Annotated in this window: 99 protein-coding genes and 1 pseudogene (2 of these 100 cut by a window edge); 40 read left to right on the top strand and 60 right to left on the bottom strand. The window is 64.4% G+C overall.

The window, feature by feature from the left end:
• The 3 genes from AC1C2N_RS03420 to AC1C2N_RS03410 all read right to left on the bottom strand — a co-directional run.
• Positions 1–262 carry the beginning of a sensor histidine kinase gene (locus tag AC1C2N_RS03420; protein ID WP_108390421.1) on the bottom strand. The gene continues 1,232 nt to the left of window position 1, outside the view, so the window shows 262 of its 1,494 coding nt (coding positions 1–262); the start codon lies at positions 260–262; the stop codon falls past the left edge of the window.
• A 110-nt stretch (positions 263–372) separates the two neighbouring features.
• A complete protein-coding gene (locus AC1C2N_RS03415; RefSeq protein WP_495432884.1) occupies positions 373–1,620 on the bottom strand; it encodes a CpaE/TadZ family protein in 1,248 nt (415 codons plus the stop codon).
• A gap of 5 nt (positions 1,621–1,625) precedes the next feature.
• Positions 1,626–2,252 (bottom strand): SAF domain-containing protein, encoded by a 627-nt coding sequence (locus AC1C2N_RS03410; RefSeq protein WP_495432883.1) that lies wholly within the window; start codon positions 2,250–2,252, stop codon positions 1,626–1,628.
• 128 nt (positions 2,253–2,380) lie between these two features.
• On the opposite strand from AC1C2N_RS03410, the gene AC1C2N_RS03405 reads away from it, so the two are divergent.
• A complete protein-coding gene (locus tag AC1C2N_RS03405; RefSeq protein WP_483405616.1) occupies positions 2,381–2,674 on the top strand; it encodes a helix-turn-helix domain-containing protein in 294 nt (97 codons plus the stop codon).
• An 11-nt stretch (positions 2,675–2,685) separates the two neighbouring features.
• On the opposite strand, the gene AC1C2N_RS03400 is transcribed toward AC1C2N_RS03405, so the two are convergent.
• Positions 2,686–3,294 (bottom strand): hypothetical protein, encoded by a 609-nt coding sequence (locus AC1C2N_RS03400; protein WP_483405615.1) that lies wholly within the window; start codon positions 3,292–3,294, stop codon positions 2,686–2,688.
• A 268-nt stretch (positions 3,295–3,562) separates the two neighbouring features.
• Here AC1C2N_RS03400 and AC1C2N_RS03395 point away from each other — a divergent pair, with 268 nt between their 5' ends.
• Entirely contained in the window at positions 3,563–4,120 is a 558-nt protein-coding gene (locus tag AC1C2N_RS03395) for an Rv3235 family protein (RefSeq protein WP_495432881.1), read from the top strand.
• Positions 4,121–4,244: 124 nt separating this feature from the next.
• On the opposite strand, the gene secA is transcribed toward AC1C2N_RS03395, so the two are convergent.
• From secA to mtrA, 6 genes are all read right to left on the bottom strand, one after another.
• Complete coding sequence (gene secA, locus AC1C2N_RS03390) at positions 4,245–7,052, bottom strand: preprotein translocase subunit SecA (protein WP_495432880.1); 2,808 nt, start codon at positions 7,050–7,052, stop codon at positions 4,245–4,247.
• Positions 7,053–7,264: 212 nt separating this feature from the next.
• Positions 7,265–7,930 (bottom strand): ribosome hibernation-promoting factor, HPF/YfiA family, encoded by a 666-nt coding sequence (gene hpf / locus AC1C2N_RS03385; protein ID WP_483405612.1) that lies wholly within the window; start codon positions 7,928–7,930, stop codon positions 7,265–7,267.
• Positions 7,931–8,000: 70 nt separating this feature from the next.
• On the bottom strand, positions 8,001–8,771 hold the full coding sequence (locus tag AC1C2N_RS03380) for a ComF family protein (RefSeq protein ID WP_495432879.1): 771 nt from the start codon (positions 8,769–8,771) through the stop codon (positions 8,001–8,003).
• A gap of 87 nt (positions 8,772–8,858) precedes the next feature.
• Positions 8,859–10,565, bottom strand: a complete 1,707-nt coding sequence (locus tag AC1C2N_RS03375; protein WP_495432878.1) for an LpqB family beta-propeller domain-containing protein — start codon at positions 10,563–10,565, stop codon at positions 8,859–8,861.
• Positions 10,562–12,268, bottom strand: a complete 1,707-nt coding sequence (gene mtrB, locus AC1C2N_RS03370) for an MtrAB system histidine kinase MtrB (protein ID WP_495432877.1) — start codon at positions 12,266–12,268, stop codon at positions 10,562–10,564. Before mtrB ends, AC1C2N_RS03375 begins: the two co-directional genes overlap by 4 nt.
• A gap of 8 nt (positions 12,269–12,276) precedes the next feature.
• A complete protein-coding gene (gene mtrA, locus AC1C2N_RS03365) occupies positions 12,277–12,963 on the bottom strand; it encodes an MtrAB system response regulator MtrA (RefSeq protein WP_483405608.1) in 687 nt (228 codons plus the stop codon).
• 254 nt (positions 12,964–13,217) lie between these two features.
• Here mtrA and AC1C2N_RS03360 point away from each other — a divergent pair, with 254 nt between their 5' ends.
• From AC1C2N_RS03360 to AC1C2N_RS03340, 5 genes are all read left to right on the top strand, one after another.
• Complete coding sequence (locus AC1C2N_RS03360) at positions 13,218–14,558, top strand: DUF7847 domain-containing protein (RefSeq protein ID WP_495432876.1); 1,341 nt, start codon at positions 13,218–13,220, stop codon at positions 14,556–14,558.
• The gene (locus AC1C2N_RS03355) at positions 14,549–15,253 is read left to right on the top strand and encodes a DUF4129 domain-containing protein (RefSeq protein ID WP_495432875.1); all 705 of its coding nucleotides are present in this window, start codon (positions 14,549–14,551) and stop codon (positions 15,251–15,253) included. Before AC1C2N_RS03360 ends, AC1C2N_RS03355 begins: the two co-directional genes overlap by 10 nt.
• Positions 15,250–16,494, top strand: coding sequence for a DUF4350 domain-containing protein (locus tag AC1C2N_RS03350; protein WP_495432873.1), 1,245 nt, complete (start codon positions 15,250–15,252; stop codon positions 16,492–16,494). Before AC1C2N_RS03355 ends, AC1C2N_RS03350 begins: the two co-directional genes overlap by 4 nt.
• 68 nt (positions 16,495–16,562) lie before the next feature.
• Positions 16,563–17,648: an AAA family ATPase gene (locus AC1C2N_RS03345; RefSeq protein ID WP_495432872.1), complete on the top strand. Its 1,086-nt coding sequence runs from the start codon at positions 16,563–16,565 to the stop codon at positions 17,646–17,648.
• Positions 17,649–18,956: a DUF58 domain-containing protein gene (locus tag AC1C2N_RS03340; RefSeq protein WP_495432871.1), complete on the top strand. Its 1,308-nt coding sequence runs from the start codon at positions 17,649–17,651 to the stop codon at positions 18,954–18,956.
• Here AC1C2N_RS03340 and AC1C2N_RS03335 read toward each other — a convergent pair.
• Positions 18,934–19,551: a TetR/AcrR family transcriptional regulator gene (locus tag AC1C2N_RS03335; protein ID WP_495432870.1), complete on the bottom strand. Its 618-nt coding sequence runs from the start codon at positions 19,549–19,551 to the stop codon at positions 18,934–18,936. The two genes, AC1C2N_RS03340 and AC1C2N_RS03335, sit on opposite strands and share 23 nt — an antisense overlap.
• Before the next feature lie 34 nt (positions 19,552–19,585).
• On the opposite strand from AC1C2N_RS03335, the gene AC1C2N_RS03330 reads away from it, so the two are divergent.
• Positions 19,586–20,665 (top strand): DMT family transporter, encoded by a 1,080-nt coding sequence (locus AC1C2N_RS03330; protein ID WP_495432869.1) that lies wholly within the window; start codon positions 19,586–19,588, stop codon positions 20,663–20,665.
• On the opposite strand, the gene AC1C2N_RS03325 is transcribed toward AC1C2N_RS03330, so the two are convergent.
• Both AC1C2N_RS03325 and AC1C2N_RS03320 read right to left on the bottom strand, forming a co-directional pair.
• Positions 20,662–21,111, bottom strand: a complete 450-nt coding sequence (locus AC1C2N_RS03325; RefSeq protein ID WP_495432868.1) for a hypothetical protein — start codon at positions 21,109–21,111, stop codon at positions 20,662–20,664. The genes AC1C2N_RS03330 and AC1C2N_RS03325 overlap by 4 nt on opposite strands.
• Positions 21,112–21,276: 165 nt before the next feature.
• Positions 21,277–22,272, bottom strand: a complete 996-nt coding sequence (locus AC1C2N_RS03320) for a stage II sporulation protein M (RefSeq protein WP_495432867.1) — start codon at positions 22,270–22,272, stop codon at positions 21,277–21,279.
• Positions 22,273–22,289: 17 nt separating this feature from the next.
• Between AC1C2N_RS03320 and AC1C2N_RS03315 the strand changes: the two genes are divergently transcribed.
• Positions 22,290–23,141, top strand: coding sequence for an RDD family protein (locus AC1C2N_RS03315; RefSeq protein ID WP_495432866.1), 852 nt, complete (start codon positions 22,290–22,292; stop codon positions 23,139–23,141).
• 478 nt (positions 23,142–23,619) lie between these two features.
• On the opposite strand, the gene ahcY is transcribed toward AC1C2N_RS03315, so the two are convergent.
• Positions 23,620–25,110 carry an adenosylhomocysteinase gene (ahcY, locus tag AC1C2N_RS03310; protein ID WP_495432865.1) on the bottom strand — a complete coding sequence of 497 codons (1,491 nt, stop codon included), beginning with the start codon at positions 25,108–25,110 and terminating at the stop codon, positions 23,620–23,622.
• 41 nt (positions 25,111–25,151) lie between these two features.
• Positions 25,152–25,361: a DUF3499 family protein gene (locus AC1C2N_RS03305; RefSeq protein ID WP_495432864.1), complete on the bottom strand. Its 210-nt coding sequence runs from the start codon at positions 25,359–25,361 to the stop codon at positions 25,152–25,154.
• Positions 25,362–25,434: 73 nt separating this feature from the next.
• On the opposite strand from AC1C2N_RS03305, the gene AC1C2N_RS03300 reads away from it, so the two are divergent.
• Positions 25,435–25,875, top strand: a complete 441-nt coding sequence (locus AC1C2N_RS03300) for a metallopeptidase family protein (RefSeq protein WP_483405595.1) — start codon at positions 25,435–25,437, stop codon at positions 25,873–25,875.
• A 50-nt stretch (positions 25,876–25,925) separates the two neighbouring features.
• Here the strand turns inward: AC1C2N_RS03300 and AC1C2N_RS03295 are convergent, their stop codons facing one another.
• The 5 genes from AC1C2N_RS03295 to AC1C2N_RS03275 all read right to left on the bottom strand — a co-directional run bounded on the left by AC1C2N_RS03295 (position 25,926) and on the right by AC1C2N_RS03275 (position 32,489).
• Positions 25,926–27,347 (bottom strand): DUF5719 family protein, encoded by a 1,422-nt coding sequence (locus AC1C2N_RS03295; protein ID WP_495432863.1) that lies wholly within the window; start codon positions 27,345–27,347, stop codon positions 25,926–25,928.
• Positions 27,337–30,537 (bottom strand): glycosyltransferase family 2 protein, encoded by a 3,201-nt coding sequence (locus tag AC1C2N_RS03290; protein WP_495432862.1) that lies wholly within the window; start codon positions 30,535–30,537, stop codon positions 27,337–27,339. Before AC1C2N_RS03290 ends, AC1C2N_RS03295 begins: the two co-directional genes overlap by 11 nt.
• A gap of 226 nt (positions 30,538–30,763) precedes the next feature.
• Complete coding sequence (locus AC1C2N_RS03285) at positions 30,764–31,081, bottom strand: WhiB family transcriptional regulator (RefSeq protein ID WP_483405592.1); 318 nt, start codon at positions 31,079–31,081, stop codon at positions 30,764–30,766.
• A 238-nt stretch (positions 31,082–31,319) separates the two neighbouring features.
• Entirely contained in the window at positions 31,320–32,279 is a 960-nt protein-coding gene (gene galE, locus AC1C2N_RS03280; protein ID WP_495432861.1) for a UDP-glucose 4-epimerase GalE, read from the bottom strand.
• Between the two features lie 69 nt (positions 32,280–32,348).
• A complete protein-coding gene (locus AC1C2N_RS03275) occupies positions 32,349–32,489 on the bottom strand; it encodes a hypothetical protein (protein WP_483405590.1) in 141 nt (46 codons plus the stop codon).
• An 85-nt stretch (positions 32,490–32,574) separates the two neighbouring features.
• On the opposite strand from AC1C2N_RS03275, the gene AC1C2N_RS03270 reads away from it, so the two are divergent.
• Positions 32,575–33,549 (top strand): GlxA family transcriptional regulator, encoded by a 975-nt coding sequence (locus AC1C2N_RS03270; RefSeq protein WP_495432860.1) that lies wholly within the window; start codon positions 32,575–32,577, stop codon positions 33,547–33,549.
• A gap of 2 nt (positions 33,550–33,551) precedes the next feature.
• On the opposite strand, the gene manA is transcribed toward AC1C2N_RS03270, so the two are convergent.
• Positions 33,552–34,775, bottom strand: coding sequence for a mannose-6-phosphate isomerase, class I (manA, locus tag AC1C2N_RS03265; protein WP_495432859.1), 1,224 nt, complete (start codon positions 34,773–34,775; stop codon positions 33,552–33,554).
• 234 nt (positions 34,776–35,009) lie between these two features.
• Here manA and AC1C2N_RS03260 point away from each other — a divergent pair, with 234 nt between their 5' ends.
• The gene (locus AC1C2N_RS03260; RefSeq protein ID WP_495432858.1) at positions 35,010–36,188 is read left to right on the top strand and encodes an acyl-CoA dehydrogenase family protein; all 1,179 of its coding nucleotides are present in this window, start codon (positions 35,010–35,012) and stop codon (positions 36,186–36,188) included.
• 71 nt (positions 36,189–36,259) lie between these two features.
• Positions 36,260–37,615, top strand: a pseudogene (locus AC1C2N_RS03255) (glycosyltransferase); the annotation flags it as partial.
• Between the two features lie 55 nt (positions 37,616–37,670).
• On the opposite strand, the gene AC1C2N_RS03250 reads toward AC1C2N_RS03255, so the two are convergent.
• On the bottom strand, positions 37,671–38,813 hold the full coding sequence (locus AC1C2N_RS03250; protein WP_495432856.1) for an acyltransferase family protein: 1,143 nt from the start codon (positions 38,811–38,813) through the stop codon (positions 37,671–37,673).
• 69 nt (positions 38,814–38,882) lie between these two features.
• Positions 38,883–40,991 (bottom strand): glycoside hydrolase family 43 protein, encoded by a 2,109-nt coding sequence (locus AC1C2N_RS03245; protein WP_495432855.1) that lies wholly within the window; start codon positions 40,989–40,991, stop codon positions 38,883–38,885.
• 192 nt (positions 40,992–41,183) lie between these two features.
• Here AC1C2N_RS03245 and AC1C2N_RS03240 point away from each other — a divergent pair, with 192 nt between their 5' ends.
• From AC1C2N_RS03240 to AC1C2N_RS03230, 3 genes are all read left to right on the top strand, one after another.
• Positions 41,184–42,734, top strand: a complete 1,551-nt coding sequence (locus AC1C2N_RS03240; RefSeq protein WP_483405584.1) for a glycosyltransferase — start codon at positions 41,184–41,186, stop codon at positions 42,732–42,734.
• Positions 42,735–42,818: 84 nt separating this feature from the next.
• Positions 42,819–44,192 carry an O-antigen ligase family protein gene (locus tag AC1C2N_RS03235; protein ID WP_495432854.1) on the top strand — a complete coding sequence of 458 codons (1,374 nt, stop codon included), beginning with the start codon at positions 42,819–42,821 and terminating at the stop codon, positions 44,190–44,192.
• On the top strand, positions 44,189–45,499 hold the full coding sequence (locus tag AC1C2N_RS03230; RefSeq protein WP_495432853.1) for an O-antigen ligase family protein: 1,311 nt from the start codon (positions 44,189–44,191) through the stop codon (positions 45,497–45,499). Before AC1C2N_RS03235 ends, AC1C2N_RS03230 begins: the two co-directional genes overlap by 4 nt.
• A 42-nt stretch (positions 45,500–45,541) precedes the next feature.
• Here the strand turns inward: AC1C2N_RS03230 and AC1C2N_RS03225 are convergent, their stop codons facing one another.
• The 4 genes from AC1C2N_RS03225 to AC1C2N_RS03210 all read right to left on the bottom strand — a co-directional run bounded on the left by AC1C2N_RS03225 (position 45,542) and on the right by AC1C2N_RS03210 (position 49,723).
• On the bottom strand, positions 45,542–46,537 hold the full coding sequence (locus tag AC1C2N_RS03225) for a glycosyltransferase family 2 protein (protein ID WP_495432851.1): 996 nt from the start codon (positions 46,535–46,537) through the stop codon (positions 45,542–45,544).
• 10 nt (positions 46,538–46,547) lie between these two features.
• Positions 46,548–47,507 (bottom strand): GDP-mannose 4,6-dehydratase, encoded by a 960-nt coding sequence (locus AC1C2N_RS03220; protein WP_483405895.1) that lies wholly within the window; start codon positions 47,505–47,507, stop codon positions 46,548–46,550.
• Positions 47,508–47,546: 39 nt separating this feature from the next.
• Entirely contained in the window at positions 47,547–48,530 is a 984-nt protein-coding gene (locus AC1C2N_RS03215) for a GDP-mannose 4,6-dehydratase (protein WP_483405580.1), read from the bottom strand.
• Positions 48,531–48,598: 68 nt separating this feature from the next.
• Positions 48,599–49,723: a glycosyltransferase family 4 protein gene (locus tag AC1C2N_RS03210; RefSeq protein ID WP_483405579.1), complete on the bottom strand. Its 1,125-nt coding sequence runs from the start codon at positions 49,721–49,723 to the stop codon at positions 48,599–48,601.
• 176 nt (positions 49,724–49,899) lie between these two features.
• On the opposite strand from AC1C2N_RS03210, the gene AC1C2N_RS03205 reads away from it, so the two are divergent.
• Both AC1C2N_RS03205 and AC1C2N_RS03200 read left to right on the top strand, forming a co-directional pair.
• Positions 49,900–50,643, top strand: a complete 744-nt coding sequence (locus AC1C2N_RS03205; protein WP_483405578.1) for a glycosyltransferase family 2 protein — start codon at positions 49,900–49,902, stop codon at positions 50,641–50,643.
• Positions 50,640–51,008: a DUF2304 domain-containing protein gene (locus tag AC1C2N_RS03200; protein WP_483405577.1), complete on the top strand. Its 369-nt coding sequence runs from the start codon at positions 50,640–50,642 to the stop codon at positions 51,006–51,008. Before AC1C2N_RS03205 ends, AC1C2N_RS03200 begins: the two co-directional genes overlap by 4 nt.
• Here AC1C2N_RS03200 and AC1C2N_RS03195 read toward each other — a convergent pair.
• Positions 50,935–52,251: a polysaccharide biosynthesis protein gene (locus AC1C2N_RS03195; protein ID WP_483405576.1), complete on the bottom strand. Its 1,317-nt coding sequence runs from the start codon at positions 52,249–52,251 to the stop codon at positions 50,935–50,937. The genes AC1C2N_RS03200 and AC1C2N_RS03195 overlap by 74 nt on opposite strands.
• Positions 52,252–52,546: 295 nt before the next feature.
• On the opposite strand from AC1C2N_RS03195, the gene AC1C2N_RS03190 reads away from it, so the two are divergent.
• Both AC1C2N_RS03190 and AC1C2N_RS03185 read left to right on the top strand, forming a co-directional pair.
• The gene (locus AC1C2N_RS03190) at positions 52,547–53,461 is read left to right on the top strand and encodes a glycosyltransferase family 2 protein (protein ID WP_483405575.1); all 915 of its coding nucleotides are present in this window, start codon (positions 52,547–52,549) and stop codon (positions 53,459–53,461) included.
• Positions 53,462–53,696: 235 nt separating this feature from the next.
• Positions 53,697–55,295, top strand: a complete 1,599-nt coding sequence (locus AC1C2N_RS03185; protein WP_483405574.1) for a DUF2142 domain-containing protein — start codon at positions 53,697–53,699, stop codon at positions 55,293–55,295.
• Between the two features lie 320 nt (positions 55,296–55,615).
• Here the strand turns inward: AC1C2N_RS03185 and AC1C2N_RS03180 are convergent, their stop codons facing one another.
• Entirely contained in the window at positions 55,616–58,003 is a 2,388-nt protein-coding gene (locus tag AC1C2N_RS03180) for a hypothetical protein (RefSeq protein WP_495432849.1), read from the bottom strand.
• Positions 58,004–58,116: 113 nt separating this feature from the next.
• Positions 58,117–60,573: a glycosyltransferase gene (locus AC1C2N_RS03175; RefSeq protein ID WP_495432848.1), complete on the bottom strand. Its 2,457-nt coding sequence runs from the start codon at positions 60,571–60,573 to the stop codon at positions 58,117–58,119.
• A 167-nt stretch (positions 60,574–60,740) separates the two neighbouring features.
• Here AC1C2N_RS03175 and AC1C2N_RS03170 point away from each other — a divergent pair, with 167 nt between their 5' ends.
• The 3 genes from AC1C2N_RS03170 to AC1C2N_RS03160 are packed head-to-tail and all read left to right on the top strand — an operon-like array spanning position 60,741 to position 63,784.
• Positions 60,741–61,682, top strand: coding sequence for an ABC transporter permease (locus AC1C2N_RS03170; protein WP_495432846.1), 942 nt, complete (start codon positions 60,741–60,743; stop codon positions 61,680–61,682).
• Between the two features lie 3 nt (positions 61,683–61,685).
• Positions 61,686–62,897 carry an ABC transporter ATP-binding protein gene (locus tag AC1C2N_RS03165; protein ID WP_483405570.1) on the top strand — a complete coding sequence of 404 codons (1,212 nt, stop codon included), beginning with the start codon at positions 61,686–61,688 and terminating at the stop codon, positions 62,895–62,897.
• Positions 62,898–62,926: 29 nt separating this feature from the next.
• Positions 62,927–63,784, top strand: a complete 858-nt coding sequence (locus tag AC1C2N_RS03160) for a glycosyltransferase family 2 protein (protein ID WP_495432845.1) — start codon at positions 62,927–62,929, stop codon at positions 63,782–63,784.
• Positions 63,785–63,813: 29 nt separating this feature from the next.
• Here AC1C2N_RS03160 and AC1C2N_RS03155 read toward each other — a convergent pair whose 3' ends face one another.
• Positions 63,814–65,466, bottom strand: a complete 1,653-nt coding sequence (locus AC1C2N_RS03155) for a glycosyltransferase family 2 protein (RefSeq protein WP_483405568.1) — start codon at positions 65,464–65,466, stop codon at positions 63,814–63,816.
• Between the two features lie 208 nt (positions 65,467–65,674).
• On the opposite strand from AC1C2N_RS03155, the gene AC1C2N_RS03150 reads away from it, so the two are divergent.
• Positions 65,675–67,078 carry a glycosyltransferase family protein gene (locus AC1C2N_RS03150; protein ID WP_495432844.1) on the top strand — a complete coding sequence of 468 codons (1,404 nt, stop codon included), beginning with the start codon at positions 65,675–65,677 and terminating at the stop codon, positions 67,076–67,078.
• Here AC1C2N_RS03150 and AC1C2N_RS03145 read toward each other — a convergent pair.
• From AC1C2N_RS03145 to AC1C2N_RS03130, 4 genes are all read right to left on the bottom strand, one after another.
• Positions 67,067–68,989: a glycosyltransferase family 4 protein gene (locus tag AC1C2N_RS03145; RefSeq protein WP_495432843.1), complete on the bottom strand. Its 1,923-nt coding sequence runs from the start codon at positions 68,987–68,989 to the stop codon at positions 67,067–67,069. The genes AC1C2N_RS03150 and AC1C2N_RS03145 overlap by 12 nt on opposite strands.
• Positions 68,990–69,068: 79 nt before the next feature.
• Entirely contained in the window at positions 69,069–69,932 is an 864-nt protein-coding gene (rfbA, locus tag AC1C2N_RS03140; protein WP_483405565.1) for a glucose-1-phosphate thymidylyltransferase RfbA, read from the bottom strand.
• A 57-nt stretch (positions 69,933–69,989) separates the two neighbouring features.
• Positions 69,990–70,946 (bottom strand): class I SAM-dependent methyltransferase, encoded by a 957-nt coding sequence (locus AC1C2N_RS03135; RefSeq protein ID WP_483405564.1) that lies wholly within the window; start codon positions 70,944–70,946, stop codon positions 69,990–69,992.
• Positions 70,947–71,005: 59 nt separating this feature from the next.
• Positions 71,006–71,614: a dTDP-4-dehydrorhamnose 3,5-epimerase family protein gene (locus AC1C2N_RS03130; protein ID WP_483405563.1), complete on the bottom strand. Its 609-nt coding sequence runs from the start codon at positions 71,612–71,614 to the stop codon at positions 71,006–71,008.
• Between the two features lie 89 nt (positions 71,615–71,703).
• On the opposite strand from AC1C2N_RS03130, the gene rfbD reads away from it, so the two are divergent.
• Together rfbD and AC1C2N_RS03120 are read left to right on the top strand one after the other, a co-directional pair.
• The gene (gene rfbD / locus AC1C2N_RS03125; RefSeq protein ID WP_495432842.1) at positions 71,704–72,567 is read left to right on the top strand and encodes a dTDP-4-dehydrorhamnose reductase; all 864 of its coding nucleotides are present in this window, start codon (positions 71,704–71,706) and stop codon (positions 72,565–72,567) included.
• A gap of 9 nt (positions 72,568–72,576) precedes the next feature.
• Complete coding sequence (locus AC1C2N_RS03120; protein WP_495432841.1) at positions 72,577–73,713, top strand: glycosyltransferase family 4 protein; 1,137 nt, start codon at positions 72,577–72,579, stop codon at positions 73,711–73,713.
• A gap of 26 nt (positions 73,714–73,739) precedes the next feature.
• Here the strand turns inward: AC1C2N_RS03120 and AC1C2N_RS03115 are convergent, their stop codons facing one another.
• The 4 genes from AC1C2N_RS03115 to AC1C2N_RS03100 all read right to left on the bottom strand — a co-directional run bounded on the left by AC1C2N_RS03115 (position 73,740) and on the right by AC1C2N_RS03100 (position 77,661).
• Positions 73,740–74,465 carry a hypothetical protein gene (locus AC1C2N_RS03115; RefSeq protein WP_483405560.1) on the bottom strand — a complete coding sequence of 242 codons (726 nt, stop codon included), beginning with the start codon at positions 74,463–74,465 and terminating at the stop codon, positions 73,740–73,742.
• 174 nt (positions 74,466–74,639) lie between these two features.
• On the bottom strand, positions 74,640–76,004 hold the full coding sequence (locus AC1C2N_RS03110) for an LCP family protein (protein WP_495432840.1): 1,365 nt from the start codon (positions 76,002–76,004) through the stop codon (positions 74,640–74,642).
• Entirely contained in the window at positions 76,001–76,510 is a 510-nt protein-coding gene (gene purE, locus AC1C2N_RS03105) for a 5-(carboxyamino)imidazole ribonucleotide mutase (RefSeq protein ID WP_483405558.1), read from the bottom strand. The genes AC1C2N_RS03110 and purE overlap by 4 nt, the downstream gene beginning before the upstream one ends.
• Positions 76,511–76,527: 17 nt before the next feature.
• Positions 76,528–77,661: a 5-(carboxyamino)imidazole ribonucleotide synthase gene (locus AC1C2N_RS03100; RefSeq protein ID WP_483405557.1), complete on the bottom strand. Its 1,134-nt coding sequence runs from the start codon at positions 77,659–77,661 to the stop codon at positions 76,528–76,530.
• Positions 77,662–77,812: 151 nt separating this feature from the next.
• On the opposite strand from AC1C2N_RS03100, the gene AC1C2N_RS03095 reads away from it, so the two are divergent.
• Positions 77,813–78,337 (top strand): GtrA family protein, encoded by a 525-nt coding sequence (locus AC1C2N_RS03095; protein ID WP_483405556.1) that lies wholly within the window; start codon positions 77,813–77,815, stop codon positions 78,335–78,337.
• Here the strand turns inward: AC1C2N_RS03095 and AC1C2N_RS03090 are convergent.
• Positions 78,298–78,849: a PH domain-containing protein gene (locus AC1C2N_RS03090; RefSeq protein ID WP_483405555.1), complete on the bottom strand. Its 552-nt coding sequence runs from the start codon at positions 78,847–78,849 to the stop codon at positions 78,298–78,300. The two genes, AC1C2N_RS03095 and AC1C2N_RS03090, sit on opposite strands and share 40 nt — an antisense overlap.
• Positions 78,850–78,935: 86 nt before the next feature.
• Positions 78,936–79,754 carry a biotin--[acetyl-CoA-carboxylase] ligase gene (locus tag AC1C2N_RS03085; RefSeq protein ID WP_495432838.1) on the bottom strand — a complete coding sequence of 273 codons (819 nt, stop codon included), beginning with the start codon at positions 79,752–79,754 and terminating at the stop codon, positions 78,936–78,938.
• 145 nt (positions 79,755–79,899) lie between these two features.
• On the opposite strand from AC1C2N_RS03085, the gene AC1C2N_RS03080 reads away from it, so the two are divergent.
• Positions 79,900–81,471 (top strand): acyl-CoA carboxylase subunit beta, encoded by a 1,572-nt coding sequence (locus AC1C2N_RS03080; protein ID WP_483405894.1) that lies wholly within the window; start codon positions 79,900–79,902, stop codon positions 81,469–81,471.
• The gene (locus AC1C2N_RS03075; RefSeq protein ID WP_483405553.1) at positions 81,468–81,749 is read left to right on the top strand and encodes an acyl-CoA carboxylase subunit epsilon; all 282 of its coding nucleotides are present in this window, start codon (positions 81,468–81,470) and stop codon (positions 81,747–81,749) included. Before AC1C2N_RS03080 ends, AC1C2N_RS03075 begins: the two co-directional genes overlap by 4 nt.
• A gap of 283 nt (positions 81,750–82,032) precedes the next feature.
• Here the strand turns inward: AC1C2N_RS03075 and AC1C2N_RS03070 are convergent, their stop codons facing one another.
• Genes AC1C2N_RS03070 through AC1C2N_RS03055 form a run of 4 tightly spaced genes read right to left on the bottom strand, consistent with a single transcriptional unit; the run spans position 82,033 to position 86,323 of the window.
• On the bottom strand, positions 82,033–83,046 hold the full coding sequence (locus AC1C2N_RS03070) for a DUF8320 family protein (RefSeq protein WP_483405552.1): 1,014 nt from the start codon (positions 83,044–83,046) through the stop codon (positions 82,033–82,035).
• Positions 83,043–84,368, bottom strand: coding sequence for a sensor histidine kinase (locus AC1C2N_RS03065; protein ID WP_495432837.1), 1,326 nt, complete (start codon positions 84,366–84,368; stop codon positions 83,043–83,045). The genes AC1C2N_RS03070 and AC1C2N_RS03065 overlap by 4 nt, the downstream gene beginning before the upstream one ends.
• Positions 84,358–85,005, bottom strand: a complete 648-nt coding sequence (locus tag AC1C2N_RS03060; RefSeq protein ID WP_483405550.1) for a response regulator transcription factor — start codon at positions 85,003–85,005, stop codon at positions 84,358–84,360. The genes AC1C2N_RS03065 and AC1C2N_RS03060 overlap by 11 nt, the downstream gene beginning before the upstream one ends.
• A 46-nt stretch (positions 85,006–85,051) precedes the next feature.
• Positions 85,052–86,323 carry a class I SAM-dependent RNA methyltransferase gene (locus AC1C2N_RS03055; RefSeq protein ID WP_495432835.1) on the bottom strand — a complete coding sequence of 424 codons (1,272 nt, stop codon included), beginning with the start codon at positions 86,321–86,323 and terminating at the stop codon, positions 85,052–85,054.
• A gap of 77 nt (positions 86,324–86,400) precedes the next feature.
• Here AC1C2N_RS03055 and AC1C2N_RS03050 point away from each other — a divergent pair, with 77 nt between their 5' ends.
• Positions 86,401–87,039, top strand: a complete 639-nt coding sequence (locus tag AC1C2N_RS03050; RefSeq protein WP_495433074.1) for a Maf family protein — start codon at positions 86,401–86,403, stop codon at positions 87,037–87,039.
• Between the two features lie 133 nt (positions 87,040–87,172).
• Positions 87,173–88,939, top strand: coding sequence for an acetyl/propionyl/methylcrotonyl-CoA carboxylase subunit alpha (locus AC1C2N_RS03045; RefSeq protein ID WP_495432834.1), 1,767 nt, complete (start codon positions 87,173–87,175; stop codon positions 88,937–88,939).
• A 110-nt stretch (positions 88,940–89,049) separates the two neighbouring features.
• Here the strand turns inward: AC1C2N_RS03045 and AC1C2N_RS03040 are convergent, their stop codons facing one another.
• A complete protein-coding gene (locus AC1C2N_RS03040) occupies positions 89,050–90,486 on the bottom strand; it encodes an NAD(P)H-quinone dehydrogenase (protein WP_483405547.1) in 1,437 nt (478 codons plus the stop codon).
• Positions 90,487–90,642: 156 nt separating this feature from the next.
• Here AC1C2N_RS03040 and AC1C2N_RS03035 point away from each other — a divergent pair, with 156 nt between their 5' ends.
• A complete protein-coding gene (locus AC1C2N_RS03035; protein ID WP_483405546.1) occupies positions 90,643–91,473 on the top strand; it encodes a purine-nucleoside phosphorylase in 831 nt (276 codons plus the stop codon).
• On the top strand, positions 91,473–93,182 hold the full coding sequence (locus tag AC1C2N_RS03030) for a phospho-sugar mutase (protein WP_483405545.1): 1,710 nt from the start codon (positions 91,473–91,475) through the stop codon (positions 93,180–93,182). The genes AC1C2N_RS03035 and AC1C2N_RS03030 overlap by 1 nt, the downstream gene beginning before the upstream one ends.
• A gap of 26 nt (positions 93,183–93,208) precedes the next feature.
• Here the strand turns inward: AC1C2N_RS03030 and AC1C2N_RS03025 are convergent, their stop codons facing one another.
• The 3 genes from AC1C2N_RS03025 to AC1C2N_RS03015 form a co-directional block, all read right to left on the bottom strand.
• Positions 93,209–93,481, bottom strand: coding sequence for a PTS sugar transporter subunit IIB (locus tag AC1C2N_RS03025; protein ID WP_483405544.1), 273 nt, complete (start codon positions 93,479–93,481; stop codon positions 93,209–93,211).
• Positions 93,478–93,936: a PTS sugar transporter subunit IIA gene (locus tag AC1C2N_RS03020; protein ID WP_495432833.1), complete on the bottom strand. Its 459-nt coding sequence runs from the start codon at positions 93,934–93,936 to the stop codon at positions 93,478–93,480. Before AC1C2N_RS03020 ends, AC1C2N_RS03025 begins: the two co-directional genes overlap by 4 nt.
• A 108-nt stretch (positions 93,937–94,044) precedes the next feature.
• A complete protein-coding gene (locus tag AC1C2N_RS03015) occupies positions 94,045–95,166 on the bottom strand; it encodes an adenosine deaminase (protein ID WP_483405542.1) in 1,122 nt (373 codons plus the stop codon).
• Positions 95,167–95,262: 96 nt separating this feature from the next.
• Between AC1C2N_RS03015 and uriH the strand changes: the two genes are divergently transcribed.
• Positions 95,263–96,207 carry a uridine-preferring nucleoside hydrolase UriH gene (gene uriH, locus AC1C2N_RS03010; RefSeq protein ID WP_483405541.1) on the top strand — a complete coding sequence of 315 codons (945 nt, stop codon included), beginning with the start codon at positions 95,263–95,265 and terminating at the stop codon, positions 96,205–96,207.
• 94 nt (positions 96,208–96,301) lie between these two features.
• Positions 96,302–97,078 (top strand): HAD-IIB family hydrolase, encoded by a 777-nt coding sequence (locus AC1C2N_RS03005; protein WP_483405540.1) that lies wholly within the window; start codon positions 96,302–96,304, stop codon positions 97,076–97,078.
• A gap of 33 nt (positions 97,079–97,111) precedes the next feature.
• Here AC1C2N_RS03005 and AC1C2N_RS03000 read toward each other — a convergent pair whose 3' ends face one another.
• From AC1C2N_RS03000 to AC1C2N_RS02975, 6 genes are all read right to left on the bottom strand, one after another.
• Positions 97,112–98,413: a thymidine phosphorylase gene (locus tag AC1C2N_RS03000; protein ID WP_495432830.1), complete on the bottom strand. Its 1,302-nt coding sequence runs from the start codon at positions 98,411–98,413 to the stop codon at positions 97,112–97,114.
• Entirely contained in the window at positions 98,406–98,825 is a 420-nt protein-coding gene (locus AC1C2N_RS02995) for a cytidine deaminase (protein WP_483405538.1), read from the bottom strand. Before AC1C2N_RS02995 ends, AC1C2N_RS03000 begins: the two co-directional genes overlap by 8 nt.
• A gap of 2 nt (positions 98,826–98,827) precedes the next feature.
• Positions 98,828–100,108: an ABC transporter permease gene (locus AC1C2N_RS02990; RefSeq protein WP_483405537.1), complete on the bottom strand. Its 1,281-nt coding sequence runs from the start codon at positions 100,106–100,108 to the stop codon at positions 98,828–98,830.
• The gene (locus AC1C2N_RS02985; protein WP_495432828.1) at positions 100,105–101,376 is read right to left on the bottom strand and encodes an ABC transporter permease; all 1,272 of its coding nucleotides are present in this window, start codon (positions 101,374–101,376) and stop codon (positions 100,105–100,107) included. Before AC1C2N_RS02985 ends, AC1C2N_RS02990 begins: the two co-directional genes overlap by 4 nt.
• Complete coding sequence (locus tag AC1C2N_RS02980; protein ID WP_483405535.1) at positions 101,373–102,887, bottom strand: ABC transporter ATP-binding protein; 1,515 nt, start codon at positions 102,885–102,887, stop codon at positions 101,373–101,375. Before AC1C2N_RS02980 ends, AC1C2N_RS02985 begins: the two co-directional genes overlap by 4 nt.
• 81 nt (positions 102,888–102,968) lie before the next feature.
• Positions 102,969–104,054: a BMP family lipoprotein gene (locus AC1C2N_RS02975; protein ID WP_495432826.1), complete on the bottom strand. Its 1,086-nt coding sequence runs from the start codon at positions 104,052–104,054 to the stop codon at positions 102,969–102,971.
• A gap of 273 nt (positions 104,055–104,327) precedes the next feature.
• On the opposite strand from AC1C2N_RS02975, the gene AC1C2N_RS02970 reads away from it, so the two are divergent.
• Positions 104,328–105,272, top strand: coding sequence for a 5'-3' exonuclease (locus AC1C2N_RS02970; RefSeq protein ID WP_495432825.1), 945 nt, complete (start codon positions 104,328–104,330; stop codon positions 105,270–105,272).
• On the opposite strand, the gene AC1C2N_RS02965 is transcribed toward AC1C2N_RS02970, so the two are convergent.
• Positions 105,269–106,384 carry a mannose-1-phosphate guanylyltransferase gene (locus AC1C2N_RS02965; RefSeq protein ID WP_483405532.1) on the bottom strand — a complete coding sequence of 372 codons (1,116 nt, stop codon included), beginning with the start codon at positions 106,382–106,384 and terminating at the stop codon, positions 105,269–105,271. The two genes, AC1C2N_RS02970 and AC1C2N_RS02965, sit on opposite strands and share 4 nt — an antisense overlap.
• 276 nt (positions 106,385–106,660) lie before the next feature.
• On the opposite strand from AC1C2N_RS02965, the gene sdhC reads away from it, so the two are divergent.
• The 4 genes from sdhC to AC1C2N_RS02945 are packed head-to-tail and all read left to right on the top strand — an operon-like array spanning position 106,661 to position 110,050.
• On the top strand, positions 106,661–106,993 hold the full coding sequence (gene sdhC / locus AC1C2N_RS02960) for a succinate dehydrogenase, cytochrome b556 subunit (RefSeq protein WP_483405892.1): 333 nt from the start codon (positions 106,661–106,663) through the stop codon (positions 106,991–106,993).
• A gap of 15 nt (positions 106,994–107,008) precedes the next feature.
• Positions 107,009–107,455 carry a succinate dehydrogenase hydrophobic membrane anchor subunit gene (locus AC1C2N_RS02955; RefSeq protein WP_483405531.1) on the top strand — a complete coding sequence of 149 codons (447 nt, stop codon included), beginning with the start codon at positions 107,009–107,011 and terminating at the stop codon, positions 107,453–107,455.
• A 28-nt stretch (positions 107,456–107,483) separates the two neighbouring features.
• Positions 107,484–109,286, top strand: a complete 1,803-nt coding sequence (gene sdhA, locus AC1C2N_RS02950) for a succinate dehydrogenase flavoprotein subunit (RefSeq protein WP_483405530.1) — start codon at positions 107,484–107,486, stop codon at positions 109,284–109,286.
• 2 nt (positions 109,287–109,288) lie between these two features.
• A complete protein-coding gene (locus AC1C2N_RS02945; RefSeq protein ID WP_483405529.1) occupies positions 109,289–110,050 on the top strand; it encodes a succinate dehydrogenase iron-sulfur subunit in 762 nt (253 codons plus the stop codon).
• Positions 110,051–110,138: 88 nt separating this feature from the next.
• On the opposite strand, the gene AC1C2N_RS02940 is transcribed toward AC1C2N_RS02945, so the two are convergent.
• The 4 genes in view from AC1C2N_RS02940 to AC1C2N_RS02925 are tightly spaced (at most 52 nt apart) and all read right to left on the bottom strand, a layout consistent with a single transcriptional unit that may run on beyond the window.
• Complete coding sequence (locus AC1C2N_RS02940; protein WP_495432824.1) at positions 110,139–110,546, bottom strand: hypothetical protein; 408 nt, start codon at positions 110,544–110,546, stop codon at positions 110,139–110,141.
• A 52-nt stretch (positions 110,547–110,598) separates the two neighbouring features.
• Positions 110,599–112,233, bottom strand: a complete 1,635-nt coding sequence (gene ptsP / locus AC1C2N_RS02935) for a phosphoenolpyruvate--protein phosphotransferase (RefSeq protein ID WP_495432822.1) — start codon at positions 112,231–112,233, stop codon at positions 110,599–110,601.
• Positions 112,234–112,282: 49 nt separating this feature from the next.
• A complete protein-coding gene (locus AC1C2N_RS02930; RefSeq protein ID WP_495432821.1) occupies positions 112,283–114,574 on the bottom strand; it encodes a transglutaminase TgpA family protein in 2,292 nt (763 codons plus the stop codon).
• Positions 114,571–115,343: the 3' portion of a DUF58 domain-containing protein gene (locus AC1C2N_RS02925; protein ID WP_495432819.1), read on the bottom strand. 628 nt of this gene lie beyond the right edge of the window; the window shows 773 of its 1,401 coding nt (coding positions 629–1,401); the start codon falls outside the window, past its right edge; the stop codon is at positions 114,571–114,573. Before AC1C2N_RS02925 ends, AC1C2N_RS02930 begins: the two co-directional genes overlap by 4 nt.

Raw genomic sequence — 115,343 nt, 5'->3', positions numbered from 1 at the left:
CGAACGCATCGCTCACCTGTGCTCGCCACTGCGCCTTGATCGGCTGTCCGACGAAGTCACGGTAAAACAGGGTTGCAGCGCTCGACGGCCGGTAGTGAGAGACCGAGATGAACCCGCCGTCCCGGTCAGGGACCCACAGCACGATATCGGCGAAGGCCAGGTCCGCGAGCAGCTGAGCATCGCCGACGAGCATGTGCAGCCAATCGACATCGGCTTCGGTGGAGCGCCCCTGGGCGAGTACGAGGTCACTGAGCGTTGACATTCGTCCAGTCTATGGGTGCTGCTGACCGGTACGAGCCCGTGCCGGATGCCGTCACGCCAGCCCCAGCGGCCGCCAGCGTTGGCCGGTGTCACCCGTGCGTCGAACCCCAATCAGGCCTGGCTCACATGACCGATGCGCTGACGGGAGCGCTCGCGCCGACGGGACCGGCGCGTGACGGCTTCTTCCGGCGGCGGCAGGATGCGGCTGGCAGTGAACCGGCGCAGCGCCGCGAGCGCCGACGACCTCGGACTCGCGTCGTGAAGCGCCCTGCCTGCCAGCAGCGCGGCATCCGTCCCCTTCTCGTCGTGTGGGATGAGCACCGGGTCGCCGATACCGCCGAACCGCTGCAGCGTTGCTTTGACCTGCCCTGACGGGTTCAGGCCAACCGATCCGCTTCGCACCTTATTGATGACCGTCGTCACAGGGATGCCGACCGCTCGCTCGAGCAGGTCACCGTGCGCACGAAGGTACCGCTGGAGCCCGATCGGATCGGCCGCACCGATGGCGATGATCTCGTCCGCCGCGTCGATACAGGTGAGCGTCGCTGCGTTGCGCCGCGGCGCGAAGAGGTCCGTTGAGATCTCCTCGTCGTTCTCCAGACTGAAGCCGGTGTCGACGACGACGTAGTCGGCCCACTCCCGACAGGCATCGAGGGTTCGCCTGACCCGCTCCGCGCTGAGTTCGGGCCAGCGATAGGCGCGAGTGATCCCCGTGAGCACGCGAAGCGATCCGCCGCCGACCGGGTAGGTCTGGCTGATCCGCTCCAGCTCGGCCACGCTGAGACCGTCCTTGCCCGCGAGGCGGCACGCTGCCGCGAAGCCCGGCGACTCGTCGAGAAGACCGAGCGCTGGAGCGATGGACGCCGCGTGCGTGTCGGCGTCGATCAGCACGACAGACCTGCCGGCCGCAGCGAGTTCGGTGGCGAGGGTTATGGCAACAGTTGTGCGCCCAGGGGCGCCAGCGGGACCCCAGACCACGAGAACGCGGCCGGGTTCCTGGGTGCGAGCCGCCGGCCGATCGACAAGCCCGCCACGCACCAGGGTGTCGATCTCGTCGAGAGGTGCGTCGCTCGCCACCACCTCGAGCAGCTTCAGCGCCCTGGCATTACGAACGTCCCGTTCGGATGCCGTCACGGCAACGACCCGGACGCCGTGCGCGTCGCACCACGCCAGCACCCTTGAGGTGAGCCGGTCTGGCGCCGCAGAGATGAGGAGAACGGTTGCCGTCGCCCCATCGAGCACCGACACCGGGTCGGCGTGCTCTCCAACCCGGACGTCGACCCTGTGCCCGCTCTCGAGAAGCGCGGGGAGTACCCGGTCTTCGGTGTCACCGTCGAGGGCAACGGCGAGAGCAACCACCGCCGTCACCTCCCCGTCGCAGGGACAACCGAGATGGCATCGCCTCCAGCGACGGCGGCGAGGACCGCTGCGACTTTGCCCTTCGGCACGAGGACCTCGACGTCCTGTCCCCCTGCCACGACGAGTCCCTGCTGTTCGACCACCCTGACAACCGCTGCTCCCGCAACGAGAACGACGGGCGGAGCGAAGGTTCCGTCATCCTCGACCTGTGCGGTCCACACGTCGACGAGCGAACCGGCCTCCACGGACTCCGGGAGAATCGACGTCGAACCGACGACCAGTGCGCTCACCCCGACGCTGGCGTCGGTTCCCACCGCGGACTGCGGCACGAGCTCCCCCTTGAGCACGGTCCTGACCACGGTAAGTCCTTCCTCCGGGATGCTTCCGGCTGTGACGTATCTGGCGTCTGCGTCTCCGAGGCGCACGTTCTGGACGGTGAGGTCGCCGGCCCGGATCACGTCGCCGACGCTCAGCGTCGTGCGTGCGACGTAGACGCCCGTGGATCGCTCAGCCGACGTGACGACAAACCAGACACCAACGATCGAGCTGACGATCAGCACGATCCCAACGGCGAATCGCGGGTCCAAACCCGCCCGGATTCGCCGGGAAACCGACGGAATGGACGCGTCCATGGGCCCTCCTGTCTCCCTGCGGTCGCAGGGGCGGCCCTGCGGACCTCCATGCTGCCAACTTTCACGATGACGCGAGAAAGTTATCCACAAGAGGGCACCCCGGTGATCGGCAGCCTCATAATCGACGTATGGATACGGTCTCGTCAGACTCCGTAGGCCGCTTCCTCACGGTTGCCGACGCCGCGGACATCCTCAATATCTCGACAGCAGAGGTGACAGAGCTGATCCGAACCGCTGAGTTGCCCGCCATCAGCATCGGCGCGCCCGGAAGATGGCGCATCGAACACCGGGTGCTCGAGGCCTACATCGCGGGCAAGTACGAGGAAGCCAGGCGCATGAGCCTGTGGCAGGAGTCCGACATCGCGAGCCTCCCCGAGATTGCACGCGGGACGATCATCAAGCCGAACCACGACGAGGGCTGACAGGGACTGGGTCACAGGCGAACGTACGCGACCATGTCGAACGGGATCAGTCGCTGGTGCGCCACGTTCCGCTCCCTGCGTGGCGCTCCCGGTTCGTGCACGGCAAGATCGAAGTGGTCTCTGCCTACCCTGTCGATGGTGCCGGAATGACAGGCATCAACGCCGCTTGCGCAGTGGACCTCGACAAAGGACCGCCGTCGGCAGAGGTCGCGCAACGCGAAGGCGAGGCCGATTCGATCCGTGAGCCGCGGCGCACCGTCCGTCACCTCCGGAACATCAAGACTCCGCGAGACGGATGCCTTTGGCACGATCACACCGGCGATCGCTCCGACGGGAACCAGAACGGCACTGGCTGGCGCTCCCTGCCCGGCCAGGTCTGCGGAGAACCAATCCCTGCCGAACGACTGCGGAATCAGAACGAGGACTTCGCCGGTAATGAGTTCGATCGACAGCGGTTCACGCTCCCGGCCGTCGTGACCGCTGAACGTCGAGAGTCGTTCCCTCAGCGTCAGCCGGCCAAGCCGGTGCCGGTACTCCTCAGCGCGGAGGTCACCCTCGTCCGAGTGAAGCTCCTGCTCGAGCTGACTCTCGAGATCATCGAAAAGGCTGTCCCAGCGCATTCTGGAAGGGTACACATTCCGCGATCCGGAACGTGAGTTATCCACAGATTCGGCCGCCGGGGTTTACATCGATGGTTCGAACCTGCGAAAGTACCGTCTCGAAGCCTCACCCTGCTCGGGACGTTCCGGGCAACTGCTGACGCAGGTCTCGCGTGGACCCGAACACACGTCCTGTCACCGCTGCCGCCTTGCCCCGTGGCGTCATCGCCGGTCCGTCGCCGGTCATCGTGCCCCATCAAGCACCGACAGTCACTCTACGGAGCCACGCATGAGCATTCCGTTCTCAGGCGAGCCAGTTCCACCGTCGCGGAAACCACAGGGGCCTCCCCGGCAGAATGCACCGGGCGATCCCGTCCCCGCCCATGATCAGCGGCAGCGTTCCACCGACCCGCCCGGCCCTGCGGGGCCGCACGGTGCACGCGGGTCTGGCGGGGACCACTTCGACACCGATCGCTTCTTCGGCAGACAGAAGACCCCGACCGAGCTGCTCCCGCCGCCGGAACCGCTTCTGGAGAACCTGACGCGATGCGTCATGGAGGTACTGCGAGGAGCACGTGACATCGATCAACTCGCTCGCTGGATCAGCGAGGATGTCTACAAACACCTCCTCAAACGGCAACTGATTTCGGCGAGGGCACGGCAGATCAAGGGGACACCAGCCACGCGGCCCGTCCTGGTCATCGGCAGGATCACGACCAGCTCGCCGGCAGACGGCGTGATCGAGGCTGTGGTGATGGTCTACGAGAAGCCACGAGCGCGGGCGGTCGCCATTCGGCTCGAGGGTGTCGACAAGCGATGGCGCGCCACCTCCATCGGCATTCTCTAGGCGGACACCCGGGCAGCCGCGGCGGTGGAACGACGACTGCCGTTACGACTCCTGCGGTTACGACACAAGCCCCGACACCAAAAGGGCCGGGGCTTGTGTTGCACTGCTTGCGTGTGCCGCGCTGTTACTTCTTCTTACCCTGGGCGCGGCGGTCGGCTCGGTTGCCTCCGACGGGTGGAGTGACCTGGCCCCTCTGACCGAAAGCTCCACGCTCGGCCGTTGCGACCGGTGCTGCGGCCTCCGGCTGCGCTGACCGCGCGGCTGTCGCCTGCCTGGCGCGCGCCGTTGCCGCTTTCTCTACCTGGCCTTTTTGGTTGCGAACCTCGACGTCACCGGTCTCGGTCGCGGCGGAGTAGCTGAGGTTCTCGTCCTCATCGTCCGGCCGGGTGAGCCCCTTGGCCTCGACGGAGGTGACTTCCTCGCTCGCACCCTTGGTGACTTCGACCTCGAGGTTGAACAGGTAACCGACGCTCTCTTCGCGAATCTGTCCCATCATCTGCTGGAACATGCTGAAGCCTTCGCGCTGGTACTCGACCAGCGGGTCACGCTGTGCCATCGCCCGCAGGCCGATGCCGTCCTTGAGGTAATCCATCTCGTACAGGTGATCGCGCCAGCGACGGTCGATGACCTGGAGCACAACGCGCCGCTCGAGTTCGCGCATAGCCGGTGACCCGAGCTGTTCCTCACGCCGTGCGTAGGCGAGCTTGGCATCCGACAGGATCTCGCGACGCATGAACTCGCGGTTGATCTTGCCCTTCTGCCCGGCCTCAGCGATAACCTCATCGATGGTCAGGCTGATCGGGTACAGGGTCTTGAGGTCGACCCACAGTGCGTCGAAGTCCCAGTCGTCTCCGTTGCCCTCGCCGACGTGCACATCGAGTACCTCGGTGATGACGTCTTCGAGGAACTTCTGGGTGCGCTCGTGCAGGTCGTCGCCCTCGAGGATGTGGCGGCGGTCAGCGTAGATCGCCTCGCGCTGACGGTTGAGGACATCGTCGTACTTGAGCACGTTCTTGCGGATCTCGGCGTTGCGGGCCTCGACCTGTGACTGTGCGCTCCGGATCGCCCGGCTGACGACCTTGGACTCGATGGCCATGTCATCGGGAACCCCGCCGCGGCCCATGAGGGCTTCAGCGGCGCCGGAGTTGAACAGGCGCATCAGGTCATCGGTGAGTGACAGGTAGAACCTGCTCTCGCCCGGGTCTCCCTGGCGGCCCGACCGGCCCCTGAGCTGGTTGTCGATGCGGCGGGATTCGTGACGCTCGGTGCCGAGCACATAGAGTCCGCCGGCTTCGATGACCTTGTCGGCTTCCTCCTGGACCTTCTGCTTGACGGCGGTGAACACGTCGTCCCAGGCTGCCTCGTACTCCTCGGGAGTCTCGCTCGGGCTGAGGCCCTTCTGGTTCATCTCCTGGACAGCCAGGAACTCAGCGTTTCCGCCGAGCATGATGTCTGTTCCACGACCGGCCATGTTCGTTGCGACGGTCACCGAGCCGAGCCGGCCAGCCTGGGCGACGATGGCGGCCTCTCGCGCGTGGTTCTTCGCGTTGAGAACCTCGTGCCTGATGCCCTTCTTCGCGAGCAGGCGGGAGAGGTATTCGCTCTTCTCGACGCTGGTCGTTCCGACGAGGACGGGCTGGCCCTTCTCGTGGCGCTCGGCAATGTCTTCTACGACCTGCGCGAACTTCGTCTCCTCGTTCTTGTACACGAGGTCCGGCTGGTCGATTCGCCGCATGGGCTTGTTCGGCGGAATCGGAACGACGCCCAGCTTGTAGGTCGAGACGAACTCAGCGGCCTCGGTCTCGGCGGTACCGGTCATGCCGGAGAGCTTCGAGTACAGGCGGAAGTAGTTCTGCAGTGTGACCGTGGCGAGGGTCTGGTTCTCGGCCTTGACCTGAACGCCCTCTTTCGCCTCGATCGCCTGGTGGATTCCCTCGTTGTAACGACGGCCCATGAGAATACGGCCGGTGTGCTCATCGACGATCATGACCTCGCCGTTCATGACGACGTAGTCCTTGTCTTTTTTGAACAGCGCGTTCGCCTTAAGCGAGTTGTTGAGGAAGGAAATCAGCGGCGTGTTCGCGGACTCGTAGAGGTTGTCGATGCCGAGGTAGTCCTCGACCTTTTCGATACCTGGTTCGAGCACACCGACGGTGCGCTTCTTCTCGTCGACCTCGTAGTCTTCACCCTCGACGAGGATCTTCGCGAGGCGGGCGAACTCATTGAACCAGCGGTTTGCCTCGCCTGACGACGGGCCGGAGATGATGAGCGGCGTCCGCGCCTCGTCGATGAGGATCGAGTCCACCTCGTCGACGATGGCAAAGTAGTGGCCACGCTGTACGAGGTCTTTGGACTGCCACGCCATGTTGTCGCGGAGGTAGTCGAACCCGAACTCGTTGTTGGTCCCGTAGGTCACGTCGCAGAGATACTGCTCGCGCCGCTCAGCCGGGGTCTGTCCGGCGACGATGACACCGGTGGTCATGCCGAGGGCACGGAACACCCGGCCCATAAGCTCAGACTGGTAGGTCGCCAGGTAGTCGTTCACCGTGACGATGTGAACACCCTTGCCCGCAATCGCGTTGAGGTACGCGGGGAGCGTGGCGACGAGCGTCTTGCCCTCACCGGTCTTCATCTCGGCGATGTTGCCGAGGTGAAGAGCCGCTCCACCCATGATCTGCACGTCGAAGTGCCTCAGCCCGATGGTGCGCTTTCCCGCCTCGCGTACGGCAGCAAATGCTTCAGGAAGCAGGTCGTCGAGGGTCTCGCCCTTCTCGAACCGGGCGCGGAGCTCGGCTGTTTCATTGCGAAGTTCCTCATCGGTGAGGTCCGCGAAGTTCGGCTCGAGCGAGTTAACAGCTTTGGTCAGGTTTTCGAGCTTCTTGAGGATCCGGCCCTCGCCAACGCGAAGAACCCTCTCTAGTACTGAGGCCACGAATTGCACTCCACTTTTATCTAGGGCACGCGAGTATCGCGCCACCGTGCCGTGTGCACGGTAATCAACGTCAGTCGACAACGCTACCCATGTTAGCGTCCAGTCCGGTGAGAGCGCCCTGATAAAGGCGGCGAAAACACCCGGAACTCACGAGCGGGTGCCGGATCGCTCCGACACCCGCTCGCAACGTGCCTCACGGCATCCGTTGCGGGTTACGCCCGCTTCTTCGACTCCGCCGCTTCGTCATCGAGACCGATGACACCGTAGTCCCAGCCCTTGCGCCGGTAGACCACGCTCGGCCTGTCGTTTTTCGCGTCGACGAACAGGAAGAACGGATGCCCGACCAGCTCCATCCTGTCGACCGCCTCGTCGACGGTCATAAATTCTGCGGGGAACACCTTCTCGCGAATCACAACCGGCGAGTACTCCTCCTCGGATTCGCTGTCGCTGTCATCCACCGTCGTCAGCACTCCTGTCGCGACCCGGTCGATCACGTCAGGGTCAGCGGGCTGGAGGTCGATGCCGCTGAAGCCCTCAGCGCTCGCGGTCGACAACGACGTTCGCCGTTTTCCCCGCAGCACTTTCTTGCGGTCCTTCGCCCTGCGTACCTGCTCGAGCAACTTTCCCATCGCCAGATCAAAGGCAACGTACTTGTCTGAGCCCGACGCCTCAGCCCGGATGAGCGGGCCTGGACCGATGAGCATCAGCTCGACCCGGTCGTCTCCGGGCTTGCCACTCTTATCATGATGGCGGCTGACCTTGACCTCGAATGCGAGGGCACGGTCTGACAGGTGGGCCACTTTCTCTGATTTTTCCTCGACGTAATCGCGGAAGCGATCAGTGAGTCCCAGGCCTTGTCCGACAATGTTAATTTCCACGTCAACCTCCCAGATCTGCGCGAACCGCCGCATATTCATGGGCGGTCCTTTCGCGCCTTTAGACCCCACGCTAGTCCGCGCCGGATGAGAAGTCACTCGGCAAACTGTGTGGTTGGCGCGTTGCTATGATGCGCAGTGGCGTTGCCGCGATGACCACGGCACCGACAGTCCGTGCCCCGGCGGAGTCGAGTGCCCTGCGTGCTTCCCTGAGCGTCGCACCCGTCGTGACCACGTCGTCGACAACGAGGAAACTCCCTCCGGCGACACGCTCCGAGGCCCGAAGCGACCCCACAAGATTGCGTTCTCGACCCGCTCGACCAAGGCCAACCTGGTCGGCAGGCTGCCGGACCAGCCTGAACGGATGCTCCGCCGCGAGTCCTCCCTTTCTGAGCACCCTGTCGACCGGCCGGTATCCCCTTCGTCTGTAGGCCGCCCTGCTCGACGGGAGAGCGGCGAGCCTCAGGTCGGTGACAGTTCCGGCGTGGCGCGGAAGCTCGGCGAGCGCCAGGTCGAACGCCGTCCTGAGGATCCGGGCGAGCGCCGCGGCGACATCGGTTCGCTGGTCATTCTTGAGCGCGAGGATGGCGCGCCTCACGGCACCGTCGTATTCGGCGCCAGCCCACACCGGGAACGCATCCCCGATGTCACGCACCGCCGGGGGCTCGCCGACGCTCGCAACACACCCGGCGCAGAGCGCGACGTCCGGTTCACCGCAGCCGACGCACGCAACCGGAAGGAGAAGTCCCATCGCCTCGAGGAACGCCGAGCGCACACCTGCCGCCACGACCCCCGAGTCCGAGTCCGGGTTGGAGTCCGGCTCCGGGTGCCCGCTGTGATTCATCCGCCGAGCATGTCCCGGCCCGCGACTGACGGACAGGGTGGCAACGGAGCGGTGGAGAGTTCGCGCGTTCCCCCGAGCTGGTGAGGACTAGTCCGGGCTGCCGAGCTGGGTGGCCAGGAAGAACACACCCTTCGACGTCGTCTGCCATACGGAGGTTCGCAGCACCTCGACACTTCCGGTCGACGAGAGTGCACGGAGTTGCCTGACCGTGTTGCCACCGACGATCTGCACCGCGTCATCAACCATGGCGAGTGCTCCCGATTCGCCACCGATCACCTGGGTCACGACCTCTCCCCGTCCGTCGGACGCTCCGACGAGCGAGGCGACGGTGACGTCGTCGACCCAGGTCGCCGACAGCCCGACGCCGGCGCCGGCCGCGAACCCGAGAGGTTCACCGAGGCTGACCGGTGTGCCGTCCGCGGCGCGGGTGATCCCGGCCACAAGCAGCCGGGGCTGGCCCACCGTGTGCACAAGCGCGAGTACCCGTGTTCCGTCGCGTGACACCTGAATCGACTGGATGCTCGAGGCATCAGGCCAGCTGGACGCAACCGGCGATTGGGAACCGTCCGCCCTGAGCGCAAGCAACGCTCCCGGCTCGTTCTCGGGAACCGACCACAGGAACCCGAACCTGTCGAGTGACGGCGCGATCAGGTCCGCTCGTGCGTCGACCCTGAGCCCGGCTTCCTGTGATTGGCGCACCGCATAGACGCCGCCCGGCGTGAGCACTGCGGCGAGCGAATAGTTCTGGTTCACGACGGCCGCTGTTGCCCCGAGCGCTTCGATCTGCGGGCTGAGGCCAGGAATCCGCTCCACGGTTCCGCCCCCGAGAAACCCAAAACCGTCCTCGGTCAACGCGAGCGCCCGGGGGTCGACGCGGGTCCCAGCGAGGGTCAGCGCCGGAATGTTCTGCACGTTGCCGTTGACGGCGATACTCACCGAGGTGATGGTGGACACGCCAGAGAGGCTCGCAGACAGCTGGGCCTGCATCCGCTGCAGCGTGACCTCATCCGCGTCGAATGCTTCACTGGTGAGGTCGACCTGTGCCACGTCGTTGACGACCGGAACCGCCTTGCTGGTCAGCTTGATCCCTTCAGGGAAGGCGGAGCTCACCGCACCGCTCAACCACTCGCTCGGGCCGGCGATAAGAGCGGCGACGATCTGGGTACCGGTCGACGCCCGCGACGGGAACCAGCGCAGGTCAGGCACGAGGTGCGTCCAGGTCGGGTCGAAGAAGCTGAGCGAATACGGGTTGAACACCTCGCTGAACTTCTGCTCGTCGAGCACGACGCCGTCCGGCGCTGAATTGATCCGCCACTGGCCGTTGATCTGAACCAGTGAGTACACGCTGCTCGTGGTCTCCGGATCTGTGAACTCGGTGAACTCTCCCGCGGCGTCAACGGATGCCACAGGCTCGAGCGTCACCAGCATGTTCAGTTCATCGACGGGGGCGAAGACGCGCTGGTTGGCCAGGTCCACCAGGACGCTCGCATCCGGGTTCCACTCGGACCGGATCGACGGTGAGAGGTATTCGCGCGCCGTGGCGTAGTCGTCCCGTGGGCTGGAGGCAGCGTCGATGAAGCCGCTGACGATCTGCTCCTGGGTCGCGTCCTTCTCCGGTCCGACAGCGAGAAACTCGACCTCTGGATCTCCGTCGGCTGGCACCACCTGGCCGATTTGCGGAGCGCCTGACTGAGGGATGCCGGCGCAGCCGGAGAGCAGGACGGCGAGGGAGAGCGCCAGGCCGGCCGCGATCCTCGATGTCAGCCGCCTCGTTGCCAGCCGCCTCGGGGTCATGACCGCTCCCCTGACACCGTGCCGTCGGCATCCGTCGGTGACAGTTTATTCACGGGAACAGGACCTTCGGCGTCGTCGGGCGGGAGTGGGAGGGGCGAGACGGTGAAGCTGCCACCACTGACCCTCGGCAAGGTCAGGCGGAAACAGGAGCCGTGGCCGACCCGCGACCACAGGTCAAGGGTACCTCCGTGGAGCTGAGCGTCCTCGAGGGCGATGGCGAGGCCGAGGCCCGTTCCGCCGATCGTCCGCTTTCGGGAGGGGTCAGCGCGCCAGAACCGGTCAAAGACCCGCTCGGCATCCGCCTCGGTCATTCCGAGCCCGTAGTCACGCACCGTGAGCGCGACGGCTCGCTCGTTGCTGTCGACAGTGACGATAATCGGACGTCCCTCACCGTGCTCGATCGCATTACCGAGCAGGTTGCGGACGATCCTCCTGATGCGCCGCGGGTCCATTTCCACGGGCGAGTACCCGCCGGGAGCGACGAGCCGGATCTCTGATCCTTTTTGCTCGGCGAGCGCGGCGACACCCTCGATGGAATCTTCCGCGAGATGCACGAGGCTCGATGGTTCGATCTCCAGCTGAACAGAGCCGGCGTCATACCTCGAGATCTCCAGCAGGTCGGCCAGAAGAATCTCGAACCGCTGGGTCTGCGTGTGCAGCAACTCGGTGGTGCGCGCCATGGCGGGAGGGAAGGTCTCGCGCTGGTCGTACAGCACATCGCCAGCGAGGCGGATCGTGGTCAGCGGCGTTCGAAGTTCGTGCGAGACGTCGGAGACGAATCGCTGCTGCACCTGCGACAGGTCAGCGAGTTCCTTGATCTGAAGCTGGAGGCTGTCCGCCATGGCGTTGAACGACTGGGCGAGCGTGGCGAGTTCGTCCTCGCCCCTCTCCGGAATGCGCACCTCGAGCTCTCCAGCGGCGAGCTGCTGGCTGGTTTCGGCGGCAACCCGGATCGGGTTGGCCACGAGCCGAACAACCACCCAGACCACAGAGCCGAGCAGCAGCAACTGCGCGAGTCCACCGATGATCAGGGTGCGCTGGACAAACAGCAGCGTCTCCTCAGTGTCGCTGAGGTTATACCCGATATAGATTTCGTACCTGCTGCCCTCCGGCAGTGTGATCTCGGTGCCAACGACGATGCCAGGTGCTGTCCCGCCGTTGGACGTCGGAAGCGACACGGATTGCCACCACTGTTCGTCGGGGTTCTTCTGGACGCTCGCCCTGAGCGCGTCGCTGATCACCCCGGTCAGCTGCGGGCTCTCGAAATCCTGTGGGGCCGCCGCGCTCGCCGGCTGGCCGGGTGCCCGGTAACCGGCGATGAGCGTCGAACTCGAGGTCCTGGCAATCTCGGTGCGGGCAGCGCTCATCAGCTCCTGGATCCCGGCACGGTCCTGCTCGCTCGACGAATCGAGGAGGTTCTGGGCCGACGTCGTGGCGCGGAAAGAGTCCTGCTGCACCTGATCGACCCTGGAGGAGAAGAGGTCGTTGCCGATGGACAGCGACATGTACACGCTCGAGATCAGCACGGCCGCGAGCGAGAGACCGAGCGTCACAACGACGGTGCGGAACTGGAGCGAACGCCGCCACGATCTGGCCGCTCTCGACGGCCACGTTCTCCAGTTGGCGAACCTGGCCCCGGCGACACCGGTGTTCGCCCCCGAATGACCCTGGCCCTGCTCGTCAGTTTCCCGGCTGAACACCATAGGGCGCTCTAGAGCGGGACGCCGGAACCGGCACGATAGCCGACACCGCGAACAGTCATGACGATGCGTGGGTTATCCGGATCAAACTCGACCTTCGCCCTGAGCCTCTGAACGTGCACGTTCACGAGCCGGGTGTCAGCCTTGTAGTGGTATCCCCACACCTGCTCGAGAAGCATCTCGCGTGTGAAGACCTGTTGCGGTTTGGATGCCAGCGTCAGCAGCAGGTCGAACTCGAGGGGGGTGAGGTTGATGGGCACGTCACCACGTCGCACTTCGTGGCCGGCCACGTCGACGACGAGGTCACCGATCTGCAGGGTGTCCTGCGCCTGCTGGGGCGTCGGCCTCAGGCGGGTGCGAATCCGGGCGACGAGTTCTTTGGGGTTGAACGGCTTCACCATGTAGTCGTCTGCACCGGACTCCAGTCCCTTGACCACATCGGCGGTGTCGGTCTTGGCCGTCAGCATGATGATCGGCACGCCGGATTCGGAACGGATGCGGGTACAGACTTCGATGCCGTCGATACCGGGAAGCATGAGGTCAAGAAGCACGAGGTCCGGCTTGACCTCGTGGAAAGCGTCAACGGCGCCGCTGCCATCGGCGCAGAAGTGCGGCTCAAACCCTTCGGTTCGCAGCACAATGCCGATCATCTCGGCCAGCGCTGTGTCGTCGTCGACAACCAGGATCCGTGCGTTCATACGCCTCGTTCTCGTTTCTTCGGCTGACGCGGGGGGACGACAGCCATGGGTACTCGAACAGATTACTGGCTCCAGCCGGGGACTTTGCGTATTGCACCGATTTCGCCCGACCGGAGTAAGGTTCGCGGGGCGCGGATCAGATGTGCCACGATGAGCACGGCATGTTTTCGCGACGGAGGGGCCGCTGAATGACACACGACCAGAATTGGCAGGCACCGGGCCAGCCGGAGGAGCCACCACGCTACGGTGAGCGCGTGTCGCCCCCTCCTTCCGTGCAGCAGCCGTCGCCGCCATCCGGCCAGCCGCAACAGCCGCAACAGCCGCAACAGCCTGCCGCCCCGAACGACTACGACCCCAGTGTTCACGGCTCGAACGGGTACGGCCAGGGCAACCAGTACGGTCAGAACACCTACGGCCAGAACCCCTCCGGCCAGGGCCAGTACGGTCAAAACCCGTACCCATATGGACAGGCTCCATCCCAGCCTGGGTATGGCCAGAATCCGTACGGCGCACCGCAGTTCTCACAGCCGGGGTGGACCCCTCCCCCCAAACCGGGGCTGATTCCCCTGCGCCCGCTCGGGTTCGGCACTCTGCTCTCCGCTCCGTTCCTCGCCCTCAAGCGAAACCCGAAGGCGACGTTCGGCAGCGCGCTCCTCGTGCAGGCCGTCACCGTCATCATCAGCCTTCTCGTCATCGGCGTGATCACGTTCTTCTTCATCTCGCGCATCACCGCTGCGGCCCCGGAGGATGAGGATGCCGTCGCGGCCGGCGGGATCGCCGGCATCATTGTCGGTTCACTCGTCCCGTTCCTGATCACCCTCGTTGGAACAGTGTTCCTGCAGGGCGTTATTGTCACCGAGGTTGCGCGCGCGACCCTCGGTGAGAAGCTCACCCTCAAGGCTGTGTGGAAGGCAACCTGGCCCCGCCTTGGCAGCCTGCTGCTCTGGGTCCTCGTCGCCACCGGTGCCGTCCTGGCCGTGGTCGCTGTCATCGTCGGCATCGTCTGGCTCCTGGTCGTCCTCGGCGGCGGGTTCGTCGCGGCCGGCATCATCCTCGCGATCCTCGCCGCTATCGCCCTCGTCGTGGTCGGCGTGTGGGTAAGCATCAAGCTGTCGATAGTGCCGAGCATTATCGTGCTCGAACGGGCGACGATGGTCGCCGCGATCCGCCGGTCCTGGCGCCTCACCGACGGCTACTTCTGGCGCACCCTCGGCGTGCAGTACCTCATCGCCTTCATCGTCGGCACTGTGTCGCAGATCGTCATCAGCCCGATCAGCTTCCTCTACATCATGGCTGTCTCGGCGATCGACCCGACCGGAACGTCGGCGGAGAGCTGGATCGGTCCGGTCGTGCTCTACGTGATCATGATCGTGCTCTCACTCCTGATCGGCTCGATCACCTCCGTCGTGTCGTCCGCAGCGATCGCCCTCATCTATGTCGACCTTCGGATGCGTAAGGAGGGACTCGATCTCGAGCTCATCCGGTTCGTCGAGGCGCGGCAGACGGGCGACCACACGGTCGAAGACCCCTACCTCGTCCGAGCAAACCCTCCCCAGACGCAGGCAGGGACCGGTCCGGGATCGCCGTGGGCCTAGGCGGGCTCGCGGTAGCCGGCGGCCGGTTCACCGGAATCACGCATCCGACGGCGGATGTGCCCGTCGATCCGTCAGCGCCCGAGGCACGGGACTGGCTCATCGAGGAGTTGAGCAAACCCGAGTACGCTGCGGCGCAACCCAGCCTCTTCGACAGGCTCTCCCAGGAGTTCTTCGACTGGCTCGGGCGCCTGTTCCAGCCCGGTGAGGCAGTACCGACCGACTGGATACCGGTTGCCATCGTCGCGGCCGTCATACTCGCAATCGCTGTCGCCCTGCTGGTCTGGGGCGTCCCGCGACTCAACCGCAGAAGCACAGCGGTGAGCGGCCTGTTCGGTGATGATGACACCCGGTCCGCCGACGAGCTGCGGGTGGCGTCGGACCGGTCAGCGGCGGCCGGCGACTGGACCGCCGCCATCCGGGACCGGTTCAGGGCCATCGCCAGGAGCCTCACCGAGCGCACCGTTGTCTTCGTCTCACCCGGCACAACCGCGCACGACTTCGCCGAGCGCGCCGCCGACGCCTTTCCTGACGCGCGCCTCCGGCTCGCCGACGCCGCACGGACATTTGACGGCGTCCGTTACCTCGGCGCGGAGGGCACCGCGGAGCAGTATCGCCAACTTGCCGCGCTCGATGATGAACTCGACGCGCGCACGCCAGCCCGGCTTGAGGCCGTCAGCGAGGAGAGCTCCGCGTGACGGCCAACGACCTCAAGGAGCGCACAGCGCACGCCGCGGCATCCGACGTCGCCGGAAATCAGGTGACGACGCCCCTCGCTCGCACCGTCCTCAGGCGCGCGGTGTTCTGGATCGGTGTCGCCCTGGTCTCCGCCGTCGTCGTCGTTGCCACCCTCATGCTCACGCGGGGCGGCACATCGAGCGGAATCGAACTCGACCCGGCGAACCCGGCGCCGACCGGGGCGAAGGCCACCGCCGAGGTCCTGCGGAGCCAGGGCGTCGATGTGCTGCTGCCGGAGTCCTTCAGTGAAGCGATGGTGGAGGCCGACCAGGCCCGAACCACCCTCGCCGTCTTCGACCCGTCCGGCTACCTCTCCGACGCGAGGCTGTCCGAGCTCGTCAGCGCCGCGGATTCGGTGGTGATCCTCGGACCCACCTTCACCCAGCTCCAGTCGCTCGCGCCCGGCGTGTTCGCCGCAGGCAGGAGCGAAGAGTCGGTCGCCTTGACGGCGGACTGCGACCTGCCTGCCGCCGAACGCGCCGGGAGCATCAGCGCCGGCGCCACCTTCCGGATCACCGGCGATACGGATGCCGTGGGCTGCTTCCCCGCGGACACCGATGGTTCCGGTGTGGTGCAGCTGCCGACCGCGAACGGCACGCTCACCCTGGTGGGACCGGTCGACCTGCTCAGCAACGACCGGGTGATCGAGAACGGCAACGCCGCCCTCGCCCTCGGGTTGCTCGGCGAGACCGAGCGACTCGTCTGGTACCTGCCGACGATTGCCGATGTCGAAGCATCCGGCCCGCCCAATGTCGCCGAACTGACCCCGATCTGGCTCGTGCCGACCACGTCTCTCCTCGCGATCACCGCGCTGGTCGCCATGTTCTGGCGCGGGCGCCGGTTCGGTCCGCTCGTCGCCGAGGACCTCCCCGTGACGGTGCCCGCCGGCGAAACACTCGAGGGCAGGGCACGGCTCTACCAGCGCGTGTCGGCGCGAACTCGCGCGATCGATGCGCTTCGGATGGGCGCAACCGCACGACTCGGCGGGGCCCTCGGCCTCTCCAGGCACGCGACGGTGTACGAGGTGGCGGATGCCGCTGCGGCTCTGCTCTCGCGTCCTCGCGACCAGGTCCGCGGCATCCTCGTCGACACCGTGCCGAATTCGGAGCGCGACGTTATCGCGATTTCCGACGCTCTTGCCGAACTCGAGCGGGCAACGGCAGCCGCCGTGACCGCGCGACCACCCGCCCGCCCGTCGTAACGTGGAGGCGGCGATCGTGCCACAGCCGTTCCGACAGATCCCCACTCGCAACCGGAAGCAGAACTCAGATGTCACAGCAGCAGCCAGTCGAGGGCAACCAGTACCCGCAGCAGCCCCTCATCGAGCACCCGAGTGCGGCGGTTCCACCGAACCCGTATCCCCTCGCAGGTGACGGCACGCCGACACACGGCGAGCCCGCGCGGGTCGCTGAAGTCAGGGAGAAACTCGTCCAGGTGCGGCGCGAGGTCGCCAAGAGCGTTGTCGGGCAGGAGGCGGCGGTCACCGGTCTCATCATCGCGCTGCTGGCGAAGGGCCATGTTCTGCTCGAGGGTGTTCCCGGTGTCGCGAAAACGCTGCTTGTTCGCACACTGAGCTCGGCGCTCGATCTCGACACGAAGCGCGTGCAGTTCACCCCGGACCTGATGCCGGGTGACGTCACTGGGTCCCTGATCTACGACGCGAAGAGCGGCGAGTTCGAGTTCCGGCGCGGCCCCGTCTTCACGAACATCCTCCTCGCCGACGAGATCAACAGGACTCCCCCGAAAACCCAGTCATCGCTGCTCGAGTCGATGGAGGAGCGCCAGGTGAGCGCGGACGGGGTCACCCTGCCGCTCCCCACCCCGTTCATGGTCGCGGCGACCATGAACCCGATCGAGTACGAGGGCACGTACACGCTGCCGGAGGCCCAGCTCGACCGGTTCCTGCTCAAGCTCGTGCTCGACATTCCCGAACGTGAACTCGAGGTCGAGGTGCTTCGGCGCCACGCCGCGGGCTTCAACCCGCGCGACCTCTCCGCTGCCGGCGTCACCGCCGTGCTCGATGCCGATGACCTCGCCGACGCCCAGCGTGCCGCTGCGGCCACCGGGGTGTCTGCTGACGTGCTCGGCTACGTCGTCGACCTCGCACGGGCGACCCGGCAGAGTCCGAGCGTGCGCATGGGCGTCAGTCCCCGTGGAACAACGGCGCTGCTCGCTGCAGCGAAGGCGTGGGCCTGGCTCAGCGGTTACCCCTCGGTCACCCCCGACCACGTGCAGGCCATGGTGCTTCCGGTCTGGCGGCACCGGCTCCAGCTCCGGCCGGAGGCGGAGCTCGAGGGTGTCGCATCCGACGCCATCCTCCGGTCGATTCTCACGCAGGTGCAGGTCCCGATCTAAATGACCATCTCGGGGAGGTTCGTCGCGCTCGTCGCACTCGGCGTTGTTCCGGTGATCGTGCTTGGCTCGATCACCGGCGAACCGGGCGTCGTGCTCGGGCTGTGGCTGGTGTTCTGCGTGCTCGCGGCCGTCCTCGATCTCGTGCTCGCGGCATCCCCCCGCCTGGTCTCGACCTCGAGGTCCCTGCCCTCACGCACCCGGCTGGGAGAGAGCGTCACGAGCGAGCTCTACCTCACCAACCGGGGTCGGCGCACGCTCCGGGCGACGGTGCGGGATGCCTGGCAGCCGTCGGCGGGAGCGCCGACGAACCGCACGCGGGTCACCATTCCCCCGGGCGAACGCCGGGTCATCACGGTGCAACTCACTCCGTCACGTCGCGGCGAACGGCGGGTCGAGCAGGTCACCGTGCGTTCGCGGGGCCCCCTCGGGCTGGCGGCCCGCCAGGCGACACTCGCCTCGCCCGGCCGGATTCGCGTGCTCCCGCCGTTCCACGCCCGCAAGCACCTGCCATCCCGGCTCGCGCGACTGCGTGAACTCGACGGCGCGACGAGCGTGATGGTTCGCGGCCAGGGAACCGAGTTCGACTCGCTGCGCGAGTACGTCCGCGGCGACGACGTGCGCTCGATCGACTGGCGCGCAACGGCACGACGGCGCGACGTCGTGGTGCGTACGTGGCGACCCGAACGGGACAGGCGCGTGGTGATCGTGCTCGACACCGGCAGGACCTCGGCGGTGCGGGTGGCCGACGAGCCGCGGATCGACACCGCATTCGAAGCCTCACTGCTGCTCGCCGCACTCGCTACCCGGGCGGGTGACCGGGTGGACTTCGTGGCGTACGACAGGCGCGTCAGGGGACGGGTACAGGGGGCGACCGGGGCTGACCTCCTGTCGAAGCTCGTCGACACCATGGCGGGGATCGATCCTGAGCTGCTCGAAATGGACTGGAAGGCGGTGCCAGGCCAGGTGCGCAACATCACCACCCAGCGCTCCCTCGTCGTTCTCCTGACCTCGATCGACGCGCCGGGGGCGTCGACGGGGCTGCTCTCGGTACTCCCCCAGTTGACGGCCCGCCATACGGTCGTTGTGGCATCCGTCACCGATCCCTTTGCACTCGAAGCGAGCCAAACCAGGGGCAATCGCGACGAGATCTACCTGGCGGGTGCAGCCGAGCGGGCTCTACTCGACGTGGCGCGCGTGTCCGCCGCCGTTCGTCAGCTCGGCGCTGAGGTGGTGACGGCCTCGCCCGAGGAGCTGCCGCCGGCCCTCGCTGACCGGTACATCGCGCTCAAGGCTGCTGGCCGGCTGTAACGTCCGCCTGCCTCGACTCCAGCAGCGCACGCGCCACGTCGCGCGCGAGTTCAAACGGGCTGTCGAACGTTCCCATCCCGACAGTCACGATCGCACCGTCGTAGAGGAGCATGAGCGTACATGCTGCGCGGTCGGGGTCAGGAACTCCCGCGTCGCGGCACAGCTCGGCAAACAACCCGAGCAGCCACGCCTTCTGGCCGGAGACCTCAGGAAACACGGCCCCGTCCTGGCTGTCGTCGAGCTCTGCGCGAGCGTTGATCGCGCTGCACCCCTTGGGGCTGTTCGTGCCCGACCAGGAGATCGCTGCGTCGAAGACGCCGAGAATACGCTCGACTCCTGGGTCAGGCGTGCGTGCAAGACAGGCAGCGAGGTGCTCTCGCCAGCGGGCTTCCCTGTGCCGGAGATACGACACCACGAGCGCCTCTTTCGACCCGAACCGGTCGTAGAGGGTCTTTTTCGTCACACCGGCGGCCGCGGCGATGGTGTCGACGCCGACAGCGTGGATGCCGCGCTCGTAGAACAATTCAGAGGCCGCGTCGAGGATCCGGCGCGCGGCGGGCGTCAGCGAGGGCTGTTCCGGAAGAGTGACCGTCATGCGGCTTACTATACCGTCCTGTATAGTCGACCGAATGAGTAAACAGGTCGGTGTACTGGGAGCGGTGGTCACCGTACTGGCCGCTGCCGGATTCGTCACCTCCTGGAGCTCGGGGTTCGTCATCGCGGCGATGGCAACCGTCGACGTCGCTCCGGCCACGGTGCTCGTCTGGCGATTCATTCCCGTCGCGCTCCTCCTCCTGCTCGTTGCCCGGACCCGGAAACTGTTTCGCGGTGTGTCTGCCGCCGACATCGGACACCAGGCGGTCGTCGGCCTGTTCGCGCAGTTCGGGTACTGCGTCTTCGTCTACGCGTCGGTCGCCAGCGGCATCACCGCGGGAACCACCGCGCTGATCGACGCCGTTCAGCCGCTCATCGTTGCGACGCTGGTCGGCCCGCTGCTCGGGCTGCGGGTGCGGATCGGCCAGTGGGGTGGACTCGTCCTCGGCGCGCTCGGGGTGCTGCTCGTCGTCCAGACGCAGATGACGGGGTCTGACGCCCCTCCCCTCGCCTACGTTCTGCCCGCACTCGCCATGGTCTGCCTCGTCGGGGCCACCTTCCTGGACCGGCGCGCGGCGGCACAGCTTCCTGTGCTGACCACGATGACCATCCACGTCACGGTGACGGCCGTCGCATCCCTCGTCCTCGCTGCGGTCACTGGCACACTGCTGCCCCCGGCCTCACCGGTGTTCTGGCTCCAGATCATTCTGATGGCGATCTTCCCCACCCTGGCCGCCTACGGCCTGTACTGGTGGTTGCTTCGAAGAGTCGGCATCACGGCACTCAACGCCCTGCTGTTCCTCGTCGCCCCAATGACAGCGGTTGCGGGCTTCCTGCTTCTCGGCGAGCCACTGACAGCCCTCACCCTCGTCGGTTTCGCCCTGTGCGGCGGCGGCGTTGCCCTGGTCCTGACGGGCGAGCTGAAGAACCGGCCGAAGGATGCTGTTCGCGCGAGCAGTCGACGGAGCAGGCGGCGAGGCAGGCGGATGCCCCGGCACGCGAGGGTGCGCGCCGCTAGCCGCTCCAGCCGCCGTGATTCCGACGGTGGCGGCCTACGGCCTTTACTGGTGGCTGCGCCGGGTCGCATTACCGCCCTAAACGCGCTCCTCCGCTAGTCGCCGGGAAAGGCTTCTTCGTACCCGTCAGGTTCAAAGGTCGTCGGGTCCTGCCACGCCCCGGTATTGGTCATTGTCCATTCCACGTTTCCCATCGTCCCCTTGAGCAGGCATCCGGTGGCCTCTTCCTGTCCGTCGTATCCGGGGCTGTTGTTGATGACGTGCAGGTAGACGAACCAGTTTCCGTCCGACCGGACCGTAACTACGGTGCGCGGGTCGTCGAATGGGGCGACCTCGACCTCCATCGGGTGCGCAGAATAGCCCGTCGCCCACGGGAGGCACATCACGTAGGCGTCGATGGCCTCGATCGGACTATCCGGGCCACGTGGCTCTGGCTTTGCTGGCTCAGGAGTCGCCGTCACCGTGACGGTCGGAACCGGCGATGCGGCAGGAGGATCTGCAGCCGCGCAGCTGGAAAGCGCCAACACCACAGATGCGCCGATCAAGATCGACAATTTTTTCACGAAGACCCCCGGATGCTCGAATGAAACCGAGCATATCGATGGGTGGGGTCACCCGCCGGCACGGTCCCACAACTGGGGCCATGCCGTCACGTGCCAGCGTCAGCACGGTCGACACGCCGCGCGCGCCCCTTCCGCCGGCACAACCGCTCAGTTCGCGTAGAGACGCCGGGCGCCGGCCTCGAAGGCAACGAGGTCGCCGGTCTCCCCCGCCCGGTACGCGCGCTGACCGATGACGAGCATGTAGAAGAGGAACGCGCCGAGGGCAAGAGCCCCCAGCCCGATCTTCACGGGCCACGGCCACGGCTGCGGTGTCACGAATCCCTCGAGGATACCGGCGACGAGCAGGACAAACACGAGGCCGATCGCCACGGTGAACAAGGCGCGCGCGTCTTCGGCGAGCGCCTGCGCCCTCGTGCGGTTGCCCGGTGACACCCACGCCCAGAAGATCCGCAGTCCACCGGCAGCAGCGACGAAAATGGCGGTCAGTTCGAGCATGCCGTGCGGCGCGATGTAGAGAAAGAAGGTGTCGCCGTGGCCGAAGCTGAAGAGCACCGCGGCGTTGAGCCCGAGGTTCTGGGCGTTTTGCAGGATGACATATGGCACCCAGATTCCCGTGATTCCGAACGCGATGCACTGCGCAGCGATCCACGCGTTGTTCGTCCAGACCTGCCCGGCAAACGACGCGGCGGGGTTGTCTGAGTAGTAATTGGCGAAATCTTCCTCGGCGACCTGGCGCAGTTCCTCCGTGTCACCGAGGTTCGCGAGCACCTGCGGGTCGTTCAGCACCCACGCCGCCCAGAGCGCGGCGACGGCGATGGTCGCGAACGCAACGGCGAGCGTCAGCCAGCGCAGCCGGTAGAGCGCAGCGGGCAACTGGAGCACAAAGAACCGTGGCAGCTGGCTGAGCACGTTGGTCGACGCCGAGGTGAAGCGCAGCCGCGCCTTCGACAGGGTGACGCTCAGCCGATCACCCTGTCTGGTCGATCCCGCTGTCGTCTTGATCGCCGACAGTTGCGTTGCCCCGGCCTGGTACCGATCGATGAGTTCGTCGGCCTCAGCGCCCGACAACGACCGCTTCGACGCGAGCGAGTCGAGGCGGTCCCATTCATTTCGGTGCGCGGCACTGTAGGCGTCGAGATCCATCTGATTAGATACTATTCATGACTGACTCCTCCGGCACACACATGTCGGATCTGTCTGACTCTTCGCTCCTGATCACCGGCGAAGCCGTCGCCCTCGACGTTCAGTCCGCGAGCTTCATCCTCCGTGCTGCGAGCGCCATCATCGACTTCCTGCTGTCGGTCCTCGTTGCGGCAGGCCTGTTGTGGCTCCTGCTCGTCCTCGCGACCCAGGGCGTCATCGACCAGTCAGCGACAGCCGCATTCTCAACGGCAATCATCGCGTTCTCGACCGTCGCGCTGCCGACGACGATCGAGACGCTGAGCCACGGTCGTTCCCCCGGCAAGCTTGCGATCGGCGCGCGCATCGTCCGCGACGACGGCGGTGCGACGGGTTTCCGGCACGCGTTCATCCGCGCCCTCGTCGGGTTCTTCGAGATCTACATGACCCTCGGTGGCGTCGCAGCCATCACCGGCCTGCTCTCCGCTCGCTCGAAACGGCTCGGCGATCTTCTTGCGGGCACCTACGCGCAGCAGGAGCGGGTGCCGAAGGCTGATCACTCGGTCTACGGCGTACCACCGGCGTTGCAGGGCTGGGCAACCATTGCCGATGTGGGGCGGATGCCTGACCGCCTGTCACGCAGGATCGCCCAGTTCCTCGACCAGGTCGACAAGCTCACGCCGGAGACCCGCGCACGGCTGGGTCGGAACCTGGCCGCGGAGGCCGCAGCGTTCGTCTCCCCCGTTCCTGACACGGACCCCGTGCTGTTCCTCTACGCTGTCGCCGCGGTGCGCCGCGACAGGGAGTACGCGGCACACATGCTCGAGCAGCAGCGGCTCGCGGCGCTCACGCCCGTGTTGACGGGGCGCCCGCACGGGTTCCCCGAGAGGTAGCGATTCGCCTCGGCGCGTCCCGCTTCATCCGCCGCGAATGCCGACAACCGGCACAGAAACCCGACATCCGCGACGGACGTAACTCCTGTCGCCAACTGCCGACCGGCTCATCCGTCGCGAATGCCGACAACCCGCACAGATGCCCGACATCCGCGACGGACGTAACTCCTGTCGCCAGCTGCCCACCGGCTCATCCGCCGCGAATGCCGACAACCGGCACAGAAGCCCGACATCCGCGACGGACGAAACTCCTGTCGCGAACTGCCCACCGGCTCATCCGCCGCGAATGCCGACAACCGGCACAGAAGCCCGACATCCGCGACGGACGAAACTCTTGTCGCGAACTGGCCACCGGCCATCCGTTGCGAATGCCGACAACCGGCACGGAAGCCCGACATCCGTGACGGACGAACCGCGGCCCCACGCAAACGGCGCCGCCCGGCCGAAGCCAGGCGACGCCGTCGCTCACACGTAAGACCTAGTAGCGGTAGTGATCCACCTTGTACGGACCATCGACCGACACTCCGATGTATGCCGCCTGCTCCTCGGTGAGTCGCGTGAGCTCAACGCCGAGTGCGTCGAGGTGGAGGCGCGCGACCTTCTCGTCGAGGTGTTTTGGCAGCACGTACACGCCGACCGGGTAGTTCTCGCGGTGCGCGTAGAGCTCGATCTGCGCGAGGACCTGGTTGGTGAACGAATTGCTCATGACGAACGACGGGTGCCCGGTGGCGTTGCCAAGGTTCATCAGGCGCCCCTCGCTGAGCACGAGGATCGACCGGCCGTTCGGCAGGCGCCACTCGTGCACCTGCGGCTTGATCTCGACGCGCTCGGCACCCTCGATCTTCTCGAGTCCGGCCATGTCTATCTCGTTGTCGAAGTGGCCGACGTTCGCGACGATTGCGAGGTGCTTCATGTTCAGCATGTGCTCGGTCGTGATGACGTTGAGGTTTCCGGTGCCGGAGACAAAGATGTCGACCTGGTCGACGACGCTCTCGAGCTTGGCGACCTGGTAGCCGTCCATCGCTGCCTGCAGTGCGCAGATCGGGTCGACCTCGCTCACGATCACGCGAGCGCCCTGGCCGCGGAGCGCTTCAGCGGCACCCTTGCCGACGTCGCCGTAGCCGACGACGAACGCGACCTTGCCGCCGATGAGGACGTCGGTGGCACGGTTGAGGCCGTCGGGCAGCGAGTGGCGGATGCCGTACTTGTTGTCGAACTTGCTCTTGGTGACCGAGTCGTTGACGTTGATCGCCGGGAACCGCAGTTCGCCGTTCCTGAACAGTTCGTACAGGCGGTGAACACCCGTGGTGGTCTCCTCGGTGACGCCCTGGATCTCCTCGGCGATCTTCGTCCAGCGGTCGGTGGACGAAGCGAGCGAACGGCGCAGCAGGTCGAGGACAACGCGGCCCTCGTGGCTCTCGTCGTCGGCGGTCTCGGGGACTGCACCCGCGAGTTCGTAGCTGCGGCCGTTGTGCACGAGCAACGTGGCGTCTCCACCGTCGTCGAGGATCATGTTCGGACCGGTCCAGTCGGCACCGGCAGCAGCGGCTTCAGCGCTCCAGTCGAAGATCTGCTCGGCGCACTCCCAGTACTCCTCGAGCGTCTCACCCTTCCAGGCGAAGATCGGGGCGCCGGCGGGGGCGTCGACGGTCCCTGTCGGGCCGACGGCAATCGCCGCGGCAGCCTCGTCCTGAGTGGAGAAGATGTTGCAGCTCGCCCAGCGCACCTGCGCACCGAGGGCGACGAGCGTCTCGATGAGAACGGCGGTCTGCACGGTCATGTGCAGCGAACCGGCGATGCGGGCTCCAGCGAGCGGCTGCGATTCGCCGAACTCGGCGCGAAGGGCCATGAGCCCAGGCATCTCGTTCTCGGCGAGGCGGATCTGGTGGCGGCCCGCCTCTGCAAGCGAAAGGTCACGGACCTTGAACGGAAGAGCGGTAGCGGATGCTGCGGGCGAAGAAAACGTCATTCCTCCATTCTCGCAGACCCGGCGTGAACAAACCCGGTGAGCTAGCTGTTATTCAGCACCTGATGCCTGATGACCTGCCAGCCCTGCGGGACGCTCATCCGTTCGGCGTGGAATGAGCAGAGATCGTAGGTGTGCGGCTCGCGCGCAAGGCTGAGCGGCCCGACGACAGCCATCGAATCGCCGTAATCGTAGGTGAGCGTCGAGACCGCTTCGCGCGAGCATCCGACTTTCGTACATGGCCTGTCCAACATTCCATTCACGATACATCCGCTCGAAGGCGCCAGAGGTCACCTCGCCGATCTCACCGGCGAATAGGATGGCTGCATGGCACGACGCGGTTCACGAAGCAGCACCTTTGAGCGGCGAGCGGTGAGGCACGACAGGCACGGCCGGGCCGGGCGAAGCGCGGCGACGGGCCCACACCTGCCGCCGCTCAAGAACCGCATCGACACGTTCGATATGACGGTCGCTGCCGCCGCAGACTTTCTGCGCGCGACCTGGCCGGAGGAACTCGCGGCCGTGCGTTTTGAGGTGGGTTCGATGCCGGCCGGCAGTCAGGACACGGACGGCGTTGCCCGCTGGTGGACCAGCCAGTCCGAGCAACGGGTTGTGCTGTATCGGTTGCCGATCCAGCGCATGAGCAAGCTGCACCGCGACGATGAACTCCACCAGCGGATGATGATCGAGAGCTGTGTTTTCCGGGCGACGGCCGAACTGATCGGCAAGGACCCCTGGGATCTCGGCCCCGACCGATTCCACTTCTGACTCCCGCGCTGGTTCCGTGCCGGACCCGCGAGGCCCGACACCGGAGTCCGTTAGCGCGGGTAGACCGTCACCGGCGTTGCGGAGGGGTTGGCCGGCTGCACGGAAAAAGCACTGAACCCTGTCGCTGTCTCGATACTGAGCTGGGCGAACGCACCGTCAATACCGGTGACCTCGTACGAGGTCCCGCCGGATACCGGGATCGCAACGGACGAAGAACCCGGGAGGGTCTCGGTCAGGATCCCGCCGGCCGAGATGAGCGCGATCTCCAGGGTGTCCTTTCCGGGGTTGGCGACGTGCAGCACAGGGCTGTCTCCGGCGGGAACCGCGATCATCACCGTGTCAGGCAGCGCTGTTGAGGCCTGGAACCAGGCGAAGTCGCTCGATTCTCCGACAGCGGCGGAGGTGCGTGCTCCAGCGACGAGAGGCTGGTCCGCACGGATGTCGATGGTGTAGCTGCCAGCGGTCAGGCTGCCCAGGCTGATCTCCGTTGCGACACCGGGCTCGAGGTCGTACTCGAGGGGTTCAGGCGATGAGGCATCCTGCTCGCTCGTGACTGTCACGGTGACGTGCGCGGTCTCGGTTCCGGGCGCGATCATCCGAACGGCCGGGCTGTTGTCGTCGTAGTCCTCATCGGAGACGGCCGGAGCGTTCTCCGGAAGCACGACCCCGCTCAGGACCTGGCGGTTGGCCGCCGGCGCCGTCGGAGCAACATATTCCACTCCGCTCGGCGTGAGACCTCGGATGACACTGTGCTGGATCGCGGCAGCGACCTGCCCTCCCCTGCTCTCGATGTGCACGATCGGGCTGATCAGGTTCGGCGCGAAGGCCGCAAGGGACAGCAGTTTCTGCTCACCGCCCTTGACGATGATTCCCTGCGAACCCGGAGCGTCGACGACGCCGGCTTCGCCGTAGATGGTGAGGTCGACGATGGCGTCTGAGCGCGTCGGGTTGGTGAGGGTGATGACACTCGTTCGGCCAACGTCGGTCGAACCGCCAACCAGCCAGCTCTCGGCGCTGGCTTCGGTGCACGAGCCCGCAGCGAAGCCGGCCAGTTCATCGAGCCCGGCAGACTGCGATTGCGCCGCCGCGAGCAGGGGCGCCGTCTCAGCATCCGTACCGCTCGGCACGCTCACCACAGCGGGCGACCCGAAGGCATCCGCTTCGACATTATGGGGTGCGGCAAGCGGGCTGAGCGTCGGCTCAGAACCGGATTCAGATCCGACAGTGAGTTCCGCAGCTCCGAAGGACGAAGCGCTCGACGACCCGTCGCCAGCGAGCTGGAGCAGCGGCCCGGCGCACACCCGCGCCTGATCGGCGGCCGTCGGCGTGATGACGGCACTCGGGACCGCTGCCCTCACGCGCGGCAGGTCAAGGGTGCCGACGGCGAAGACGGAGGCACCCGCGATCGCGACACCGATGACGCCCGCGATCATGCGGCCGCTCGTGGCAGCCCTGGTTCTGCTAGCGGCCATGGCTGTACTCGCTTTCGGTCCCTGGTGTTGCGTGCGGCCGGGTCTCGGCGTCCTCCGCGGCGGCGACGGATGCGTCGGCGTCAAGATCCGCGCTGGCCTGCGGCTGGTCCGTCTCGGCGTGTGCGGCCGTATCGGCGTATGCGTCGGTTTCGGCGGGTGCGTCCGAGTCAGCGGGGGCGGTCGTGTCGGCAGCAGCGTCCGGCGAGGCTGCGGCGACGGCGTCAGCGGCTTCGCGTTTCTCCTCGGCTTCCGCCTCCGACGCGATGACGGCGGCGAGGCTCGCTTCGGCTTCGGCGTCGGCCTTACGCTGTGCGCGTTCGGCGCGGCTGAGACGGCGGACCGGCTCGCGGACCTCGCGTCGGCCCACGGTTCGGGGGGACTCTTCGGCGGCGCGACGCGATGCGGCCGTCGGGACCGAGAGCAGCAGGGCGAATCCGAAGACGATAGCCCAGCCGATCAGGACCGGCGTCGAGAAGACGGAGACGGGACCGACAGCGGCAGAGCCGCTGGTTTCACCCTCGAACCGCCAGAGGGTTCCGCGGTCGGTCGGTCCGATGTGGGCGAGCACGGGGCTGCTGTCGAGGGCTGCCGACGCGCGGCTCGTCGTCGTCGTCGCTTCGGGACTGACCTGCTCACCCGTCTCGACGACGGCGGGAGGGAGCAGAACGTACTGGACGTCGAGCGCGGCGAGTGTCGGAGCGGGATCGTAGCCACCCTGTGAGACGAGGTTGCCCGCGAGTACAGTCACCTGCTCGTCGTTACTCGTGAGATTCTCACCGGTCGTGAGGATCGTCGATTGGTTGTCGAGGGTGTCACCGGCTCCGCGGACGATCCGCGCGGAGATTCCGCCGTCCGGCTGGGGGGTGACGATGAGCGTGCCGAGCGAGGGGTTCGTGGCGGCTGCCGCTGCGACGTATGCCGGCAGCGTGCGGCCATCGCTCGCCACAATGGCACCGTGGCCCAGCGGAAGCATCGCTGCAATGGGAACGGCGACCACGAGTGCGAGCGTCGAGACGACGATTGCGGGAACTACTGCCGCCCTGCGCATGCTGTCGAAGCCGACGACCGCGGCACCGGTGAGACCGAGCCAGTAGAGACTCAGCCCAGACCCGGCCCAGACGCTGGTGGCCGTCGCCCCGTTCAGCGAAATCTCGAGTTGGGTCGCACCGAGAGCCGTCGCCAGGCCGAGCAGGCCGACGAAGAGCAACACGGCAGCCCTGGCGCTGCCCGGCAGGAAGAGCGCGATGAGTGCCATCGCGGCGATCGGCGCGAGCAGGACCGGCACGACGAGGTGAGCGGGCAGGCCGGAGACCCCCATGGCTGCGGTGATCGAGTCCCAGGCAGGGTTTCCGCCCGGCAAGCCGAGGGCCAGCTGCCAGCCCGTTGTGGGGAGGGAGCCGAGTACGGCGCCGGGATCCGCGAGGAGGAGGAGCCACCGGCCACGAACGATCCCCTGCTGCCAGATGAGTGGCGCGAAGAGAGCTGCGGTCGGGATGATGAGCCAGACGATCCTGGCGATGTGCCGACCACTGACACAGAGGGCGAGTACCCAGATCACGAGGAACGCGGGAGCGAGCGACGGCGCAGCAGCTACGGTCATCGCCAGCAGCATCGACGCGACAGCGGATGCCGCCCAGGAACGCGCGGCGACGCATCCGGCGTAGAACAGCCACGGCAGCAGAAGGTGCACAAGGATCGCGCCGGGTCGACCGTCGATGAGCGCGGTGAGGAACGGCGGGGCAACTGTCCAGAGAACCGCTGCGGCAATCCGGTAGCCGCTCGACTCGGTGAGCCTGGTCGCAGCGAACCAGCCGCCGAGCGTTGCCAGGGGAAGCGCGAGGAGTGTGAGGGCCACGAGAGCGTACGACGGGTCCCAGAACGTCACGGATCCGAGCAGGGCCATGACCACGGAGAAGGGGTCGGCTGCGCCGGTGAAACCTATGCTGATGTCCCGCCAGCCAAAGCCGATGTTCTGCCACAGTCCGGCGACGGAGGCCGAGAGCGGAAGCATCCCTCCCCCTTCAACGGCCGGGGCGGCCAGGAGGGAGAAGAAGAGGCCGACACTGGCGAGCGCCGAGGCAATGACGAGCCAGCCGCCACCGCCGGTGAAGAAACGAAGATCGCTGCGCTCGACCGTGTAGACAGGAGCGCCAGCCTCCCGCCTGAGCAGGCGCCTGCGCCGCACCTCGGCGAATGGGATGCGGAGGGGCGAGATCGCTGACCAGCCGATGGTCTTCGCGTTGTGCAGATTCTTCCTGGACCTGGCGACTCGAATCGGGCTGAATGCGACCTGGAACGCCGCGGCGAACTCGCCACCGACGAGGCCCGGATTCTTCGTGGCGATGCGCCACACGCTGCGGGCAACGGCGAGCGGAATGAGTGACAGCCAGTGCAGCAGAACGAGAGCTGCCGGAGCGTAGACGAGTCGGCGATACAACTGGGCTCCGCGCGACTGGCGCACCCTCCTGCGGTACGCCGCGGCGCGGCGCGACCGCGACGGTCCGGCGATTCCGTCGCCGGCGGTGAAGACCACGGCTGTTGGTACGACAACGACGCGGTGTCCTGCCAGGCGAACCCGCACGCAGAAGTCAAGAGAATCGTCGGTGGAGCCGAAGGACGTGTCGAACCCACTGACCTCTTCCCAGACGGCATGGCGAACGAGCACGCCAGCCGGGGCAACGCCGAGCACGTCGGAGATGCTGTCGTGCTGTCCCTGGTCGAGTTCTTCCCCGACGAGCGAGACTGTGGCACCGAGCGGCGTGAGGGCCTGGCCGAGAGAGACGATTGTCGCGCCGTCCCTGGCATCCATGACCTTGGGGCCGGCAGCGGCGACAGAGGGCGCAACCTCGAGCGCCCCGACCAGTCGCGCCAGTGCCTCCGGCGCTGGAGCCGTGTCCTGTGCGAGTAGCCAGAGGAACTCGTCCTCGCCCCCCGCGTGCGGAATCACCCGCGCGCCCTCGGCGAGGGCCTGTGCAAAGTTCAGCCGGACATCTGCCTCGACGATCCGATCGACGCCGGCTCGTTCGAGGGCTTCCGTGACGGAGGCGGGCGACGAACACGCAACGGCGACTATCGCGTCTGGCTGTCTGGTCTGGGCTGCGAGGGCATCAAGCGTGTCCTGCAGGTGGCTCGAGCCAGTGGGGCCAGTGCCATCGTGCACAACAAGGATCGCGGTTACTCGGGGAAACATCGCGTCCAGACTATGTCGACCTGGTCAGGACACGGCTGACCGTGTCGGCGTGGCACGGAATGGCTGGCCGGAGCGGGTGCGTCACGGGCCGCAACCCCTGCGCGCGAAGTACTGAATAGCGCAAGCCGAACGGCGGGAACCTAGCGGCGGGAACCTAGCGGCGGGAACTTAGCGGCGCGAATCTAACAGCGCAGAACTGAGCAGCGGAGAACTAAGCAGCGGAGAACTAAACGGCGCGTTTCTTGAGCTTCCGGCGCTCGCGCTCAGAGAGGCCACCCCAGATGCCGAAACGCTCATCGTTCTCGAGCGCGTACTCCAGGCACTGTGTGCGCACTTCGCAGCTCGTGCAGATGCGCTTCGCATCGCGAGTCGAGCCGCCCTTTTCGGGAAAGAATGCTTCGGGATCCGTCTGCGCGCAGAGCGAATCGGACTGCCACGCAAGCGGGTTGTCGTCGTCGACAGCCTTGCGGACACCAGGAACTCCGAGCTGTACCGGATCGACGAACCAGTCCTCGGGAACACCGGAGCGATATTCAGGCGCCATATCCCTCTCCCCACTTGTTACCCGTGCGCCACGCGGCGCTATAGCTAATTACACCCGTGTAATTCCGCCACGTCAAGTCGCAGATCGTAAACCCTCAACCCCCCATGGAGGGTTCATCCTGCATTCACCGGCGTGTCGCGGGCGGCTCAACTTCTCTCGAAAACCGGGGTTCGGGGAGAGAATCCGCCCCACCGCGCGGGGCCGTCCGCGATGGACGACCCCGGCGGAGGCAGGTGTCTCAGACCGTCGAGCGAGCGCTCCACGCGCTCGACACCATGTCGCTGAGCGTGTGGCGCATCGTCCACTCCAGGTCGCGTGCCGCGAGTTTCCCCGATGCCACGATGCGAGCGGGATCACCGGGACGACGGGGCGCGACCTCCGGCTCGAACTCGATCCCGGTGACCTCGCGCATGGCGGTCATGATCTCGCCGACCGAGACCCCTTCTCCCGAGCCCAGGTTGTACACGGGTTCGATCGGTTCTCCGGCGTCGAGCCTCCTCGCGGCGGCGACGTGCGACAGGGCAAGGTCGGCGACGTGGATGTAGTCCCGAACGCACGTGCCATCAGGGGTCGGGTAGTCGTTGCCGTTGATCCGCGGCGTCCGACCATCGATCAGAGCGTCGAAGACGAGGGGAAACAGGTTGTGCGGGCTCGTGTCGTAAACGTCGGGATAACCGGAGCCGACGACATTGAAGTAACGCAGGGAGGTGTGTGCCAGCCCCTGGGCGACACCCTGGTCATGCAGGAGCCATTCCCCGATGAGCTTGGACTCACCGTACGGAGACTGAGGGTTCTTTGGCGTCTCCTCCGTAACGATGTCGGTGTCCGGCGTTCCGTAGACGGCCGCGCTCGACGAGAACACCAGGCGGTTCACACCGGCGTCCTCCATGGCGCCGAGGAGCGCAAGAGTTCCCGTCACGTTCTGCGCGTAGGTGTGCAGCGGCCGCTGGACGGAAACGCCGGCGTACTTGAAGCCAGCGACGTGCACCACGCCGGTGATGTTGAACCGGCGCAGTGTGTCGAGCACGAGGTCCCTGTCGAGGATGCTTCCCCGAACGAAGGGAACGTCGCGCGGAACGAACGACTCGTGACCGCTGGACAGGTCATCCAGGATGACCGCGTCGATGCCCTGCTCGGTGAACGCGCGAACGACGTGCGCTCCGATGTATCCGGCTCCGCCGGTGACCAGCCAGGTCATGTTGCCTCCTCTGTGTGGGCACTGTTCGTGCCCACACAGAGCCTATGGCACCCGAAAAAGCGGGGCGAACTAGACGATGAACCGGCGCCTTTCAGCTGGACCGGGACCACGCGTCGGGACGCGACGGTAGCCGTCGCGGGTGAGGGCAATCGCGCAGGCGACCGTTGCAATCACAACGGCGGCCAGGACGAGGAGAAGAAGAAGAATCATGGCTGTAAATCTATGCATTGCTGTTTTCTGCCAACAGTGGCAGACTCGCCATTGTTCGATTCATTTCCGCCAGCCGGAGGTCCCAATGTTGAAGAAAATCGCTGTGGTCGCCCTGCCCGACATGGCGCCATTTGAGTTCGGCGTGATCTGCGAGGTCTTCGGTATCGACAGGACCGACTCGGGCGGACCCGGTTTCGACTTCAGGATCGTGACAGCAGACCCTGGCCCCGTGAAGACCAAGCTGGGTTTCGACATCGTCGTCGCCGACGACCTCAGCGCGGCTGCGGACGCCGACCTGATCGCCATCCCCGCGTACTCGGTGACGGGTGGCGACCCTGACCAGCGAGTCCTCGACCTCCTGAGGGACGCCGAGAAACGGGGCGCCTGGATCCTCTCGGTCTGCAGCGGTGCTTTCGCCCTCGCCGAAGCAGGAATCCTCGACGGGCGCCGGAGCACGACGCACTGGATGTACACAGACCAGCTCGCCCGCGAATACCCCCTGACCGACGTCGACCCCGACGTGCTCTTCGTCGAGGACCGCGGCGTGATCACCGGTGCAGGCACGGCCGCGGGAATCGATGCGTGCCTCCACCTCGTCCGAACGGAGCTCGGCGCAGCGGCCGCGAACGTCATCGCTCGCCGAATGGTTGTTCCGCCACAGCGTGACGGCGGGCAGGCACAGTTCATCCAGGCGCCGGTGCCAGAGCGTCGGAGCGACTCCTTTGCCGCTGTCACGGACTGGATGCTCGAGAACCTCGCCGAGGACCTCACCGTCGACGTGCTCGCCGCACAGGCACTGATGTCCGAGCGCACATTCGCCCGGCGGTTCCGCGCCGAGCTGGGAGCGACCCCGGCAGCCTGGCTCAACAGGCAACGACTGATGCGGGCGCAGCAACTGCTCGAGCGCACCGATTACGGACTCGAGCAGATCGCCGCCGAGAGCGGTTTCGGCTCATCGGCGGTGATGCGTCACCACTTCCTCAAGGTCCTGCACACTACCCCGAATGCGTACCGCCGTACCTTCAGCTGCACAGCGAGCGACGAAGAGATGGTCGGCTGAACTCAGTTGTCGGCCGACAGCCTGGTCGTCGCGAGGAACATCTCGCCAGGACCGGAGATAGTGAGCGGACCCTCGTCCGGCGTGATGTACAGCACGTCGCCCCGTTCGACAGAGCGGTGCGCGGATGCCCCTCGGACCGTTGCGCTCCCGTCAGTGACCAGGGCGATGGCCGGCCCGGTCAGCTCGAGCTGAGTTGACCCTTCTCCCAGCCCTGAGACATGGATGAGCTCAAAATCGGGCACGTCGGGAACGAAGGCCTCGGTGCCGTCGCCGACAGGACGCGGCTCGAGGTACGGGACGGGCAGCGGCGTGAAGTCGAGAACGCTGAGCAGTTCGGGGACGTCGATGTGCTTGGGAGTGAGGCCACCCCGCAGCACATTGTCGCTCGCTGCCATGAGTTCGACCCCGAGGCCACCGAGGTAAGCATGGATGTTTCCCGCCGGCAGGTACAGCACCTCTCCGCGCTTCAGGGTGACACTGCGCACCAGGAGGGAGACCACGATTCCGGGGTCACCCGGGTAGAACCCGGCAAGCCGCCGCACGGTGCTCACCGCGGGCGTTTCGGGCGCGGACTGAGCGGCATCCGTGAGCGCCGTGACCACAGCCGACACATCATCGGTCAGCAGGTATTCAACGACAGAACGCAGCACGACGGCGTCAGTACCGGCGCCGTCGGCACCGCCAGCGAGGCGGTCGCGGAACGCGCGCAACGCGGTGATGGCATCGGCGCTGAGACCCGGCGCATCGAGTAGTGCGTCGACGTCGACGAGCGCGTCAGCGACCGGACGGAATCCGCAGAGCGCATCGAACGTCTCGCTGAGCGCGTAGATCAACTCGGGTTTGTGGAAGGCGTCGCGGTAATTGCGGTTCGCCGCGTCGAGCGCAATGCCAGCGGCGTTCTCCCGCTCGAATCCCGCGCGGGCTTCAGCGGGTGTCGGGTGGGCCTGCAGCGAGAGCGGAGCGTCTGCAGCGAGGACCTTCAGGAGGAAGGGCAAGCGCGGTTCGGCGAGCCCCGCGGCGGCAGGGTCGCTCTCGATCCAGTCCGCGAGCGTCGCCGCGCCGCCGGTCATCGATGGATCGAGCACGCGCGCCGGTGACCCGGGGTGGGCGCCGAGCCAGAGTTCGGCCTCAGGCCCGCCGGATGGCACAGTTCCGAGGAGATCGGAGATGGCCGTTGTCGACCCCCACGCATAATCCCGGGGAACATTGCTCAGGGGAATCAACACGGACTGGTCCTTATCCAAGTGGTCGAGCGTCATGGCTGAGTGCCATGGTGCGACGCCGGATTTTCAAACCGCCACGAGCGGTGGGCGTTCATTGACACCCTACAAGAGCCGTCCACAGGCATCCGTTCTCTCTTGCCCCAAACGGCAAGCGATTGTGCGGGAAAGCCGCGCGTCCGTAGGCTTCATTCGAGTCCGGTTCACCCGGATGACCGACCCCAACGCAACGGAGCACGAATGTCGTTTGAACCACTCGCCAGCGATTTCTATGGATTCGAGAGCCTCGTCTCCGAACGGGAGAAAGACGCGCTCATGCGAGTGCGCAGCTACATGGAAATCACGGTCCGGCCGGTGATCAACGACTACTGGGAGCGCGCAGAGTTCCCCCACGACCTCATCGCGTCGTTTCTCGAGACCGATGTCGCTCGCTACGGGTTCGAGGAAGTGCGGCCGTTCGAGAACTCGGCAGTATTCCGTGGACTCGTCGCCATGGAAATGGCGCGGGTCGACGCGTCGATGGCGACGTTCATCGGCGTGCAGGAGGGTCTCGCCATGGGATCGATCAGCGTGTGCGGATCCCGTGAGCAGCGGAGCGAGTGGCTGCCAAAGATGGCGAGCGGCGAGGTCATCGGTGCATTCGGCCTGACCGAGCCGCTGTCGGGAAGCGACAGCGCGCGCGGCCTGCGCACGACGGCAACGCGGGACGGCGACTCGTGGACACTCAACGGTTCGAAACGCTGGATCGGCAACGCCACCTTCAGCGACATCACAGTGATCTGGGCCAAGGACACCGAGGACGGACAGGTCAAGGGCTTCATCGTCCGGACCGACTCCCCCGGCTACACCGCCACGAAGATCGAGCGCAAGATCGCGCTTCGCCCCGTCCAGAACGCCGACATCACCCTCGACAACGTCGTCGTCCCCGAGAGCATGCGGCTGGCGAACGCCAACTCGTTCCGCGACACAGCAAAGGTGCTTCGCCTCACCCGCGCCGCCGTCGCGTGGTCGAGCGTCGGGGTTTCGGTCGGCGCCTACGAAGCCGCCGTTGCATACGCAAAGGAGCGCGAGCAGTTCGGCAAGCCGATCGCCGAGCACCAGCTGATCCAGGACCTGCTTGCCAAGTGCCTCGGCAACATCACAGCGTCGATGGCCATGTGCGTGCGGGTCTCCCAGATGCTCGACGAGGGCACCCAGCGCGACGAACACTCCGCTCTCGCCAAGGGTTTCTGCACCGCGAAGATGCGCGAGACCGTCGGGTGGGCCCGCGAGGCGATGGGCGGCAACGGCATAGTTCTCGACTACGAGGCTGCGCGGTTCTTCGCTGATGCCGAGGCACTGTACTCGTACGAGGGCACTCGCGAGATGAACTCACTGATCGTCGGGCGGGCCATCACCGGTAAGGCGGCGTTCGTCTAGCCTCCACACGCGTCCAGGTGCCAGTCCGCCAGACGGCGGGTACGCTTGAACGTGCGGGGACGCTCCCGCCCATGTGTTGCGACGGGAAGGAGCGCGAAATCTCACGCGTTCGACTGCGCCAGGGCCGACATTTTGTCGTCACCTGGGGAATCTCCGACACCTTCGGCGGCATGACCGGGGCGTTCCTCCATCGCTCCCGTGCTTTCGTCCGCCTCGGCAGGATTGACGTCGACGTCCTGACCTTCGACGCGCGCCCGGACTACCCGGACGTCGAACGCCGCCTGCGCCAGGGCGGCAGGCTCATCGACGGCATGAGGCTGGTCAACCTGTGGGACTGGATGCGCGATCACCCGTCACCGGGGCAATTTGCCCGCACCAGGGCATCCGCCTCGGAAAATCTCACCTCAGCGTTCGCTCCCCTCGACCGGAGCGAGAAATACTTCGCCGGGATCCGCGACGGCGTGATCATGAGTCTCACTCGATACGCCGAGGACGGTGTGACCGAGCTTCAGGTCGATCACTACCGAGCGGACGGCACGCTCGCGGTCAGCGACCGCCGCGACGTGAGGCACCGCGGGGCGGTCGGCGGTCGCAGCATCGTGCTGTGTGACACCTCCGGCGAGCCCGTGCGGGCGTGGGACCGGGCCTGGGCGCTCTACCGCTGGTGGCTGGACCAGGTGCGCGGCAACGGCCCGGCGACGATGATCGTCGACAGCAAGACGAGCGCACGGTTCATGGTCGGTTACGTGCGGCCGCAGCTGCTGGTCATGCACGTCATCCATGCCTCGCACCTCGCGGGATCGGACGAGACGACGGTGCGCGCATCGCGGGCGGCGGTGTTCGATGACCCCCGCTCGTTCGACGCCCTGGTCTTCCTCACCGAACGCCAGCGAACCGAGGCGGAGCCGCTTCTGGGCGATCGGGTGCACACCGCCGTGATTCCCAACGGCCGCGCAGTGCCACGAGCCTCCGCGGCACCGAAAGACCGCCCCGTCACGTCGGGGATCATGCTGTCGGCGCTCGAGAAACGCAAGCGGGTCGAGCACTCCGTGCGTGCGATCGCCGGGGCACGGGCCGCCGGCGCGCCCGTGACCCTCGACATTTACGGTGACGGGCCCGAACGAGATCGCGTTGAGGCGGCCATCGCGAAGGCCGGGGGCGGGATCACGCTGCGCGGATATGACCCGGATGCCAGCACTCACCTTTCGGAGAGTTCGTTCCTTCTGCTGAGCTCCCGAAGCGAGGGGTTCCCCCTCGTCCTCGTTGAGGCGATGGCCGCTGGTTGCCTGCCGATCTCCTACGACATCGCCTACGGGCCTGCGGACATCATCAGGGACGGGGTCAACGGATTCCTCGTTCCGCCCGGCGATATCTCCGCGCTCAGCGCTGCGATCGAACGGCTCGTAAGCCTCCCCGCGGCAGAGGTACTCGCGATGAGACGCAATGCCGTGCAGACAGCGTCGCGGTACTCCGACGAAGCGATTACGAAACGATGGGCGTCGGAACTCGATCGCGCCGCGAAGCGACGCGGTTTCCCACCCGCCGCGCCAGTCGATGCGCTGGTGTTTCGACTGCGACGTGGAATAGCCAGGCGATGGCGAAACTGGCCGGGAACGCGATCAGCGCAACCAGCCACCACGCGGCGTCCCCAATGAGAAAGGCCACGCTCGCCAGCACAGGCACGTGCACGAGATAGAGGCTGAACGAGACACGGCCGAGCCAGAGCGGCAGGCGGGCTGACAGCATCCGTTCGGCGAAGGGCGACCCGATCGCCACGACGATGAGCCCGGCAGCACCCACACCGGCGAGCCCCCACAGGGCGGCGCTCGCGCTGGAGCCCGCCGGGGCGATGTCGCGGGTGAGCCAGCTCAGGACGAGGAGAACGACGGATGCCAGCGCAAGCGTCCCCCAGGTGAACCTGCCGCCGCGTCGGTTCACCCGATCGGCCCATGCCCGGATCTGGGGCAGGTGAACGGCCATCATGGTGCCGAGGAAGAACGTGGGCAGGTAGACGAGCGCGTCGACCTGCAGCACCCGGCCAGCGATCATGAGGGCGACCGACGTGACAGCGGCGAGCCAGGGCCGGCGGCGCACCGCGAGCCCGACGACGATGAACACCGGCAGCAGCACCGAGAACACCACCTCCCAGCGGAGCGACCACAGCACGTTCACTATCGTGTAGGTCTGCGGGAGGAGCGACGACTCTTCGATGATCCGCCCGAGCGAGACACTCGACGCCACCCGGTTGTCGAGCCAGCTGTCCGGGGTGATCGCGCCGGGGAACCGCGGAACCACGAGGATCAGCGCGACAGCGAACAGCACAGCACCGATGACGGGGAGATAGAGGCGGATGAGACGGCTCGGGTAATACCGGAGCCAGTCGAAGGTGCCGGACAGCGCGGGGATCGAAACGACAAGTCCGCTCAGCACGAAGAAGACGAGCACCGCTTCACTGCCGGCGGTCAGCGGCCTGAGCGGAGACTGGGTGATCCATTCCCAGAGCCCGGCGGTCTCCTCCAGTCGCGGACGCGCCATGAGCGTCAGGTGGTAGAGCACGACGACAACTGCGGCGACCCCGCGCACGCCGTCGAGCGCGTGCATGCGTTCGGTTTGCCCTGTTCCCATTCGTTCCACGTTAAGCGGACGCGGCTGGGAGTTCCCGGAATCGAGCCGTTCAGCGCGGGGCGCCTGCCATCAGTCCGGTCGACGGTCGTCGCGCCGGAGTCGCGTCCTCCTCACCAGCAGCAGGGAAACACCCGCAACCGCGAGCGCCGCCCCGATGCAGGCGATGGCGAGGACGGACGTCAGGTCGGCACCGGATTGCGACAGGGATCCCCTCGCCCTCGCATCCGCTCCCGGGGCACCAGCGAGCGGGTCTCCGGGAACGACCGGAGCCGCTGTTGCGTCTGGACCGGGAACGGCCGGCGCGGCAGGAGTCGGTACGACCGGTGGCTCGGCGGGGTCCGTCGGGTCCGTCGGCTGCGCAGCGAGCGTCGACACTCTGACGTAGTCGAACGTGCTGGTGAACCCGGCACCTGCCATCGAGACCAGCCCGATACGGGTGGTCGCACCGAGCGGTGTCGTCCAGGTCCCCGACTCGTCCCACGCCACCGAATCGAGGCTGGTGTAACCGGTGTAGAGGTTTTCGGTATCGCTGTGCTGGCGCACAATCCGCAGATAGGTGTATTCACCGACCGGCCCCCCGACGCTGTTCCCGTAGACCGGGTATCCCTCAGGCACCGGGCTCTGCCGTTTCGCGAACTCGGTCTGCCTCGTCTCAAAGATCGATGAAACGGCGTGCTTGATGAAATTGCCGTCGTCGGCATAAATCACGATTCCGCCCTGGACGTAGTTCTGACAGCAGCCCTCCGCCGGCACCGACACCGACAGTCTCGTCTCGAGAACATAGTCCCCCTCTGGTGCCGCTTCGGTGAGGAGCCCGGCCGCACCGGGGTCAGGACCGAGGTCCGCTGCCTGCGTGTCGAATCGGAACTCTCCGTCCCCGACGCTGTACGTCGACGGGTCTGGCTGGCGAATCCACGACCACTGCGGCGAAAGCGCATCACCATCGAAGTTATCCGAAAGCCCGGCGATCAGGTCAGCCGGTTCCGGTTGCCTGAGCGCATCCGGCGAGGGGGACGGCGGCAGACCCGCCTGCGTGACGGGCGCGGGTTGCGGGGTGTCAGACGGGCCGCGTCCGCCCCGGACGGTGGGCCAGCCATCCACCCAGTCGATCCGATCCATGAGCACCGGGCGCTTCGTATAGGTGCCACCTTCGACCAGATAGGGGTCATGACGGTCGACCGCGTGGTAAACAATCCAGTCAGTACCGGCAACATCCGTCACTACCGAGTTGTGACCTGTGCCGATCCAGCGGTTGCCGTTCTGGTGCAGCACAGGGGTACCCCCGACACGCCCAGCGAGCAGGGAAGTGCCTGTGCGGTCGACGAACGGCCCGGTCGGGCTGGTCGATCGACCGGCGAAAACGCTGTAGCCCGTTGCCGGCCCTGCGCAACAGTTCGTGGCCGAACCGAGGAGGTAGAAGTAGCCCTCGTGTTCGACGACGCTGGTTCCTTCGTAACGGTTCGAGATCGCGATTTCGACCTGGCTCGCTGGATCCGTGCTCAACCCGTCGTCGCTCAATTCGCGCACCGAAAGCCCGCCGAAGTAGCTTCCGAAGTAGAGGTAGTTCTGGCCATCGACGGTGATCACTTCCGGGTCGAAGACCCAGCGCCCAGCCATGGGTTCGACGACCGGCCCACCCGCGTCGGTCCACGGCCCGGCCGGGGTGGCTGCGGTCGCAACCCCGATGGCAGGGCCGCCGCCGGGACCCGTCGTCTGGGTCGCCGTGTAGTACAGGAAGTACGTGCCGTTGAGGTAGACGACGTCCGGAGCCCACATGTCGCCGTCGCCGATCCACGCGGGCTTCTCCGGCAACGCTTCTGCCACGAACGTCCAGTTCACCAGGTCGGTCGACCGGTAGCTGGGGATGCTGTAAAAACGCAACGACCCGTCATCGTTGGTTTCCCCCGCATCGAGCGCGTCCCTCGTGCAGAAGAGATACCACGCGGGGTCAGCGGGATCCGCGGACCGGATGACGTCGGGGTCTGCACACTGCTCAGCGAGGCGCCCGTCAGGCAGAGTGAGGGTGAGAGGGTTCGAATACGTTTCGGTGACGTCGGCCGCCGTGGCGACGGTGCGCGCACCAGCCGACACGACACTCGCTCCCACTGCAGTGGCCGGCACTGCACCGAACATGACGGTGGCAGCCGCAAGTCCTGCGACCAATGGGGTCCTTCTCATGGTGCCTCCACGGTGAGGTGAGCGAGTCCCCCGAGTGGACCACGACTGAGCCCGCACTGTCCAGCCCCGTCGCTGATTCGCTTTGCCGCTCTGCCTTCGTCAGGAGGCGGCCCTGTCGCGTGCCTTTTCCCGGGGTTACTATTCCGGACCCGGGTCGCATGCCACCCGGGATCGAGTCAGGAAGGGAGCGCCGTGCCAGCTCGAATTGCCATGCGAGGGGGGCGCCACTACGCGGTCACGTGGGGAATCTCAGACGCATTCGGCGGCATGACCGGAGCTCTGCTGCATCGCTCGAGGGCCTTCGTCCGGCTGGCAGGCGTACGGGTCGACGTCCTCACCTTTGACACCCGCCCCGACTACCCTGAACTGGAGCAGCGGCTCCGCGCGACGGGGAAAATCGTCGAGGGCATGCGCGTCCTGAATCTGTGGGACTGGCTCCGTGAGTACCCGTCTCCCGATGATTACGCCGGCGTGGCGGCCGCGGTTCCCGGCCGAAAGCTCGTCGAAGGATTCACCCCGCTCGACGCCGCCGGGCCATACGTCGGCGGCGAACGAAACGGCCGGGTGATGAATCGCACCCGGTACAGCGATGACGCTTCCACCCAGCTGCAGGTCGACCACTACAGGCCCGATGGTTCCCTCGCTGTGAGCGATCGGCGGGACGTCACGGAGCGCGGGACCACCGGCGGGCGCACGATAGTGTTCTGCGATCGCGCGGGCAATCCGGTGAAGGCGTGGAACGGCGCATGGTCCCTGTACCGGTGGTGGCTCGACGAAGTGCGCGACAGCGAGCAGGCAACGATGATCGTGGACAGCAAGACCAGTGCACGGTTTATGGTCGGGTACAAACGATCGAACGTCGTCTCGGCCCATGTGCTCCACGGCTCACACCTCGCTTCCGACGGCCACACAATTCGAGCGTCGAGGGCCGCGGTCTTCGAGAATCCCACCGGTTTCAGCCTGCTGGTCTTCCTGACTGAACGGCAACGGGCTGAAGCCCTGCCGCTGCTTGGGCCGAGGGCTCGTACCGCGGTGATCCCGAACGGGAGAGAGGTTCCGCGCGGGTCAGCCGCTCCCCCGGCGCGGAACGCGCACTCGGGCATCATGCTCTCGGCGCTCGACGACCGCAAACGGGTGGACCACGCGGTCCGCGCCATCGCTGCGGCTCGCGCCGCGTCCACTCCCGTCACTCTCGACATCTATGGTGACGGACCCAAACGTGGCCAGGTCGAGGCCGCCATTGCAAAAACCGATGGTGGCGTCCAGCTGCACGGTTACCAGCCGGATGCCAGGAATCACCTGCGTGAGAGTTCTTTCCTTCTCCTGACCTCGAAAAGCGAGGGATTTCCGCTCGTTCTCGTCGAAGCAATGGCTGCCGGTTGCCTCCCCGTCGCGTATGACATCCCGTATGGCCCGGCCGACATCATCCGCGACGGGGTCAACGGTTTCCTCGTCCCCGCCGGCGACATCACCGCGCTCGCGGCGGTGATCCAGCGACTGGTCGGCCTCCCGCCGAAAAAGCTCGATGCGATGCGCCGCAACGCAGTGAAGACATCCGCCGCGTACTCGGACCAGGCGATCACCAGGCGCTGGGCTCTCGAACTCGATCGAGCCGCAGCCGGCGTCGGTCCACGGCGCGCCGCTCCAGATGAACCGCTTGATGCGCTGGCGCTCCGGATCCGCCGGGGACTCGCCAGGCGGTGGCACCGGTTGCGCACGGCCGGTACGGGCGGCCGCCGTTGACGGTGAGGACGCCGGGACGCCCGGCGACGAGGATGCTGCCACGCGTCCGAGGCAAGCTCCACGAACCGCGATAACCTGTAACCCATGACGACGTCCCCCGTGCTGCCGCCGGTCGAGCTCTCCACCGAGCGACTCTGGGCGACGGGAATCGGCACGCTCGCCCTGTTCGTCGCGTTCGCGGGTGACGGCATCCGCAACCTCATTACCATCTGGGGGTTCTCGGCAGTCGCGATCATCGTCGCTCTGGCGTGTGCCGTGACCATGATCAAGTTAAGGCCGCGGCTCGACAGGTCGCGACTGCCCAAGGCGCTTATCGCCTTTCTCGGGTTTGCAACCATCTCCACCGCGTGGTCCGCGTACCCGTCCGCAACTCTTCTGACGCTCACCGGAACGCTCCTGACGACGATCGTCGGCATCTACCTCGCCCTCGTTCTCACCTGGACCGAGTTCGTTCGTGTGCTCGCCGTCGCGCTCAAGTGGGTGCTTGGCCTGTCGATCCTGTTCGAACTCTGGGTCGCGCTCATCGTGCGCGCCCCGGTGCTGCCGCTGTTCGTCGACTTCGGCGGTGAGGAACCACCGCTGCTGGCGATGTGGTCGCGCAACCTGCTGTTCGAGGGCGGTCGGATTCAGGGCATCCTCGGCAATTCGAACCTCCTCGCCGTGATCGCACTGCTCGGCATCATCGTGTTCGGCCTGCAGCTCGCCGCGGGAAGCGTCCGTCGCAGCTGGGGCATCGGCTGGCTGGCGCTCGCCGTCCTGATCTTCGGCCTGACCCGGTCGAGCACCATGATCCTCGCCGCTGTCGCCGCCGCCGTCGTACTCGGTGCCGTGCTGTTGATCCGGCGAAGCAGAACTCCTCGCGCCCGCACCGGCGTGTACCTGGGCCTCGCCGCGGTCGCAGCGGCCAGCATCCTGTTTGTCACCGTCTTCAGCAACATCTTCCTCGCCCTCTTCGGCAAGAGCAGCGACCTGACCGGCCGAATCGGGATCTGGAACGATGTCTCAGAACTCGCCCAGCAGCGCCCATGGTTCGGCTGGGGGTATTCCAGCCCCTGGATTGGCTGGGTGGAACCGTTCGACGGGCTCGTCGTGCGTAATGGCGTGGAGCAGCTCCACGCCCACAACGCGTGGCTTGACGTCTGGCTGCAGCTCGGCGCCGTCGGCGTGGTGTTGTTCGCCGCCGTGATCGTGTCGATGCTCTGGCGCTGCTGGTTCGCCGCCGTCGATCGTCCCCGGTTCGACCTTCGTGTCGACCGCCCGTACACGGTGCTCTCGATCCTGCCCATCCTCATCGCCGTCACGCTCGTCGTCCAGTCCGTTGCCGAGAGCCGCATTCTCGTCGAGTCCGGGTGGGTGCTTGTCGTTGCGCTCGCGCTCAAGACCAAGCAATATCCCGTGATGGATGCCGTCGCGCGGCCCAGTCTCAGCCCCGTTATCGCTGCTGAAACCGCTCGATGACGTCACCACGCCCCCTGCCGCACCATCCGGTACTCGCCACGCTCATTCGGGGCCTTGCGAGCGCCCAGGCGACGGCGGCGCTCAGCATCACGATTTTTGGTGTCGCGTTCACCGGCCCCCTGATCCGATCCGTCCTCGGCTGGAACGGGCTCGTCGGGGTCCTCCTCGCCTTGGTTCCCCTTGCCGTGCTGGTCGTGATCGCGCGATGGGACACCATCGAGTGGCACGGTCTTCTCCCGATCTCGATCCTGGCCTTCATGGGGTGGTGCCTGTTGTCGGTGTTCTGGACAGACCACGAGGTGGCAACGCTCGCGAGTTCGCTCTACCAGATCGCCGTTGCGTTCCTCGGTGTGACCGTTGCGCTCACGAGGGACATGATCCAGATCGTACGCTCGGTTGGAAGTGTTCTTCGGGCTCTGCTCACGCTCTCGATCGCGGTCGAAGTGCTCGCGGGGCTCGTCCTCGACATGCCGTTTCCTTTCATGGGCGTGCAGGGAAACATCGCGATGGGCGGGCCGATTCAGGGCGTGTTCGGTACGCGCAACATGCTCGGCTTCATGGCACTCATCGCGCTCGTCACCTTTGTGATCGAGTGGCGCACCCGCTCGGTGCCGAGGGTGGTTGTGACGTATTCATTGGTTGTCGCCGTTGCCGCGCTCGGTCTCAGCCAATCCCCGGTCACCATCCTCGTCGCGATAGCGCTCGGAATGGCCGCACTGGCCCTGTACGGCCTCCGTCAGGCACCGAAGGACACCAGGAGGACTCTGCAGTTCGCCCTCGCCGGGTTAACGATCGTCGTCCTGTACGTCACTTACCTGTCGCGGCTTCGGGTCCTCGCGCTCCTCAACGCGGGGAGCGAGTTCGAATACCGCTACCTTCTCTGGTTCCAGGCGTGGAAGCTCGTCCCGGTACACGACATCGAAGGGTGGGGCTGGACAGGTTTCTGGCAGGACGTGGCCCCGTACAGCTACATCAACAACGCGCTCATCCGCGATCACGACAGCGCGCTCAATGCGTTCCTCGATGTCTACCTGCAGGTGGGCATCGTGGGTTTGTGCCTCTTCCTCAGCCTGCTGGTACTCGCGTTCGTGCGCTCCTGGCTCCTGGCCTCCAACCGACGAACCGTGACCTACGCCTGGCCGGCACTTGTGCTCGTCGCGCTCATAGGGACAGGTGCCGCCGAAAGCTTCATCCTCGTTGACGCCGGCTGGCTGCTTCTCATTGTCTGCGCGGTGAAAGCCTCACAGAACATGAGTTGGCGCACACGGCTTCGTGCCGAACCTCACCCGCCCGTACCGGTGGAGTAGGTGCGCTCGACACCCCGCAGGGAGCCACAACTCCGCGCTGGCTTATTGGGGCTGGAAGAGGTCGCGCAGGACCTCCGTGTTGCCCTGGCTGGTGAACCGGGCGTAGTCGCCGGTCCATGCTTCTTTCAAAACGGGTAGCACCCGCGCGAGCCGGTTTGCGGGCAACCCCGCTCGCATCCGTTCGATGCGCAGCTTTCCGCGGGCGGCCGTGAGGTCTGCCGGCTTCACGGCGTCGCCAAGCGACGCCAGCTTGTCGACGAGGATGCCGGTGCGTACGGCGAGGTCACGGTTGCGGTCGCCGCGGGGCTCGAGCACCCGGCGAGCCTTGTGCGAGAGGCTCGGCTCACGCGCACCGATCTGGTTGGCACCGTGCTGCCGGTAGTCGATGAGCGCGTCCGGGAGGAAATCGACCTGTCCGACAGCAGCGGCGAGAACGGTGAGCCATTCGTCATGCACCCACTCGACGGGGAATGGAATAGCGACGTCGAGCAGGGACCGCCGGAACGCCATCGTGGCTCCGGTGGCGATGTTGCGGCGGAGAAGAGTCGGGAACGCGGATCCGCTGTGTATCGATGTGCGATCCGCTGCGCTGATCTCGAGAGCCTCGAACAGGGAGTAACCGAGCGGATTGCCCTGGGCGTCCACCATCCGCGCGTCCGAGAAGAGCAGCGTCAGTTCGGGCCGGGCATCGAATTCGGCGAGGGCGCGCTCGAGTCGCTGCGGGTGCCACACGTCATCCTGGTCGCACAGGACGACGATGTCTCCTGATGAGGCCCGTACCGCCTGCTCGAAGTTCTTACTCACGCCGAGGGGGCTCGCGTTCTCGAGCGTGCGGAACGGGACGCCCGAGCCCTCAAGCAGCTGACTGGCCAAGGCGATCGTGTCGTCGCTCGATCCGTCATCCGAGACAACGATCTCGTCCGGACGGCGCGTCTGCTCGAGAATGCTCGCCAGCTGCTCCTCGACGTAGGGGGCACCGTTGTACGTGCACACAGCCACTGAAACGACGGGAGGGGTCTTACTGTCGGCAGTCACCACGTCAGCGAGTTTACGGGGTGGCCTTGGTAGGGTGCTCAGCGTTCATTTCCAGGTCATGACGGGCCATGCGACTGACGAGCTCATCGAAACCGACGGTTGGGCTCCAGCCGAGCACGTCCCGCGCTCGAGAGGGATCTCCCCTCATCTCATGAGCGTCGGTGGGCCTGACAAACCGGGGATCGATCACGACGAACCGTTCCCAATCGTCTATTCCGACCGCGACGAATGCGGCGGCAACGAATTCTCGAACGGTGTGCGACGTCCCTGTGGCGATCACAAAATCGTCTGCCTTATCGGCCACGGCCATCCTGAATACGGCGTCAACATAGTCGGGGGCCCACCCCCAGTCCCGCTTGACGTCCATATTGCCCAACGCAAGCGTTTCCGCCTTGCCAGCCGCAATTCGAGCCGCGCCCGACGTGATCTTTCGCGTTACGAACGAGTCAGGACGCCGCGGAGACTCGTGGTTATAGAGAATCGCGGCCGAGGCGAACAGGCCCCGTGCGCGGTAGACGGCAACCGCCTGGTGGGCGAAGGCCTTCGCGGCTCCGTACGGCGTGACCGGTTTGACCGCCGTCAGCTCGGTTTGAGGCGACTGAATTGCATCACCGAATATCTCCGAGCTCGACGCTTGAACGAACCGAACAGCTCGCCCGCTGCTTTCCTGGAGCTGCCACGCTGCTTCGAGCATCGCTATGGCCGCAACGCCCGTCACTTGCGCAGTGAGAACTGGCTCCGCCCACGAGCGTGCAACCGAACTTATTCCCGCAAGGTTGAAGACGCAGTCGGGCTGAACATCGTCAAGAATCCCGCCCAACTCGTCCGTCTTCGAGAGGTCCCCTAGGTGCGAAGTCACCCGCGCGTCGACCGGCTGCTCTGCGATCGAAATGCCCTCACGAACAAGCGCGTGAACGTCCCATCCTTCCGCGAGAAGACGCTCGCTGAGGTAACTGCCGTCCTGTCCCGTTATGCCGGTAACAAATGCCCGAGGAATAGCGGTGTCCTAACGTTAGCGCGCGAGCGCGGCCTGCTCAGAGAGGTCGTTCTCAACCATCATTGTGATCAGTTCATTGAACGTCACCGTCGGCTTCCACCCGAGAACCTCGTGGGCCTTCGTCGGATCGCCAATAAGCAGATCCACCTCCGCGGGGCGCATGAACCGGGGGTCCTGGCTGATGTATCGCGACCAATCTTCGATCCCCGCAGCGGTGAACGCAGCGTCGAGCAGGTCACGAATCGAGTGCGTTTCGCCCGTCGCGACCACATAGTCATCGCCTTCGGGCTGCTGAAGCATACGCCACATCGCATCAACGTAATCGCCGGCGAAACCCCAGTCGCGCTTTGCGTCGAGGTTGCCGAGCACGAGGCTGTCCTGCAGTCCGAGTTTGATTCTCGCTACGGCCTGCGACACCTTGCGAGTCACGAACTCAGGGCCGCGGCGCGGCGATTCGTGGTTGAAGAGAATGCCGCTCGAGGCGTGCAGGCCATACGACTCGCGGTAGTTGATGGTCATGTAGTGCCCATAAACCTTCGCAACGCCGTATGGCGAGCGCGGCCACAGGAGTGTCGACTCGCTCTGTGGGACCTGCTGGACCTTGCCATACATCTCAGACGACGATGCCTGGTAAAACCGCACCTTGGAGATGTCATCTCCCGCATAGAGGCGCGTCGCCTCGAGAACGTTGAGGACACCCTTGCCCGTCACGTCAGTTGTGAGCGACGCATTTTCCCACGAGTATGCAACGAAGGAAATAGCTCCGAGGTTATAAACCTCATCAGGCTGAGCGACACTCAGGACACGCACGAGGCTCGATACATCTGTCAAGTCACCGGTGAGCAGTTTCACCCCGGGAACGACGCGGCGAACCAAATCATACTTAGGGTTGTTCTGCCCGCGGATGAGGCCAAACACCTCGTATCCCTTCTCGAGCAGCAGTTCTGCGAGATAGAGACCGTCCTGACCGGTGATGCCGGTGATGAGTGCGCGGGTCATGTAGTCCTTCGGATTGATTCGTCAAACGTTCATCGGTAAAACAACAGACTAATAGATCGTTCGCGACCTCAGCGCCGAAGCGCGGCTCGAGCCATCGCGGAGCGGTACGCCTCAGTATGAAGCTCGGCGCACCGGTCCCAGGTGAACATTTTGACTCGTTCTATTCCGGCCGCTGACAACTCTCCGGTGCGGGAGATCGCTTCGGCGATCCCACGGGCTATGGCTTCGGGGTTCTTCGGATCGAACATCACCGCAGCATCCCCACAGATTTCAGGCAGCGAGCCCGAGTCTGCGGCGGCGACTGGGCAACCTGACGCCATTGCCTCCAGCGGGGGGAGGCCAAACCCCTCATACAGACTCGGAAAAGCGAGCACCGCTGCACGTCGATACAAGTCGTGGAGTTCAGAGAGCGGGACGAGCCCCCGATTTTCGACCCAGTTCGGCAGCTCGCCTAAACCGTCCAGGTTTCCACCGGTGAGGACAAGCCGTAGGTCCGGATGAGTTCGCCGCAGGATCTCCATTGCCTTGATCAGCGCTGGGTGGTTCTTGTGGGGCCAGCCACGCGCCGGGTAGAACACAAAGTTCTCTCGTATACCGAGATTCGGCGTAAAACTCGCAGTGTCGACGCCGAGGTGAGCGACGGTTATGCGCTCCTCTGGCACCCTGAGGTGGCGCACGATCGTCTCCTTCGCGAACTCGCTGATCGTAATGATCGAGTCAGCTTTTCGCGCAGGTCGCTCGTAGGTAAAAACTCGAAAGAGTCGCTCAAGACGCGAAAAGAACTGCGGAAGGTCACGGTGTTGGACATCGAAAACAGTGAGCACTGTTGCCTGTGTTCGAGACGCTCTCACACCTTGAACGGTGAAGGGATAGTGGATGACATCTGCTGCTGCCATCAGCTTCTTGATCTGACGGGTCTTCAGAATTGCGCGCGCAAGACCCGCAATGCGCGCTGGCGTCGAGTGTCCGACGCGCAAACCGCCCACAACAACCTCCCGTACGCCCCTGATCACGCCTCGCGCCGATTCGGGTACGACGATTTCGGCGTCTATCTGGGGCGAAGCACTCAATCGCCACGCCAGCTCCCTGGCGCACGTCTCTGTCCCGCCCATCCCGCCGGGGACGAAGGTCAGCATCGAGAGCGTGACTTTTAGAGGATTTTTGATACCGTCGTCCGCTGGGTTCGACACCATTCTGTAAGACACCATTCTGATTGTTCGACGAGAGAGCTTGCGCGCGATCAGCCTAGACGACGAGCGGTGCGCGCGCCGGTCGCGACCGTTCGAACCATGAAGGCGAACGCGGCAGACACGCTCGAGAGCCGGTGTCTTCTCGAAGCAGCCATACTTCTGCTTGCTAGAATCGGCTCATGACGATCCCGCTTGAAAAGACTTTGATTGTCATGCCCGCGTTTAATGAGGAAGCCTCCGTCGCCGCTGTCGTCAAAGAAGTCCAGCTGACGAACCCCGGAATATCCTGCCTTGTCGTGGATGATGGCTCGACCGATGCAACGGCGAGCGAAGCGCGATCGGCTGGGGCACATGTGGCTACTTTGCCGATCAACCTCGGCGTGGGAGGAGCCATGCGTTTGGGGTTCAAGTACGCGCTCGATCATGGCTATGACTGCGTGGTTCAGATTGACTCGGACGGGCAGCACGATCCACGATCCGTGCCAGATCTGCTCCGTCTGGTTGGTGACGCTGACATCGTCCTTGGCTCGCGGTTCGCCGGCGAACCGCACTACGACGTAGCGGGCCCACGAAAGTGGGCAATGGTCGTACTTTCCTTCGTTCTCACGCGAATATGTCGCACCAGCCTCAACGATACGACCAGCGGATTTAAGGCGACTGGACCGCGCGCATTGCAGCTCTATGCCGACCATTACCCAGCGGAGTATCTGGGGGACACGGTTGAAGCGCTTGTCATCGCGGCTCGGGCGGGTCTGACGATTCGCCAGGTGCCGGTAAAAATGCGCCCTCGAGCCGGCGGCATTCCCTCACACAATCCGCTCCGTGCAGCTGCCTATCTTGGGCGCTCGTGCCTTGCACTTATCTTCGCGCTCGCCCGCCCGCCGCTTCCGCTCCCTACCCGACGAAGGCAAGTTATCTCATGAGCGTCACGTCCTATGTCCTTGGGATTGCCTCGGCGTTGTTCACGCTCATTGTCGTCATCGAGATGCTGAGACGACGGACTCTGAGAGAGCGGCACGCCATGTGGTGGCTCGTAGCTGGCTTCCTCGCGCTCATCGTCGCCATCTTTCCCTCGCTATTGGAGTGGGCCGCCCGGGTCGTCGGAGTAGAGATTCCAGTCAACCTGGTGTTCTTTATGAGCGCCGCGATCCTTTTCTTCGTCTGCCTTCAGCACAGCGCAGAACTCACGCGGCTGGAAGAGAAAGTGCGGGTGCTCACAGAGGAGTCTGCACTTGCAAGCCTGCGGTTGGACGCGGTCGAGCAAAGGCAAGCGCACCGAGGTGAATAGCCAACCCGATCAGCGGTCCCACGGATAGGGCCATAAGCGCCCTGGCGACCAAGTCGGCCGGCATCAAGAGAATCAGAACGAGGACAGCGGCCGCCACGACCCAGCCCGCGAGGAATGCCCCATGCTTGCCTCGCGATAAGACCGCGGGACCCGTCACGCACAAAGCGGCGGTAACCCCCGCTGAAGCGACAATCAGCGACATTTCCATCGAGGAGATCTCGTATTCCGCGCCGAACAGTGCGACCATCAAGGGTGGGCCGAGGAGCCAGGCCATCGCGCTCGCCACCAGGGCCGCTAGCGCCACAACGGCCAGGATCACAGCAACTACGCGCCAGAGGTTACGTCCGCTCTCCCGGAAATGAACGGTGAGGAAGCTCTGCAGAGCCATCAACGGAATCACGAGCGGAGCTCGCGTCAATGTCACTGCCAGTACGAGTACTCCAACAGCGGCGGCTGATTCGTGCTTCGACGTCAGATCCAGGATAAGCGGAAACCCGCTGACGATGACCCCGGTCGCACTCGCACCTCCGACGATGCGGAGCGAATTCCACGCGAGGGCCTTCGACTCGACATCGAGCGTGTAACGCCCTGGCACCCGTCGCCTGAGGCGCGGCCACATGATGAGCAAGGTCAACGGGAACGGAACGACCACTGCCCAGATGAGGAAATCACCTGGGAGGTGCAAAAGCGCAACCAGCCCGATCGCCATGAGCCGCAACACTCCATCCAGACCAGTCATCAAGGCGATTGATGACCAGGCCCCCATACCGTAGAGAATCCCCGAGATAACGGCGACCAGCACATACGACGTCAGCCCTACTGAGAGGGCCGCTACAAGCACCCACGTGTGGCTTGGGAATACCAGCGTCCCCCACCACAGGGCGGTGAGTGGCGTGGCGAACGCAATGCCTCCAGCCAGCGCGATGGCGAAGTTTCGAGCAGTCGACCCACCGCGGAAACGAGAATCAACGATTGTTTTCCCGCGCGTAGCGCGCGAGACTTCCTGCTGCACCCCGCTAAGCCCCGAGATGACCAGGTATAAGAGCGCCCAAAAGACGCTAAAGCGCAAATAGTCCGAGGGCTCGGAACTCGCACCGACGATAATCTGAACCACGTAGCCTGCCGCTCCCGCGACGGCGGTGGCCAGCAAAATCGAGGTCAAGCCCAAGGGACGTCGCGGTCGAGCCGCGGGATTCAGCGGCTCCCCGCCGCCGGGCATGTTCGATAGATTCGATCCAGACATGTGAGGCTCCCGTGGTTCATCCGGCTTACAGTTCGGTGATACCCAAAGAGCAAACGCGCGGAGCCACGTGATTCCGCGGCGGAACTAGTTTAGTCGTCGAACATTCCTGTCCCGCAGCTGCGAACGCAACGACAGCCAGCTTGTCAAGGCGTTCCCTAGTATCCTCGGATGGTGCTCGTCCAACGATGCACTGACCAGCAACCGCGACAGCTGGTTTGGGCGAACGCCTGCTTCCGTGAAGCTCGGTCAATCGCGGCTGCCCAGACCCCCGTTGAGCCAGGAACGGATCCCCAGCATGACCATCGACATCATGATGCCCTACTACGGGGACCCTGCGCTTTTCAAGCTCGCCGTTACAAGTGTCGTGGAACAGACAGATTCCCGCTGGCGACTCGTCGTCATTGACGACCAGTACCCGGAGCTGGAGCCCGGAGAATGGCTGACTGCCCTCGGTGACAGCCGGATCGAGTACATCAGGAATCCCGAGAATCTCGGAGTCAGTGGCAATTTTCAACGAAGCATAGATCTGGCCACTCACGATTACATGGTCATCATGGGGTGTGACGATCTAATGCGCCCAAACTACGTGTCCGAGATGCATGATCTCATCAGGGCCTTTCCGGATGCCGCGTACTTCCAGCCAGGTGTCGTTGTCATCGACAGCGTCGGCGCAAGGGTGTTCCCTTTAGCCGACAGAGTTAAGGCGTTGTACCGCTCGCGCGTTGCCCACTTGGCGCGCACGAAGATCGAGGGCGAGAAACTCGCCGCGACGTTGCTCAAAGGCAATTGGACCTACTTCCCTTCCATCTGTTGGCGCACGGCGAATATTCGCGCGCACGGCTTCGACCCGCAATTCGACGTCGTGCTCGACCTTGCACTCCAACTCAACCTCGCTCTGGACGCTGGAACCCTCGTCGCAAGCTCGACAGTCACGTTTGAATATCGACGACATGCCGCGAGCGTGTCGTCATGGAAGGCGAATGACGGATCCAGATTTATCGAAGAAGCGGCATTCTTCGATCAAGTAGCATCTCGGTTGCGGGAAAGAGGCTGGTCACGTGCGGCCAGGATCGCCTCCGCCCACCTCTCGAGCAGGTTGAACGCCCTCACACGCGTCCCTTCTGCGCTTCGCTCGCGGGACGTCCGCGGAGTTCAAGTGCTCCTACGGCACGCCTTCAAGTTCAGGACCGCCACAGGCAGGGGTGAATAGGATTGGCGCGACAACTTTCGCCACGACCATCCGAAGATTTAATACTCCACATTGCCTCGGACCGTGAGCACGCAGAACAGAGGCGCGGCTTCCAAAACCGCAGATTAGAAAGCCGGACTACGCATATGTACCCACGTCGGTCGAAATCCTCCGCCGGAGCACGTTCGTGAAGGCGGATAACGCGCGGCGTCCGTTCCGAACTCCGGCTGGGCACGCTCCTCATGGTGCTCCAACGTTGCTCCGCGTCTTCCTCTCGTCCTGGGCAATTCTCACAGCCCTCATCGCGCTCTGGGCGATAGCGACCCCGATCGCTGCTTCCCCTGACGAGCCTGCCCACATGGTCAAGGCTGCTGCTGTTGTGCGTGGCGAATTTATCGGTCCGATGACCCCGACAGGGAACGTTGTTCACGTCCCGCGATACATAGCAGAAACTCATTTTCAGACGTGTTTTGCTTTTGACCCCGCTGTTTCCGCGGACTGTCAGCAGCTGACATCAGGCGAATCCTCGGAGATCGTCGAAGCGCGGACGACCGCGGGGCTCTATAACCCTGTTTACTATCTCGTGACGGGCGTACCGACGCTCCTGTTCGATGACGACTCCGGTATCTACGCTATGCGAATCCTCAGCGGCGCTCTTACCGCTCTGTACCTCGCAATGGCTATTTCCATGATCACGCAATGGCGGGTTGCCAGATCAGTGCTCCTTGCGTTTGCCGTGAGCGTGACGCCTATGCTGCTCTTCCTCGGCGCCTCCGTTAATCCGAACGCCGTAGAAGCAGCCGCCATAGCCACAGTCTTTGTGGGCGTGTTGTCCTTCGTCACCCGCTCGATCAAGCCCAGCCAGTACGCGGCTGCTGCAACCATGGTCGGCCTTGCTGGAGCAATGGCGGTTAACGCCCGTGGCCTGTCACCGGTTTGGCTATTCATCGCTGTCGTGGTCCCGTGCCTGTGGGTTCCATGGGCGGATGTCGTCCGCGCTCTCAAGCTTCGCGAGGTCCTCGGCGCCATAGTCACCGTCGCCCTCGGCACCGCATTCGCTGTCGCATGGCTCCTCGGGTCAAACTCCCTGACCGCCGCCGTTACTGATCCTGATGCAGTCTCACCATACGCCGGTGTTGGTGAGTCGTGGTTCAGCGGTTTCATAACAGTAATTGAGAAGACGTTTGAATATGGTCGCGGCTTAGTCGGATTGTTCGGTTGGCTCGACACCCCATCTCCGCCGAGCGCTATTTTCTTGTGGTCTGCCCTCGTCGGCGGATTTCTCCTTGTGGGGCTCGTTACATCCAGAGGTAAGGCCCTCGTGTCCTTGCTTGCAATCCTGCTTGCCACGGTTCTTGCTCCGGCACTTATACAGGCCTTTTATGTAACGGATGGGGGGTACATTTGGCAGGGTCGCTACACCCTGCCCCTCTTCCTTTGCCTCATGGTCACGCTCGGGGCGACCGCTGCACCGCTCTTCGCTACATTGAGCCGGTCGCAATCCAAACGCTTGGTCTGGATAGTTACTATTGCGGTCGCTGCGTCACAGTTCTACACGTTCGCCATTGTCCTCCGACGCTACGTCGTGGGCGAACCGACGGACTGGATCACGTTCTTCACCGCTTCCGAATGGGCGCCACCGGGTGGAAAGATTGCAATACTCGCGGGTTACGCCGTCCTCGCTGCTGGCACCGCGTTCTTCTTGGGCCGGACGCTTCTGGTGCTCCCCATCGAATACGACATTGTCTCTCCGCGGGTACCGGACATGGCCTTCCCGGATGCAAGGGAGAGAGCCACAACCGTCTCTCAGCGGCCGGCCGCAGAGTCGACCGATCCCGGAGCTTTGCGGAAATAACCCTGGACTGGTGCACCGAAACCGTGACGGTGTCCGGTCCCCTACAGTCCGCGGGAGAACCCGGCTCTGTCCGCGAGGGAACCCAGATCTTGAAGCTGTCCACCAGGGCCACCGCCCAAGGCGTCGGGCTCCTGGCGACGCACCTCGGTACGGGGTTCACCCGGAATTGACGATCTGCTGAACAACGTTGTGATGTCAGGCTCGGGGTCCGGGTGCGCTTGGGAAAACCGTCCTGCATTTCGCTGCCTCGCCCAACCTCGACGAACGGCTATGCAGCTGCACCGGACGGCCTCATTCAGCGGTGACGCAGCGACAGCGAGCTAGGGAACAATAACGGTGGTGCAACCCAGCAATGTGTGTCCGCCAGCACCTGTGTTGATCCCGTAGGCGCACACTTCATGCGTGCCCGTTGGTGCCTTCAACGTCTCCCTGTACCCGTGCGATGCGCCATACGAAGGGTAGAGCGCAGCCACGTCTGTGCGCTCTCGATTTGAGAGGTAGGCGGTGCTGGCCTTCCCAACATAGAGGTGAACGTTGATCGGCGCTGCGGTATCAGGATCCAACGCCCAGCCTTCCACCGTCACAGAACCAGGCCCTGTACTCACCGAATCCAGGTATCCGATCGGAGCCCGATTCTTCTCCACAATGGGCTCGTACACGGTGACTGTCTGGCAACCGAGCATCGTGTGGGCACCAGGCCCGGCATTTATCCCATACGCGCAGACCTGATGCGTGCCCGCTGGCACTTTCAGCGTCTCTTCAAAACCATGAGCGGCACCATACGCGGGGTAGAGCGCAGCCACGTCTGTGCGCTCTCGATTTGAGAGGTAGGCGGTGCTGGCCTTCCCAACATAGAGGTGAACGTTGATCGGCGCTGCGGTATCAGAATCCAACGCCCAGCCTTCCACCGTCACAGAACCAGGCCCTGTACTCACTGAATCCAGGTATCCGATCGGAGCCCGATTCTTCTCCACAATGGGCTCGTACACGGTGACTGTCTGGCAACCGAGCATCGTGTGGGCACCAGGCCCGGCATTTATCCCATACGCGCAGACCTGATGCGTACCCGCTGGCACTTTCAGCGTCTCTTCAAAACCATGAGCGGCACCATGCGCAGGATAGAGAGCAGCGACATCGGGACGATCTCGGTTCGCCAGGTGCGCGGTGCTCGCCTTTCCAACGTAAAGGTGCACGTTGATTGGGACCCTCGTGTCCGGGTCAAGCGACCAGCCTTTCACGGTCACGGATCCAGGCACAGTACTCACTGAGTCCAGGTACCCGATTGGGACACGATTCTGTTCGGTGAGCGCCGTACCCGGCACTTGGACTACCTGGCAGGCAAGGAGTTGATTGCCACCCACGCCCACGTTTATCGCGTGAACACAAACGTTGCGTCTTCCGCTATCGGCAGGGATTGTTTCAGAGAACCCGTGGTTCTTCCCGTACCCGGAGTACTTGGCGGGTACCGACGTGGTTGCTTTGTTGGCGAGATATGCAACGCTCGAGTTATCCACGTAGACATGCACATTAATGGGGGCGTGCGTGTCGGGATCTACGGCCCACCCCTTCACACTCACGTGTCCATCCGCCGCGGATACGGTAAAGGCCCCTTCGGGCGGGCCAGCCACGGCCTCGACAGTACGGCAACCAAGATCAACATTGGCGCCTCCTCCTGAGCTGATCGCATAAACACAGACTCGTTGTGCGCCCGTACTCTGCGCCGGGACTGTGATGTCGAAACCGTGTGCTGAGCCCATCCCGGGATAGGCGGCACCGACGTCGGGACGGTCCTTATTGGCCACGTGTGCGGTACTCGCATCGTTGACGTAGACGTGAATGGCTATTGGATCCTTCGTATCGGGATCCAGAGCCCATCCCACAACTCGTACCGAGCCTGGACTGACGGAGGTTGACTCGTAGTTCCCAATCGGGCTTTCGCCCTTTTCGATCCCGAACCAGTCGGAATACCAGTTGTAGAAATTTCGGTTGCCGTAGGACGAACACGGATTGGACGATGCGCCGTAGCCAGCCGCAAGCGACGCCGCGTTCGGCTGGTAGGGCGTGTAGTAGTAAAGCGCCGCCGTTGCCTTATTCGCAATTCGAACCGCAGACGACCCACAGGAGGCGTCAGGGTGATACCGGACCTGGGCTACCCCACCGACAGGGAACCAGGTGAAGTAGTTACTCGTCCCGGGTGGATTGCCATAGCGCTTCAGCTGCCAGGAGCCCATGAAGACCTGATTATAGAATCCGAAATACTTCGCGTCACACGCGGCTGTATCGGGGCACGCATACCCCATCGAAGCCTGCCAGGCCCACGACGTGGGCGCGTTACCGAGCACCAGACCCTGCTCCTTCTGGAGCATTACAAGAATGACCTGCGGGCTGATGCCACACGACTGGGCAACTTTCACAATGATGCGCGCCGCCGGTTCGTCAGCTGCCCCCACGTAGCCGTTGCACATTGCGTCTGCGGCACGGTTGTAGGTCGTCTGGCGGAAGTCCTTCAAACACGTCTTTCCTGCAGCGCATGAGGAAACCTTACTGCGAAGGAAATTCTGAACATCCCCCTCGGACATGGCGCCGCCATTGTAGAACGCGCTGTCGCTGATGATGTAGCCAGGGTCGAACTTCGAGAGGTCTGCTGCTTCAGCCCCCTTGGGAGCCGTCGTCACACCGATCGCTGCCAGCAGCCCAAAGAGGACCACACTTGCGCATGCTATGAATTTGCTGCGACCCCGGATACTGTTTCTTGCCCTCATAGAGGCAATGGTATTGAAAACTCGAGGACCAGGTCACCATATTGACGTGACGCGCCGTACTATTTGGCGCCGCTGGCTCGCTTTCGGTCGTTTCGCTCGCGGACGCGCGATACCACTTCACCTACCCCGCCCTGTTTGAGGTAATAGACAACACGATCGACATCGCGACGAAGGCCAGTGTGACGCACGGGCTTTTTCGACCCCGAACTCTTCCGGTCACCCTTGGTGCCGTCGGGGGTACGATCGGCGGCCCGAAGAGGGTTCCTGCAAAACTCAAGCAATGGCGCTAACGCTTGTTCCCAGACAAAGTTTTCACGCACCCGTGCCACGTTTTCGCGCGCAACCCGACCGTCGGGCTCGCTGTATAGAAGCCGTTCAATCGATTCGACCAGTGCGTCAATATCCCGCTCCGGCACAGACGCGCCTAACCCTTCCGCACGGACGAGATCACCGAACGAGTCACCCTCGGTCGTGACAATAGGGAGACCTGCCCAGAGGTAATCCAGGATCCGCGTGCGGAACGAGAAAGTTGTCTCGATGTGTTGAAAGTGGGTCGACACGCCGAGGTCCGCTTCGAGAAGGTAATTCTGGCGCTCGTCGTAAGGAACCCAATTCTCATTGAAAAAGACATGCTTACCGGTGAGATTCAGGTGGCCCGCGAGGACACGGGAACGCGCAACTGCCTCCATCTCGGGGACGTTGGGATTGGGGTGCTTTACGCCCATGAAGAAGAGACGGACATCGGGGTGCGATTCCGCGACACGGGCGATGGCACGAATAAGCGTCTCCGGATCGAACCAGTTATAAATGCCCCCACCCCACACCACGACCTTGTCGTCAGCCCCAATTCCCGGCACGACACCTCTTATCACCTGTCGTGTGTGAGCGGGCGGTGTGCTGTCAATGCCGAAGGGCGCGATCCCAATCAGGCTGTCGAGCTCACTGTCCCGCGAATAGGTGTAGGCGTTGATGCGTCCAACTGCAGCGAGTTGACCCAGCCAAAAGTACCGCTGCCGCTCACTAGCCGCGAGAAAGAAGTCTCCGACTTCGAGCTGGTGATTGAGCGTTTCAGTTGCCTCGCTGATCTGCTTGTTCCACAGGGTGAATGTCTTGCCACGACCTTGTTCCAGTTGCTCAAGGTGAAGCGGATCGTAGACGTCTACAACCACAACCTTCGACGTCTTCTGGAGGACCGGAAACAGAGCCAGGGCATGTCCCTGCAGAATAACAACGTCGGCCCACGCTTCGTGCGGGGCCATCGACGCCGGGTGGTGATAGTTGACCGCACTGACAGCGACATGCTCGTCGCGCAAGTCGGCATGACTCGTGCTCACCAGACGGACGTCATGCTCCGCCGACAGCAGCTTGGCGATGTTCCACGCACGAATCGCCGGGCCCGCCATCTTCTCCCCGAGTGCATCACCGGTGACTACCAAGATGTGGCGTCGACCCGGTATTTCGAGTTGCCCCAGAGAATCAATGATCTTTTCGTAGCCGCGCAGGTAGTTTTCGATTGGGTAGGCGGGCTCGTCAGTGTTTCCAAATAGCTCTTTCAGTTCGCGATCCGAACGCCGACGGGTTCCTTGCACGACCTTCCGCGACTCACTGATTTCTGGCAGCTTTTCGACAAACTGGTCAATTGCATACACCCCCGCTACAGTTTGCTTGTCGACAGCCACTGAAGCCTGTGCATCGTTCCCGCTTCGACGTAAGTCGAACTCGGCAGAATCGGCACCCCCTCTCGCGACGGCGCGGCGCACTGCGAGCAGTAGCGCACCCGGCAAGACCTGAGCCAGCGACTCGTCGTCCAGATTCTTGTACAGGGTAAAGAGAGCGTTTCGCTCGAGAAGATACGTTTCGCGGTAGCTTCCGAATTTGTTCATTGACGCGTGATGCTTGTGAAATGCGAGCGAACGTGGCTGGAATCTGAATCGATACCCCAGCAGGTTCAGGCGCCACCCCAGGTCAACATCGTCGTAGAACATGAAGTAGTTGTCGTCGAACCCGCCAAGCTCTTCGAAGACCGACGCACGAATGAACATAGCTGCGCCCGTGCCGAACAACACATCTTTCTCGGTGTCCCACGCGTGACGATCGGTTTCCCCCGCGTGTGGCTTATAGCCCATGCCGTACCAGGTGATCGCTGCGTCAGCGAAGTCGATCGACTCCCCTGTCCAGTCCAGGACCTTGCTTGCGACAGCGCCGATGTCCATGCCACGGGCGAATGTGGACATCGCTTCTGCGACCCAATCCGCATGTGGTTTCGCATCGTTGTTGAGAAACGCGACGAATTCCCCCGACGAGTGACTCACGCCCAAATTGCATCCGCCCGTGAATCCCAAGTTCACCTGCGATTCGACAATAATTGCCGGAGACTCGTGTGACTTGAGTTTCGCGAGACTATCGTCGCCGGATCCATTCTCCACAACGACGATCTCCAGCAGTTCCTGAGGCCAGTTGAGTTCCTGGAGAGACGCGATGGCAGCGATCGTGTCGTCCGCGCCTCGGAAATTCACTAGAACCACTGAAACGACACCAGGCCGGATTTTTCTCACTGAGCACTCCACATTTTCAACGGTCGCGGACTTGGGAGTCTATCAATCGAAGATTGCAGCGCCCCGGGTGCCGGCTCCTCCTGTACGCTCTCGCAGCTTCGGCATAGCAGAGTGGATAAGATTCTCTGGTGGCCCGACGAGAAAGTGAGCCCATGGATATTTCTGGGGAAGGCGCAAAGCGCTCCCGTGTTGTCACTGAACCGTTACGGCGGGTAGGGCGACCACCGAAGTTCACACAAGGGACCGTTGAGTCCTTCAAAGAGATAGCCGAGTATCGTGAACTCCTCGGCCGTCTGGTCAGTCGAGAAATTCGGGCAAAGTACAAGAACAGCGGACTCGGCATTGTCTGGTCGCTTATCCGACCCCTTGCGCAACTGCTGATCTACTACATTGCCATCGGGCAGTTCCTTGGCGCTGCACGCGCGATCCCCGACTTTGCGGTGTTCGTATTCACGGGTCTGACCATTTGGGGCCTTTACGCCGAGATCATCAGCGCAGGCACGAGTTCGATCATTAATAACTCGGGGCTCGTGAAGAAGGTCTATCTGCCTCGGGAAATATTCCCCCTCGCCGCCGTCGGTGGCGCCCTCTTCAACTTCGTCGTACAGTTCGGGATCCTCGTCGTCGCGACATTTGTACTCATGCGACCCCCGCTGCACATCGAGATTCTTTACTTACCGCTTTCTATTGCCGTTGTCGTGGTGCTGGGTACGGCTTTCGCCCTCGTCCTGTCGGCGGTCAACGTTTATTTCCGCGATGTGCAGCATCTCGTCGAGGTTCTCCTGCTCGTGCTCTTCTGGGCCTCCCCCATCGTTTATTCGATGAGTTATGTGAACGGCGCTCTCAGCGGATCGTGGATCGAACAGGTATACCTCGCCAACCCTGTCACTCTTGCCGTGCTGGGTATGCAAAAGGCCATGTGGGTTGCAGGCAGCGCGGATCCCAACCAGTTCTGGCCTGAAAACCTCGACCTTCGTCTGCTGATCGCACTCGCAGTCAGTCTTTTGCTTCTCTGGGGCGCTCAGCGAATCTTCTCGCGGCTCCAGAGCAACTTCGCACAGGAGCTTTGATCCTTGACCACTATTGAACCCATTGTTCGCGTCGACGATGTTTCCAAGCGATTCGTACTTCACAAGGACAAATCGATCAAGGACCGGGTCCTCTACTTCTCCAACAGGAAGCAGTCAAAGGACGTTTTCTGGGCGCTTCGTGACGTGTCGCTTGAGATTGAGCTGGGGGAAACGGTTGGACTCGTTGGCCACAACGGCTCTGGGAAAAGCACGCTTCTCAAAATAATCGGCGGGATTATCGATCCGTCGAGCGGAGCAGTTTATCGGCGTGGACGCGTCGCTGCCTTGCTTGAACTTGGCGCCGGCTTCCATCCGGATCTTTCCGGGCGCGAGAATGTCTATCTCAATGCGGCGATCCTCGGGATGAGCAGCGACGACACCGACAAGGTGTTCGACGATATCGTCGAGTTCTCGGGGATACGTGACTTCATCGACTCACAGGTGAAGTTCTATTCATCCGGAATGTATGTGCGTCTGGCTTTCGCCGTCGCAGTTCATTCCGACCCCGACCTGCTGCTGGTCGATGAGGTACTCGCCGTGGGCGATGAACCATTCCAAGCCAAATGCATGAACAAGATTCGACAGTTCCAGCGCGAGGGTCGCACGATTGTTCTGGTCAGCCACTCTGCGGAACAAGTCGCAGACGTGTGCACGCGTGCCATCGTGCTCGACGGCGGCGCGATCGTTCACGATGGCGACGTAGGAGAGGGTATTCGTACTCTCCGCGAAGGTTACGAGCGTGACCGTGTGGAGAAAGAACAGGAAGAAGCGGAGAAAGACGACCTGCCGGTGAACCGGGCAGTAGTTATCTCCGAGGTGTCGATTAGCTCGCCATCTCTCAGCGGGGACTCCCCGCTTCCGAGGGGATCTGATTTGACCCTCACGATTCACGCCGAGGTAAAGCGTGAGGTCGAATGGATCACGGGATTCACTCTCGATACGCCGCTCGGACAGACAATTTATCGCCTCAATACCGAGGGGTTGGGGATTGACCTGCCAACCACACCCGGTCGGTATGCGATTTCATTTCGGCTCCCTGATACCAACTTTGGCGCTTCACGCCTGGTGATCAGCGCCGGTGCGACAGAGCTCGACGGAACGATCATCGATAATCTGAACCCGGCGGGCCATCTGGATTACCAGCACGACCCGAACGGTGCCGGAGTGGTGCAGTTTGCTGCCACTGCGTCTGTTCAGCTCGAGCCCAGCCGCTAAGACATCCCTCTTCGATTAGACTCAAACATATGCTTTCTCGTGCTGTCGTTACCGTAAGCTACGACTCCGACGGCCCTTTGACGAGTTTCCTGGAGGGCCTTTCATCCCCGCCACGCGATGACGCCATTATCGTGGTAGCGGATAACTCCCCGGACACGGGTCATGCGGAATCGATTAGTCGCGAGCACGGAGCGCGGTATCTTCCGATGCCCGGCAATTTGGGATACGGCGCCGCCATCAATCGCGCCTTCGAGAGCCTGCCGGCATCAGTGGACTGGATTCTCGTCAGTAACCCCGACGTTCTTGTTAGTCCAGCGGCGATCGACACGCTCATCGATAGAGCCCGGGTCGACCCACGCATCGGTAGCGTCGGCCCGCTGGTGCGAAATGTGGATGGATCAATATATCCGTCTGCCCGTCGTGTCCCGTCCGTGCGGATAGGAATCGGCCATGCCTTACTCGCGAATATCTGGCCAGCCAATCCGTGGACTCGCCGTTACCACGACGATGACAGCGCGTCACCGCGGCTTCGTGAAGCAGGTTGGCTGTCTGGTTCGTGTCTCTTGATCCGTCGAGAGGCATTCGAAAGCATAAACGGATTCGATGAAGATTTCTTCATGTATTTTGAGGACGTGGATCTCGGCTACCGGCTGCACAAGGCTGGTTGGCGCAACGTCTACGAACCTGCTGCGGAGGTGACGCACATTGGGGCCCAATCGACCGGAAAATCTTCTGACGCAATGCTTCAGGCGCATCATCGGAGCGCCGAAAAGTTCATCGCAAAGAAGTACTCGCGACGGGTCTATTGGCCATTCCGGGTGGCCGCAATCGTAGGGCTGCGAATTCGCTCGGCAGTGATGCGTCGCGCGTTGCGACCAAAGGGCTGAGCAGGCAAGAGCGATTTCGTCGTTACCTTCTAGGGCGCGGTGATGGCGATCGACTTCAAGAGGGACAGCATCTTCGGTCCATTAGCGTCGGCGAACCTCGTCGCGGTCTTGAACCCGTTATCGCTCAGTTCCTTGGCGACCTGCGGATCGTTCGTAATATCCTCTATGGCGCCTTTAAGTTGATTTCGGTCGGAGCCCGACACGAGCAAGGAGTTGTAGCCGTCGAGCACTTCGTATCTGGTCTTGTCGTTCACGATTGCAATGAGTGCCGCGCCAGTAGCCATCAGCGCGAGAGGCACCAGAGCGTTGGGGTAGGCAGAGAGAGCCACTACCCCGACGGGCTTCGTCTGAGCCAGCAACTCGAGTTCGGATGGAGACGGAACAGCGGACTTCAAGTGCAGGGCGGTGGCGCCAAGCGGTCCGAGAACACTGTCGACCCACGACCGCGTGTCATCGTCGAGCCCAAGCGTCGCGAATATCCGCGACCGCGGAGACTCCTCTCGTGCCTTCGTGGGCAGAGCAGGCACGATTCGTCCAAACGTTTCCCAGGCTGTTTCCGCCCTGAGCTGGTCTGCCGTCCATCGGTTCGGGGCGATGAAGTCAAACTCGGGTCGATATTTCGCCACGATTCCAGCTTGTTTGGCTGGGTCGTCAGGGAACCCGCCGCTCTCAACGTCGGGTAGTAAATAGACGGCCTTCCCGCTGGTGACGCTCGCTAGCCACGTTGTCGTAGCGGCCCCAAAATCGCACGCGATCTTAAGCGACTCCACGTCCGACAACTTATCAACCAGGAGCTCGTCGACGGTTCCTTCCGCCACCATGTGCACTGAGGCTGGACACCCGTTCGCAGAGAGCCAGGCAGCCTGTTCCTGGACGTATTGCGTCCACAGCGCATCGGACTCGCCACTGACCAGGTAGTCGACGGCGAGCGGCGCTGCCGTCCGCCGATCAAGGAACAACCCTTCCCAACGCCGCCAAAAGTGTCGCATCGACGCCAATTCGCGTTTCCCTTGGCTGTATCCCCGTGATGCAGACTCGTGATGAACCAGGAGCGACAACGGCTGGTAGTAACACCGGATTCCGCTCGCCCACGCTTGTAACCCGTAATCCACGTCCTCGAACCCGAGCCAGTATTCCTCGTCGAGGCCACCAAGAGTTCCGTATGCCTCTCGCGTGATGTAAACGCACGCACCCGAGACCGAGGTGTTGTAGACAGGAACGTTGGCGATTCGGGAGGTCGCCGGACTTCCAACGTACAAGTGCCCGAACCACTGCGGAGCGAGGACGCGGGCGTAATAGGTCCCGCCGTACTGAATTCGCCCATTTGGATAAACGAGCTTGGGGCTCACTAAACCCACCTTGGGGTCCACGGCGTATGCGGTGTACTGGAGCGCCTCCAGCCAGCCTTCCTGCGCCACGATGTCGCTATTGAGCAACACGATGTCGTGCGTGGCCGCGCGCATACCAACGTTCACCGCCACCGCAAATCCTTCGCGGCGTTCTTTGAGGATGACCCTTATCCGGTTCGACTCGAGGGTCCTGAGCTTGGCCCGATTCTCCGGCTCACAATAGTCGTCCACGATGATGACCTCGTAGTCGAAGTTCGCGCACGTCGCTTCGATGCTCTCAAGGCAGGCCGACAGAAAAGGAAAGTCGTTATAGCTGGGAATGACGATGCTCACTGGTCGACGGTGCTCCGACACCCAGGCGGCCGCAACACGATCGGCACCAAGTCCGCGCGTATTGACCGCGTAGGATCGTTTGGTTACGAGTTCCTGAGCGCGGTCGTGCATCGGGGCGGGTAACCGCCGATAAATACGTCGAGCAGCAGCAGCGAGCAGGTTTCGAGGCATCAAATTCCAACTGTAGATTCGAGAGGACAAGCACCTAATGCTACCTAACGACGGGGAAACGTTCCTGGCTCCCACTGTCCGACTGCTGGTGGTCGCTCCCGATGTCGTTGGCCGCCGCATGGCGGGGCCCGGGATGCGGTATGTAGCCATTGCGCGTGCCCTTGCCCCTCATGCAACAGTGACGCTCGCGATAGGTGTGGAAGGAAGCGAGCTTATTGACCTCAGCGATTCGTCCGTTCAGGTTGCGTCGTATCAGTCACGGACTGAGCTCGAAAAGCTCGTCGATGAACACGATGTCATCTTCAGTCAATTTATTGACACGAATGTGGTCAGTCATGCACTTGGAAACGGTAAACGGATCGTCTATGACCTTTACAACGCGCTACCCGTCGAGACCGTCGGAGCTGAACGCGTCAGCGGGTTTACGGACGAAATCGATAAGGACCGCGAATATAAAGAGCTCCTCAAATACTTCAGGTTCTGCTCGCAAACAGGAAGCTTCTTTGTCACGTCGAACGAGCGGCAACGCGACTACTGGCTCGGCTTCATCATGGCCAACGGTGGAATTCTCCCCAGCGATCTTGGGCACCGCACTGTCGACGAAATCATCGGGTTGGCTCCCTTTGGAATGAATGAAAGCGACCCGGTGCAGACACGACATGCGCTACGTGGCAATTTCGGAATCGCCACTGATGACTTTGTGATTGTGTGGGCGGGCGGAATCTGGGACTGGTTCGACGCCGAAACGCCAATCCGAGCGGTCGCTGAACTCGCTCCAAACCACCCGGAAGTGAAACTCGTGTTTTACGGAACGGTTCACCCGAACACAGCGGTTGGCCGGCCGAAAGCGGTCGACCGTGCACGAGGACTTGCAGGCGAGCTCGGAGTCCTCGGATCGAACGTGATCTTCCTGGATGAATGGGTGGACGCCGACGACCGCGTCAACTATCTCCTGGACGCGGACGTTGCACTGTCAGCTCACAAGCTGAGCCTGGAGACTCACTACGCGTTCCGCACCCGAATCCTCGATCACTTCTGGGCATCCTTGCCGAGCATCGTCTCAGCTGGCGACTGGTTCGCGGAGTACATCGAAGCCAACGGACTAGGTCAAGTTACCGGTATCGGCAGTGTGCCCGACACGAAAGCCGCAATCCTCTCGTACCTGACGGATCCCGAACTGCGCGCGGCAACAGAACTGCGGATTCGCATGGTAAGGCCGGAATGGACCTGGGAACAAACCACCGCGCAGCTCCGGTCCGCGGTCATTGACAACTATGACGACCTGGCCCAGAGGACAAGTCCCCACCTCAACGCCGCGGCCCCCTCCTCTGTGCCGTTCGCACGCGAATCGCCGCGGCTTGGGCGCTTGCGGCGCACGGCGGCGTGGTCGTTGCTCTCGAGAATCTACCGTGGAGTGAAACGCCGAGTCTCAAGCCACTGAATCATAGAATCCGGAAATAGCGGGGGTGAGTTCTGACCAGCGGAAGCGGCTTGCCGTCTCCAATCCGGCGGCTCGTAGCCGATTCTGAAGTTGAGGATCGCTGATAACGCGTTCGATCGCATTTGCCAGGCCTGCGATGTCGCCCTGTGCGACCATGATGCAATTCACCCCGTCGACACAGAAATCCCGATTGCCGTGCGAATCGGTCGTGATTACAGGACAGCCAGCCGCCATCGCCTCGATGATCGGCAAACAGAAACCCTCGTGCAGGGAAGTCTGAACGAAACACGTGGCTTCATTGTACAGGACGTTCACCTCGGCGTTCGAAGGCCGTTCGTGGTAGCTGGCACGGGAATCCACGACGATGTTCGGTTCGCTCCCGAAGAGCGATAACCGAGGTCTGTTCTCACCCAACGAGCGCCAGGCTTCTAATGTCATTGCAAAGTTCTTTTGGAAGAAGCTTCGTCCCACGGCAAGCACAACGTCAGTCTCGCGAGGGTGTCCTTGCAGCTGGTGGTAAGTCGTCGCGTCATAGCCGACCGGCAGATATTGGGCGTCAACTCCGACGTCTCTCAGCTCCCCCATCTGGTAGGTGGCGATCGCTGCTGTGACGAACTCTCTCCGGTAGCTTGATACGACGGCGGCTCGCGCTTCAGCGTCATCGCGGTAGAACCACGTTTCAAACTCCTGCACGAAGTTCACCGGGTAGCCTGAATTTACGCTTGCGAGCCAAACCACCTGAGCTGTTTCCCACCACGTCGCGACCTTGATCGCCTCTTCATCCCTGAGTGCGAGCAACATGTCTGAGTAGCCGCGAAACGTGCGCACGGGAATCTTCAGCTCCATCCAGGTTGGTTGCCCTTGCAGCGACCAAATTTCCGGGGCAAACCCTTGCTGCTCGAGCGCCGTCGACTCTTCGAACACCGTCCGTATTCCACCGCTGATCGAGGTGGCATTCAACACGAAGATAATCCGCTTTCGCCCATCAGCGGTCAGAACCGGTCTGTTATTCAGCCATTTCGCCTGGAAGGGCAGGAGCTCCGGCTGCGGGATAGAGCCCACGTCGAGAACGACGGGAGAGAAGCACAGGGTTCGCACATTCTGAGCCCATGCCTTGTGAATCAGGTAAGAGATCTGCGCCTCGAGATCCATACTCCGCACCTCACGAGTCGATAGCGGAACCCGATCGATCGTTTCTGCGGTTACGTAAAGGCCGTGGGTCACTGCCGTCAAGACATATCGCGGTATCTCGCGCTGCCCATACTCAGCAGGTGTTCCGCCGTTGGCGGACCACCGAGCATTTCGACGATCGTAATCAAAGCCGGCGATGACTTCGCCGTTCGCCCTAATCGACGGTGACGCGATTCCGATCTCATGGTCAGGGTCGTAGCTATACGCAGCATGCTGGAGCCTGACCACGTCGATCAGCTTGATGAGCGGATTGCCGAGGTCTGCTATGACCACGTCGCATCTCCGCCAATACTGCTTGATCCACATTCGAATGTCGATCAGGCTGGTTGACCCGGCATCCTCGATGAAGTCGCACACGGTGTACAGCGCCTGGTCCACGCCAGGCATATGTGACGCTTGCGCCGCGCTCACCAGAAAATGGGCCTGTGCACCGGTGTGAATTTCCTGCATCCAATCCGACAAATCTGCCGGATGAGTACCCAGCAGCACGAATACGGTCGGCTTACGGTGGTTCAAGTGCCAGTTCTCGGCTGTGCGTGGGTCGATGGCGGACGTTATCCCATTAGGAAACCGGTGCATAAAGGTGCGGGCCCTGCGTGACCGTTCAACGTACTTGAGGTAGTTGCTCGGCCCGTGCTGGATGAGAATGCGCAGGTGGCTGAGACCCTTTCGAACTGTTTCAGCCGCCCCGAGGAGTGCGCCCCTGATTACTCGATTCACTTATGGTTCCAATCAGATCGCGACATGCACTCGATCCAGCATGTCTTCCGGTGCACATCTTGCAGCACGGACTCAGGAATTACTCCTTGACGAGAGTGCTGAGGTAACGCCCGTACCCACTCTTGACCAGGGGCGCAGCCAGTCGTTTTAACTGCTCGCTGTCAATCCAGCCAGCCCGCCACGCGATCTCTTCTATGCACCCGACCTTGAAACCCTGGCGATCCTCGATCACGCGGACATACTCGGATGCCTGCATCATCGATTCGAATGTTCCGGTGTCCAGCCAGGCGGTCCCGCGGTCGAGAACCTTCACCTGAAGCTTGCCGGCGTTGAGGTATCTTTCGTTCACCGTCGAGATTTCAAGCTCGCCTCGCTCGCTCGGCTCTATGGTCTTCGCGATCTCGACGACGGAGTTGTCGTAGAAATAGAGACCCGGGACTGCATAGTTGCTCTTTGGCGCCATCGGTTTTTCCTCGATGGACAGCGCAACGAAGTTGTCGTCGAATTCCACGACGCCGTACGCCGTCGGATTGGCGACGTGGTACGCGAAGATGAGTGCGCCGTCGACCTCCCCGTGATTACGCAACGCCGACCCCAGACCGGTTCCGTGAAAAATATTGTCGCCGAGTACGAGCGCGACGCTCTCATCTCCGATGAAGTCTTCGCCAATGATGAATGCCTGTGCGAGACCGTCCGGGGACTCCTGCACTGCATACTCAAGGCTGATCCCGAGCTCGGAGCCGTCTCCAAGCAGTGACTTGAACTGGTCGTTGTACTCCGGAGTAGTGATGATCAGGATTTCCCTGATTCCTGCCATCATGAGCGTCGACAGGGGGTAATAAACCATCGGTTTGTCATAAATCGGCATCAGTTGCTTCGATATGCCCTTGGTGATCGGCCACAGTCGTGTACCGGACCCACCGGCAAGAATAATTCCGCGCATAGTTCGCCAGTCTATCCTTCAGCCAGCAGAGGCTCGCCCTTGCTGAGCGGCTCATGGTCACTGGCGCCACAACGCGCCAAGCGCCCGCACCGGTGCTGTTAGCCGCCAGCTCGTACTGGCCTCCATCGCTCGGACTCGAGCTTCCATCGACGCCGAGCGGCGCGCCATCTCGGTCTGAAGCTCGAGCACCGCTGCCTGGGCCGCGACTCGCTCCAACTCAAGGGCATCCACCTGCGCTCGAAGCCGACGAATTTCGTCGGGCATCGCTTCAAGTTGCGCACGGAAAGCCAGCGTCTCACCGAGACCTTCATAGCACCGCTTGATCTTGTCCCCCTCGGTCTTCGCCGCGTCAAAGAATCCAATGAGAGCAGGAGGTTGTTCTCGTCCAACACCGAGCACTCCAAGCCCGTGCGCGTGGTCGAATGCGAATGCGGGGTGCTGGCCCCGCAGTTCTTCCCAGAGCTTCCATACACCAAAGCCGTCCTGCCGTTCAGCGACGTCGTGAAACAAGACGACACCCCGAGCAGAGAGCTTCGGCAGCCACGCGTTGAAGTCGTGAGCGACGTCTTCATATCCGTGCCTGCCATCTATATGGAGCAAATCGACCGACCCGTCCTCGACGAGCGCGAGGGAATCGTCGAAAGATCCTCGAATGAGCTTTGAGAAGTCAGCGTACGATGCCTCGTTCGTAGTCGAAACGAACTCGTAAACTTCCTCGCCGTAGAAACCGGCATGATCATCGCCCTCCCATGAGTCGAGCGCATATGTACGGGCGTCCAGCCCCAAACGCAGCACCGCTTCGCAGAATACGAAGTATGAGTAGCCGTAATGAGTGCCAAGCTCCACGACAGTTCCAGGCCGAATGGCATCCATCAGCCAGTACGCGAAAGGCGCATGCTCCAGCCATGCCGTCACGGTGAAGAGCGGCGGCTGCCAATACGACGCGGCCGAGACCCATTCGCCGCGCCTGACATTGCCCTCGTCCACAGGATTCGGGCCCAGATCAGTCTCCATTGACGTCACATTCTCTCTTCTATATCTGCACCCGAAGAGTCATATTGCCGTGCGCAGAGTTACAGCTGCGTGCGCAGGGTGTCGTAGTACGCCCGTGCCGAGTCCCAGGTGGGGAGCAAGCCGGAAGCAGCAGCCTCCGCCAAACCAGGCGCGTCCGTGTCCTTGGGTGAGAGCAGCGGGGCACCGGCCTCATCGGGGAAGACCAATCCAATGTCACTGTCGAGCGGATTGATCCCGTGCTCGCGGTCCGGGCGGTAAACGTCGGTGACAAGGTAGCTCACGGTCGCATCGTCGGTGAGCGCGACGAAGCAGTGGCCGAGCCCCTCGGAAAGGAAGATCGCCTTGCGCTCTTTGTCATCAAGCAGAACCGAGTCCCACTGACCGAATGTCGGTGAGCCGACTCGAATGTCGATGACGTAGTCAAGGACAGCGCCATGGGTGGCGGTGACGTACTTGGCCTGGCTTGGCGGCACATCCGCGAAGTGGATTCCGCGGACCGAACCACGCTTGGAGACCGAGGTATTCGACTGCGCCAACTGAATTGAGCGGCCGGTGGCCTCCTCCAGCTTGTCGAAGCGGTACCACTCGAGGAACACTCCCCTGTCGTCGCCGAACTGCTTCGGGGTGATTTCGTAGCTGTCTGGGATTTTCAGTTCGCGGATCTGCACCCGGGCAGTCTACCAACTGCCAGTATTCGTCGCAGGAACGGCACATCGCGAGCAAATAGAATCATGGGGACTCTCACGAAGGAAGTACATTGCGCTATCTCATCACCGGAGCATCCGGCATGCTCGGAACCGACCTTCAGCAGGCCCTCGCTGGCCGCGACGTTACCGCTCTCGGTCGAACCGATCTCGATGTCACCGACCTGGACGCGGTCCGCACCGCCGTGTCCGGTCACGACGTCATCATCAACGCCGCGGCGTACACGAAGGTCGACGATGCCGAATCCCACGAGGATGCCGCCTTCGCGGTCAACGCGACCGGCGCGAAGAACCTCGCGGTCGCGGCTCGCGAGGCCGGCGCGAAGCTCGTCCAGGTATCGACCGACTACGTCTTCAAGGGCGACGCCACATCGCCGTACCGCGAGGACACTGTCCGCGAACCGCTGTCGGCATACGGGCGCACTAAAGCCGCCGGCGAGGAAGCGGTGCTCAGCGAGAACCCTGGCGGCTCCTACATCGTGCGGACAGCCTGGCTCTACGGAGAGCACGGACCAAACTTCGCCGCGACGATGGTGCGGCTCGCTAGCACCCATCCGACCGTGAGCGTCGTCACGGACCAGCTCGGCCAGCCAACCTGGACCGCCGACCTGGCCACACAGATCGTCACTCTGGTCGATTCTGATGCTCCCGCCGGTATCTACCACGGCACGAACGCCGGTGAGGCGTCCTGGTTCGACTTCACCAAAGCCATCTTCGAAGAGGTTGGCCTTGACCCTGAGCGGGTGAAACCCACCGATTCCTCAGCGTTCGTCCGGCCAGCACCGCGGCCGGCGTACTCAGTTCTTGGACACGATGGGTGGCGTGCTGCAGGGCTTGAACCGATGCGCCACTGGCGGGAGGCCCTCGCGGACGCTGTGGCGTCAGGCGCGGTCAAACGTCAGTCGGCGAGCGAATAGCGTAGCGGCATGGCAACGACACTCCGGGTGATCGTCGACCAGATGGTGACGCCCCTCCCGAATGGAATCTCCCGTTATACGGAGGAGCTCGCCCGAGCGCTCATCCAGACCGCACCGAAAGGCTGTGCTGTCGAGGGAATCGTCTCGGCCCTGCCCGCCGAGAAGATCACCGCGATCGAAGAGGCACTCCCCGGACTGGCCGCTCTTCATCGGACCACGCTCCCGCGCCGCGAGCTCGCCGCAGCCTGGCAGCTGGGCATTGTTCCGTCCCTGGGATCCGGAATGATCCATTCCCCGAGCCTTCTCGCGCCCCTTCACCGGCACGATCGCGAGTTCGACGCCACACAGATCGTCGTCACGGTCCACGACACGCTGGCCTGGACCCACCCCAAGTCGCTGACACCGACGAGCGTCGCCTGGCACAAGGGGATGCTGAAACGCGCAAACAAGCACGCCGATGCAATCGTCGTTCCGACGCACGCTGTCGCTGAACAACTGTCAGAGATCGTCGATCTTGGCGACCGAGTGCGGGTCATCTCCGGAGCTGTGGCCTCGGACGTGAAACTGCCAGCAGACGCCGATGCCCGAGCGAGTCGCCTCGACCTCCCGGCCGAGTACGTCCTCACCGTCGGCTCGCTCGACCCTCGGCGCGGCGTCACCGCCCTCATCAACGGCCTTGGCAGCCCAGGCGCCCCCGATCTTCCCCTGCTTGTCCTCGGCCCCGACACCTGGGGCGAACTGTCCCTCGCCGTCGTCGCCGACGAGGCGGGCTTGCCCGAGGACCGCGTTCGCGCGCTCGGGCATCTCGCCGACGAAGACCTCGCGGTGGTTCTCGATCGGGCAAGCGTTTTCGTTTACCCCAGCCTGCGGGAAGGCTTCGGCCTCCCCCTCGTCGAAGCGTTCTCTTTCGGGACCCCTGTGGTGCACTCCGACGATCCCGCCCTTCTGGAAGTCGCCGGTGGCGCTGGGGTTGCTGTCGAACGCGGCAAGAAGGGGTATGGCGAGAGGCTCGCCGACGCCGTCGCATCGGTCCTCACTGACTCAGAACGCGCCGAACGACTCCGCATCGTCGGTCAGGACCGGGCTCGCGCCTTCAGCTGGCGCGATTCCGCCGAGCGAGTGTGGGCCCTGCACGCCGACCTGTGATGCGCGACTCAACGCGTCGAGCCCGTCTAGGGCCAGATGGTTGTGTAGATGCCGCTTGTATTAGATTCGATGCTCGATGCGGTGCCCGCCCACCATGTCGAAACCCAGAGTCCATCTCTGAAGAAATGCTCCTCGGCGATCGTCCAGACGGTACTGGTTCCCTCTTCGTCCGGTAGAACCTCAGACTGTCGGCAAATCGTTCCTTCGCGATGCGGCTCGCAGATATGATCGTTCGCTTCAATGAGCGCTATTGCCTCATCCTGCGCTTCGCGGTTGACCCTGTTCACCGCGTTCGCAATACCGCCCTCAGTTCCGAGGCCCCAATGACACTCGAACCCGGGCAGAGGCTTTCGAAATTCTTCGATGACTGGATATCTGGAGATCCCCGAGTCTGCCATCGACTCATGATTGAGTTCCTCATCAGCCATCTGATCTAAGAAAGTTTGCGGGTATACCTCCATACAGCTTTCGGGCGCTGCAGGCGCCTTCGCCTCGCCCTCCGGCGATGATGTTCGTTCGGGGGCGGTCGATACGGGGGTAGTCGGTGCTGTGGCAGTCGCGGAAACGGCGGGCTTCGGCGACGCAGCCCGTTGCGAATCGGGCGGGGTGCCAAATACCAATGCTGAACCCGCCCAAGCCACCATGGCGACCACAAGAATTGTGATTCCGACCAGGAAGAACCGCCCGTCACTTGGACGTCGTTTCTTAGTGGATGCAGTCGCGTCACTGGTGCCATCGTTGGGCTCGTTCATCCCTGCTCCCACTCTCCTGTACGTCGCCCAGACCTCTTTGGCTGGGCGTTTGAATCACGATGCGCCGCTCATGCACTCGCCCGCGCCATCCCTCGCGCGTGCACCAAACGTACCGGTCGCAGGGGTGCACCGCCGACATGCGACTCCCGGACCTGTGCGGCGTCGAGCGGTTGTCTAACCCGCCGGCGTCTCCGTCGGCTCAGGCGGATACAGGTCGGCGCGGATCAGGGCCCGGATTTGTTCGAAGTCCGGATCGTCCTGGTCAACGCCGTTCGCCGGCGTCAGTTCCACCGATGTGATCGGCTGCTCCTTGGACTTCATGGCGAGGTTCGTGAAGTAGCCCAGCATGTCCTGCGGAACATCGGTCTTCACGACCTGGGTCCCTGCCTGGGCGATCGCCTGGAACTTGGTCAGCACGTTCGTCGGCGTGAACTGCTGCAGAATGGCGGACTGCAGCTCACGTTGCCGCTCCATCCGGTCGAAGTCGCTTGTCGAGTGCCGCGAACGCGCATACCACTGGGCGTGATAACCGTCCAACCGCTGCGTTCCGGGCTCGATCCATTCGACGACTCCCTTGAGGTTCTCGTCCCCGCCGATGGGCAACCTCTCCTTCACCGTGATCTCCACCCCGCCGAGCGCGTCAATGAGATCGCTGAACCCCTGCATGTCGATGAGAGCGTAATACTGGATCGTGAGGCCGGTGATACCCTCTGCTGCTTCCTTCGTCGCCTCGATGCCGGGAGTGGAACCGGTCGACGTGGCATCCGGATACAGGTCGTCGTGTCGCAACTCAGCCTCGGTGTACACGGAGTTCAGCTTGCACACGCTCACATCGCAGTTGCGGTATCCGTTGGGATACAGCTCAGCCATCGGCGAATCATCCGAGAACGGCACCCTCCGCATATCGCGCGGGAGGCCGATCATCGTCACGCGCCCGGTGTCGGCATCGATGGACACAACGGAGAGGCTGTCCGGCCGCAGTCCTTCGCGGTCGGGACCCGCGTCTCCCCCGAGCAGGAGGATGTTGTAGCGGCCGTCAACCGGCGGAACCGAGGCGGCCCCGGCCCCGAAGATCGAACTCAGCGTGCCGCGCGCCACACCGGCGTAGTACGCCCCGGCGGTCGCTGTTCCGACGGATGCCACCAGCAGAATCACGGTGAACGCGGCAATCCAGAAACGTGAATTCGGGCGGGCGCGCACAAGTCGCACCAGCCGCAGTGTGTCGATGGTGAGCACGAACCACAGCGCGGCATAGCCAACCAGCAGCGCCTGCGCACCGGTCAATGCAAACGAGTTCGTCACTATGGACAGGGTCGCGGTGCGCCAGAGCGAGTATGCGACGATGGCGACGGCCACGATCAGCCAGAGGGTCAGCGTCGCCGCGAGACCGATTCTGCCGAGTTTGCGATTGCCGGCGAGCACCTGCGGCGAGCCCGGAATGAGAAAGTTGAGCACGACGAGCCACCAGGCGCGCCGGGTCATCAGTGCTGGGGCGCCAAGATCGGGATAGCGGATCGGGCTCGCGGTGTAAACGCTCATAGTTTCTGGTGAAGAGCCTGATTCTTCGCTTCGACCTGGACGGCCAGGTCCTCCTGGTACTCGGTCATCCGGTCGAGGAGCGTCTCGTCGGACGTTCCGAGGATGCGAACGGCGAGGAGCGCGGCGTTCTTCGCTCCCCCGATGGACACCGTGGCAACCGGGACGCCGGCTGGCATCTGCACGATCGACAGCAACGAGTCCATACCGTCGAGCCGCGCGAGCGGCACTGGGACACCGATGACGGGAAGCGGCGTAACTGAAGCGAGCATGCCAGGCAGGTGTGCCGCGCCACCCGCACCGGCGATGATCACCTGAAGGCCGCGCGCGCGGGCATCCCGTCCATAGGCGATCATCTTTTCGGGGGTGCGGTGTGCACTCACCACCTCGACCTCGTGATCGATACCGAAGTCGCTGAGTGCCGCGGACGCATCGGCCATGACGGACCAATCCGAATCGCTGCCCATGACAAGTCCGACACGGGGGCGCTCTGAAGCGGAGAGTGACATGGGTTCCATGCTATTTGTCAGTCCTGAAAAAACGCCGCTGCGGCACGCGCCTGGTAGACAACGTCATCAAGGTCGTCGCCTCCCGCGTTGACGTGCCCGACTTTGCGGCCGGGCCTCGGCTCCTTGCCGTAGTTGTGGAATTTCACTGTTGGATGGATCTCCATGGCATCCGCATAACGATCGGCCAGTGTCCCCACACTCGGGCCGCCGAGAATATTGACCATCACGGTGTGCGGGTCGCGACAGCCCGTGGCCCCGAGCGGCAGATCGAGCACAGCGCGGAGGTGCTGCTCGAACTGGCTCGTCGTCGAGCCGTCCTGGGTCCAGTGCCCCGAGTTGTGCGGGCGCATCGCGAGTTCGTTGACCAGCAGCCTGTCATCCGTCGTCTCGAACAGTTCGACGGCGAAGACCCCGGTGACTCCGAGACCGGATGCCACGTCGCCCGCGATCTGCGCGGCAACGTCAGCGACGCGGCCGGCCGACGCGGGGGCCGGGGCGATCACTTCGGCGCAGACACCGTCGCGCTGCACCGATTCCACGACAGGCCAGAAGACGATGTCACCGGACGGCCTGCGGGCAGCGAGCTGAGCGAGTTCGCGTCGGAATTCGACGAGCTCTTCGACGAGCAAGCCGTCATCCGATCCGCTTTCCGCGACGGCAGCGAACCAGTCGGTCGCCTCGTGAGCGGCGGACACGACACGGACACCTTTGCCGTCATAGCCGCCGCGCGGCGTCTTGAGTACCGCCCGCCCGCCGTTCTCGTCGAGGAAGCGTTGAAGCTCGTCCTCCGTCGTCACCCGCGCCCAGATCGGCACCGGGAGCCCAAGCTCGGTGAGCTTCTCACGCATCAGCAGCTTGTCCTGGGCGTAGAGCAACGCGTCGGGCCCCGGATGCACCGACACCCCTCTGTCGATGAGCTGCCTCAGAATCTTCTGCGGGACGTGTTCGTGGTCGAAAGTAACGACATCGACATCGTCGGCAAACCGCAGAACAGTCTCAGCGTCCCGGTAGTCGCCGATCTGCGTCGCCGCGAGCTGGGCTGCCATTCCCTCGGTTTCGGCAAGCACCCGGATGTCGATACCGAGGTTCACCGCTGGCGGGACCATCATGCGGGCAAGCTGCCCGCCACCAATTACGCCAACACGGACCACGGGTCATCTCCAACGAACGGAACAGGATCGGAACAGGATTGGAACTTCAGCGGGCGGGACCTCCTGGCGGTCCCCTCTCACCGGTCGCATAAACTGCCTACGCGAACCCATCTTCGCGCATCGACGAGCCACCACCCAACCCGAGGTTCCCATGAGTTCAGCCGCACCCGGTCGTTTCCGCGGCCTGTTCGTGCAGCTGGCACAATTTGGCCTGGTCGGTGCAACCGGACTTCTCGTCGACCTCACCGTCTTCAACGCCTTGCGGCTGACCGTGCTCTCGCCTGACGTGGTCCATACAGGGCCGCTTCTGGCGAAGATCATCTCGACGATTCTCGCGATCGCGGCCAACTGGATCGGAAACCGCTACTGGACCTTCCGAACGCACCGCCAGGACTCGACCGTCCGCGAGGGCGTCGAGTTCTTCGCCGTGAGCCTCGCCGGTATGGCGATCGGCCTCGGCTGCCTGTGGTTCTCCCACTACGTCCTGGGATTCACCTCGGTACTCGCCGACAACATAGCGGCGAACGTCGTTGGCCTCGCCCTCGGCGCAATCTTCCGGTTCACGCTCTATCGTTACTGGGTGTTCGCACCGAGCCGGCGCACATCCGCCCGCACTCGAACAACGGATGCCGTCGGTCAGAACGCCGTTGTGACGGTTCCCACCGAACCGGCGTGAGGCGAGAGCACGACCTGGTTCTTTTCGACCAGGTCCTGCAGCGCCTCGAGCACTGCGTCTGCGCCGGGGACGTCGCGGAGCACAATCGGCTTCTCCACTCCCGAGGTGATGACGATGTCGCCCGAGCGGAACGCGCTCTGCAACCAGCTGCGCTTGAGCGCGACGTGATAACCGCGGCTGTGGAAAATCTCCCTGCGCTCACGGATGAAGAAGCCCCGGCGCACGATGATACGGCGCGTGGTGATCGTGCTGCGGCGGTTGAGCCAGAACACGTAAGGGAGCAGGACCAGGACAGCGAAGACGAGAACGGCGAGGATGACGATGAGCGTGCGGATCCAGGCTTCGGGAAAGGCAGCGAACAGGAAGACCGTCCCGCCGGGAAGGGCGATGAAGACGAGTGCTGACCAGAACAGCGCCCGGGCGTTCGACCGCAACCGGGCGACAACGCGCTCGGTGGGAACGCTCGCGCGTCCGGCGTCAGTGCCGGGCAGGGCGCGCGTCTCATCGGTCATGTTCTATTCCTATCATTCCGCGTGAGCGGTGAAAGACAGCACCGCCGCGACCGGAAGTATCACCGCGCCCCGTTCGCGGCACACCGTCAGGCGGGCGCTTGTGTGCGCAGGTGCGTGACGTCTCCCGCTGCGATCGGCGTGACGTCTGGTGAGCCGTCCGCCTGAACCACGATGCGCCCCGAACTGTCGATCCCTCGCGCTATGCCGGTAAGGACGTTTCCACCGGGCAATTCCACTCGCACACGCTCACCGAGAGTTGAGCAGGATTCCGTCACCGCTTTCTGCAGGCCGCTCGCCGCGGCATCCCCCCGGGAATCCAGGAAATTCTCGACGAGCGAGCGGAGCTCGGTGAGGTAGTCGGCCAGGATCCGGTCGGGGTCGGGGTCAGGCACTCCCTCGACGGCAAGCGATGTCGCTGTTGGAACCGGCAGGTCCTCATCGGAGATCGTCAGGTTGACCCCTGCACCGATCACGACAGCCCCGGTCTCGGCATCGACGAGCTCGGAGAGCACGCCCGAAATCTTGCTCGAATCGACGAGGATGTCATTCGGCCACTTGATCGTTGCCGTCCCCAGCGATCCGAGAGCGTTGTTCACGGCGCGGGCCATCGCGAGTCCGGCGGCGAGCGGCAGCCAGCCGAGCGAGTCAAGCGGGAACGTCGGGCCGGGCCGAACGAGCACGGAGATGGCGAGCGATGCCCCGGCGGGCGCCGTCCACTGACGCCCGAGGCGGCCGCGGCCCGCTGTCTGGTTGTCCGTCACGACGACAGAGAAGCTCGGCCAGACAGCGGCGCCCTCTCGTGCTCTCGCGACGAGTTCGTCGTTCGTCGATGTACTTGTTTCGAGCACGTCGAGTCGTGAAGCGACGGCAGATGCGAGCGGAAACCGGGCCGAAGTGTTCGTCATGCGTTTCAGGGTACGCGGCGTCCGCGAACAAGACGACAGCGGCGGCTCTGTAGACAATCACCAACGGTAGGGCGCTATCCCTGCACACTAGAGTGAAAGAGTGACCGAAGACGCAGCAAAGTTCGACGATTCCGACGCCCCAGACATGTACACAACGGCCGGCAAGCTGGCCGACCTCAAGCGCCGCTACCACGAAGCAGTGACGGCATCCGGTGAGGCCGCGATCGCCAAGCAACACGCCAAGGGCAAGATGACCGCCAGGGAGCGGATCACCGAGCTCCTCGACCAGGGCAGCTTCGTCGAGCTCGACGAGTTCGTCCGTCACCGCACCCACGCCTTCGGGATGGAGAAGTCCCGGCCGTACGGTGACGCCGTCGTCACGGGGACAGGCACCATCCACGGGCGCCAGGTGGCCGTCTACTCGCAGGACTTCACAATCTTCGGCGGCTCGCTCGGCGAGGTCGCCGGCGAGAAGATCATCAAGATCATGGACCACGCGATCAAGACCGGCGTACCGATCATCGGCATGCTCGACTCCGGCGGAGCTCGAATCCAGGAGGGCGTCGTCGCCCTCGGCAAGTACGGTGAGATCTTCCGGCGCAACACAGCGGCATCCGGTGTCATCCCGCAGATTTCGATCATCATGGGGCCTGCCGCCGGTGGCGCCGTCTACTCCCCCGCGCTCACCGACTTCGTGATCATGGTCGACAAGACAAGCCAGATGTTCGTTACGGGACCCGATGTCATCAAGACGGTTACCGGCGAAGACGTCGGCATGGAAGACCTCGGCGGTGCGCTCACGCACAACACGCGGTCGGGCGTCGCCCACTACCTCGCGAGCGACGAGTCAGATGCCCTCGACTACGCCAGAACCCTCGTCGGCTTCCTGCCGGACAACAACCTCGCGGAACTTCCCGAGTACGAGAGCGAGGTCGAGCTCGAGACTACGGATGCCGACCGCAAGCTGAATACCGTCATCCCCGATTCCCCCAACCAGCCGTATGACGTGAAGACCGTCATCGAGCATGTCGTCGACTCCGGCGATTTCCTCGAGGTCCAGCCGCTCTTCGCGCCGAACATCGTCATCGGATTTGCACGGGTCGAGGGGCGCACCGTCGGCATCATCGCGAATCAGCCCAACGCGATGGCGGGCACCCTCAACATCGAGGCCGGCGAGAAGGCGGCACGGTTCGTCCGCTTCTGCGACGCCTTCAGCATCCCGATCCTCACCCTCGTCGACGTTCCTGGCTACCTGCCGGGAACCGACCAGGAGTGGACCGGCGTCATCCGCCGCGGCGCGAAACTGCTCTACGCATATGCCGAGGCGACCGTTCCGCTCGTCACCGTCATTCTGCGCAAGGCGTACGGCGGCGCGTACATCGTCATGGGTTCGAAGCAGCTCGGTGCCGACATCAACCTCGCCTGGCCGACAGCGGAGATCGCCGTGATGGGCGGCCAGGGCGCCGTCAACATCCTCTACCGCGGTGAGATCAAGCGGGCCGAAGCTGCGGGTGAAGACGTCGCTGCCGTGCGCACCAGGCTCGCGAACGAGTACACCTACAACGTTGCGAGCCCCTTCCTCGCTGCCGAACGCGGCGAACTCGACGGGGTCATCGAGCCGGCGGCAACGCGAGTCGCCGTCATCAAGGCCCTGCGCTCGCTCAAGGGCAAGCGGGCAAGCCTGCCGCCCAAGAAGCACGGGAACATCCCGCTGTGACCGGCGAGAGCACCCGCGCCGGTCGCCGTGATCGGGCGGCACGCGATTCCAGCGCGTTCTCGACGGATGTCGGCACGGAAATCGGACTCAGCGTGCGCGTCGAGCGCGGGTCACCGACGCCGAGCGAGATCGCGGCGGTGACCGCGGTGCTGAGCGCTGCTGTTGTGGAAGAACTCGCGAAGGCACCAGAACAGGCCGCGACGCAGTCTGACTGGCAGCTCTCGCAGCGTTCGATGCAGGACGAGCGCTCGTTCCGTCCGGGCAGGCACGTCAGGTAGCCTGCCGCTCGCCCGGCGTGTCCCCCAAAGAGCCGACTGGTGGAGGCATCCGAAGCATTGCAGAATGAATAACGCAGGTGTCTCTCCATTCTTGAGAGTTACACCACCAGATAGGTCGCCGAACTAGGGTATTGGCGGGTATTTGGGGGCGGGTCAGGTCGCTATTCGGGTTAGCGCCCTGACCCGGGGCTTCAGAAGGGCCGGCTCGGAAGAGTCGGCCCTTCTTCTGTTAACTCTTCTGTTAACGCTGCGTGTTCTGTCACCGCTGCGCTGCCGGATGCCGTCAGTCTGCGTCGGCGGGCACCGATCGGGGAATCTCGAGGAAGAGCCTGACTGAATCGCCGGGCTCGGCGGGGTCTGTCGACGGCCCGAGCGCGACGAGGGTTACAGCAACGCCGGTGTCAGCGGGAGCCGTGCGGATGATCATCCGTGTCGCGTCGGTCGCGTCGATCGCATCCGCCACTCGATTGAGGATCGCGTCGAGTTCAGCCTCGGGGAGGTCGTCGATCGTGCCCTCGTCGAGCACAGAGACCGTCATCCCCCGGCGGCGTGCCGCCAGCACACTCTCGCGAACCCGTGAGTTCAACAGCCTGCGGCCGCGGATCTCGTCCCTGAGCCCCGCTTCGAGCACCCGGCTCTCCATCCGCTGCTCCTCGCTCAGCTCACCGCCGGAGAGGATGATCTCGCGCAGCATCGGAAGCGCGCGCACAGCGGTCTGCTCAAGCCGTCGTCGCCGTTCGCCCTGGTGTGCATCCTGCGCCGCCTGCCACTTGGCCGACTCGCGCTCTGCGACCGCCAGGTTCTCGGCGTCGCGTGACACCTTCACGAGTGACCTGGTGAGCACGCTCGCGACGATCACCCACATGATGCTCCCGGTGACGCCGATCTCGACACTCGTACCGATACCGCACCACAGCACGGACTGGACGGTGAGGAAGAGCACGCCGATCCAGCCAATGAGTTCCTGCCGCCGCACAACCGCGATCGTCATGAGCGTTCCGATGGCGGCGACGTGCCAGGTCGCATAGCCGTTGTTGACCTGCGGGTTGAGCTCGCTCGTCACGAGCAGCGGCACGCTCACCGCGGTGGCGAGGTCCAGCGCGGCCAGCCAGCCTGGCATGGCCGTCGGGCTCGTCGGCCACAGGCTCAGGACGGTCGCCACGAGATAGAGGACCATGGCTGCGATGCTCGGCCAGGGTGACTCTGCCTGGCCCAGGGTCATCAGGCCTCGCACGACGTGGTAGAGCGAGAAGGCCGCCGCGAGGGCGAGCATCACCCAGCGGTTCAGCCGAATCATGCGCGCACGCCTTCCGCCGCGCGGGCTGCGACCGGCGTCCAGCGGATGCTGATGGTCGTCCCCTTGCCCGGGGTGGAGTCGAGTTCGACAGAGCCACCGACGGCAACCACACGTTCGATGATCGAGACGCGCAGGCCGAGCCGGTTCGGCTCGATGGCGAGCCGGTCAAAGCCGACCCCGTCATCGGAGATATCAATAGCGACACCGTCCGCGTCGCACACGGTGACGAGGATGCGCCTGTGCACCTCAACCTCAGCGTCCGGAACCCCGCCAGCGGCGTGCTGGGCACTGTTGGCCATCGCCTGGGTTGCAGCGAGGTACAGGTTCTGGGCAACGGGATACGGAATGGCGAGGTCGGTGGCCGGGTCGAGAATGACCTCAAAGTTCGTGTCGAGGGCGCCGGCGTATGCCTCGAGGCCACTGACCAGGCTGTGCAGCGAGGCTGTCTCCGCAACGTCTGAGAGTGGGTCGTCGAGGGTCGCGAGCCGCTTGATCGCATCACTGGCCATCGACACAGCGAGGGACGCCTCCTCGGGGCGCCGCGCCCGGTCTGCGGCCTGGAGCGACGCCAGGACCGTATCGTGCACAAGCGCGTCGACCTGGATGCGTTCGAGCTCCGTGGCGTGCTGCCGCACCGCGTCGTCGTAGCGTGCGAATGCTGCGGCGCGTGCCTCGTCGACGCGCCGCGCTGCATGGCGGAAGGTCATGATGAGGGCGAAGATGACGAGTCCGATCATCGAACCGTACAGGGCGTTCTGCAGCGCGATCTCGCCGCGGATCATCTGCCCCGAGCTGTCGATCACACCGGTGATGCCGTACACCGCTGGAGTCACCACGATGTACGCAACCGCGAGAACCGGCCGAAAGGCCTGGGCGGCCGCACCGCACGCGATGGCGCAGAGGTACCACGTCCATGGCTCAGCGGGGCTCGACGCGCTGGCCCCGTCGGTGGCAACGGGCCAGTACGCCAGCGCGGCCAGGTAGAGCAGGGCGAACGCCGTGTTGGCGACGCGCTGGAGACTCGGGCTGAACCACAGCAGAATGACGATGCCGAGTGTGCCGAAAAGCACACCGATGTACACGCCGCCGAGGATACCGGGCACCACCACGCCGGCGCCGAGCGCGATGCTCAGCGTCTGCGCGCCAAAGACCAGCCCGATAACGCTGATCGACGTTGCAATGAGCTTTTCAATCCGGACGAGGCTGAACCGCGAATCGGTGATCGTCCGGTTGAGCGTGCTGCGGTCGAGGCCGTCGAGCACGGCACCGCGCGGGACCGGCGAGAAGAGCGGTCCAGGCCTGCTCGCTGGCTCAGTTGTCATCGCCGGTGTTGAGTTCGGGCAGGATCCCGTCTTCGACGGCCCTGCGCAGGAGGTCGACCTTCGTCGGGGCCGGTCGACCGATCTCCACATACTTGCCGCGGATTCGGTCGAGGTATTCCTTCACCGTAGACTGCGCGATCCCGAGCTGAACCGCGACGTCCTTCATGGGCAAACCGGACGCGTACAGGTGCAGCACGTCCCGTTCGCGACGACCGAGCTGCGCCCGCGAGAAGTCACCGTCGGCGTCAATGGCGCTGGCCCACTCCAGGTTGTTGAGTGCCTCACCGCTCGCGACGGTTTCGATAGCCGCGACAACGGCATCCGTCGGCGCGGATTTCGGGATGACGCCTGCCGCCCCAGCGGCGAGCGCCTCACGAACCGATGCGACACGGTCCGCGATCGAGTGGATGAGCACCGCGGATCCGGAGCCGTGCACCGCGCGAACGTTGTCGGTGATGTTGCTGCCGTCGCCGAGGTTCAGGTCGAGCACGACGACGTCGCACGGGACGCCGTTTGACTGCTCGAGGAACTCCCCGACGCTCGAGGCGCTGTGCACGACAGTATGACCGGCCGACTCGCACACGGCGCGGAGGCCCATCCGGACCGACTCATGATCGTCAATAACGGCTATGCGCAACGGAGGTGCCAATCCTAGGAGGTAACGGAAAACCAGTGGGTCGAGCTTAGTCCCGCGTGAGCAGCGCGACCGACTCGATGTGGTGAGTGTGCGGGAAGAGGTCGAAAGCCCGGAGCGAGGCGAGCGAGTACCCCTCGGCGGCAAGCAATCCGATATCGCGGGCGAGGGCGACCGGGTCGCACGTAACGTACACCAGCTGGGCCGGACGGAGCTCGGCGAGGCTCGCAACGACCTCCTTGCCCGCACCGGAGCGTGGCGGGTCGAGTACGACGGTCGCGGCTTCGAGCCGTGAGCGGTCAGCGGCGCTGGAGTTGGCGACGAGACCACGCAGGTACGCATCGACGCGCGCCGTGATGCTCTGGGCCCCGATCCAGTCCGAGAGGTTCTCGGACGCGTGATCGGTTGCCCGTGCAGATGACTCCACACTGGTGATCCTCGTGGTGCTGCCGAATTTGTCACCGATCGCCGCTGCGAGCAGGCCGACGCCACCGTAGAGGTCGAGGTTGGCGGCACGCGGGTCGAAGAGCGCCTCGTCGACCGTCGACTGCACGACGTCGGTGAGCAGCTGGGCCGCCGACCGGTGCACCTGCCAGAATCCGCCCTCGTCGAGGACGAATTCACGGTCGCCGACGCGTTCGACGATGGTCTGCTCACGCCGGTTCGCGGGGCTCACACCCTTCTTCGCTGGCTCGCGGACCACGACCCGCGCGGTCCCGGTGCTGCTCGGGGCGATGATGTCGACCGACTCGGCACCTCGGAACTGCTGGTCGAGGGGGGCGGCGGATGCCACGGCGTCGACGGCGAGAGGAAGGTCGCCGACGGGAATCACCCGGTGGCTGCGCGCGGCATAAGGGCCGACAGTGCCGTCCGCGTCGACGTGGAGGCTGACCCGGGTGCGCCAGGCAAGACCCTCGCGCTCGTCATCACCGGGAGCCGCCTCGACCTGGACGTCGCTCTCGACGCCGGCAAAGCGCTGGAGCGAGTCGGTCAGCACCTGGCGCTTGAGTTCACGCTGGTGAGAAAGCTCGATGTGGCCGAATTCGGCTCCACCGGCACGGTCAGCGGGGTCGACGTCGATCGACGACGACGCCCAGACGTGCGCCTGCCGGTGCGGCGATGCTTCGAGCACCTCAACGGTTTCCGCGCGCCAGAAGCTTTTCTTCGAACTCTCGGTGATCCGGGCACGTACCCGCTCGCCCGGCAGGGTATCGGCGACAAAGACCACCCGGCCCTCCAGCCGGGCCACGAACACACCGCCGTGGGCTACGTTTGTTATCTCAAGCTCGACATCTGCTGGGTTGTTCGACTGCGCATTCACTTATGAATCGTCCCATGGATGAGCACACCCCGCACACTCGCGCGACAGCCGCCCACCCCGAAACCGCAGGAGTCGCCGTGCAGTTATACCTCGCTTCCACCTCTCCGGCCCGGCTGATGCTGCTCAGGCAGAGCGGTATCGAACCGGTGATCGCGCCGTCGGACGTCGATGAAGACGCCGCGGTGGCCGCCGCGTCCGGACAGGGTGCGCTGTCTCCCGAGGACACGGTTCAACTCCTCGCCAGGGCCAAGGCCGAGGCAGTTGCCGCGCTCAACCCGGAGTTCGACGGCCTCATCCTCGGCGGAGACTCAGTCTTCGTCGTCGATGACGTCATCTACGGCAAACCTCACACACCCGAGGTTGCACTCGAGCGGTGGCGCAACCAGCGCGGGGCGACAGGGCGGCTGCACTCGGGACACTGGCTGATCGAACAGCGCCCTGGTGCCGAACCGCGCGGTGTCGGAGCCGTTGCGCACGCGGATGTCACGTTCGCCTCCGACATCACCGACGAGGAGCTCGAGGCGTACATCGCCACCGGAGAACCGCTCTTCGTCGCCGGCGCGTTCACGATCGACAGCCTCGGCGCCGCGTTCATCGATCGCATCTCCGGCGATCCCTCGACGGTCGTCGGCCTCTCACTGCCCACTCTGCGACGTCTGGTGCGTGAACTCGGCCTCGACTGGACGTCGCTGTGGAACCGAAGCGGCGCGCTGTAGGCATCCGCCGGTCACGACATCCGCGGACCTTTGTAGGAATCCCTGCTTTTGTAGGCATCGCCAGTGCTTCTCGGTGCATTTTTGTGTGCACCAACCAAATCACCTGGGCGGTTCGCACTTAGGCTAGGGAACTGTGTCGCGTATTACGAAGGTTCTCATTGCCAACAGGGGCGAAATCGCCGTTCGAGTGATTCGCGCAGCGCGCGACAGCGGAATCGGCTCGGTGGCGGTGTACGCCGACCAGGACCGCGACGCCCTCCACGTCACTCTCGCCGATGAGGCATACGCCCTCGACGGCACGACGAGCGCGGAAACCTACCTCGTCATCGAGAAGATCCTGTCGATCGCGCGCCGCTCGGGCGCCGACGCGATCCACCCCGGGTACGGCTTCCTCGCCGAGAACGCAGACTTCGCCCGCGCGGTGATCGGTGCGGGTATCACCTGGATCGGTCCGTCACCCGAGGCCATCGAGCAGCTCGGCGACAAGGTATCGGCTCGGCACGTCGCCCAGAAGGTCGGTGCCCCGCTCGCGCCGGGCACACTCAACCCGGTCTCCGGCGCAGACGAGGTGCTCGCGTTCGTCGAAGAGCACGGCCTCCCTGTCGCGATCAAGGCCGCGTTCGGCGGCGGCGGTCGCGGACTCAAGGTCGCCCGCGAACTCTCCGAGGTGGCCGAGGCCTTCGACTCGGCGACCCGTGAGGCGATCTCCGCGTTCGGCAGGGGCGAGTGCTTCGTCGAGAAATACCTCGACCAGCCGCGCCACGTCGAGACCCAGTGCCTCGCAGATGTCGACGGCAACGTCGTCGTCGTTTCGACCCGTGACTGCTCACTGCAGCGCAGGCACCAGAAGCTCGTCGAGGAAGCACCTGCCCCGTTCCTGAGCGATGAGCAGAACGACCTGCTCTACTCGGCATCGAAGGCCATCCTCAAGGAGGTCGGCTACGTCGGAGCGGGAACCTGCGAGTTCCTCATCGGCAAGGACGGCACTGTGTCGTTCCTCGAGGTGAACACCCGACTTCAGGTCGAGCACCCCGTCTCCGAGGAGATCACGGGCATCGACCTCGTCCGCGAGCAGTTCCGTCTGGCGGAGGGCGGCATCCTCGACTACGACGACCCCCAGCCGCTCGGGCACTCGATCGAGTTCCGCATCAACGGTGAAGACCCCGGTCGCGGGTTCCTCCCCCAGCCGGGCCCCATCCACGTATTCAAGACCTTCGGCGGCCCCGGCATCCGTCTCGACTCAGGCGTCACGGCCGGAGACGAGATCTCGGGCGCGTTCGACTCGCTCCTCGGCAAGATCATCGTCACGGGCAAGGACCGCACCGAGGCGCTCGAACGGTCACGCCGTGCGCTTGACGAGTTCGAGGTCGCCGGGCTGCCGACGGTCATCCCGTTCCACCGGAAGATCGTCCGTGACCCCGCGTTCACCGCGGAGGACGGCACCTTCGGCGTGTACACCCGCTGGATCGAGACCGAGTTCGTCAACGACATCGAGCCATGGAACGGTGAACTCGACGCGTCGCGGCCGTCGGCCACGCGCCACAACGTCGTCGTCGAGGTCGAGGGCAAGCGCATTGAGGTGAGCCTGCCCACGAGTCTCATCCCCGCTTCGGGAACCAGCCGTCGGCTCACCAGCGCTCCCCGCCGCAACTCCGGTGCCGGCACCGTGAGCTCCGCGACCGGAGACTCGGTCGCATCACCGATGCAGGCAACGATCATCAAGCTGGCGGTCGAAGCCGGGCAGCGCGTCGTGAAGGGCGACCTCGTCGTCGTCCTCGAGGCGATGAAGATGGAGCAGCCCATCACCGCCCACAAGGATGGGACGATCGGCGACATCAGTGCGGCCGTCGGCACGACGGTGTCGAGCGGCCACCAGCTCCTCACGATCTCCGACGCGTAGGTTCATTCCGCGGAGCCCTTCGGCAGGACGATGAAAACGGATGCCGTCACGCACCTCGTGCGTGACGGCATCCGTCTGCCGAGACCCGCTGGGCTTGTGACCGGGACGTCCTAGTGGACGATGTGCATCGCCTTCGCTGCGTCGGTGATGCTTCCGGACAGCGACGGGTACACGGCGAACGCACGCGCGATCTCATCGACATTGAGCCTGTGCTCCACGGCGATGGCGAGCGGGAAGATCAGCTCGCTCGCGTTCGGCGCAACGATAACGCCGCCGATGACCGTGCCACTCCCGGTGCGCGCGAACAGCTTGACGAAGCCGTCCTTGATGCCCTGCATTTTCGCGCGCGGGTTCCGTGACAGCGGCAGTTTGTAGATCTCGCCCTGGGCGAGGCCCTCTTCGATCTGCCTCTGGGTCCAGCCGACCGTGGCGATCTCGGGCTGGGTGAAGATGTTCGCGGCGACGTTGCGCAGCTCGGTGGGGTTCACCGCGTCACCCATGGCGTGGAAGATCGCCGCGCGGCCCTGCATGGAAGCGACGGATGCCAGCGGCATGAAGTTGGTGCAGTCACCGGCAGCGTAGATGTTCGGAACGCTCGTTCGGGCGACCCGGTTGACCCGGATGTAGCCGGCCTCGTTCATTTGCACGCCGGCCTCTTCGAGACCGATGCCCGCCGTATTGGGGATGGCGCCGACGGCCATGAGGCAGTGGCTTCCCTCGACGGTGCGCCCGTCGGAGAGGGTCGCGACCACACCGTTCTCGGTTCGGACGACACTCTCCGCCCGGGACTTGTTGAGCACCGTCATTCCGTTGCGCTTGAACACCTTCTCGATCACGGCGGCCGCATCGACATCTTCACCAGGGAGCACCTGGTCACGGCTCGAGATAAGGGTGACTTCGGAGCCGAGCGCCCGGTATGCCGACGCGAACTCGGCGCCGGTGACCCCTGAGCCGACAACGATGAGGTGTTCGGGGGACGCCTTGAGATTGTAGAGCTGGGTCCAGCTGAGGATGCGCTCACCGTCCGGCATCGCCGACGGCAACTGGCGGGGGCTTCCGCCGACGGAGACGACGATGGTGTCGGCTTCGATCCGGTCGAAGTCGGTGCCGCGGCCGCCGCCCTCCGTCGAGACGATGATGGCGTCGCGACCGTCGAGTCGGCCGTCACCCTGCACGATGCGCACGCCGGCCTGCTCAAGGTTGGCGCGCATGTCTTCCGACTGCTGGCGGGAGAGGCTCAACAGGCGCTTGTTCACCGCAGCGAGGTTCACGGTCACCTCGGGCTTCACAGCCTTGCCGGCGTCGTTTCTGCTGAAGAACTGCACGCCGAGGTCGCTCGCGCTGCGGACGGCGTTGGTCGCCTCTGCGGTCGCGATGAGGCTCTTCGATGGCACGACGTCGGTGATCACCGCTGCGCCGCCGACGCCCGTGCGCTCAATCAGTGTGACGTCTGCGCCAAGCTGGGCTCCGGCCATTGCGGCGTCGTACCCGCCTGGCCCTCCTCCGAGTACAGCGATCCGTTGTTTGCGCTCGAACTCGTAGGTCATTGCTCCATTCTCTCAGGTGAGAGGGGCCAGCCAAAACCTGCACGGCGCCGCGCGGCGGACGCGGCGGAGTTCCTCCGGTCGCTGCTCATCCGCGCGGCGACGAGCGGCACCCTTCGGATGCGGGACGGCGCAGGCCGCGGCGAATAGGATGGCGGAATGTCAGAATTCTTGAACCCGCTCGACGACCCGAGCGCGAACCCCTTCGACGTCGCCGCAACGGCCGCCGCGGAAATCGCCGTAGCGACAGGCGTCCCCCAGCACGACATCGCCCTGACCCTCGGCTCCGGCTGGGGCCGGGCCGCTGACCTGCTCGGCGAGACGGTGGCGACCATCCCCGCCGACGAGATCACCGGCTTCTCAAAGCCGGCGCTCGACGGCCACGTCGGCACGCTCCGCTCAATCCTGCTCGAGAACGGGAAACGCGCCCTCGTCATCGGCGCACGCACCCATTACTACGAGGGCCACGGCGTTCGCCGGGTCGTGCACAGCGTCCGCACCGCAGCGGCGACCGGCGTGACCACCATGATCCTCACCAACGGCGCCGGTGGCATCAAGGAGACCTGGACACCGGGCACCCCCGTACTGATCAGCGACCACATCAACCTCACGGCCGACTCGCCGCTCGAAGGGGCGACCTTCGTCGACCTCACCGACCTGTACTCCTCGGGTCTCCGCGACCTGGCACGCACCATCGACGCCGACCTCGATGAGGGCGTCTACTGCCAGTTCCGCGGCCCGCACTACGAGACCCCGGCTGAGGTCCAGATGGCGAAGGCGATCGGCGGCCACATCGTCGGCATGTCGACCGCCCTCGAGGCAATCGCCGCTCGCCAGGTCGGCCTTGAAATTCTCGGCATGTCGCTCATCACCAACCTCGCGGCAGGCATCCAGAAGACTCCGCTCAGCCACGAAGAGGTCATCGAGGCTGGCCGCAACGCCGAGACCCGTATCTCGGGCCTCCTCGCCAGGATCGTGGCGGCGATCTGATGGCCGACATCCAGACGACGGATGCCGCTGGCGCACAGAACGAGGACGTCTTCCGGTCCGCGCGCGCCTGGCTCCAACAGGACCCTGACCCCGAGACCCGCGCCGAGCTCGAGGCACTGCTCGACGCGGCCGACGCGGGCTCTGCCGAGGCGATCGCCGACCTGCACAGCCGGTTCGACACGAGGCTCGCCTTTGGTACCGCTGGGCTCCGCGGCCGGATCGAGGCCGGTTCCGCCCGGATGAACCGCGTCCTCGTCTCCCAGGCCGCCGCCGGCCTCGCCGCGTTCCTCCTCGAGCGCGAGTCACAGCCGAGCATCGTGATCGGCTACGACGGACGCAAGAATTCAGCGGTCTTCGCTCGCGACACCGCCGAAATCATGGCGGGCGCTGGCGTTCGTGCCGTTCTTCTTCCGCGGCTTCTGCCCACCCCGGTCCTCGCCTTCGCCGTTCGGCACCTGGATGTGTCGGCCGGTGTCATGGTCACGGCAAGCCACAACCCGCCGGCAGACAACGGCTACAAGGTCTACCTCGGCCGGGACAACGACGGATCCCAGATCGTCTCGCCGACCGACGCCGAGATCGCAGCCCACATCACTCGTGTCGCGGCGGAACAGAACGTGCTCGAACTGCCTCGCAGCGACTCATTCGAAACCGGTGGCGAGGATCTGCTCGACGCTTATGTCGACGCAACGGCACGGGTCATGACAACCCCGCCGGTCGACCTCGCCGTTGTCTACACGGCGATGCACGGCGTCGGCTGGGAGACGTTCTCCCGGGTCGCCGACAAGGCGGGGCTGGCACCCGCGATTCCCGTCGCCGAGCAGCAGTTCCCCGACGCTGCGTTCCCCACGGTCTCGTTCCCCAACCCGGAGGAACCCGGCGCGCTCGACCTCGCATACGCCAAAGCCCGCGAGGTCGGTGCTGAACTCATTGTCGCCAACGACCCCGACGCCGACCGACTCTCGATCGCGATCCCCGACGGCTCGCGGGAAGAGGGGTACCGCCAGCTCTCGGGGAACGAGGTCGGCTGGCTGCTCGGCTGGCGTGCGGCACGGCAGAACGCTGCCACAGGAACGAACGATGGCGCACTGGCCTGCTCGATCGTCTCCTCCCCCGCCCTCGGTGTCGTTGCTCGCGAGTACGGGCTCGAGTTCTCTGAGACCCTTACCGGCTTCAAGTGGGTGTCTCGCGTGCCCAACCTCATCTTTGGTTACGAGGAAGCCCTGGGGTACCTCGTCAACCCGGAAACGGTCCGCGACAAGGACGGTATCTCTGCCGCGATCGATTTCCTGGCGCTGGCGAGCGAGGCGAAGGCTGCGGGTGGAACCATCGCGGGCATGCTCGACGACTTCGCCGAGAAGTTCGGTTACTTCGCGAGCGACCAGCTATCGCTGCGAGTCACCGACCTCGCGGACATCTCGAAGATCATGGCCTACCTCAGGGCAGAACCGCTCCAGCAACTCGGCGGCGTGAAGGTGGACGAGATCGACGACCTGATCACGGGCTTCGGCCGGCTGCCCGCGACAGACGCGCTCAGGTTCGTGCTCGCCGACGGGTCACGGGTGATGGCCAGGCCGAGCGGCACCGAACCGAAGATCAAGTTCTACCTGGACGTGAAACGTCCGAACTCGAAGCGGTCAGAGGCATCCGGCGTCCTCGCCGCGATCAAGGCAGATCTGGCCGAGGTCGCCAGCCGCGCCACGGCCTGAGAACGGGCGCTGCTCGACAGGGCGCTCTAACCGAGCGCCTTGTCGAGCTTCTGCTCGAGCTCCTCGAGATCGAAGTAGTTCTCGATGACCACGATGTCGGCGAACGTCTTGCCGATGTGCTCGACCAGTTCCGGCGACGTGAGGATCACCTGCGCCGTCGCTGCTGACGTCGCGATGCTCGCAATATCGGATGCCGTGACATCCGCGTCGATGCCGAGTCGCTCGAGAACCCGCTCAGCGTTGACTTTCAGGATGCCTGACGTTCCGACGCCGGCTCCACAGATCGCGACAATTTTCATGCGGCTTCCTCCTGGGTTGCTCCGAGGACCGCGCGCACGGCGTCTGGCGTGGTTGCGGCGGCGACGGCGGGAATCGCCGCCGCGTCGTTGAAGACGTTGGCGAGCGCTGCGACGCTCGTCACGTGGCTTTCCGGAGTTGTCACGGCAAGGCCGAGGATGACGTTCACCGGATCGTTGTGTGGGTGCCCGAAAGCGACGGGCTCAGCGAGGGTGACAACGGCGATGCCCTCACGGTGAACGTCGTCGCCCGGCCGTGCATGCGCGAGCGCGAGGCCAGGCGCGATGACGATGTATGCCCCGAACTCCTCGATCACATCGATCATGCGGTCGGTGTAGCCGGGTGTGGTGACCCCGCTCTTCACGAGGGCATCGCCGGCGAGACGGATGGCCTCGCGCCAGTCGCGGGCGACCCGGCCGAGTTCGACCGCTGAGTCAGGCAGAGGGGGCAGTGTCATCGTTGGCTCGTTCGTTCGCGGTGAAAGTCGATCGGAATCGATCTCAGGCTACCCGCAGAACCTGAACGTGGAGGTTTCAGGTTCGTTTCCGGTGTGTCAGATCTTCATTCAGCCGCGTGCGGCGTCGAATCCGGCTGCGATGACCTCGGCGAGTTCCTCTCGGTCTTCCAGCGGGAGGAAGGCCGCAGATGCGGCGTTCTGCTGGAACACTTCGAGGTCATCGAGGTCGTACGCGAAGGCATCCGCCAGGAGACCCATCTCGCGGGTGAGGCTGGTGCCGCTCATTGTGCGGTTGTCGACGTTGATCGTGTTCTTGAAACCGAGCTGGTAGAGCAGGTCGAACGGGTGGTCGACGAGGTCGGTCCCCCACTGGGCGATCGCCCCGGTCTGGAGGTTGGACGACGGGCTGAGCTCGAGCGCGATCTCACGGTCCTTGACCCACTGGGCGACAGGTCCGAGCGAGACGTAGATGCCGTCATCGTCGCTCCGCTCGACGGTGACATCCTCGGCGAGTCGGACGCCGTGTCCGAGCCGGAGCGCCCGGCCATCGAAGAGTGCGCTGTTGATGGAGTCGATCCCGTCGGCTTCGCCGGCGTGGACCGTGACGGGCATGTGCTCGGTTGCGAGGTAATCGAAGGCGAGCCGGTGGCGGCTGGCCGGGAATCCCGCCTCTGCGCCGGCGATGTCGAACCCGACAACCCCACGGTCGCGGTGGCGGACGGCGAGTTCGGCGATTTCGAGGGACCGGTCAGCGTGACGCATGGCGGTGATGAGCTGGCCGACGAGGATGCTGCTTCCGGCCCGCTCGGCGTCATCGATGGCCTGTTCGATCCCGTCCTGCACCGCTTCGACGGTTTCGTCGAGGGAGAGACCGCGGCCGAGGTGCTGCTCGGGTGCCCAGCGGATCTCGCCGTAGACCACGCCGTCGAGAACGAGGTCCTCCACGAACTCGCGAGCGATGCGGGTGAGCCCCTCCTTCGTCTGCATGACGGCTGTGGAGAGGTCGAACGTCTTCAGGTAGTCGACGAGGTTGCCGGCGTCGCACTGGGTGAGGAACCAGTCAGCGAGCCTCTCGGGGTCGGACTCGGGAACGTCGTAGCCGATGGCATCCGCGAGTTCGATGATCGTCTGAGGGCGCACGCCTCCGTCGAGGTGATCGTGGAGCGAGACCTTCGGGAGGCTCGCGATGTCGATGCCGCGGGGCAGCTGGTACTCGTTCGCTGAATTCACTCGCCAAGACTACCGCGCACGCGGGTCAGGCACACGGTCCGTCCGGCTCCCGAATTGTACGAGTGCCGCCCGGTGCACCCCGCCTAGGCTGGGAGGATGCCGACCAAGATCATCCTGGACTGTGATCCCGGCCACGACGACGCGATCGCACTGATGCTGGCCCACGGGAATCCCGAGATCGACCTCGTGGCGGTCACGACCGTTGCGGGCAACCAGACGCTCGAGAAGGTCACCCGCAATGCGTTGTCCGTCGCTCGCGTGGCCGGAATCACCGGGGTGCCGTTCGCGGCGGGATGCTCACACCCGCTCGTGCGCCCGGTTCAGACGGCCCAGGCGATCCACGGCGAGTCCGGCCTTGACGGTCCCCGACTGCCGGAACCCGAGCTCACACTCGATCCGCGGCACGCCGTCGACCTCATTATCGACACGGTGATGGCGCTGGAGCCTGGCACAGTAACGCTGGTTCCGACCGGGGCACTCACCAACATCGCGATGGCTGCCCGGAAGGAACCGCGGATCGTCGGCAGGGTCAGGGAGGTCGTGCTCATGGGAGGCGGCGTCGGGACAGGCAACTGGTCAGCAACCGCGGAGTTCAATATCGGCATCGACCCTGAGGCCGCCCACATCGTCTTTCACCAGAGCTGGCCGCTGACGATGGTTGGCCTCAACCTCACCCACCAGGCTCTCGCAACAGACGCTGTCTCCCGGAGAATCGCCGACGTCGGCACCGCGCCGGCCCGGTTCGTCGGTGAGCTCATCGAGTTCTTCCGCCAGACCTATCGCGAGGTGCAGGGGTTCGACGCTCCCCCGGTCCACGATCCGTGCGCCGTTGCCTTCGTCATCGACCCCAGCGTCATGACCGTACTGAGGGTGCCTCTCGACGTTGAATTGACGGGGACACTCACCCTCGGGATGACGGTCGCCGACGTCAGGGCGCCTGCCCCCACCGACTGCACGACACAGGCAGCGATGGACCTCGATACCGCGAAGTTCTGGGACCTGATCGTGGACGCCCTCGAGCGCATCGGCGATCCGGCGTAGCGGGTGCGGGGCGATGCTCCGGGGTTCTTGCTAGTCTTGGCGGGACTGGCCCTGATTGCGGGGCATTTTTTCTGTGTAGAAGGACTCTCGGCCCATGACAAAGACGACGCTGGTTGCATTCGACCTCGATGACACCCTCGCTCCATCGAAGTCCCCGATGGATCCCCGCATGTCCCAACTGCTCAGCGAACTGCTCGAGGTCGTCGAGGTGTGCATCATCTCCGGCGGACAGTTCTCGCAGTTCAAGATGCAGGCCATCGACAACCTTCCCGACCCGAGCTCGAGCCACCTCGAGCGGCTGCACCTGATGCCGACCTGCGGGACCCAGTACTACCGCAAGGATGGCGAACTGTGGAAGCAGATCTACGCCGAGAACCTCACCGAAGATGAGAAGTCTCGCGCACTGGCGGCCGTTGAAACCCGCGCCAGAGAACTCGGCTACTGGGAAAGCGACACCTGGGGTCCGATCCTCGAGGACCGAGGCTCACAGATCACCTTCTCCGCCCTGGGCCAGGCAGCACCCGTCGCGGCCAAGCAGGCCTGGGACCCCACCGGCGAGAAGAAGAACAGGCTCAGGGAAGCGGTTCAGCAGGACCTGCCGGACCTCGAGGTCCGTTCGGGCGGTTCGACCTCCGTCGACATCACCCGGCAGGGAATCGACAAGGCGTACGGCATGAAGAAACTTGCAGAGCTCACCGGCATCCCCCTCGACGACATGCTGTTCATCGGTGACCGGCTCGACGAGAACGGCAACGACTACCCGGTCAAGGCACTCGGCGTCCGCACCCACGCTGTCGAGGACTGGGAAGAGACCGCCGCGTACGTCGAGAACCTCATCCCCGAGCTCCGCGCGCAGGCCGCGCACCGCTAGAACCCTCGCGACGCGCGCTGGCACGCGCCCGGATCACTCGATCCTGGCGCGTACCAGCGGCTCCGGCGTGAACGCGGTCGTCGGCGCCGCCAGCTCGAACGCACCCTCGAGCGCTTCGAGCGCCCGCGGGAACCGGCCGGCGTCATCGGCTAAGAGGGTGAACAGCGGATCACCCGCGCGCACAACGTCACCGGGCTTGGCGTGCAGGTCGATGCCCGAGGCGTGCAGCACCGGGTCCTGGGCACGAGCACGGCCTGCCCCGAGACGCCACGCGGCAATCCCGAACGGCAGCGCGTCCTGGCGGATCAGGATGCCGTCGGCTTCGGCCGTCACCGTGTGCGTCTCACGTGCAACCGGCAACGCGGCATCCGGGTCGCCGCCCTGGGCGATGATCGACCGGCGCCAGGTGTCCATCGCGCGACCGTCCTTGAGCGCCTCTTCGACGTCGGCATCGGGCTGGCCGGCGAGCGTGAGCATTTCGCGAGCGAGCGCGACAGTGAGCTCGACGATGTCGGCCGGACCGCCGCCCGCAAGCACCTCAACAGATTCGCGCACCTCGTTGGCGTTTCCGATCGCGAGCCCCAGGGGCACGCTCATGTTGGTGAGCAGGGCAGAGGTCTTCACTCCGGCGTCCTGGCCGAGCGACACCATGGTGCGGGCGAGCTCCTCCGCCTTGTCGTAGTCCTGCATGAACGCGCCTGAGCCGAACTTCACGTCGAGGACGAGGGCGCTTGTCCCCTCGGCGATCTTTTTCGACATGATGCTCGACGCGATGAGCGGGATCGCCTCAACGGTGCCCGTGATGTCCCTCAGCGCGTAGAGCCGCTTGTCTGCGGGAGCGAGTCCCTTGCCAGCGGCGCAGATCACGCCTCCGACATCGCGGAGGATGCTGAACATCTCCTCGTTCGAGAGGTCTGCGCGCCAGCCGGGGATCGACTCGAGCTTGTCGAGCGTCCCACCCGTGTGGCCGAGACCGCGCCCGGAGAGCTGTGGAACCGCGACGCCGAATGACGCAACGAGCGGCATGAGGGGAAGCGTGATCTTGTCGCCTACCCCGCCGGTGGAGTGCTTATCGACGGTGGTCTTGCCAAGGCCGGAGAAGTCCATGGTCTCGCCCGACGCGATCATCGCGAGGGTAAGGTCACGGATCTCGCGGCGGCTCATCCCGTTGAGCAGGATCGCCATCGCCAGCGCGGCCATCTGTTCGTTACCGACGTACTCACGCGTGTACGCGTCGATCAACCAGTTGATCTCATCCGTCGACAGTTCACCCTTGTCACGCTTGGTGCGGATGAGGTCGACAGCGTCGAATGCTTCGAGTGGTGCTTCAGTCATTGCGCGTTTCTCCCGCGTACTCGTTCAGTGTGCGCGGGCCGAAGGCGTCAGGCAGTACTTCATCAATGGTTCGGATGCCGGAAACAGTTTCGAGGAGCATCCCTGGAACAGCGTGCTCGAAGAGCAACTGGCGGCAGCGGCCACACGGCATCAGGGTGTTCCCCTCGCCGTCGACGCACGTGAACGCGACGAGCTGGCCGCCACCGGTGAGGTGCAGCATCGAGACGAGTGCGCACTCGGCACAGAGGGTGAGGCCGTAGCTGGCGTTCTCGACGTTGCACCCGGTGACGACACGACCGTCAGTGACAATCGCGGCGACGCCGACCGGGAACTTCGAGTACGGGACGTACGCACGGGTCATGGCATCCGTCGCGGCTTCGCGCAACGCACCCCAGTCAATTGAATCTGTCACGGTTACGCCTTTACGTATGGTTTGCCGGATGCCGCTGGCCCTCGTGCGTGCCCAACCAGGCCGGCGACGGCGAAGATGGTCACGACGTACGGGAGCATGAGGAGGAACTCGCTCGGCACGCCGGAGCCGATGGCACCGAGCACGTTCTGCAGGTTCGTGGCGAACCCGAACAGCAGTGCGGCGAGTGTCGCACGGATGGGGTCCCAGTGGCCGAAGATCACCGCAGCGAGTGCGATGAAGCCCGCGCCGGCCGTCATTTCCTTGGTGAATCCGCCGACGCTGCCGAGGGTGAAATACGCGCCACCGAATCCGGCGATCGCGCCGGCGAGTGCGACATTCCAGAACCGGGTGGCGTTGACCTTGATGCCGACGGTGTCTGCGGCCTGCGGGTGCTCACCGACGGCCCGGAGCCGGAGGCCCCACTTCGTGTGGAAGAGGGCCCACCAGACGACGAAGACGGCGATGTACATGAAGTAGATGATGACCGTCTGGCGAAACAGCACCGGCCCGAGGATCGGGATCTCGCTGAGCAACGGGATGCTGATGCGCGGGAACCGCGGCGGCGAGTTGAACAGCGGGGTGTTGCTCGTGAGCACCGTCGAGTAGAGGAAGCTTGTGAGCCCGGCGACGAGCACGTTGAGCACAACACCGACGATGACCTGATCCACGATGTACTTGATGCTGAACGCCGCGAGCAGGAAGCTCACGAGCACGCCCGCCACCATCGCGGCGATCAGCCCGACCCACGGATTGCCCGTGACGGATGCCACGAACGCGGAGAGGAAAGCGCCGGCAAGGAGCTGGCCCTCGATGGCGACGTTGACGACACCGACACGCTCGGAGATCACGCCACCGAGAGCACCGAAGATGAGCGGGGCGCTGAGAGCAACGGTTCCGAGCAGCAGGCCCGTAATCGGGATGGTCTCGCCGGCAGCGGCCCAGGTGAGGAATGCCCACATGAGCGCGGCGGCGAAGACGATCGTGAGCCACAGCGGCACGCGTTTGGCCTGGCTCGACAGCCAGGTGGCGTATGCCGTGATCGCGAGGAGCAGGACCACAACCACAACGCAGGTCAGTCGTGTCGGTGCGTCGATCACCGGCAGCTGGATGACATCTGCCTCGCTCGACAGGCGGAAACGGCTGGTGCCGTCGCGACCGTTGACCACGAACAGGAGAATGGCGATGAGGGTGAAGATCGCGTACGCGATCGGCGTCTTCCAGCTCTTAATGGTCGCCGTCTCGAGGCTGGCGGAGACGGATTCTTCAGCGGTTGTCGTTGTCACTTCGCCGCCACCTCCTGTGAAACGTTGAGCTTCAGTCGCTTCGGTGCGCCCTGCTTCGGCAGGAAGAACACGGCGCGGATCAGCGGCGGTGCGGCAATGAACAGCACGATGAGAGATTGCACGACGGTGACGATGTCGATCGGGATGCCTTCGGCCGCCTGCATCGCGAACCCTCCGGCCTTGAACGCGCCGAAGAGAACACCAGCGGCGAAGATCCCCAGCGGGCGGCTTCGACCGAGAAGCGCAACGGTGATCGCGTCGAAACCGATCCCGGCGTCGATACCGGCCGAGAAACCCGTTGTCACGGTTCCGAGCACCTGCATCACACCGGCGAGACCGACGAGCCCGCCGGAGATGAGCATCGCCTGGACGTAGGTGTTCTTGACGTTGATACCCGCGACGCGCGCGGCGTTCGGGTTCTCACCGACGGCACGGAACTGGAACCCGAGACTCGACCGGTTGAGCAGCCACCAGGCGAAGACCGTCGCCGCGATGACGAGGAGGAATCCGACGTGGAGGTTGTAGCGCGGGCCGAGGAGCTCGGGGAAGATCGCGGTCTCGAGCATCGCGGGAGATTTCGGGTTGACCGAATCGGGTGCCTGGAGCAGGCCGGGGGTCCGGAGCATCCACGAGATCAGGTAGAAGGCCACGTAGTTGAGCATGATCGTGAGGATCACCTCGTGGGCACCGGTGCGGGCCTTGAGCAGACCGACGAGCCCTCCCCACAGCGCCCCGCCGACGATACCGGCGATCACCGCGATAGCGAGGTGCACGCCCCACGGCAGCTCGAAGGAGAATCCGACCCAGCCGGCGCACGCGGCGGCAATGAGCATCTGCCCGCGTCCGCCGATGTTGAACAGGCCGACGCGGAAGGCAATCCCGATACCGAGCGCCGCAACGATCAGAGGTGTTGCGAAGGTCAGCGTCTCGGTGAACGGCTTGATGCCGTCGAGGAAGGAGTCACGTCGGAAGTTGTAGATCGAGCCCTGGAAGAGCGCGCCGTACGCGCCGGACACCGCGTTCCAGATCGCCGCGAACGTGTCGCCCGGTGCGGCGAAGAAGTAACCTGCTGCCTCCTGCACGTCTTCGTTGGTGACGGCGATGAGCACGGCGCCGATGATCAGGGCGAAGAGAACGGCGAGGATCGAGATGACGACGTTGCCGTTGAGGATGTCGTTGAGGACCTGGTTCGCGCGCGGCGCGTCGGGCCTCGCCGACCGCTGGGGGGTGTTGTCACCCGGCGCGGTTGGTGCGGTGGTCTCGCTCACGCGGCAACTCCAGCCGGGGTTTCGCCCGCCATCATGAGGCCGAGTACGTCCCTCGGGGTGTCACCGGGGACGATGCCGACTATGGAACCTCTGTACATCACTGCAATCCTGTCTGCCAGAGCGACGACCTCGTCGAGCTCCGTTGATACAACGATGACCGGGATGCCGGCATCGCGAGTCTCCACCATTCGCTTGTGCACGAATTCGATGGATCCGACGTCGATTCCCCGCGTGGGTTGCGAGGCAACGAAGAGTTTGAGGTCACGGCTGAGCTCGCGTGCGAGCACAACCTTCTGCTGGTTACCGCCGGAGAGCCTGCCAGCGTGCGTGGTGATGGACTCGGCGCGAATATCGAACTCGTCCTTTTTCTCACGCGCGAATTCGGCGAGGTAACCGAGCTGGAGGTTGCCTCTCCGAACGAAGGGCGCAGAGTCGGCGCGGTCGAGCATGAGGTTCTCGGCGATCGTGAACTCACCGACGAGACCGTCTTCGGTGCGGTCCTCAGGAACGAACCCGACGCCGGCGTTGAGGATTCTCCGGACGCTGAGCCCGGTGAGCTTCTCGCCGTTGAGGGTGATGCTGCCTGTGACGCGCGGTTGCAGACCCAGAATGGCCTCGGTGAGCTCGGTCTGGCCGTTTCCCTGAACCCCTGCGATCGCAAGAATTTCGCCGGCGTGCACATCGAAACTGACGTTGTTGACGACCTTGAGCCCCTGCGGGTCGATCACATCGAGGTTCTCGACGACGAGGCTCGCCGCTCCAGGGTGCGCGGGTTCCTTGTGCACGGTCAGCTCAACGGCACGGCCGACCATGAGCGCCGCAAGTTCGGAGTTTGATGCCGTTGGCGACGCTTCGCCGACCACTTTTCCGTGGCGGATGACGGTGATCCGGTCAGCGACCTCCCGCACCTCTCGCAGTTTGTGGGTGATGAAGACGATCGAGGTGCCGTCGGCCTTGAGCTGGCGCATGATGCCCATGAGCTCGTCGGTCTCCTGTGGGGTGAGCACAGCCGTCGGCTCGTCGAAGACGAGCACCTTCGCATCGCGGGACAGAGCTTTGATGATCTCGACGCGCTGCTGCACACCGACGGGAAGGTCACCGACGAGCGCGTCGGGGTCGACGTGGAACCCGAACCTCGCGGAGATTTCGCGCACCTTTGCGCGGGCGGCGTCGAGGTCCAGTTTTCCGGCGAAGCCGGTCTGCTCGTGTCCGAGCATGACGTTCTCGGCGACGGTGAAAACGGGGATGAGCATGAAGTGCTGGTGCACCATGCCGATGCCGGCGCGCATGGCGTCACCGGGGCCCTGGAAGTGCTGGACGACGTCGTCCAGAAGCACATGGCCTTCCTCGGCCTGGTAGAGCCCGTAAAGCACGTTCATGAGGGTGGATTTGCCGGCGCCGTTTTCGCCGAGGAGGCAGTGGATTTCTCCCGGCTGGATGACCAGGTCGATGTGGTCGTTGGCAACGAGAGAACCGAACCTCTTCGTGATGCCGCGCAGTTCGAGCTTCATGGGTGAATCCTACGTTCATGCAGAGCGGGGAGACCAGCCGAAGCCGATCCCCCCGCGCTGGGAGTGGGTTGAGCCGAATTACTACTCAGCCGCAGGTGACGACGGCGAGTTGACCTCGATGGACCCGTCGATGATGCCTGCCTTGATCTCGTCGAGCTCAGCCTGCAGCGTGTCGTTGACCTTGCCCTCGAAGTCGTGGAACGGCGCGATGCCGACTCCGTCGTTCTCAAGCGTCCCGACGTACGGGGTCGCGTCGAACGCGTCGTCGCCCGCTTCGAGGACGACGTCGTTGACGCCGGACTTCATCTGCTTGAGGATCGAGGTCAGGAAGAGCTCGTTGCCCGAATCAGCGGTTTCGTAGAGGTCAGCGTCGACACCGATCATCGCGACATCCTTGCCCGAGTCGTTGATTGCCTCGATGGCGCTGAGGAAGATCGGTCCACCGACCGGAAGCAGAACGTCTGCGTCCTGCCCGATGAGCGTCGTCGCCAGCTGCTTGGCTGTGTCATTGGCCTCGAAGCCGCCGGTGAACGAACCGGTCTGGCTTTCGACATCCCAGCCGACAACCTTGACGTCGGTCCCCTTCTGCTGGTTGTAGTACTCAACACCCTCGGCGAAGCCATCCATGAAGATGGTGACCGTCGGGAACTGCATTCCACCGAAGGTACCGACGACGCCGGTCTTGGAGTAGTCCGCCGCCGCGTAGCCGGCGAGGAATGCCGCCTCGGCCGTGTCGTAGATGATCGGCTTGACGTTGTCAGCCTCGATGGAGTTGTCATCGAGCATGATGAAGTTGACATCGGGGTTTTCCTCGGCAGCGGCCTTCGTCGCGTCGGCGAGGGCGAAGCCGATGGTCGCAATCAGGTCGCAGCCCTGGTCGACGAGGCTGGTGATGTTGGGAGCGTAGTCATCTTCGGTGTCGCTCTCGACCTCTTTGATTTCGACGCCGAGCTCGTCAGCCGCCTCGACCATGCCCTCATAGCTGGACTGGTTGAAGGACTTGTCGTCGAATCCCCCTGCGTCAGAAACGATGCAGGGAAGGAAGTCGGATGCCGCCTCGTTCGAGTCGCCGCTCTCGGCGGGCGCCTGACCACAGCCGGCAAGCAGGGCGATAACGCCTGCGCTGGCAAGGCCGACAAAGGCAGCCTTACGGGTGTTGATTGTCAATGTATCCTCCAGGATGCTGCCCTGCGGGGCTCGCGAGGGCGGGTATCCGCCACGTTACCGAAAGTATTCAGCCCACGACGCCGTGAGCATCTCTCGAAACAGAAGCGTTACATAGCTGCTCCCGTGAGCCTAAACGGAACCCCCCGTGCGAGGTTCGTCGTGCTCTTATGAGCATCGATGAGCGCGGATGCGCACAAATGTGCAGCGTTGGGACTGTCGCGCAGGGACGCCCGGATCGCCTCTGCCCGCATCGCACCGTGCCAGAATCGACTCATGACCGGACCATTGATGCTCCTCGACACGGCCTCCCTGTATTTCCGTGCATTCCACGGACTGCCTGACACCCTCCGCACACCGGACGGCACTCCCATCAACGCCGTGCGCGGGCTTCTTGATTTCATTGCGAAACTGGTCACCGAGTACCAGCCGGCCGAGCTCATCGCGTGCTGGGACGACGATTGGAGGCCGGGGTGGCGGGTCGACCTCCTTCCCAGCTACAAGGAGCACCGCGTCGCCGAGGTCGTGCCAGGCGGACCGGATGTCGAGGAGACACCGGAACTTCTGCTCGCCCAGATCCCGATCATCAGGCAGGTCCTCGACGCCTTCGGGATCGCCGTCATCGGCGCACCCGAGCACGAAGCCGACGACGTCATCGGCAGCCTCGCGACCCAGGCAACCGGCCCCGTCGACGTGGTCACTGGAGACAGGGACCTGTTCCAGCTTGTGGACGACGCCAGGGGCATCCGTGTGATTTATACCGCGCGCGGAATGAGCAAGCTCGAGGTCGTCACCGAGAGCGTTGTTCGGGGTAAGTACGGGGTTGAGGCCTCCCAGTACGCCGACTTCGCCGCCCTTCGTGGTGATCCCTCTGACGGATTGCCGGGCGTCGCCGGCGTCGGCGACAAGACCGCAGCCGGCCTGATCGGGACCTTCGGCGATCTCGACGCGATTATCGCGGCAAGCGCTGAACCCAATGACGGGATGTCCGAGTCGGTCAGGGCAAAAATTCTCGCCGCCGCCGATTACCTGAAAGTTGCGCCAACCGTCGTCGGCGTCGTCCGCACCCTCGACCTGGAGGTCCCCGAGGCGAGCATTACCCCACTGCCGATTGAAAAACTGGCTGCAGCGAGGCAGCTCGCGGTCGACCTCGGCCTCGGGGGCGCGGCGGACCGGGCGCTCAGCGCGCTCGGCAACGACGTCACCGCGACAGAGCCCTAGAGGACGTCGTCGCGGCCCGACAGCTTGAGGGCGTCGACAACGCTCTTCACCCGTTGCGCGTTTGCGCTCGTGGTGACGAGCAGTGCGTCGGGGGTGTCAACGACGACGATGTCCTTGACGCCGATCAGGCTGATGATCCTGGTGGTCTGGCTCACGACGATCCCGCTGGACGAGTCGGAGAGGATGCGTGCGCTTTCGCCGAGGATCGCGAGGTCGGTCTTGCGGCCGCCGGAGTTGAGCTTGGCGAGCGAAGCGAAGTCTCCAACGTCGTCCCAGTCGAAGTGACCGGGAACCACGGCGAGACGGCCAGCCAGCGCCGCCGGCTCGGCGATCGAATAGTCGATGGCGATCTTCTCGAGGTTCGGCCAGATCTGGTCGACGGCGGGGCCACGGAGGGCGGGGTTGTCCCAGACCGCGGCAAGCTCCATCAGTCCGGCGTGAAGCAAGGGCCTGTTGCGCGCAAGCTCCTCGAGGAGCACATCGGCGCGGCTGATGAACATACCCGCATTCCAGAGGTGCGCGCCGCCGGCAAGGTACTTCTTCGCCGTGGCCAGATTGGGCTTCTCCACGAATGAGTCGACAAGAAGCGCAGAATCGGCTCCGACAACATCGAGGGTGCCTCCGCTGTGGATGTAACCGAATCCGATGGCGGCTTCGGTCGGCTGGATGCCGATCGCGGTGATGTATCCCGCGTCGGCGGTCGCAACCGCCTGAGTGACGGCGGAACGGAAAAGGCGGTCACCACGGATGACGTGGTCAGCCGCGAACGAACCGATGATCACATCGGGCTCACGCTTCATGAGAATCGCGGCTGCGAGACCGACCGCCGCCGTCGAGTCACGCGGGTCGCTCTCGAGGACAACGTTGTGGTCTGTGAGATTGGGAAGCTGGGATTCGACAGCCGCGCGGTGCGACCGACCGGTGACAACCATGATGCGCTGCTCACCGGAGAGCGGTGCGAGCCGGTCCCAGGTGGCTCGCAGCAGCGTGCTGCCCGACCCCGTGAGGTCGTGAAGGAATTTGGGCGCGTCTGCACGGGAAAGCGGCCAGAGCCTGGAGCCGATACCGCCGGCGGGAATAACGCTGTAGAAGCGCTCGAGAGGACTGGTCATGAGGCCCACATTATCGTGAGCGGCTGAAGGAGCCCCTGACTCCTCCCTTTTGTCTTGATGTCGAGACACTTAGGTTCGCCTAACCGGCGAACCGGCGACGGTGAACGTAGACTGTCAGAACGCGCCGTTGTGACGCACGACCGCCGAAGTCGGTGGTTTCTTGGCTTCGATCAGGGAGGGCCGTTCGTGTCAGTGCAGACTGAAAAAAGAACACCACCATTGAGCACGACCACCTCCCGACGCCCGGCAGGAACCCTGTACCGAGGCAGGGAAGGCATGTGGTCGTGGGTTCTGCACCGGATCACCGGTGTGGCGATCTTCTTCTTCCTCCTCGTCCACGTCCTCGATACCGCGCTCGTTCGCGTGTCGCCCGAGGCGTACAACGCGGTCATCGGCACCTACCAGACGCCGATCATGGGCCTCGGCGAGGTCGCACTCGTCGGCGCGATCGTGTTCCACGCTTTCAACGGTCTGCGCATCGTGCTCATCGACTTCTGGCAGAAGGGCTCGAGGTACCAGAAGGTGATGTTCTACGTGGTCATCGCGCTCTGGGTCATCACGATGCTCGGTTTCGTGCCCCGCCACCTCATCAACGTCTTCAGCCACTAGAAAGGGGAGAACCTCATGTCGCAAACAATCGAAGCTCCCCGCACCCCGGTACGTCCCGCCCGCAAAAAGGGAGTCAACTGGGAAAAGTGGGGCTGGATCTACATGCGCGCCTCCGGCGTGATCCTGGTCGTCCTCATTTTCGGCCACCTGTTCATGAACCTCATCGTCGGCGACGGCGTCAAGGCAATCGACTTCGCGTTCGTCGGCGGTAAATGGGCCGACCCGTTCTGGCAGTGGTGGGACGTCGCGATGCTCTGGCTCGCGCTCATCCACGGCGGTAACGGCATGCGGACCATCGTGAACGACTACGCTCGCGGAAAGATGACACGCGGCATCCTCAAGGGCGCGATCTTCGCCGCCGTCGCCATCCTCATCCTCCTCGGAACCCTCGTGGTCTTCACCTTCGACCCGTGCCCCGTCGGCCAGCCCGCCGATCTCCTCCCCTCGTTCTGCGCCGCGTAACGAACAACTGAACATTTTGGATGCATCTGTGACTCAGGACCCAAGCGACTCCACCATCATCGATGGAGTTCACTACCACCAGTTCGACATCGTCATCGTTGGCGCCGGCGGCGCCGGCATGCGGGCGGCGATCGAGGCCGGCCCCGGCGCGAAGACCGCTGTGATTTCCAAGCTGTACCCGACACGCTCGCACACCGGCGCGGCTCAGGGCGGCATGGCTGCGGCCCTCGCCAACGTCGAGGAAGACAGCTGGGAGTGGCACACCTTCGACACGGTCAAGGGTGGCGACTACCTCGTCGACCAGGACGCTGCTGAGATCCTCGCGAAGGAAGCCATCGACGCGGTCATCGATCTGGAAAACATGGGCCTCCCCTTCAACCGGACGCCAGAGGGCAAGATCGACCAGCGTCGGTTCGGTGGCCACACCCGTGACCACGGCAAGGCTCCCGTCCGCCGAGCCTGCTACGCCGCCGACCGCACCGGCCACATGATCCTCCAGACGCTGTTCCAGAACTGCGTTCGCCTCGGCATCAACTTCTTCAACGAGTTCTACGTGCTCGACGTCATCATGAGCGAGGTCGACGGAGTCGAACAGCCCGCAGGTGTCGTCGCTTACGAACTGTCGACAGGTGACCTGCACGTGTTCCACTCGAAGGCGACGATCTTCGCCACCGGTGGATTCGGCAAGATCTTCAAGACGACCTCGAACGCGCACACCCTCACGGGCGACGGCGTCGGAATCATCTGGCGCAAGAAGCTCCCGCTCGAAGACATGGAGTTCTTCCAGTTCCACCCGACCGGGCTCGCCGGTCTCGGCATCCTCCTCACCGAGGGCGCCCGCGGCGAGGGAGCCATCCTCCGCAATGCGAGCGGCGAGCGGTTCATGGAACGTTACGCCCCGACCATCAAGGACCTCGCTCCCCGCGACATCGTCGCGCGCTGCATGGTCAAGGAAGTGGCTGAAGGCCGCGGTGCCGGTCCGAACAAGGACTACGTCTACCTCGACTGCACCCACCTCGGCGCCGAGGTCCTCGAGACCAAACTCCCCGACATCACCGAGTTCGCGCGCACTTACCTCGGCGTCGACCCGGTCACCGAGCCGGTGCCTGTGATGCCGACGGCGCACTACGCGATGGGCGGGATCCCGACCAACAACAACGCAGAGGTGCTCCGCGACAACACGACCGTCGTTCCCGGCCTCTACGCGGCCGGCGAATGCGCCTGCGTCTCGGTGCACGGCTCGAACCGGCTCGGCACCAACTCCCTGCTCGACATCAACGTTTTCGGCAAGCGAGCCGGAAACAACGCTGTCCAGTACGTGCAGACCGCCGAGTTCCTGCCGCTGCCCGAGGATCCCGCCGCCTTTGTGCGCGAGATGATCGAGGGCATGCGCAGCAACCCGGGAACCGAGCGCATCTCGGTGCTCCGCAAGGAGCTCCAGGAACAGATGGACATGAAGGCGCAGGTCTTCCGCACCGACGAGTCGCTCTCTGAGGTCACCGACACGATTCAGCACCTTCGCGATCGGTACATGAACGTCGGCGTCCAGGACAAGGGTCGCAGGTACAACACCGACCTGCTCGAGGCCATCGAGCTCGGCTTCCTGCTCGACCTCGCCGAGGTCGTCGTCTACTCCGCCCGCAACCGCAAGGAGAGCCGTGGCGGCCACATGCGCGACGACTTCCCCGACCGCGACGACGAGAACTACATGAAACACACGATGGCGTACCTGACCGGCGACCCGCACTCTTCGGATGCCGCCGACCACATCCGCCTGGACTGGAAGCCCGTCGTGATGACCCGCTACCAGCCGATGGAGAGGAAGTACTAGACATGTCAACAGCCACTCTTGACGCTCCGGCACCGGTGGACGACGCCCTGAAGCCGTTCATCGTCACCCTCATCGTTCGCCGGTTCGACCCGGAGATTGACGACGAGCCCAGGTGGGTCGACTATGACGTCGAAATGTTCTCGACCGACCGCATCCTCGATGCGCTGCACAAGATCAAGTGGGAACAGGACGGGTCACTGACCTTCCGCCGCTCCTGTGCACACGGTATTTGCGGTTCGGATGCCATGCGAATCAACGGCCGTAACCGCCTGGCGTGCAAGACGCTGATCAAGGACCTCGACATTTCGAAGCCGATCTACGTCGAAGCGATCAAGGGACTTCCGCTCGAGAAGGACCTCATCGTCGACATGGACCCGTTCTTCGAGTCGTTCCGCGAGGTCCAGCCGTTCCTGATCCCGTCCTCGAAGCCGGGTGCAGGCAAGGAGCGGATCCAGTCCGTCGCCGACCGCGCTCGCTTCGACGACACGACCAAGTGCATTCTCTGCGCAGCGTGCACCTCGTCCTGCCCGATCTTCTGGACCGATGGCCAGTACTTCGGCCCGGCAGCGATCGTGAACGCGCACCGGTTCATCTTCGATTCCCGGGATGACGCCGCCAAGGTTCGCCTCGACATCCTCAACGACAAAGAAGGTGTCTGGCGTTGCCGCACCACCTTCAACTGCACGGATGCCTGCCCCCGCGGCATCCAGGTCACGCAGGCGATCGCAGAGGTCAAGCAGGCGATCATGCGCGGCAAGGCGTAACGCTCGACACACTCCTCGAAACCCTCGCTCTTGTGAGCGGGGGTTTCGTCGTTGCCGCGTCCCGATGCCCCGTTGAGCCCGATGCCGGTTAGGCTGATGCGCTCTCGTCGGTCCGGCTGAGCACCCATCGCACGCCGCCTCTGGCGAGCATGAGAACGATGATCAGTGCGGTCACTTGAAAGAAGCCGCCGAGACGGACGGCGTCGCCGAAAACCAGGGCAACCAGTTCAAGCACCACGAACTTGCTCCCCGGCAGCACGAGCAACAGGGTGATCGCGCTGACGACTCGAACCCGAAGAGTGTCAGCCGACCGGATCCGCGCGGCGATTTTCTTCTTCGCCCTCAGCACGACCTCAAGGACGACTTTCAGGAGGACCGCCGTCAGGAACGCCAACAGGAACGTTTCGGATATGACGTCGGGAAACAGCTGGATGAACGTTCCCAGCACCACGAGATAGACCAGGACGTCGACGAGATCTACGGGGCGGATCCGCATGCGGCGAGTATATCGATCGCACCCGGATTCTCTCTCTCCCGTCCGCCCGACGTCAGTCGCGGACGCGTGCCCGGGCTTCAGCGCCCGTCGACGCGCCGAGCGCGGCAACCGCGAGCGCCCTGGCATGCTCGAGCGTGTGCTGCCGCAACTGGGTGCGCACCGCGTCGAGTGCCGACGGCGCCATCGACAGGCTGGAGACTCCGAGCCCGACGAGGACAACGGCGAGCATCGGATCTGCCGCCGCTTCCCCGCAGACCCCCACCGGGCGGCCTGACTGGGTCCCCGCATCTCCGAGCATCTTCACCAGGCGAAGGACCGCCGGGTGCCACGGGTCCGAGTATCCGGCAACAGCGGCAAGCCTCCGATCAGCGGCGAGTGTGTACTGGGTGAGGTCGTTGGTGCCGATCGACACGAAATCGGCGATCCCGAGCACCTGCCCCGCCATGAGCGCGCACGAGGGCACCTCTGCCATCACGCCGGCAACACGGATGCCGAGGGAGCGCGCGAGGGCGACGAAGTAACCGGTCTCATCGGCATCCGCCACCATCGGCGCCATCACCCAGACATCGGCATCGGTTTCGGCGTCTGCGGCGGCCAGGGCAAGGAGCTGGTCGCGGAGCACGGTTTCATGCGCGCGAAGGGCACGGATGCCGCGGACCCCGAGTGCCGGGTTCTCTTCAGCGCCCGTTCCGAGAAAGGACAGCGGTTTGTCGCTGCCGGCGTCGAGGGTTCGTACGACCACCCGTTTGCCCTCGCACGCCGCGAACAGCCGCCGGTAGACAGCCTGCTGTTCAGCCACTGTCGGCGCGGTGCGCGCGCCGAAGAACAGGAACTCGGTGCGGAACAGCCCGATCCCCTCGGCGCCCTGCTGGAGAGCGGCTTCCGCCTCGTCCGGGCTGCCAATGTTGGCAAGCAGTTCGATTCCGGTGCCATCGGCGAGGGTGCCAGGTCCGACCGGGACGGCAACCCGTCGCGCCAGGAGCCGTTCACGTGACGCGGCGATCTCCTCCGCGGTCGGCGCCACTGTGACGGTTCCCTCCCCCGCGTCGAGGAGCACCGTCGCCCCGTCGTCGATCCCAGCGGCATCCGCAACACCGACGACGGCGACGATCCCCTTCGACCTCGCGAGAATCGCGGTGTGCGACGTTGGCCCTCCCCCGAGCGTGATGAGTCCGAGCACCTGCCCGATGTCGAGCATCGCAGCGTCTGACGGTGCGAGGTCCCTGGCGAGGAGAACGAACGGGTAGTCGACACTGGGAACACCGGGCGGCGCGACACCTCGAAGCTGTGCGATGACACGCTGGGAGACATCGGCGACATCGACGGCGCGGTCTGCCGGGCTGCCTCCCATCGACAGCAGCAATTGCCTGACGCTGTGGAACGCCTCGAAGACCGCCCGTTCCGCGGTGGAGCCGGCATCGATCCTGGATCGTACGTCATCGAGGAGCGCGGGGTCCTGGGTCATCATCGCCTGTGCGTGAATCACTCCCTCGGCTTCGCCGCCCGCCCGTCCGGCACGATCCGTGAGGTCTGCAGCGACGGTTGTCAGCGCGGCCAGCGCCCGCGAATACTCACTGTCGGCGTCGGTCGTCCGCCTCTTCTCATCGGGCTCGGACAGCGGGTCCGGCATTCGGACGACGGGTCCAATCGCAATACCCCGGCCGACTCCAGTGCCGCGCAGCAACATGTTGCACCTTTCTCCGGTGCATCCGACCCTACCTCGCCCGGGCTCCCGGCTACGGTGCCGAACGGCGGGGCCTGATCCTGAATGAGCGCAGGGAGGTCGCCGCCCTGAGGCGTTCGCGGCGCGTGCGGGCCCGACCGAATGAGCGTCGCAGATCGTCGACGGCCGTCCACACCAGATCGGCATCCTCGTCGCTCGGCTTCTGAACGGAGAACGTCGCGCGGTCTGCGACGGATGCCAGGGCGACGGCCCGCTTGCTTCCTGTCGCCGCCGCCACCTCCCGCCGGGTCGCCGACGGCGGCGGTTCGACGCCGTAGTCAACAGCGGTGTCCTGAAACTCCTGCCAGCCGGCGCGAATGCGTTCCGACGGTGTGCGGCGGGAGCGCCGGAGCGCGCGCCGCCTCACCTTTGCCGCGATCACCGTGAGAAACGGCGCGGCGATCACAGCGGCAACGAGAAGGAGAACGCCGATGATCTGTGCCGCCACAAGGAGAGCCGCGAGCAGTGGGTCAAGCGGTTCGTCCTCCTCGTCGAGGCTGTCCTCGGCGGGAATCTGCTCGGTGTCGGCGTCGCGTTCCTCGACGGGTGGCTGAACGACGGACTGCGGCCGGGACACAGTGGTCGGCTCATCCGGCTCCTTTTCCGGGATCTCCCTGACCGGCGGGGTGGTGTCGACCGTCAGCCAGGTACCGTCACTCGACTGCACCTCGATCCACGCGCTGATGTCATCGCCCGACACTGTCACCGTCGCGTCCTGCCGGACCGAGGGCTGGAACCCGACGACCACGCGGGCCGGGAACCCGAGCTGGCGGGCCATGAGGGCGGCGGCGACCGAGTACTGCTCCTCATCACCGACCATCGGTCGCTCGGTGAAGAGCGTGGTGATGCGGTCGATGCCGTGCCCGGACAGGCTCGTCGGCTCGTTCTCGCCGACGCCGTGGCTGATGTATCCGTCGCTCTTGATTCCCTCGATCATCGCGACGAGCTTGGCCCCTGCGCCCGAAATCCCCGCGGTGTACGCGTCCAGCCGCTCGGTCATGGCGCGGGGCAGCTCGATGGCGCTTCCGGTGCCCGCTGCACCCGGGCGGATCCTGACGAGTTCGGTCGGGGATGGGGCCTGGGCGACAACGGATTCCAGCTGGTAGCTGTCCGCTGGCGCGAATCCGCCGACCACTGCTGAGCTTCCCGTGATGTCGTTGTAGAAGAATGAATTGGCCAGCCCCGCAGCGCGTGGTCCGTCGAAGTCGATCTGCCTGAGGTGTCCAGCACCCGGCACCCAGATCGAGGAGTAACCGGCTATCGTCACATCGAGGGTGACGATCCGGCCGCTTGCCTGCTGGTCGAGGCGATACGGCACCCGGACAAACGTCCCAGAGCCTGCCGTCACGTCCTCCGTCCCCGCCGAGAAGACGACGCCGTCGTATGTGTCGAGCGTCGCCATCCGCAAGCGGCCGCCCTCGGGAAGGCCGGCAACCGTGAGCATTTCCATCCCGGCGGTGTCGGGCTGGTGGAAGCTCCGGAAAGCGGAGAGCGGGCTCGGGTATGCGCGTGGATCGAATGGTTGCTCGATGTGCGAGCGAACCACCTGGCGTTCCGCTGCCGGTGGAAGAACGGATGCCATGACGGCGCCGCCGCACGCTGCGAGGGCGATGATCACCGCAGCGCTCACCCCGCTCACGATGGCGGCGCGGCGACGCTCCCGTGACGACGTGCGAACAGCCGCGACAGCATCCGTCTGATCCCCCTTGCCCGGCGACTGCCGGCCGATCCAGACCAGCCAGACCAGCGTGATGACCGCCACCGTGAGTCCGAGCGGCACGGACTCCCAGCCGATCTCCCCGCCGAACACGATGCCGAGCACGCCGAGGAGCAGGGGCAAGGCAACGGCGAATGCGGGCCGGCTGGTCCTCACGGCGATCGACAGCGTGATCACTGTCACGGCCAGGATGCTGACGAGCGGCGGAATGAGCAGTCCCTGGTACGCCCCGACCGGAAGCAGGATCGTGACCAGTTGTTTCCAGCTCCGCCCCGTGCCGACAACGAGGTCGACCAGCCCGTGCCAGGTCGGCAGAACGCCGAAGAGTGTCTCATCGGGGAGGGCGAGCGGGACCCCGACGAGCAGGTACACGAGCACGCTGATGAGAACGACGGCGAAGCCAGGCAGCCGCAACCTCCGGGCGATGAGGACGATCGCGACGCCGAGGGCTGTCGCGACGACCGCGACGAGCAGGAACCGCGTCACCTGGTAAATCGGCCACCACAGTGCCGAGGCCGCGGCGACGGCGAGGACGGTGAACGCGGTGTTCCACAGCACGCTCCTGGTGGCCTTGCTGAGACTTGTCACGCCGTGGTTCTCGCCATCGCCTGCTGGAGGTCCTCGAGGAACCCGATGGTCAGGACAGACAACTCACCGGCGGTCCGGAAACTTGGCACGATCTCGGGGTCGCAGACAACGGCGATGACCTCGACGCCCGCGGGGAAGTGCCGAGACGCCTGTCGAAGCGTCGCCGGAGTCACCGCGGAACCGCAGACGAGGAACGCGAGCGAAATGCCCGCGATCGAGTCTGCGGCGACCCTGGCGAGGTCGGAGACGTCCAGGGCTGTAGCTCCCGGTTCTACCCTGCTGAGATCGTCGAGCAGCCGCGACGGGCTGATTGCGGCGAGAGTCTTCATCGCGAACAGCTTGCGCCGCGCGAACTCGGGGGTCGACTCGCTCGCGACGACCGAGACCGTTCTGGCGTCACGGATGGCGCGCACCCCGAGGGAACCGGCGACACTCACGGCCATCTCGAAATCATCCTCGCCGGAGTAGTCGCTCTCGGCGAGACTCAGCGCCACCATGAGATGGCTTCGGCGCGTCTCTTCGAACTGCCGCACCATGAACTGTCCGGTTTTCGCGGTGCTCTTCCAGTGAATCGACCTGCGCTCGTCGCCCGGCATGTACTCACGGATGGCGTGAAAAGAGACGTCTGTCGCGGTGAGGTCGCGCGTGGGGTTGCCCTCAAGGTCGCGCACGAACCCGGTGCTGAGACTCGGTACCGGGATGGTCCTGGGGTGTACGAACAGGTCGATCTTCTCGTCCCACTGCTTTTCGCGCCTGACCAGTCCGAGCG

Source organism: Mycetocola sp. Y791, from assembly GCF_059445325.1.
Note: the sequence above shows the minus strand (reverse complement) of the source record. Positions and strands in the feature narration are given on the sequence as shown.

Bases quoted from the DNA above. Each gene is read 5' to 3' on its own strand.
- AC1C2N_RS03375 (WP_495432878.1), bottom strand. From the start codon at position 10,565: ATGACCCCGAGGCGGCTGGCAACGAGGCGGCTGACATCGAGGATCGCG.
- AC1C2N_RS03340 (WP_495432871.1), top strand. From the start codon at position 17,649: ATGACCATCTCGGGGAGGTTCGTCGCGCTCGTCGCACTCGGCGTTGTT.
- AC1C2N_RS03315 (WP_495432866.1), top strand. From the start codon at position 22,290: ATGACTGACTCCTCCGGCACACACATGTCGGATCTGTCTGACTCTTCG.
- mtrB (WP_495432877.1), bottom strand. From the start codon at position 12,268: ATGGTGTTCAGCCGGGAAACTGACGAGCAGGGCCAGGGTCATTCGGGG.
- AC1C2N_RS03290 (WP_495432862.1), bottom strand. From the start codon at position 30,537: ATGTTTCCCCGAGTAACCGCGATCCTTGTTGTGCACGATGGCACTGGC.
- AC1C2N_RS03085 (WP_495432838.1), bottom strand. From the start codon at position 79,754: ATGACGAACACTTCGGCCCGGTTTCCGCTCGCATCTGCCGTCGCTTCA.
- AC1C2N_RS03320 (WP_495432867.1), bottom strand. From the start codon at position 22,272: ATGGATCTCGACGCCTACAGTGCCGCGCACCGAAATGAATGGGACCGC.
- AC1C2N_RS03215 (WP_483405580.1), bottom strand. From the start codon at position 48,530: ATGACCCGCGCACTCATCACCGGCATCACCGGTCAGGACGGTCTCTAT.
- AC1C2N_RS03295 (WP_495432863.1), bottom strand. From the start codon at position 27,347: ATGGCCGCTAGCAGAACCAGGGCTGCCACGAGCGGCCGCATGATCGCG.
- AC1C2N_RS03080 (WP_483405894.1), top strand. From the start codon at position 79,900: ATGTACACAACGGCCGGCAAGCTGGCCGACCTCAAGCGCCGCTACCAC.
- AC1C2N_RS03120 (WP_495432841.1), top strand. From the start codon at position 72,577: ATGGCAACGACACTCCGGGTGATCGTCGACCAGATGGTGACGCCCCTC.
- AC1C2N_RS02970 (WP_495432825.1), top strand. From the start codon at position 104,328: ATGACCGGACCATTGATGCTCCTCGACACGGCCTCCCTGTATTTCCGT.
- AC1C2N_RS03160 (WP_495432845.1), top strand. From the start codon at position 62,927: ATGCTTTCTCGTGCTGTCGTTACCGTAAGCTACGACTCCGACGGCCCT.
- AC1C2N_RS03250 (WP_495432856.1), bottom strand. From the start codon at position 38,813: ATGGGAACAGGGCAAACCGAACGCATGCACGCGCTCGACGGCGTGCGC.
- AC1C2N_RS02940 (WP_495432824.1), bottom strand. From the start codon at position 110,546: ATGCGGATCCGCCCCGTAGATCTCGTCGACGTCCTGGTCTATCTCGTG.
- uriH (WP_483405541.1), top strand. From the start codon at position 95,263: ATGCCGACCAAGATCATCCTGGACTGTGATCCCGGCCACGACGACGCG.
- galE (WP_495432861.1), bottom strand. From the start codon at position 32,279: ATGACCTGGCTGGTCACCGGCGGAGCCGGATACATCGGAGCGCACGTC.
- AC1C2N_RS02965 (WP_483405532.1), bottom strand. From the start codon at position 106,384: ATGACCAGTCCTCTCGAGCGCTTCTACAGCGTTATTCCCGCCGGCGGT.
- AC1C2N_RS03070 (WP_483405552.1), bottom strand. From the start codon at position 83,046: ATGATTCGGCTGAACCGCTGGGTGATGCTCGCCCTCGCGGCGGCCTTC.
- AC1C2N_RS02980 (WP_483405535.1), bottom strand. From the start codon at position 102,887: ATGAAGCTCGAACTGCGCGGCATCACGAAGAGGTTCGGTTCTCTCGTT.
- AC1C2N_RS03400 (WP_483405615.1), bottom strand. From the start codon at position 3,294: ATGCGCTGGGACAGCCTTTTCGATGATCTCGAGAGTCAGCTCGAGCAG.
- AC1C2N_RS02955 (WP_483405531.1), top strand. From the start codon at position 107,009: ATGTCGCAAACAATCGAAGCTCCCCGCACCCCGGTACGTCCCGCCCGC.
- AC1C2N_RS03040 (WP_483405547.1), bottom strand. From the start codon at position 90,486: ATGACCTACGAGTTCGAGCGCAAACAACGGATCGCTGTACTCGGAGGA.
- rfbA (WP_483405565.1), bottom strand. From the start codon at position 69,932: ATGCGCGGAATTATTCTTGCCGGTGGGTCCGGTACACGACTGTGGCCG.
- AC1C2N_RS03260 (WP_495432858.1), top strand. From the start codon at position 35,010: ATGTCGTTTGAACCACTCGCCAGCGATTTCTATGGATTCGAGAGCCTC.
- ptsP (WP_495432822.1), bottom strand. From the start codon at position 112,233: ATGTTGCTGCGCGGCACTGGAGTCGGCCGGGGTATTGCGATTGGACCC.
- AC1C2N_RS03345 (WP_495432872.1), top strand. From the start codon at position 16,563: ATGTCACAGCAGCAGCCAGTCGAGGGCAACCAGTACCCGCAGCAGCCC.
- AC1C2N_RS03305 (WP_495432864.1), bottom strand. From the start codon at position 25,361: ATGTTGGACAGGCCATGTACGAAAGTCGGATGCTCGCGCGAAGCGGTC.
- purE (WP_483405558.1), bottom strand. From the start codon at position 76,510: ATGTCACTCTCCGCTTCAGAGCGCCCCCGTGTCGGACTTGTCATGGGC.
- AC1C2N_RS03030 (WP_483405545.1), top strand. From the start codon at position 91,473: ATGGCCGACATCCAGACGACGGATGCCGCTGGCGCACAGAACGAGGAC.
- AC1C2N_RS03235 (WP_495432854.1), top strand. From the start codon at position 42,819: ATGACGACGTCCCCCGTGCTGCCGCCGGTCGAGCTCTCCACCGAGCGA.
- AC1C2N_RS03275 (WP_483405590.1), bottom strand. From the start codon at position 32,489: ATGATTCTTCTTCTTCTCCTCGTCCTGGCCGCCGTTGTGATTGCAACG.
- AC1C2N_RS03300 (WP_483405595.1), top strand. From the start codon at position 25,435: ATGGCACGACGCGGTTCACGAAGCAGCACCTTTGAGCGGCGAGCGGTG.
- AC1C2N_RS03110 (WP_495432840.1), bottom strand. From the start codon at position 76,004: ATGAGCGTTTACACCGCGAGCCCGATCCGCTATCCCGATCTTGGCGCC.
- AC1C2N_RS03065 (WP_495432837.1), bottom strand. From the start codon at position 84,368: ATGACAACTGAGCCAGCGAGCAGGCCTGGACCGCTCTTCTCGCCGGTC.
- AC1C2N_RS03245 (WP_495432855.1), bottom strand. From the start codon at position 40,991: ATGAGAAGGACCCCATTGGTCGCAGGACTTGCGGCTGCCACCGTCATG.
- AC1C2N_RS03410 (WP_495432883.1), bottom strand. From the start codon at position 2,252: ATGGACGCGTCCATTCCGTCGGTTTCCCGGCGAATCCGGGCGGGTTTG.
- AC1C2N_RS03285 (WP_483405592.1), bottom strand. From the start codon at position 31,081: ATGGCGCCTGAATATCGCTCCGGTGTTCCCGAGGACTGGTTCGTCGAT.
- AC1C2N_RS03190 (WP_483405575.1), top strand. From the start codon at position 52,547: ATGACCATCGACATCATGATGCCCTACTACGGGGACCCTGCGCTTTTC.
- AC1C2N_RS03330 (WP_495432869.1), top strand. From the start codon at position 19,586: ATGAGTAAACAGGTCGGTGTACTGGGAGCGGTGGTCACCGTACTGGCC.
- AC1C2N_RS03200 (WP_483405577.1), top strand. From the start codon at position 50,640: ATGAGCGTCACGTCCTATGTCCTTGGGATTGCCTCGGCGTTGTTCACG.
- AC1C2N_RS03000 (WP_495432830.1), bottom strand. From the start codon at position 98,413: ATGACTGAAGCACCACTCGAAGCATTCGACGCTGTCGACCTCATCCGC.
- AC1C2N_RS03025 (WP_483405544.1), bottom strand. From the start codon at position 93,481: ATGAAAATTGTCGCGATCTGTGGAGCCGGCGTCGGAACGTCAGGCATC.
- AC1C2N_RS03210 (WP_483405579.1), bottom strand. From the start codon at position 49,723: ATGGTGTCGAACCCAGCGGACGACGGTATCAAAAATCCTCTAAAAGTC.
- AC1C2N_RS03090 (WP_483405555.1), bottom strand. From the start codon at position 78,849: ATGACCGATGAGACGCGCGCCCTGCCCGGCACTGACGCCGGACGCGCG.
- AC1C2N_RS03270 (WP_495432860.1), top strand. From the start codon at position 32,575: ATGTTGAAGAAAATCGCTGTGGTCGCCCTGCCCGACATGGCGCCATTT.
- AC1C2N_RS03035 (WP_483405546.1), top strand. From the start codon at position 90,643: ATGTCAGAATTCTTGAACCCGCTCGACGACCCGAGCGCGAACCCCTTC.
- AC1C2N_RS03020 (WP_495432833.1), bottom strand. From the start codon at position 93,936: ATGACACTGCCCCCTCTGCCTGACTCAGCGGTCGAACTCGGCCGGGTC.
- AC1C2N_RS03150 (WP_495432844.1), top strand. From the start codon at position 65,675: ATGCTACCTAACGACGGGGAAACGTTCCTGGCTCCCACTGTCCGACTG.
- AC1C2N_RS03005 (WP_483405540.1), top strand. From the start codon at position 96,302: ATGACAAAGACGACGCTGGTTGCATTCGACCTCGATGACACCCTCGCT.
- AC1C2N_RS03335 (WP_495432870.1), bottom strand. From the start codon at position 19,551: ATGACGGTCACTCTTCCGGAACAGCCCTCGCTGACGCCCGCCGCGCGC.
- AC1C2N_RS03230 (WP_495432853.1), top strand. From the start codon at position 44,189: ATGACGTCACCACGCCCCCTGCCGCACCATCCGGTACTCGCCACGCTC.
- AC1C2N_RS03380 (WP_495432879.1), bottom strand. From the start codon at position 8,771: ATGAATCACAGCGGGCACCCGGAGCCGGACTCCAACCCGGACTCGGAC.
- AC1C2N_RS03135 (WP_483405564.1), bottom strand. From the start codon at position 70,946: ATGGAGACTGATCTGGGCCCGAATCCTGTGGACGAGGGCAATGTCAGG.
- sdhC (WP_483405892.1), top strand. From the start codon at position 106,661: ATGTGGTCGTGGGTTCTGCACCGGATCACCGGTGTGGCGATCTTCTTC.
- AC1C2N_RS02945 (WP_483405529.1), top strand. From the start codon at position 109,289: ATGTCAACAGCCACTCTTGACGCTCCGGCACCGGTGGACGACGCCCTG.
- AC1C2N_RS03405 (WP_483405616.1), top strand. From the start codon at position 2,381: ATGGATACGGTCTCGTCAGACTCCGTAGGCCGCTTCCTCACGGTTGCC.
- AC1C2N_RS03095 (WP_483405556.1), top strand. From the start codon at position 77,813: ATGAGTTCAGCCGCACCCGGTCGTTTCCGCGGCCTGTTCGTGCAGCTG.
- AC1C2N_RS03195 (WP_483405576.1), bottom strand. From the start codon at position 52,251: ATGTCTGGATCGAATCTATCGAACATGCCCGGCGGCGGGGAGCCGCTG.
- ahcY (WP_495432865.1), bottom strand. From the start codon at position 25,110: ATGACGTTTTCTTCGCCCGCAGCATCCGCTACCGCTCTTCCGTTCAAG.
- AC1C2N_RS03115 (WP_483405560.1), bottom strand. From the start codon at position 74,465: ATGAACGAGCCCAACGATGGCACCAGTGACGCGACTGCATCCACTAAG.
- AC1C2N_RS03395 (WP_495432881.1), top strand. From the start codon at position 3,563: ATGAGCATTCCGTTCTCAGGCGAGCCAGTTCCACCGTCGCGGAAACCA.
- AC1C2N_RS03205 (WP_483405578.1), top strand. From the start codon at position 49,900: ATGACGATCCCGCTTGAAAAGACTTTGATTGTCATGCCCGCGTTTAAT.
- mtrA (WP_483405608.1), bottom strand. From the start codon at position 12,963: ATGAACGCACGGATCCTGGTTGTCGACGACGACACAGCGCTGGCCGAG.